Source organism: Janthinobacterium sp. LS2A, assembly GCF_036543145.1.
GTDB lineage: Bacteria > Pseudomonadota > Gammaproteobacteria > Burkholderiales > Burkholderiaceae_D > Janthinobacterium > Janthinobacterium aestuarii.
In genome coordinates, this window is record NZ_JAZHPB010000001.1 from 800,717 (window position 1) to 911,985 (window position 111,269).

General features: G+C 62.7%; 108 protein-coding genes (1 of these 108 cut by a window edge). 47 read left to right on the forward strand and 61 right to left on the reverse strand.

Going from position 1 to position 111,269, the window contains the following annotated elements; translation table 11 throughout:
• The 4 genes in view from V3C40_RS03710 to V3C40_RS03725 are tightly spaced (at most 7 nt apart) and all read right to left on the reverse strand, a layout consistent with a single transcriptional unit that may run on beyond the window.
• Positions 1-1,181: the 5' end (the start) of a hybrid sensor histidine kinase/response regulator gene (locus V3C40_RS03710; RefSeq protein ID WP_331776549.1), read on the reverse strand. Its footprint begins 1,708 nt before the window's first position; only the first 1,181 of its 2,889 coding nucleotides appear in the window; it begins with the start codon at positions 1,179-1,181; its stop codon lies off the left edge, out of view.
• Between the two features lie 7 nt (positions 1,182-1,188).
• Complete coding sequence (locus V3C40_RS03715) at positions 1,189-2,379, reverse strand: hybrid sensor histidine kinase/response regulator (protein WP_072453562.1); 1,191 nt, start codon at positions 2,377-2,379, stop codon at positions 1,189-1,191.
• Positions 2,369-3,250: a CheR family methyltransferase gene (locus tag V3C40_RS03720; RefSeq protein WP_331776550.1), complete on the reverse strand. Its 882-nt coding sequence runs from the start codon at positions 3,248-3,250 to the stop codon at positions 2,369-2,371. Before V3C40_RS03720 ends, V3C40_RS03715 begins: the two co-directional genes overlap by 11 nt.
• The gene (locus V3C40_RS03725; protein ID WP_070302779.1) at positions 3,250-6,732 is read right to left on the reverse strand and encodes a response regulator; all 3,483 of its coding nucleotides are present in this window, start codon (positions 6,730-6,732) and stop codon (positions 3,250-3,252) included. Before V3C40_RS03725 ends, V3C40_RS03720 begins: the two co-directional genes overlap by 1 nt.
• A gap of 282 nt (positions 6,733-7,014) precedes the next feature.
• On the opposite strand from V3C40_RS03725, the gene V3C40_RS03730 reads away from it, so the two are divergent.
• Positions 7,015-7,467, forward strand: a complete 453-nt coding sequence (locus V3C40_RS03730; RefSeq protein WP_034748582.1) for an Hsp20/alpha crystallin family protein — start codon at positions 7,015-7,017, stop codon at positions 7,465-7,467.
• Positions 7,468-8,046: 579 nt separating this feature from the next.
• Here V3C40_RS03730 and V3C40_RS03735 read toward each other — a convergent pair.
• A complete protein-coding gene (locus V3C40_RS03735; protein ID WP_070302334.1) occupies positions 8,047-9,393 on the reverse strand; it encodes an MFS transporter in 1,347 nt (448 codons plus the stop codon).
• Between the two features lie 217 nt (positions 9,394-9,610).
• On the opposite strand from V3C40_RS03735, the gene cyoA reads away from it, so the two are divergent.
• The 7 genes from cyoA to V3C40_RS03770 all read left to right on the forward strand — a co-directional run bounded on the left by cyoA (position 9,611) and on the right by V3C40_RS03770 (position 16,379).
• Complete coding sequence (cyoA, locus tag V3C40_RS03740; protein ID WP_331776551.1) at positions 9,611-10,594, forward strand: ubiquinol oxidase subunit II; 984 nt, start codon at positions 9,611-9,613, stop codon at positions 10,592-10,594.
• Positions 10,595-10,678: 84 nt separating this feature from the next.
• A complete protein-coding gene (cyoB, locus tag V3C40_RS03745; protein ID WP_046682725.1) occupies positions 10,679-12,682 on the forward strand; it encodes a cytochrome o ubiquinol oxidase subunit I in 2,004 nt (667 codons plus the stop codon).
• Positions 12,675-13,313, forward strand: coding sequence for a cytochrome o ubiquinol oxidase subunit III (gene cyoC / locus V3C40_RS03750; protein ID WP_034748055.1), 639 nt, complete (start codon positions 12,675-12,677; stop codon positions 13,311-13,313). The genes cyoB and cyoC overlap by 8 nt, the downstream gene beginning before the upstream one ends.
• Positions 13,310-13,696 carry a cytochrome o ubiquinol oxidase subunit IV gene (gene cyoD, locus V3C40_RS03755; RefSeq protein ID WP_034748058.1) on the forward strand — a complete coding sequence of 129 codons (387 nt, stop codon included), beginning with the start codon at positions 13,310-13,312 and terminating at the stop codon, positions 13,694-13,696. The genes cyoC and cyoD overlap by 4 nt, the downstream gene beginning before the upstream one ends.
• Positions 13,693-14,520, forward strand: coding sequence for an SURF1 family protein (locus V3C40_RS03760; RefSeq protein WP_331776552.1), 828 nt, complete (start codon positions 13,693-13,695; stop codon positions 14,518-14,520). Before cyoD ends, V3C40_RS03760 begins: the two co-directional genes overlap by 4 nt.
• Complete coding sequence (locus V3C40_RS03765) at positions 14,504-15,853, forward strand: ATP-binding protein (protein WP_034748064.1); 1,350 nt, start codon at positions 14,504-14,506, stop codon at positions 15,851-15,853. The genes V3C40_RS03760 and V3C40_RS03765 overlap by 17 nt, the downstream gene beginning before the upstream one ends.
• On the forward strand, positions 15,843-16,379 hold the full coding sequence (locus tag V3C40_RS03770; protein WP_034788474.1) for a response regulator transcription factor: 537 nt from the start codon (positions 15,843-15,845) through the stop codon (positions 16,377-16,379). Before V3C40_RS03765 ends, V3C40_RS03770 begins: the two co-directional genes overlap by 11 nt.
• On the opposite strand, the gene V3C40_RS03775 is transcribed toward V3C40_RS03770, so the two are convergent.
• The 16 genes from V3C40_RS03775 to V3C40_RS03850 form a co-directional block, all read right to left on the reverse strand.
• Complete coding sequence (locus V3C40_RS03775) at positions 16,380-17,039, reverse strand: hypothetical protein (RefSeq protein WP_331776553.1); 660 nt, start codon at positions 17,037-17,039, stop codon at positions 16,380-16,382.
• Between the two features lie 227 nt (positions 17,040-17,266).
• Positions 17,267-17,851: a hypothetical protein gene (locus V3C40_RS03780; RefSeq protein ID WP_331776554.1), complete on the reverse strand. Its 585-nt coding sequence runs from the start codon at positions 17,849-17,851 to the stop codon at positions 17,267-17,269.
• Between the two features lie 28 nt (positions 17,852-17,879).
• Entirely contained in the window at positions 17,880-18,365 is a 486-nt protein-coding gene (locus V3C40_RS03785) for a GNAT family N-acetyltransferase (RefSeq protein WP_072453568.1), read from the reverse strand.
• A gap of 2 nt (positions 18,366-18,367) precedes the next feature.
• Positions 18,368-19,012 carry a hypothetical protein gene (locus tag V3C40_RS03790; RefSeq protein ID WP_331776555.1) on the reverse strand — a complete coding sequence of 215 codons (645 nt, stop codon included), beginning with the start codon at positions 19,010-19,012 and terminating at the stop codon, positions 18,368-18,370.
• A 56-nt stretch (positions 19,013-19,068) separates the two neighbouring features.
• The gene (locus V3C40_RS03795; RefSeq protein WP_331776556.1) at positions 19,069-19,434 is read right to left on the reverse strand and encodes a hypothetical protein; all 366 of its coding nucleotides are present in this window, start codon (positions 19,432-19,434) and stop codon (positions 19,069-19,071) included.
• Between the two features lie 26 nt (positions 19,435-19,460).
• Positions 19,461-20,264 (reverse strand): phosphonate ABC transporter, permease protein PhnE, encoded by an 804-nt coding sequence (gene phnE, locus V3C40_RS03800; protein WP_331776557.1) that lies wholly within the window; start codon positions 20,262-20,264, stop codon positions 19,461-19,463.
• Positions 20,261-21,073, reverse strand: a complete 813-nt coding sequence (locus tag V3C40_RS03805; protein WP_331776558.1) for a PhnE/PtxC family ABC transporter permease — start codon at positions 21,071-21,073, stop codon at positions 20,261-20,263. Before V3C40_RS03805 ends, phnE begins: the two co-directional genes overlap by 4 nt.
• Positions 21,074-21,084: 11 nt before the next feature.
• Complete coding sequence (locus tag V3C40_RS03810; RefSeq protein WP_331776559.1) at positions 21,085-21,897, reverse strand: phosphonate ABC transporter ATP-binding protein; 813 nt, start codon at positions 21,895-21,897, stop codon at positions 21,085-21,087.
• A gap of 131 nt (positions 21,898-22,028) precedes the next feature.
• Positions 22,029-22,895 (reverse strand): putative selenate ABC transporter substrate-binding protein, encoded by an 867-nt coding sequence (locus tag V3C40_RS03815; RefSeq protein WP_219329010.1) that lies wholly within the window; start codon positions 22,893-22,895, stop codon positions 22,029-22,031.
• Positions 22,896-22,920: 25 nt separating this feature from the next.
• The gene (selD, locus tag V3C40_RS03820) at positions 22,921-23,985 is read right to left on the reverse strand and encodes a selenide, water dikinase SelD (RefSeq protein WP_331776560.1); all 1,065 of its coding nucleotides are present in this window, start codon (positions 23,983-23,985) and stop codon (positions 22,921-22,923) included.
• A gap of 45 nt (positions 23,986-24,030) precedes the next feature.
• A complete protein-coding gene (gene mnmH / locus V3C40_RS03825) occupies positions 24,031-25,122 on the reverse strand; it encodes a tRNA 2-selenouridine(34) synthase MnmH (RefSeq protein WP_072453573.1) in 1,092 nt (363 codons plus the stop codon).
• Positions 25,123-25,212: 90 nt separating this feature from the next.
• Complete coding sequence (locus V3C40_RS03830) at positions 25,213-26,016, reverse strand: hypothetical protein (RefSeq protein WP_331776561.1); 804 nt, start codon at positions 26,014-26,016, stop codon at positions 25,213-25,215.
• A 5-nt stretch (positions 26,017-26,021) separates the two neighbouring features.
• Positions 26,022-27,107, reverse strand: coding sequence for an HBL/NHE enterotoxin family protein (locus V3C40_RS03835; RefSeq protein WP_219329014.1), 1,086 nt, complete (start codon positions 27,105-27,107; stop codon positions 26,022-26,024).
• A gap of 64 nt (positions 27,108-27,171) precedes the next feature.
• Positions 27,172-28,263, reverse strand: a complete 1,092-nt coding sequence (locus tag V3C40_RS03840) for a hypothetical protein (protein ID WP_331776562.1) — start codon at positions 28,261-28,263, stop codon at positions 27,172-27,174.
• Between the two features lie 94 nt (positions 28,264-28,357).
• Positions 28,358-29,047, reverse strand: coding sequence for an LrgB family protein (locus V3C40_RS03845; RefSeq protein WP_331776563.1), 690 nt, complete (start codon positions 29,045-29,047; stop codon positions 28,358-28,360).
• Positions 29,044-29,502, reverse strand: a complete 459-nt coding sequence (locus V3C40_RS03850) for a CidA/LrgA family protein (RefSeq protein ID WP_331776564.1) — start codon at positions 29,500-29,502, stop codon at positions 29,044-29,046. The genes V3C40_RS03845 and V3C40_RS03850 overlap by 4 nt, the downstream gene beginning before the upstream one ends.
• A gap of 103 nt (positions 29,503-29,605) precedes the next feature.
• On the opposite strand from V3C40_RS03850, the gene V3C40_RS03855 reads away from it, so the two are divergent.
• From V3C40_RS03855 to V3C40_RS03885, 7 genes are all read left to right on the forward strand, one after another.
• Positions 29,606-30,514 (forward strand): LysR family transcriptional regulator, encoded by a 909-nt coding sequence (locus V3C40_RS03855; protein ID WP_331776565.1) that lies wholly within the window; start codon positions 29,606-29,608, stop codon positions 30,512-30,514.
• A 25-nt stretch (positions 30,515-30,539) separates the two neighbouring features.
• Positions 30,540-31,358 carry a glutaminyl-peptide cyclotransferase gene (locus V3C40_RS03860; RefSeq protein ID WP_331776566.1) on the forward strand — a complete coding sequence of 273 codons (819 nt, stop codon included), beginning with the start codon at positions 30,540-30,542 and terminating at the stop codon, positions 31,356-31,358.
• 81 nt (positions 31,359-31,439) lie between these two features.
• Positions 31,440-32,294 carry a hypothetical protein gene (locus V3C40_RS03865; RefSeq protein WP_331776567.1) on the forward strand — a complete coding sequence of 285 codons (855 nt, stop codon included), beginning with the start codon at positions 31,440-31,442 and terminating at the stop codon, positions 32,292-32,294.
• Positions 32,291-32,938, forward strand: a complete 648-nt coding sequence (locus tag V3C40_RS03870) for a hypothetical protein (protein ID WP_331776568.1) — start codon at positions 32,291-32,293, stop codon at positions 32,936-32,938. The genes V3C40_RS03865 and V3C40_RS03870 overlap by 4 nt, the downstream gene beginning before the upstream one ends.
• A gap of 270 nt (positions 32,939-33,208) precedes the next feature.
• The gene (locus V3C40_RS03875) at positions 33,209-35,233 is read left to right on the forward strand and encodes a ferritin-like domain-containing protein (protein WP_331776569.1); all 2,025 of its coding nucleotides are present in this window, start codon (positions 33,209-33,211) and stop codon (positions 35,231-35,233) included.
• The gene (gene bufB / locus V3C40_RS03880; protein WP_331776570.1) at positions 35,233-36,162 is read left to right on the forward strand and encodes an MNIO family bufferin maturase; all 930 of its coding nucleotides are present in this window, start codon (positions 35,233-35,235) and stop codon (positions 36,160-36,162) included. Before V3C40_RS03875 ends, bufB begins: the two co-directional genes overlap by 1 nt.
• Positions 36,152-37,003 carry a DNA-binding domain-containing protein gene (locus V3C40_RS03885; protein WP_331776571.1) on the forward strand — a complete coding sequence of 284 codons (852 nt, stop codon included), beginning with the start codon at positions 36,152-36,154 and terminating at the stop codon, positions 37,001-37,003. Before bufB ends, V3C40_RS03885 begins: the two co-directional genes overlap by 11 nt.
• A gap of 65 nt (positions 37,004-37,068) precedes the next feature.
• Here the strand turns inward: V3C40_RS03885 and V3C40_RS03890 are convergent, their stop codons facing one another.
• The 11 genes from V3C40_RS03890 to V3C40_RS03940 form a co-directional block, all read right to left on the reverse strand.
• The gene (locus tag V3C40_RS03890; RefSeq protein WP_010398340.1) at positions 37,069-37,317 is read right to left on the reverse strand and encodes a DUF3297 family protein; all 249 of its coding nucleotides are present in this window, start codon (positions 37,315-37,317) and stop codon (positions 37,069-37,071) included.
• A gap of 54 nt (positions 37,318-37,371) precedes the next feature.
• Positions 37,372-38,178, reverse strand: a complete 807-nt coding sequence (locus V3C40_RS03895) for an OBAP family protein (protein WP_331776572.1) — start codon at positions 38,176-38,178, stop codon at positions 37,372-37,374.
• A gap of 33 nt (positions 38,179-38,211) precedes the next feature.
• Positions 38,212-38,526 carry a hypothetical protein gene (locus tag V3C40_RS03900; protein ID WP_051990946.1) on the reverse strand — a complete coding sequence of 105 codons (315 nt, stop codon included), beginning with the start codon at positions 38,524-38,526 and terminating at the stop codon, positions 38,212-38,214.
• Positions 38,527-38,685: 159 nt separating this feature from the next.
• Complete coding sequence (locus V3C40_RS03905) at positions 38,686-39,087, reverse strand: GFA family protein (protein ID WP_331776573.1); 402 nt, start codon at positions 39,085-39,087, stop codon at positions 38,686-38,688.
• 10 nt (positions 39,088-39,097) lie between these two features.
• Positions 39,098-40,870 (reverse strand): ABC transporter ATP-binding protein, encoded by a 1,773-nt coding sequence (locus V3C40_RS03910; RefSeq protein ID WP_331776574.1) that lies wholly within the window; start codon positions 40,868-40,870, stop codon positions 39,098-39,100.
• Entirely contained in the window at positions 40,867-41,421 is a 555-nt protein-coding gene (locus V3C40_RS03915; protein ID WP_331776575.1) for a hypothetical protein, read from the reverse strand. The genes V3C40_RS03910 and V3C40_RS03915 overlap by 4 nt, the downstream gene beginning before the upstream one ends.
• Complete coding sequence (locus V3C40_RS03920) at positions 41,421-41,936, reverse strand: MauE/DoxX family redox-associated membrane protein (protein WP_331776576.1); 516 nt, start codon at positions 41,934-41,936, stop codon at positions 41,421-41,423. The genes V3C40_RS03915 and V3C40_RS03920 overlap by 1 nt, the downstream gene beginning before the upstream one ends.
• Positions 41,930-42,796 (reverse strand): SDH family Clp fold serine proteinase, encoded by an 867-nt coding sequence (locus tag V3C40_RS03925; protein ID WP_331776577.1) that lies wholly within the window; start codon positions 42,794-42,796, stop codon positions 41,930-41,932. The genes V3C40_RS03920 and V3C40_RS03925 overlap by 7 nt, the downstream gene beginning before the upstream one ends.
• Complete coding sequence (locus V3C40_RS03930) at positions 42,778-43,791, reverse strand: ATP-grasp domain-containing protein (protein ID WP_331776578.1); 1,014 nt, start codon at positions 43,789-43,791, stop codon at positions 42,778-42,780. Before V3C40_RS03930 ends, V3C40_RS03925 begins: the two co-directional genes overlap by 19 nt.
• A gap of 69 nt (positions 43,792-43,860) precedes the next feature.
• Complete coding sequence (locus tag V3C40_RS03935) at positions 43,861-44,046, reverse strand: hypothetical protein (RefSeq protein ID WP_331776579.1); 186 nt, start codon at positions 44,044-44,046, stop codon at positions 43,861-43,863.
• Positions 44,047-44,241: 195 nt separating this feature from the next.
• Entirely contained in the window at positions 44,242-44,427 is a 186-nt protein-coding gene (locus tag V3C40_RS03940; RefSeq protein WP_331776580.1) for a hypothetical protein, read from the reverse strand.
• A 299-nt stretch (positions 44,428-44,726) separates the two neighbouring features.
• Between V3C40_RS03940 and V3C40_RS03945 the strand changes: the two genes are divergently transcribed.
• The 3 genes from V3C40_RS03945 (at position 44,727) to V3C40_RS03955 (ending at position 46,990) form a co-directional block, all read left to right on the forward strand.
• Positions 44,727-45,110 carry a hypothetical protein gene (locus V3C40_RS03945; RefSeq protein WP_331776581.1) on the forward strand — a complete coding sequence of 128 codons (384 nt, stop codon included), beginning with the start codon at positions 44,727-44,729 and terminating at the stop codon, positions 45,108-45,110.
• Positions 45,111-45,120: 10 nt separating this feature from the next.
• Positions 45,121-45,459, forward strand: a complete 339-nt coding sequence (locus V3C40_RS03950; RefSeq protein WP_331776582.1) for an immunity protein Imm33 domain-containing protein — start codon at positions 45,121-45,123, stop codon at positions 45,457-45,459.
• An 85-nt stretch (positions 45,460-45,544) separates the two neighbouring features.
• Positions 45,545-46,990, forward strand: a complete 1,446-nt coding sequence (locus V3C40_RS03955; RefSeq protein ID WP_331776583.1) for a serine hydrolase domain-containing protein — start codon at positions 45,545-45,547, stop codon at positions 46,988-46,990.
• On the opposite strand, the gene V3C40_RS03960 is transcribed toward V3C40_RS03955, so the two are convergent.
• From V3C40_RS03960 to lodA, 4 genes are all read right to left on the reverse strand, one after another.
• Complete coding sequence (locus tag V3C40_RS03960) at positions 46,987-47,562, reverse strand: type 1 glutamine amidotransferase family protein (RefSeq protein ID WP_331776584.1); 576 nt, start codon at positions 47,560-47,562, stop codon at positions 46,987-46,989. The two genes, V3C40_RS03955 and V3C40_RS03960, sit on opposite strands and share 4 nt — an antisense overlap.
• Positions 47,563-47,773: 211 nt before the next feature.
• Positions 47,774-48,547 carry a ferredoxin--NADP reductase gene (locus V3C40_RS03965; RefSeq protein ID WP_034748152.1) on the reverse strand — a complete coding sequence of 258 codons (774 nt, stop codon included), beginning with the start codon at positions 48,545-48,547 and terminating at the stop codon, positions 47,774-47,776.
• Between the two features lie 246 nt (positions 48,548-48,793).
• On the reverse strand, positions 48,794-49,909 hold the full coding sequence (locus V3C40_RS03970) for a tryptophan 7-halogenase (protein WP_331776585.1): 1,116 nt from the start codon (positions 49,907-49,909) through the stop codon (positions 48,794-48,796).
• The gene (gene lodA / locus V3C40_RS03975) at positions 49,906-52,116 is read right to left on the reverse strand and encodes a CTQ-dependent lysine 6-oxidase LodA (RefSeq protein WP_331776586.1); all 2,211 of its coding nucleotides are present in this window, start codon (positions 52,114-52,116) and stop codon (positions 49,906-49,908) included. The genes V3C40_RS03970 and lodA overlap by 4 nt, the downstream gene beginning before the upstream one ends.
• Positions 52,117-52,402: 286 nt before the next feature.
• Between lodA and V3C40_RS03980 the strand changes: the two genes are divergently transcribed.
• Positions 52,403-53,908, forward strand: coding sequence for an anion permease (locus V3C40_RS03980; protein ID WP_092708234.1), 1,506 nt, complete (start codon positions 52,403-52,405; stop codon positions 53,906-53,908).
• A 28-nt stretch (positions 53,909-53,936) separates the two neighbouring features.
• On the opposite strand, the gene V3C40_RS03985 is transcribed toward V3C40_RS03980, so the two are convergent.
• The 8 genes from V3C40_RS03985 to V3C40_RS04020 all read right to left on the reverse strand — a co-directional run bounded on the left by V3C40_RS03985 (position 53,937) and on the right by V3C40_RS04020 (position 65,326).
• Positions 53,937-54,311: a hypothetical protein gene (locus tag V3C40_RS03985; protein WP_331776587.1), complete on the reverse strand. Its 375-nt coding sequence runs from the start codon at positions 54,309-54,311 to the stop codon at positions 53,937-53,939.
• Positions 54,312-54,330: 19 nt separating this feature from the next.
• Positions 54,331-56,871 carry an EAL domain-containing protein gene (locus V3C40_RS03990; RefSeq protein WP_331776588.1) on the reverse strand — a complete coding sequence of 847 codons (2,541 nt, stop codon included), beginning with the start codon at positions 56,869-56,871 and terminating at the stop codon, positions 54,331-54,333.
• A complete protein-coding gene (locus tag V3C40_RS03995; RefSeq protein ID WP_331776589.1) occupies positions 56,868-60,518 on the reverse strand; it encodes a response regulator in 3,651 nt (1,216 codons plus the stop codon). The genes V3C40_RS03990 and V3C40_RS03995 overlap by 4 nt, the downstream gene beginning before the upstream one ends.
• Before the next feature lie 37 nt (positions 60,519-60,555).
• Positions 60,556-61,713 carry an ABC transporter substrate-binding protein gene (locus V3C40_RS04000; RefSeq protein ID WP_034748174.1) on the reverse strand — a complete coding sequence of 386 codons (1,158 nt, stop codon included), beginning with the start codon at positions 61,711-61,713 and terminating at the stop codon, positions 60,556-60,558.
• A gap of 132 nt (positions 61,714-61,845) precedes the next feature.
• Positions 61,846-62,853 (reverse strand): NADP-dependent oxidoreductase, encoded by a 1,008-nt coding sequence (locus V3C40_RS04005; RefSeq protein ID WP_034748178.1) that lies wholly within the window; start codon positions 62,851-62,853, stop codon positions 61,846-61,848.
• Positions 62,854-62,888: 35 nt separating this feature from the next.
• Positions 62,889-63,698, reverse strand: a complete 810-nt coding sequence (locus V3C40_RS04010) for an oxidoreductase (protein WP_331776590.1) — start codon at positions 63,696-63,698, stop codon at positions 62,889-62,891.
• A gap of 104 nt (positions 63,699-63,802) precedes the next feature.
• The gene (locus tag V3C40_RS04015; protein ID WP_219329040.1) at positions 63,803-64,408 is read right to left on the reverse strand and encodes a TetR/AcrR family transcriptional regulator; all 606 of its coding nucleotides are present in this window, start codon (positions 64,406-64,408) and stop codon (positions 63,803-63,805) included.
• Between the two features lie 33 nt (positions 64,409-64,441).
• Positions 64,442-65,326 carry a LysR family transcriptional regulator gene (locus V3C40_RS04020; RefSeq protein WP_331776591.1) on the reverse strand — a complete coding sequence of 295 codons (885 nt, stop codon included), beginning with the start codon at positions 65,324-65,326 and terminating at the stop codon, positions 64,442-64,444.
• 148 nt (positions 65,327-65,474) lie between these two features.
• Between V3C40_RS04020 and V3C40_RS04025 the strand changes: the two genes are divergently transcribed.
• On the forward strand, positions 65,475-66,851 hold the full coding sequence (locus V3C40_RS04025; RefSeq protein WP_331776592.1) for an amidohydrolase family protein: 1,377 nt from the start codon (positions 65,475-65,477) through the stop codon (positions 66,849-66,851).
• Positions 66,852-66,891: 40 nt separating this feature from the next.
• Here the strand turns inward: V3C40_RS04025 and V3C40_RS04030 are convergent, their stop codons facing one another.
• The 3 genes from V3C40_RS04030 to V3C40_RS04040 form a co-directional block, all read right to left on the reverse strand.
• Complete coding sequence (locus tag V3C40_RS04030; RefSeq protein WP_331776593.1) at positions 66,892-68,835, reverse strand: cytochrome c/FTR1 family iron permease; 1,944 nt, start codon at positions 68,833-68,835, stop codon at positions 66,892-66,894.
• Between the two features lie 142 nt (positions 68,836-68,977).
• Positions 68,978-69,691 carry a hypothetical protein gene (locus V3C40_RS04035; RefSeq protein WP_331776594.1) on the reverse strand — a complete coding sequence of 238 codons (714 nt, stop codon included), beginning with the start codon at positions 69,689-69,691 and terminating at the stop codon, positions 68,978-68,980.
• Between the two features lie 92 nt (positions 69,692-69,783).
• On the reverse strand, positions 69,784-70,821 hold the full coding sequence (locus V3C40_RS04040; RefSeq protein WP_331776595.1) for a zinc-dependent alcohol dehydrogenase: 1,038 nt from the start codon (positions 70,819-70,821) through the stop codon (positions 69,784-69,786).
• Between the two features lie 505 nt (positions 70,822-71,326).
• Here V3C40_RS04040 and nhaA point away from each other — a divergent pair.
• Together nhaA and arsH are read left to right on the forward strand one after the other, a co-directional pair.
• A complete protein-coding gene (gene nhaA, locus V3C40_RS04045) occupies positions 71,327-72,592 on the forward strand; it encodes a Na+/H+ antiporter NhaA (RefSeq protein WP_331776596.1) in 1,266 nt (421 codons plus the stop codon).
• Between the two features lie 186 nt (positions 72,593-72,778).
• Positions 72,779-73,510, forward strand: a complete 732-nt coding sequence (gene arsH / locus V3C40_RS04050) for an arsenical resistance protein ArsH (protein WP_331776597.1) — start codon at positions 72,779-72,781, stop codon at positions 73,508-73,510.
• Between the two features lie 4 nt (positions 73,511-73,514).
• Here arsH and V3C40_RS04055 read toward each other — a convergent pair whose 3' ends face one another.
• Both V3C40_RS04055 and V3C40_RS04060 read right to left on the reverse strand, forming a co-directional pair.
• Positions 73,515-74,498, reverse strand: coding sequence for an acetoacetate decarboxylase (ADC) (locus V3C40_RS04055; protein ID WP_331776598.1), 984 nt, complete (start codon positions 74,496-74,498; stop codon positions 73,515-73,517).
• A 43-nt stretch (positions 74,499-74,541) separates the two neighbouring features.
• Positions 74,542-75,771 carry an NADH:flavin oxidoreductase/NADH oxidase family protein gene (locus V3C40_RS04060; protein ID WP_331776599.1) on the reverse strand — a complete coding sequence of 410 codons (1,230 nt, stop codon included), beginning with the start codon at positions 75,769-75,771 and terminating at the stop codon, positions 74,542-74,544.
• A gap of 194 nt (positions 75,772-75,965) precedes the next feature.
• On the opposite strand from V3C40_RS04060, the gene V3C40_RS04065 reads away from it, so the two are divergent.
• A complete protein-coding gene (locus V3C40_RS04065) occupies positions 75,966-76,379 on the forward strand; it encodes a MerR family transcriptional regulator (RefSeq protein WP_331776600.1) in 414 nt (137 codons plus the stop codon).
• Between the two features lie 43 nt (positions 76,380-76,422).
• Here the strand turns inward: V3C40_RS04065 and V3C40_RS04070 are convergent, their stop codons facing one another.
• A complete protein-coding gene (locus V3C40_RS04070) occupies positions 76,423-78,591 on the reverse strand; it encodes a TonB-dependent receptor (protein WP_442907217.1) in 2,169 nt (722 codons plus the stop codon).
• 476 nt (positions 78,592-79,067) lie between these two features.
• Here V3C40_RS04070 and V3C40_RS04075 point away from each other — a divergent pair, with 476 nt between their 5' ends.
• From V3C40_RS04075 to V3C40_RS04090, 4 genes are all read left to right on the forward strand, one after another.
• Entirely contained in the window at positions 79,068-79,649 is a 582-nt protein-coding gene (locus V3C40_RS04075) for a hypothetical protein (protein ID WP_331776602.1), read from the forward strand.
• Positions 79,650-79,833: 184 nt separating this feature from the next.
• Complete coding sequence (locus V3C40_RS04080) at positions 79,834-80,007, forward strand: rolling circle replication-associated protein (protein WP_331776603.1); 174 nt, start codon at positions 79,834-79,836, stop codon at positions 80,005-80,007.
• A 33-nt stretch (positions 80,008-80,040) separates the two neighbouring features.
• The gene (locus V3C40_RS04085; RefSeq protein ID WP_331776604.1) at positions 80,041-80,382 is read left to right on the forward strand and encodes a hypothetical protein; all 342 of its coding nucleotides are present in this window, start codon (positions 80,041-80,043) and stop codon (positions 80,380-80,382) included.
• 454 nt (positions 80,383-80,836) lie between these two features.
• A complete protein-coding gene (locus V3C40_RS04090) occupies positions 80,837-81,856 on the forward strand; it encodes a hypothetical protein (protein ID WP_331776605.1) in 1,020 nt (339 codons plus the stop codon).
• Between the two features lie 387 nt (positions 81,857-82,243).
• On the opposite strand, the gene V3C40_RS04095 is transcribed toward V3C40_RS04090, so the two are convergent.
• Both V3C40_RS04095 and V3C40_RS04100 read right to left on the reverse strand, forming a co-directional pair.
• Positions 82,244-83,227 (reverse strand): hypothetical protein, encoded by a 984-nt coding sequence (locus V3C40_RS04095; RefSeq protein ID WP_331776606.1) that lies wholly within the window; start codon positions 83,225-83,227, stop codon positions 82,244-82,246.
• Positions 83,227-84,093: a hypothetical protein gene (locus V3C40_RS04100; RefSeq protein WP_331776607.1), complete on the reverse strand. Its 867-nt coding sequence runs from the start codon at positions 84,091-84,093 to the stop codon at positions 83,227-83,229. The genes V3C40_RS04095 and V3C40_RS04100 overlap by 1 nt, the downstream gene beginning before the upstream one ends.
• 389 nt (positions 84,094-84,482) lie before the next feature.
• Here V3C40_RS04100 and V3C40_RS04105 point away from each other — a divergent pair, with 389 nt between their 5' ends.
• Positions 84,483-85,862, forward strand: coding sequence for a chitinase (locus V3C40_RS04105; protein WP_331776608.1), 1,380 nt, complete (start codon positions 84,483-84,485; stop codon positions 85,860-85,862).
• Positions 85,863-85,926: 64 nt separating this feature from the next.
• On the opposite strand, the gene V3C40_RS04110 is transcribed toward V3C40_RS04105, so the two are convergent.
• Complete coding sequence (locus V3C40_RS04110; RefSeq protein WP_331776609.1) at positions 85,927-86,706, reverse strand: hypothetical protein; 780 nt, start codon at positions 86,704-86,706, stop codon at positions 85,927-85,929.
• Between the two features lie 207 nt (positions 86,707-86,913).
• On the opposite strand from V3C40_RS04110, the gene V3C40_RS04115 reads away from it, so the two are divergent.
• Positions 86,914-87,342 carry a DUF2061 domain-containing protein gene (locus V3C40_RS04115; RefSeq protein WP_070301688.1) on the forward strand — a complete coding sequence of 143 codons (429 nt, stop codon included), beginning with the start codon at positions 86,914-86,916 and terminating at the stop codon, positions 87,340-87,342.
• A gap of 92 nt (positions 87,343-87,434) precedes the next feature.
• Here the strand turns inward: V3C40_RS04115 and V3C40_RS04120 are convergent, their stop codons facing one another.
• Positions 87,435-88,895 (reverse strand): amidase, encoded by a 1,461-nt coding sequence (locus V3C40_RS04120; protein WP_331776610.1) that lies wholly within the window; start codon positions 88,893-88,895, stop codon positions 87,435-87,437.
• A 101-nt stretch (positions 88,896-88,996) separates the two neighbouring features.
• Here V3C40_RS04120 and V3C40_RS04125 point away from each other — a divergent pair, with 101 nt between their 5' ends.
• Positions 88,997-89,905, forward strand: a complete 909-nt coding sequence (locus tag V3C40_RS04125; protein ID WP_331776611.1) for a LysR family transcriptional regulator — start codon at positions 88,997-88,999, stop codon at positions 89,903-89,905.
• Between the two features lie 3 nt (positions 89,906-89,908).
• On the opposite strand, the gene V3C40_RS04130 is transcribed toward V3C40_RS04125, so the two are convergent.
• Positions 89,909-90,703 (reverse strand): SDR family NAD(P)-dependent oxidoreductase, encoded by a 795-nt coding sequence (locus tag V3C40_RS04130; protein WP_331776612.1) that lies wholly within the window; start codon positions 90,701-90,703, stop codon positions 89,909-89,911.
• A 153-nt stretch (positions 90,704-90,856) separates the two neighbouring features.
• Between V3C40_RS04130 and V3C40_RS04135 the strand changes: the two genes are divergently transcribed.
• The 7 genes from V3C40_RS04135 to V3C40_RS04165 all read left to right on the forward strand — a co-directional run bounded on the left by V3C40_RS04135 (position 90,857) and on the right by V3C40_RS04165 (position 95,853).
• Positions 90,857-91,261, forward strand: coding sequence for a MerR family transcriptional regulator (locus V3C40_RS04135; protein ID WP_051990904.1), 405 nt, complete (start codon positions 90,857-90,859; stop codon positions 91,259-91,261).
• On the forward strand, positions 91,258-91,911 hold the full coding sequence (locus V3C40_RS04140; protein WP_331776613.1) for an SMI1/KNR4 family protein: 654 nt from the start codon (positions 91,258-91,260) through the stop codon (positions 91,909-91,911). The genes V3C40_RS04135 and V3C40_RS04140 overlap by 4 nt, the downstream gene beginning before the upstream one ends.
• Positions 91,912-92,011: 100 nt before the next feature.
• Positions 92,012-92,563 carry a DUF4142 domain-containing protein gene (locus V3C40_RS04145; protein WP_070301693.1) on the forward strand — a complete coding sequence of 184 codons (552 nt, stop codon included), beginning with the start codon at positions 92,012-92,014 and terminating at the stop codon, positions 92,561-92,563.
• A gap of 111 nt (positions 92,564-92,674) precedes the next feature.
• Positions 92,675-93,061: a hypothetical protein gene (locus V3C40_RS04150; RefSeq protein ID WP_070301694.1), complete on the forward strand. Its 387-nt coding sequence runs from the start codon at positions 92,675-92,677 to the stop codon at positions 93,059-93,061.
• 24 nt (positions 93,062-93,085) lie between these two features.
• Positions 93,086-93,523, forward strand: a complete 438-nt coding sequence (locus V3C40_RS04155) for a hypothetical protein (protein ID WP_331776614.1) — start codon at positions 93,086-93,088, stop codon at positions 93,521-93,523.
• A gap of 239 nt (positions 93,524-93,762) precedes the next feature.
• Entirely contained in the window at positions 93,763-94,230 is a 468-nt protein-coding gene (locus tag V3C40_RS04160; RefSeq protein WP_128141489.1) for a cache domain-containing protein, read from the forward strand.
• Between the two features lie 72 nt (positions 94,231-94,302).
• A complete protein-coding gene (locus tag V3C40_RS04165; RefSeq protein ID WP_331776615.1) occupies positions 94,303-95,853 on the forward strand; it encodes a methyl-accepting chemotaxis protein in 1,551 nt (516 codons plus the stop codon).
• Here the strand turns inward: V3C40_RS04165 and V3C40_RS04170 are convergent.
• Together V3C40_RS04170 and cadR are read right to left on the reverse strand one after the other, a co-directional pair.
• Entirely contained in the window at positions 95,850-96,932 is a 1,083-nt protein-coding gene (locus V3C40_RS04170; protein WP_331776616.1) for a hypothetical protein, read from the reverse strand. The two genes, V3C40_RS04165 and V3C40_RS04170, sit on opposite strands and share 4 nt — an antisense overlap.
• 10 nt (positions 96,933-96,942) lie before the next feature.
• A complete protein-coding gene (gene cadR / locus V3C40_RS04175; protein ID WP_034748257.1) occupies positions 96,943-97,374 on the reverse strand; it encodes a Cd(II)/Pb(II)-responsive transcriptional regulator in 432 nt (143 codons plus the stop codon).
• 97 nt (positions 97,375-97,471) lie between these two features.
• Between cadR and V3C40_RS04180 the strand changes: the two genes are divergently transcribed.
• The 3 genes from V3C40_RS04180 (at position 97,472) to V3C40_RS04190 (ending at position 102,405) form a co-directional block, all read left to right on the forward strand.
• Positions 97,472-99,799, forward strand: a complete 2,328-nt coding sequence (locus V3C40_RS04180; protein ID WP_331776617.1) for a heavy metal translocating P-type ATPase — start codon at positions 97,472-97,474, stop codon at positions 99,797-99,799.
• 85 nt (positions 99,800-99,884) lie between these two features.
• On the forward strand, positions 99,885-101,324 hold the full coding sequence (locus tag V3C40_RS04185; RefSeq protein ID WP_331776618.1) for an alpha/beta hydrolase: 1,440 nt from the start codon (positions 99,885-99,887) through the stop codon (positions 101,322-101,324).
• A gap of 28 nt (positions 101,325-101,352) precedes the next feature.
• A complete protein-coding gene (locus V3C40_RS04190; RefSeq protein ID WP_331776619.1) occupies positions 101,353-102,405 on the forward strand; it encodes an alpha/beta hydrolase in 1,053 nt (350 codons plus the stop codon).
• A 4-nt stretch (positions 102,406-102,409) separates the two neighbouring features.
• Here V3C40_RS04190 and V3C40_RS04195 read toward each other — a convergent pair whose 3' ends face one another.
• Together V3C40_RS04195 and V3C40_RS04200 are read right to left on the reverse strand one after the other, a co-directional pair.
• Positions 102,410-103,900 (reverse strand): MFS transporter, encoded by a 1,491-nt coding sequence (locus V3C40_RS04195; protein WP_331776851.1) that lies wholly within the window; start codon positions 103,898-103,900, stop codon positions 102,410-102,412.
• Positions 103,901-104,028: 128 nt separating this feature from the next.
• Positions 104,029-104,613 (reverse strand): GNAT family N-acetyltransferase, encoded by a 585-nt coding sequence (locus V3C40_RS04200; protein ID WP_331776620.1) that lies wholly within the window; start codon positions 104,611-104,613, stop codon positions 104,029-104,031.
• A 97-nt stretch (positions 104,614-104,710) separates the two neighbouring features.
• On the opposite strand from V3C40_RS04200, the gene V3C40_RS04205 reads away from it, so the two are divergent.
• The 3 genes from V3C40_RS04205 (at position 104,711) to V3C40_RS04215 (ending at position 106,887) form a co-directional block, all read left to right on the forward strand.
• Positions 104,711-105,592: a LysR family transcriptional regulator gene (locus V3C40_RS04205; RefSeq protein ID WP_034748268.1), complete on the forward strand. Its 882-nt coding sequence runs from the start codon at positions 104,711-104,713 to the stop codon at positions 105,590-105,592.
• 166 nt (positions 105,593-105,758) lie between these two features.
• Positions 105,759-106,376, forward strand: coding sequence for a hypothetical protein (locus V3C40_RS04210; RefSeq protein ID WP_331776621.1), 618 nt, complete (start codon positions 105,759-105,761; stop codon positions 106,374-106,376).
• Between the two features lie 4 nt (positions 106,377-106,380).
• Positions 106,381-106,887, forward strand: coding sequence for a hypothetical protein (locus V3C40_RS04215; protein WP_331776622.1), 507 nt, complete (start codon positions 106,381-106,383; stop codon positions 106,885-106,887).
• On the opposite strand, the gene V3C40_RS04220 is transcribed toward V3C40_RS04215, so the two are convergent.
• The gene (locus tag V3C40_RS04220; RefSeq protein WP_331776623.1) at positions 106,843-107,898 is read right to left on the reverse strand and encodes an NAD(P)/FAD-dependent oxidoreductase; all 1,056 of its coding nucleotides are present in this window, start codon (positions 107,896-107,898) and stop codon (positions 106,843-106,845) included. The two genes, V3C40_RS04215 and V3C40_RS04220, sit on opposite strands and share 45 nt — an antisense overlap.
• A 22-nt stretch (positions 107,899-107,920) precedes the next feature.
• Positions 107,921-108,463: a GNAT family N-acetyltransferase gene (locus V3C40_RS04225; protein WP_331776624.1), complete on the reverse strand. Its 543-nt coding sequence runs from the start codon at positions 108,461-108,463 to the stop codon at positions 107,921-107,923.
• A 91-nt stretch (positions 108,464-108,554) separates the two neighbouring features.
• On the opposite strand from V3C40_RS04225, the gene V3C40_RS04230 reads away from it, so the two are divergent.
• The 4 genes from V3C40_RS04230 to V3C40_RS04245 are packed head-to-tail and all read left to right on the forward strand — an operon-like array spanning position 108,555 to position 111,175.
• The gene (locus V3C40_RS04230; RefSeq protein WP_331776625.1) at positions 108,555-109,730 is read left to right on the forward strand and encodes a citrate synthase family protein; all 1,176 of its coding nucleotides are present in this window, start codon (positions 108,555-108,557) and stop codon (positions 109,728-109,730) included.
• Between the two features lie 45 nt (positions 109,731-109,775).
• A complete protein-coding gene (locus V3C40_RS04235; protein WP_081368033.1) occupies positions 109,776-110,267 on the forward strand; it encodes a MarR family winged helix-turn-helix transcriptional regulator in 492 nt (163 codons plus the stop codon).
• 33 nt (positions 110,268-110,300) lie between these two features.
• Entirely contained in the window at positions 110,301-110,753 is a 453-nt protein-coding gene (locus V3C40_RS04240) for a PaaI family thioesterase (protein WP_034748275.1), read from the forward strand.
• Complete coding sequence (locus V3C40_RS04245; protein ID WP_331776626.1) at positions 110,750-111,175, forward strand: GNAT family N-acetyltransferase; 426 nt, start codon at positions 110,750-110,752, stop codon at positions 111,173-111,175. The genes V3C40_RS04240 and V3C40_RS04245 overlap by 4 nt, the downstream gene beginning before the upstream one ends.
• Positions 111,176-111,269 lie beyond the last annotated feature (94 nt).

The window sequence follows — 111,269 nt, forward strand, 5'->3', positions numbered from 1 at the left end:
TAGCGGTTTTCAAAGCTGGGCCTGGCCTCTTGCGTCACTTGCGCCAGCGCCTGGCGCGTGGCGGCCGCATCTTCGGCCAGCACGAAGTCGAAGATGCTGCGGCCCAGCATTTCCTCGGGCAGCCAGCCCAGGATGGCGCCGGCGGCCGGGTTGACGGCGGCAAAGCAGCCTTCGGCATCGATGGCCACCATCAGGTCTTGCGCGCTGCGCCACAGGCGCTCGCGCTCGCTGTTGCGCGCGGCCAGTTCCGCTTCCAGCTTCTTTTCCACGGTAATGTCGCGCGCGCTGCAATACACCTTCTCGCCCTCGGGCACGGCCACCCACGACAGCCAGTGCCAGCCGCCCAGCTTGTGGCGGTAGCGGTTTTCGAAGCGCAGCGCCGGCTGGCCCTGGTTGGCCGCATCCCAGGCCGCATAGGTGCGCGGCAAGTCGTCCGGATGGATCAGTTCAAAAAATTTCGTCGTGCGGATTTCCTCCACGGACCAGCCCAAGGTGGCTTGCCAGGCGGGGTTCGAGTGTTCGAAATAGCCGTCGAGGTTAAGCACGCCCAGCAAGTCGGGGCTGACGTTCCAGGTGCGGCCGAATTCGCGCGTGCGCTCGGCCACTTGCGTTTCCATGCTGGCAGTCAGGGCGCGCAAACGCGATTCCGCCCGAGCCCGCAAAATGGTCGACCAGACGCGTTCCGACACTTGCACGGCCAGTTCGATCTCGTCCGCATGCCACAGGCGCGCCGCGCTGCTGTGCACGACGAACAGGGCCGCCAGCTGGCCATCCTTGGCAATCGGAATGTTCAGGAAGGCACGGATGCCCAGACGCGCGAACGCGGCCAGCGCGGCCGGCATGGCTGTGCGCGGGTCGCTTGCCACATCGCTGACGGCGAGCGCCTGGCCGGCGGCAAGCGCATCGGCCAGGCCTGCCGCGTAATCGCCGAGGAAATACTCGCCGGCGGCGCCCGGCGCCAGGCCATCGCTCCACGCATGCTGCAAGGTGGGGCACTGCAGGGTCTGGTCGATATCGAAACAGGCCACTTGCTGGGCGCCCAGGCGTTGTCCCAGCAGCTGGGCCGACAGGGAAAGAATCTCGCCCGTGTCTTGCAGCAGGCGCAGCCGGCGTTCCAGTTGCAGCAAAAAGGCGACGCCGCTGGCGCCGGCCTGGCTGCGGGGGACGGGTGTGCTGGTCATGCCGGCCTCAGCTGCCGGCCAGCGGCAGGGTGACGCTGAACAGGGCGCCATTACCGGGCTGGCTTTGCAGGGTGATGGCGCCGCCATGCGCATCGACCAGCTGCTTGGTGATGAACAGGCCCAGGCCCAGTCCGCCCGTGCGGTCCTGGTGCATGACACGCTCGAAGGCATCGAAAATGCGTTCCTGGTCGCGCGCATTGATGCCGATGCCATGGTCGCGCACTTCGATGACGGCGCTGTTCTGCGTGTGCGCCAGGCTGATTTCCACGGGCTGGCCCTGGCCGTAGCGCACGGCGTTGCTGATCAGATTGACAACGATCTGTTCGACGCGGAAGGCGTCCCAGAAACCGTGGATGGGCTCGAAGGCCATCACTTCCAGCACGCTGCCCGATGCGGCCGCATACGGTCCCAGGTCGTCCGCCACGCGCCGCACGAGGCAGGTCAGGTCGACGGCTTCGCGGCGGATCGACAGCTTGCCGCTGGTGATGCGCGACACGTCGAGCATATCGTCGATCAGGCGCACCATGCTGCGGATTTGCCGCCCGTCGCGCGCCACCATCTTGCCCAGCTTGTCCGGCTCGAAGGCGGCCAGGTTGCCCCGTTCCAGGTTGACGGTGCGCATCTGCGTTTCCAGGAACAGCGTGTTCAACGGCGTGCGCAGTTCGTGCGCCACCATGGACATGAATTCGTCGCGCAGGCGCAGCGAGCGCTGCAGTTCAGCCTGCGTGGCGCGCAATTCCTTCAATAACGCTTCCTGCTGCTGGCGGCTGTGCTCGAGCGCCTGCACCTGACGCCGTGTCTCGCTGCGCTGCTGGTGCAGGGCGACAAACACGTTGACCTTGCTTTGCACGGCATTGATGTCGAGCGGCTTGTGCAGGAAATCGACAGCGCCGCTTTCATAGCCCTGGAAGGAAAAATTCATTTCCTTGCCGGCCGCCGTGACGAAGACGATGGGGATGTGGCGCGTCTTTTCCGTGCCGCGCATCAATTGCGCCAGCTCAAAACCATCCATCTCCGGCATTTGCACGTCGAGGATGGCCAGCGCGAAATCGTGCTCGAGCAGCAGGGCCAGCGCTTCTTCGCCGGACGAGGCCTGATAGACGCTGCGGTCGCTTTCGCGTATCAGCGCGTTGAGCGCGCGCAAGTTCTCCGGCAAGTCGTCGACGATCAGCAGTTTGGTGCTTGTTTCATTCATCATGTTTCATTCCTGGCATGTGCCGTCCAGCGTAGTGGGAAGCGGCGTGCGACGGCGCACGCTTGCGGTAGAGCTTTTCAGGACCCGGCAATGGCTCGAAGTCGGGGGCAAAGCGCGTGAAATGCGTGCTTTCCTTGCTGCCCAAGCCCAGGAAGCCCCGGTGGCACAGCGAATCGTGGAACAGGCCCAGGGCCCGTTCCTGCAAGGTTTTATTAAAGTAAATCAAGACGTTACGGCACAAAATCAATTGCGTTTCAATAAACACGCTGTCCGTGGACAGGCTGTGGTCGGCAAAGTTGATCTTGTCGAGCAGACGCTGCTGGAAACGTGCCGTGGCATGCTCGACCATGTAATAGTCGGCCAGTTGGCCCAGGCCGCCCGCGGCCAGGTAGTTGGCGCCATATTCTTCAAGCCGGTGCAGCGGATAGGCGCCGCGTGCGGCCGTGGCCAGCGCTTGTGGATTGATATCGGTGGCGTAGATCGTGCTGCGTTCGAGCAAGCCTTCCTCGTGCAGCACGATGGCCAGCGACAGCGCTTCTTCCCCCGTGCAGCAGCCGGCCACCCAGATGGTCGGCGACGGGTAGGTTTTCAGCACGGGCACCACGTGTTCGCGCAAGGCGAGGAAAAATGCGGGGTCGCGGAACATTTGCGTGACGGGCACGGTCAAAATCTGCAGCAGGTCGCCAAAGGCGGCCGGGTCGTCCAGCACGCGCTGCTGGAGGGCAGGCACATCTGCACAATGCAAGCGGTCTAGCGCATGATTGAGGCGGCGCCGCTGCGAGGGCAGGGAATAGTCGCGAAAATCATAGCTGTAGCGCTGGTACAGCGCTTCCATCAGCGCCTGCAGCTGCGCGTCCGTGGTGCGCTGGGACATCAGATGCGTTCCATCTTCGGCATCCACACGCGCAGCAGCGAATACAAACGATCAAGGTCGATCGGCTTGGCCAGGTAATCGGACGCGCCCGCCTGCAGGCATTCTTCCTGGTCATTCTTCATGGCCTTGGCCGTGATGGCGATAATCGGCAGCTTGTTGTAGCGGCCATCGGCGCGGATCAGGCGGGTCGCTTCCAGGCCATCCATGCCCGGCATCATGACATCCATCAGCACGAGGTCGATATCGTCCACGCTGTTGAGCTTGCTGATGGCTTCGAAGCCGTTGCGGCCGATTTCCACCACCACGCCTCGCTGTTCCAGCGCATTGGTGAGGGCAAAGATATTGCGCACGTCGTCGTCCACGAGCAAGATCTTGCGTCCTTCAAACACGCGTTCGCGGCTGCGCACCTGCTGCAGCATGCCCTGGCGCTCGCTCGACAGTTCCGATTCCACCTTGTGCAGGAAGAGGGTGACTTCGTCGAGCAGGCGTTCGGGCGAACGGGCACCCTTGATGATGATCGAGCGCGAATACTTCATCAGGTCCGCTTCTTCCTCGCGGCTCAGGTTGCGGCCCGTGTAGACGATGACGGGCGGGAACGAGCACAGCTCTTCATGCTCCATGCGTTCGAGCAATTCGTTGCCCTGGATGTCGGGCAGCTTCAAGTCGATGATCATGCAGTCGAAGATCTGCGTTTTCAGCAATTCCAGCGCTTGTTCGCCCAGCGCCACGGCCGTGATTTCCACGTCGTCGTCGCTGATCAGGTGCACCACGCTTTCGCGCTGGCGTTCGTCGTCCTCGACCAGCAGGATGCGCTTCATCTGCTGCGTGAATTTCGACTCGAGCTTGCGGAACACTTCCTTCAGCTGCTCGCGCGTGCGCGGCTTGGTGGCGTAGCCGATGGCGCCCAACTGCATCGCTTCCTGGATCTGGTCGTTGCCAGACACGATGTGCACGGGAATGTGGCGCGTCAGCGGGTTTTCCTTGAGCTGCTGCAAGACCAGCAAACCCGGACGGTCCGGCAAGCCCATGTCGAGCAGGATGGCGTCGGGCAGGAATTCTTCGGCCAGGCGCAAGCCTTCATCGGCGCCGTGCGCCACCAGGCAGCGGTATTGCATTTCATGCGCGAGGTCGAACAGGATGCCGGCAAACGACGGTTCATCCTCGATCACCAGCACGGAACGCTGGCCCGTCTTGGCGGCCGGCACGCTGTCGCGGTCATCCTGGAAGGTGGGCAGCGGCACGGGCTTGGCGGCGGGCGCCGGCTTGGGCGCGGCGGCCGCGATTTTTGCGGGCGCTTGCGGCACTGCGGCCGGGGCCGGCTCCGCTTCCACGGCGCGCTCCGGCATGACGGCCGGCAGTACCAGGGTAAACGTGCTGCCCTGGCCTGGCGTGCTGGCCAGCTCGATGCTGCCGCCCAGCAAGGCGGCCAGGTCGCGCGAAATCGACAGGCCCAGTCCCGTGCCGCCATAGCGGCGGCTGGTGGTGCCGTCGGCCTGGTGGAAGGCGTCGAAAATCTTGTGCTGCTGGTCGTCGGCAATGCCGATGCCCGAATCCTGCACCTGGAAGCGCACCTGGCCATCCGCGCCGCTGCTCACGTGCAAGCTCACGGTACCCGTATCGGTAAACTTGATGGCGTTCGACAGCAGGTTTTTCAGGATTTGCTCAAGGCGCTGGCGGTCGCTGACGAGCGACGGCGGCGTATCCGGCGCTACCTTGACGCTCAGTGTCAGTTTCTTTTGCTGGGCCTGGGCGCCAAACAGCATTTTCATGCTGCTGAGCAGTTCGTCGAAAGGCACGCTTTCCGGCGTCAATTCCAGCTTGCCCGCCTCGACCTTGGAAATGTCGAGGATATCGTTGATGAGGGTGAGTAAATCGTTGCCGGCCGAATAGATGGTTTGCGCAAACGTCACTTGCTCCGGCGTCAGGTTGCCGCTGGTGTTGTCCGACAGCAGTTTCGACAGGATCAGCGAGCTGTTCAGCGGCGTGCGCAGCTCGTGCGACATGTTCGCCAGGAATTCGGACTTGTAGCGGCTGGCCCGCTGCAATTCTTCCGCGCGTGCTTCCAGCTGGGCGTGCGCCTGGACGATGGCCATATTTTTCTGGTCCAGCGACAGCGCCTGCACGGCCAGTTGCCCGTTCGACTGCTCGAGCGCCGCCTTTTGCTCTTCCAGGTGGGCTTGCGACTGTTCCAGCACGCGCGACTGTTCGCCCAGCTCTTCATTGGCCGTGCGCAGTTCTTCCTGCTGCACTTCCAGTTCTTCATTCAATTGCTGGGTTTCTTCGAGCACGTTTTGCAGGCGCTGGCGGTACAGGGCCGCTTCCAGCGAGGTGCCGACGTTCGCCGCAATCAGGTTCAGCCATTCCTTGGCGCGGGCGCTGACGGGATGCGTAAAGCCCAGTTCGATGACGCCGTTGACGACGCCTTCATTGTTGACGGGCGCCAGGACCAGTTCCAGCGGCGCGCCGCGGCCCAGGCTCGACGTCACGGTCAGGTAGTTCTCGGGCACTTGCTGCACATGCTTGAGGCGCTTTTCGCGCGCCGTCTCGCCCACCAGGCCTTCGCCCAGCTTGAACACCTGTTTTTCCTTGACGCCCTGTTCGTTGAAACCGTACACGGCCGTGCGGCGCAGGCTGCCATCCTCGTCGACGACGTACAGGGTGGCGATGGCCACGTCGAGGCGGTGGGCGAGGAAATCGAGCACGTGCCGTCCCAGTTGCGGCAAGCCCAACTGGCCGCTCGTGTGGGCCGCCAGTTCCGTCTGCCCCGTGCGCAGCCACGCTTGCTCCTGCAGCACGTCGTTGTCCTTGCCGCGCTGCTCGAGCGCATCGTTGTAGATATCGGAAAGGCGCAGCAGTTCGCGCCGTCCCAGGTAGGCGAGCAAGCCCGACAATCCCAGGCTGAGGATGAGGAACACGACCACGGCCAGCATGGTGCGGCTTTCGGCCGTATCGGCCCGTTCCTGGCGCAGCCGCTGTTCCATGGACAGGAAGGCGAGGAATTCGCGGCGGATTTCGTCAAATTCCAGCTTGCCTTCGCCCTGGCGCACGCGCGCAAGGAATTCCTGGTTGTTGCGGCGCTGTGCGATCACGCCTTCAGCGTAATCGAGCCACTGGCCTTGCAGCGCGCGGATGCGGCGCAGCCTGTCCACCTGGATGGGGCTGTCGGATACCAGGTCCAGCAGGGTGGTCATTTCCACGGCGATCTTGGCCTTGCCCGATTTATACGGCGCCAGGAAAGTTTCATCGCCCGTCAGCAGATAGCCGCGCATGCCCGTTTCCAGGTCGACCGACAATTTCATGACTTCATTCGCGTTGCCGATTACCCGTTCGGAATGCTCGACCGAGCGCAAGGCCGAGAGCAGGTAGGCGATCAGGGCGACGAACACGAGGGCCGTGACGACCCCAATGACCAGCGGCAAGGTCACGTTGCGGGCGAGGATGCGGCGAAAGCTGAAGGAGTCGATCGGGGTCTTGGTATTCATCATGTCCGTGTAAGGCTGTCGCGAAAAAATCAATTTTAATTGAAATGCAAGATTTCTGGTGGTCAAGCATAGCGTGCGCTAGCATAACAGCCTTGGGGCATTTTTCGCAGGCGCAAGGTAGTGCAATGCGGGGCAGCGCACAGATGAAGGTAGAGGAAAAATCAAGCTGGCCACGATTGAGGCAGATCAAAGAGATTGGTTGTTGACATCCTAAGATGCAGGAGGTGGCGACGTCCAAGCGGACGGCCGCCGTGTGCAAACCAGCCCATGCAGGAGGACATCATGGCTAATCAACTGATCCGTCGCGATCCGCAAAACCCGCTGGCACGTTTCGACCCGTTCAGCGACATGGAAGAATTCATGCACGACTTTTTCGCACCCGCCTTGCGCTTGCGCGATGGCGGTTCGGCACGCATGCGTGTCGACATTTCCGAAACCGAACAAGCCTATCAGGTACAGGCGGACATTCCCGGCGTCAACAAGGACGATATCAAAGTCTCCATCGACGGCAACCGCGTCTCCATCAGCGCCGAACTCAAGGATGAGCGAGTGACGCGCGACGGCGGCGGCAAGACCGTGCGCAGCGAACGCGAGTACGGCCAGCAGTACCGCAGTTTCGTGCTGCCGCACGAGGTGGACGAGGCCGGCGCGCAGGCCCGCTATGAAAATGGCGTGCTGCTGCTGGACTTGCCGAAGAAGGAAGGCACGGGTGGGCGGCAACTGTCGATACAGTGAGCCGGGCCGGGCCGGGTTTTAGCTGCGTAGGTCAGATTAGCGCAGCGTAATCTGGCAATCTTCGTGGCGGCGCCTGTCGGCTTACGCCCTGCGGGCTAAGCCGACCTACGAAAAAACGCCGGACGGTGCCGGCGTTTTTTGGGGTGTTACGGGTGGCGGGGCGCTGCCACCCGGATTGCCTATACATATATGGTAGTTTTAGCTGCGTAGGTCAGATTAGCGCAGCGTAATCTGACCATCTTCGTGGCGGCGCCTGTCGGCTTACGTCCTGCGGGCTAAGCCGACTTACGAAAAAACGCCGGACGGTGCCGGCGTTTTTGGGGTGTTACGGGTGGCGGGGCGCTGCCACCCGGATTGCCTCTATATATATGTCAGTTTTAGCTGCGTAGGTCAGATTAGCGCAGCGTAATCTGACAATCTTCGTGGCGGCGCCTGTCGGCTTACGCCCTGCAGGCTAAGCCGACCTACGAAAAAACGCCGGACGGTGCCGGCGTTTTTGGGGTGTTTTTGGGGTGTTCCGGATGGCGGCGCGCTGCCACCCGGATTGCCTCTCTCTCTATATATATGTCAGTCTATATGTCAGTCGCGGATTTCCAGCGCCCGGTTTAGGCTCAGGGCGGCCAGCGAGGCGACGGCACCCGACAGCAGGTAGAAGCTGACATAGGCGAGGCCGAAGTTGGCCGACAGGCCCAGCGCCACGAGCGGGGCGAAGCCGGCACCGACCAGCCAGGCCAGGTCGGACGTCAGGGCCGCGCCCGTGTAGCGGAAGCGGGCAGGGAAGTTGGCCGTCACGGCGCCGGCTGCCTGGCCGTAGGACAAGCCCAGCAGGCTGAAGCCCACGAGGATGAAGACGTCCTGGCCCGTATTGCCGCCACCCATCAGGGTTGGCACGAAGGCGCTGAAGATGGCGATCAGCACGGCCAGCACGCCCAGGGTGGTGCGGCGGCCCACTTTATCGGCCAGCACGCCGGAAATCACCACGCCGACGGCGGCCAGCACGGCGCCCAGCATCTGGATTTGCAGGAAGTCCGAGGCGGAACGCGTCTGGTAGACGGAAATCCACGACAGCGGGAACACGGTGACGAGGTGGAACAGGGCGTAGCTGGCCAACGCGGCGAGGGCGCCGATCAGCACGTTGCGGCCCTGGCCGCGGCTCATTTCAAACACGCTCACGGGCTGCAGTTCGCGTTCGTCGAGCAGGCGCGCATATTCATTCGTCGACACGAGGCGCAGACGGGCAAACAGGGCTACCACGTTGATGGCGAAAGCCACATAGAAAGGATAGCGCCAGCCCCAGTCGAGGAAGTCTTCATCCGTCAGGGTGGTCAGCATGAACCAGAACAGGCCGGCGGCGATCAGGAAGCCAACCGGTGCGCCCAGCTGGCCCAACATGGCGTACCAGCCGCGCTTGTTTTCCGGCGCGTTCAGTGCCAGCAGCGAAGGCAAGCCATCCCACGAACCGCCCAGCGCCACGCCCTGGCCAATGCGCAGCACGGACAGCCAGATGATGGCGGCAAAGCCCAGGTGCGAGTAGGTCGGCAGGAAGGCGATGCCGGCCGTCGACACGCCCAGCAGGAAGAGGGCGAATGTCAGCTTGGCGCTGCGTCCCATGCGGCGCTGGATCTCCATGAAGATCACGGTGCCGAACGGACGGGCGATGAAGGCGAACGAAAAGATCAGGAATGCATATAATGTACCCTCCAGGCGTTCTTCAAACGGGAAGAAGACGCGTGGAAACACCAGCACCGAGGCGATGGCGTAGACAAAGAAGTCAAAGTATTCGGAAGCGCGGCCGATGATCACGCCGACGGCGATCTCACCGGGGTCGATATGCGATTCGACCATGCCAGCCCCGCGTGCGTCGCGCAGGGAGTGGGGGGAAAAGTCGGCGGGTACATCCCCGCTGTGTATGCGCGTGCTGGACATGATGATCGTCTCCAATATAGTTTCGAGTTCGGCCAACGCGTAACATACCCCGGGTGTCTCACGCCCGGAGTAGGACTATTCAATAGATAGCTGTAGGAAAACTCCGCAGCCACCCAGTGAAAATCCGAGCAAGGGGTAGGACAAAACGTCCAATTGCCAACGCGCTCCAGTGAGAATACAGTACCATATCTTCATCCCCTGTACTGGACTTTCCTGTATGTTTTCATTAAAAGTTCGTCACGGACTGCTTCTTTTACCTCTCGCATTGTTGGCTGGTTGCAATACGGTGGTACTGAATGCGTCTGGTGACATCGCAGTTCAGCAAGGCAATCTGATTGTCATCTCGACATTGCTGATGCTGTTGATTATCGTTCCGGTAATCGCCCTGACCCTGCTTTTCGCATGGCGCTATAGAAAAAACAACACCGCGGCCAAATACGAGCCGGACTGGGACCACTCGACTCGCCTCGAGCTGATTATCTGGGGCGCGCCCCTGTTGATCATTATCGTGCTGGGCCTGCTGACCTGGATCAGTACCCACACCCTCGATCCATACCGCCCATTGAGCCGTATCGACGCCAACCGTCCTATTCCTGCCAGCCACAAGCCGATGATCGTCGAAGTCGTGGCCCTGGACTGGAAATGGCTGTTCATCTACCCGGAGCAAGGCATCGCTTCCGTGAATGAACTGTACGCGCCTGTCGATCGTCCAATCCGCTTCAAGATCACCGCGTCGTCCGTCATGAACTCGTTCTTCATCCCCGCACTGGCAGGTCAGATCTACGCCATGCCGGGCATGGAAACGCAGTTGAATGCCGTCATCAACAAGCCTGGTGTCTACAAGGGCTTCTCCGCGAACTACAGCGGTGCCGGTTTCTCGGGCATGCGCTTCAAGTTCCACGGTGTCAATGATGCGGACTTCGACAAATGGGTGGAATCGGCACGTGCCGGTGGCGGCGCACTGAACCGCGACGACTACCTGTCGCTGGCCCAGCCTAGCGAACGCGATCCGGTCCGCCGCTACAGCGCCGTGCCAAACGACCTGTACAAGGCAATCCTGAACCGCACCATCGTTTCCGACGCCCTGTGCGTGACGCCGGTCCAGCCATATAAGTTGACGATGGCAAATAGCCCGGTAGCGGCCGTAACGGCAGTAGTCGCTAGCGATGCAGTGGTTGAAAAGGGCGTTCAAGCCAAGTAACAACTGCATGAATCCCGCAGCGCATTGCGCTGCAGATACTGGCGCCGTTTGCCTGGCGCCTCCCTTTTTTCTCTGAGAGTAACAATGCTAGACCATATTGATCTGACGAAGCTTATATTCGGCCGTCTGACTTGGGATGCAATTCCATTTCACGAACCTATCCTGCTGGTGACCTTTGCCATGGTTGCCCTGGGCGGTATCGCACTCGTTGCGGCACTGACGTATTTCCGCGTCTGGGGTACCCTGTGGCGCGACTGGATCACCAGTATCGACCATAAAAAAATCGGTATCATGTACATGATCCTGGGTCTCGTCATGCTGCTGCGCGGCTTTGCCGATGCGCTGATGATGCGTACCCAGCAGGCTGTCGCCTTTGGCGACAATGCCGGCTTCCTGCCACCGCATCACTACGACCAGATCTTCACCGCTCACGGCGTGATCATGATCTTCTTCGTCGCGATGCCTTTCGTGACGGGTCTGATGAACTACGTGGTGCCGCTGCAAATCGGCGCGCGCGACGTGGCTTTCCCATTCCTTAACAACTTCAGCTTCTGGATGACCACCATGGGCGCCGCCCTGGTCATGGCTTCGCTGTTCGTCGGCGAATTCGCCCGCACGGGCTGGCTGGCGTATCCACCACTGTCGGGCATCGTCGGCAGTCCGGACGTGGGGGTAGACTATTACATCTGGTCCTTGCAGATTGCCGGGGTCGGGACGCTATTGTCCGGTGTCAACCTGATCGCCACCATCGTCAAGATGCGCGCGCCAGGCATGACCTGGATGAAAATGCCCGTCTTCACCTGGACCGCACTGTGCACCAACATCCTGATCGTCGCCGCTTTCCCGGTGCTGACGGCTGTGCTGGCCATGCTGTCGCTGGACCGCGTTGCAGGCTTTAACTTCTTCACGACGGAACTGGGCGGCAACGCCATGATGTACGTCAACCTGATCTGGATCTGGGGCCACCCAGAGGTCTACATCCTGATCCTGCCGCTGTTCGGCGTGTTCTCGGAAGTCGTCGCCACGTTCAGCAGCAAGCGTTTGTTCGGCTACGCCTCGATGGTGTACGCCACCTGCGTCATCATGATCCTGTCGTACCTGGTATGGCTGCATCACTTCTTCACCATGGGTTCGGGCGCCAGCGTCAATTCCTTCTTCGGCATCACGACGATGATCATCTCGATCCCGACGGGCGCGAAGATCTTCAACTGGCTGTTTACCATGTACCGCGGCCGTATCCGTTTTGAACTGCCCATGCTGTGGACGATCGGCTTCATGGTCACCTTCACCATCGGCGGCATGACCGGCGTATTGCTGGCCGTACCACCAGCTGACTTCGTGCTGCACAACAGCCTGTTCCTGATCGCCCACTTCCATAACGTGATTATCGGCGGCGTGGTCTTCGGTGTCTTCGCTGCGATTAACTACTGGTACCCGAAAGCCTTCGGCTACAAGCTCGACGTGTTCTGGGGCAAGTGCTCGTTCTGGTTCTGGTTCGTCGGCTTCTACCTGGCCTTCATGCCGCTGTACGTGCTGGGCCTGATGGGCGTGACCCGTCGTGTCAATCACTTCGAAGATCCATCGTTGCAAATCTGGACCATCATCGCCTGGTTTGGCGCTGTCTCGATCGCACTGGGTATCGGCTCCATGCTGATCCAGTTCTTCGTCAGCTACCGCAACCGTCACGCTCTGCGCGACGTGACCGGTGACCCATGGGGCGGCCGTACGCTGGAATGGTCGACGTCGTCGCCACCGCCAGACTATAATTTCGCCTTCACGCCACAAGTGCACGAACTCGATGCATGGACTGACATGAAGAAACACGGTTACCAGCGTCCGACGTCCGGTTTCACGAAGATCCACATGCCGAAGAACACCTGGGCTGGTTTCGTGATCGCCGCACTGTCCGCACTGGTCGGTTTTGGCCTGATCTGGCAAATGTGGCTCGTCGCCAGCATTGGCTTCGTGATCATGATGGTTACCATCATCGTCCATACCTTTAACTACAAGCGCGATTACTACATTCCTGCGGAAGAAGTGGTCCGTACCGAAGACGCTTATACTAAATTGCTGAGCAGCCATGTCTGATACCATCGCCCATAACACCGGCGCCGCTGGCGCCGCACCAAGCACGCGCAGCTACTTTGTGCGCGAGCACCACCCGGAAAACGGCAGCCTGCTGGGTTTCTGGCTCTACCTGATGAGCGATTGCCTGATCTTCGCCTGTCTGTTCGCCACGTACGCCGTGGTCGGCCGCAGCTACGCGGACGGCCCGACGGGCGCCGCGCTGTTCGATCTGCCGCTGGTGGCCGTCAACACGGCCATGCTGCTGCTGTCGTCGATCACCTACGGCTTCGCCATGCTGGCCATGCAGCGCAAGCAATTGCGCAGCACCCTGGTCTGGCTGGGCATCACGGGCCTGTTCGGCCTGGCCTTCCTGTCGCTGGAAATGTATGAATTCGTTCATCTGATCCACGAAGGCGCCGGTCCGCAACGCAGCGCGTTCCTGTCGTCGTTCTTCGCGCTGGTCGGTACCCACGGCTTGCACGTGACGTTCGGCGTGATCTGGCTCGTGACCTTGATGTTCCAGTTGAACAAGCATGGCCTGACCCCGGAAAACGGCCGCCGCATGATGTGCCTGTCGCTGTTCTGGCACTTCCTGGACGTCATCTGGATCGGCGTCTTCACCTTTGTCTACCTGATGGGAGTGCTGCCATGAGCGACCACCACACACACGGCGATAGCCACCACCATGACAACCACGATCATGGCAGCCTGAAAAGCTACACGATCGGTTTCATCCTGTCGGTGATCCTGACGGCCATTCCTTTCTGGCTGGTGATGACGAAAGCCATCACCAACTCGGGCACCATGGGCCTGGTCCTGCTGGCGTTCGCGGCTGTTCAAGTGGTGGTACACATGGTGTACTTCCTGCACATGAACACCAAGTCCGAAGGCGGCTGGAACATGATGGCGCTGATCTTCACCATCATGATCGTGGGCATTGCCATGGCCGGCTCCCTGTGGGTCATGTACCACATGAACCACAACATGATGCCGGATCTGATGCCTGAGTACATGCATACGAAAACGGCTCCATGATGAGTAATACGCGCCCAAGCAACACCGGGCGCGCCCCTGGCGCCGCATCGCAAGATGCCGCGCCAGGCCCACGCGGCATGGCTGTGCGCTACGCATTAGCCTTGCTGGCGGGGATCTTGTTTGCCGGTTTCTGTGCCTTGGGCACCTGGCAAGTCAAGCGCCTGTTCTGGAAGCTTGACCTGATCGAGCGCGTCGAACAACGCGTACATGCGCCCGCAACGGACGCCCCTGGACCCGCAGCCTGGGCCAGCATCACGCAGCAAACGGACGAATACCGCCATGTGCGACTCTCCGGTACCTATCTCCCCATTTTTAATACCCTGGTGCAAGCAACGACGGCACTGGGCAGCGGTTACTGGCTGATGACGCCCTTGCGTCTGGCCGATGGCAGCACCGTGCTGGTCAACCGCGGCTTCGTGCCGAAACGCGAAGGCATCGCCGCCAGCACGCCGGCCGGCATCGTGCACGTCGACGGCTTGCTGCGCGTCAGCGAAACGGGCGGCGGTTTCTTGCGCGAAAACAGTCCTGCCACGCAGCACTGGTATTCGCGCGACGTGGCCGCCATTTGCGCCTCGCACATGCTGACCAACGTGGCGCCATATTTTGTCGACGCAAAGGCAAAATCGGAAACGGCCAGCGACGCACCGGTCGGCGGCCTGACCGTGATTTCCTTCCACAACAACCACCTCGTGTACGCCCTGACGTGGTTCGCGCTGGCCCTGATGGTGGCCGGCATCACGTGGTGGATCGTGCGCGAAGACAAGCGCCGCCGCGCGCGCCGTCGCGCAGGCACGCAAGAGAGCGACCATGCCGGGCAGGATTGAGATCCTGCCCAACCGCGAAGTGTTAGAGCGCGGCGCGGTGGCGGCCGAGATGGAACATCCGGCCGGCCACCAGAACATGAAGCTGCTGATCCAGCTGCGCTGGCTGGCCGTGATCGGCCAGATCAGCACGATCTTCGGCGTGGGCGTGGGACTGGGCATCGCCTTGCCCGTGCCCTACATGCTCGAAGTGTTGTCCTGCCTCATCGCTTTTAACCTTGCCAGCCTGCTGCGCTGGCATGAACGCCAGCCCGTCTCCAACACGGCGTTGTTCCTCGCGCTGCTGGTCGACGTCACCGTGTTGACGGCCCAGCTCTACCTGAGCGGCGGCATCAGCAATCCGTTTGCCTTCCTGTATTTGTTGCAAGTCATCCTCAGCGCCGTCCTGCTGGAAGTGTGGTCGACGTGGATCATGGTGGCCATTACGAGCCTGTGCCTGGCCGGCCTGGCATTGCTGCCCGGCCCCTTGATTCTGCCGATCGACCCCGAGCGGGGCTTTTCCAGCCTGTACGTGCAGGGCTTGCTGATCTGTTTCATCCTGAACGCCGCCTTGCTCGTGGTGTTCATCACGCGCATCAACCGCAACCAGCGCGCCGGCGACGCCAAGGTGGCGGACTTGCGCCAGCGCGCGGCGGAAGAAGAGCACATCATCCGCATGGGCTTGCTGGCATCGGGCGCCGCGCACGAGCTGGGCACGCCGCTGGCAACACTCTCCGTCATCCTCGGCGACTGGCGCCGCATGCCGGAATTGAGCAAGAACAGCGAATTGCTGGAAGAAATCACGGAAATGCAGGCCCAGTTGCAGCGCTGCAAGAGCATTGTCAGCGGCATTTTATTGTCCGCGGGCGAGGCGCGCGGGGAATCTTCCGTGAAAACGACGATCAATACCTTCCTCAACGACCTGGTCGACGAGTGGCGCACCAGCCGCCCGATCCAGGGTTTCGAGTACGATAACCGCATCGAGCACGACGTGCCCGTCGTCTTCGATTCGACCTTGAAGCAAACCATCTGCAATGTGCTCGACAATGCGCTGGAAGCATCGCCCGAGTGGCTGCGTTTCGAAGCGACGCGCGAAGCGGACGCCTTGCACCTGGTCATTACCGATGCGGGCCCTGGCTTCGAGCCGTCGATGCTGACGCACCTGGGCAAGCCGTACCAAAGCAGCAAGGGCAAGCCCGGCGGCGGCCTCGGTTTGTTCCTGGTGGTCAATGTCGCGCGTACCCTGGGCGGCACGGTGACGGCACGCAACCGGGTGCAGGGCGGGGCGGTGGTGCACCTGGCCTTGCCGCTGGCGGCCATCAAACTGGAAAGAGAAAGCGACCACCATGCAGGATGACCGTCTGTTACTGATCGTGGAAGACGATGCCGCGTTTGCACGCACCCTGGGCCGCTCGTTCGAACGGCGCGGCTACCAGGTCATCCTGGCCACCAATTTCGACGAAGCGAGCGCCTTGCTGGAACAGCATTGCCCCGACTACGCCGTCGTCGACCTGAAACTCAACGGCAATACGTCGGGCCTGGCCTGCGTGCAGATGCTGCACCAGCACGACCCGGAGATGCTGATCGTCGTGCTGACCGGCTACGCCAGCATCGGCACGGCCGTCGAAGCGATCAAGCTGGGTGCCTGCCAGTACCTGGCGAAACCGTCGAACACGGACGACATCGAAGCTGCCTTCGGCCACGTGGCCGGCAACGCCGACATCGAACTGACGAACCGCGCCACCAACATCAAGACCCTGGAATGGGAACGCATCCACGAAATGCTGGCCGAGACGGATTTCAATATCTCGGAAACGGCCCGCCGCCTCGGCATGCACCGGCGTACGCTGGCGAGGAAGCTGGAAAAGCAGCGGGTGAAATAATCACCGCGCAGCTTGTTCATTGTCGAACGTCAGCTCGACAACGCTGTCATCGCTCCAATCCTGCTCCCGCAATGGCGGCGTGAACGACGAACCGCTGAAGGGCACGGGCGCGCTTTTGCCGTTGTAACTGATGGTCGCGGCCGTGATGCGCCGCGGTTCGGAAAAGCTGTAGGTGCCCTTTTGCGACACGAAATTGCAGGGTCCGCCCAATGCGCCCATCGCCGTGCGCATGGCAAAAGGCAAGGTGTCCTTGTCGATGGCCCAATGGACTTCGCACGCCAGCCGCAGGTCGCCCAGGCGGCGCAACGTGTCGCTGGCCGCCGCGCTCCTGACGTAGGGAATCCACCTGACCGAGCCCGCCTTGCGGTTCACGGTCAGCTCGGCCTTCTCATACAGCAGCCCCTGTTCGACGGGCAAGGTGAAGATATTGCGCTCCCCCAGCGGTATGGCCATAGCCGCTTCATCGCTTTCCAGCCGCAGCGCGATGGCGTGCATGTCGACATCGGCACGGCGCGGCTCCAGGATGAAGCGCAGCTGCGCGCCTGGCGCCAGCGCCTGTTTTTCCTCGAAGCGCTTGACGCCCTTGAGCATGGCACTGTAGGGCTTCCAGTCCGGGTCGCGGATGCCCTTTACATTGACGGACGCTGTCTCATCCTGCACGGATGGCTCTGTGGCTTGCGCCGTATCCGCCTGGGCCTGTACCGCGGCGCCGTATAAACACAGCATAAGACCAGCTATTGCACGCATATTCATCCTGTTCATTTGAATCCCAAGTAATCTCACCTTGGCAGAGTGTAGAAAAAAACACAGGCGCCAGGTGGTTTTTAAGACAGGATGTCAATCGGGATGAATGGAGTGCCTGAAATCGCGTTTATCCGGATTCACCATCAATGATCCGCAGCTTGCACGGCGACGCCCGACGTGACCAGGACTTCATGTTCATAGGCGCCCAGATGGCCGTAATGGCCTTTGGGACTGAGATAACCGGCAATATGCACGCGCGGCTGCTCATAGCTTGAATTGGGCGCCACCAGGCCGACGTCCCGCCACGCGACGCTGCCGAAGGAGTTGAACCACCATGCGCCGGCGTCACCGTCCAGGTCAACATGGGCCGGTTGGAAAACGCTCTTTTCAAAGCCCCGCGACCAGACGCCATCGCGCTCGACGGCACGGTAGCCATAGCCTGCCATGATGTTGGTCCGTTCGGACGGATGATCGCGCCAATAGCGTTGGCCATTCACGTAGGCATCTCGCATGGCGGCCGATTGCGTCACGATGCCGCCGGAGGGATGGGTCAAGCCCTCAAAGAACCATTGCGCGTAGTCGGCTGGCGGCGTGGATGCTTGCTTGTCCGCCGCCTGTGTTTGCGCAAACGCATGGGCATATTCAAGAACGATATCGGGAATATTCGCTGCGCTCGCCTTGCCGGCAAGGGCGGTCAATATCAGGAGTGTGGAAATAGATCGCAGCATCACTTTGCACCTTTGTACTGATTAATACCTATGCCGGCGCCAGCCACTCCATCTTCTGCACCTGGATATGCGGATGGCTTTCCAGCGCTTCCCACTCCGGTAAAAAGACAAAGCCCTGTTTCCGGTAAAACGCGGCCGCGCGTGCATTTTCCGGTGCCACGTCGAGCACCAGCCGACGATGGCCATTGCCGACAGCGCATTGTTTCACGGCGTCGACCAGGCCTTGCGCCACGGCCATGCCCCGATATTCGCGATGCACCCACATGGCGATCAGGTGGCACTCGCCATTGCCGGCCACCACTTGCGCGGCCAGGCCGATGGGGTGTTCTCCATCAAAGGCGAGGAAAAACGTGCGCTGGGGCGTGCTGGTGGCGCGCTGCTGCCAGTCGGCATCGGAAAAACCGGCGGCGCTGGCGTGGCTGGCGCCAAAGGCCGTGGGCGCGTCGAGCAGGGCGGCCAGGCGCGTGGACTTCAGTGCCGGCCAATCGGCGGCGGTGGTGGTGCGTATCAGCATACTCAATTGAAGACGATCGCCGTCTTGTGCTCGATGCTGAGCCGGCATGCCTCGTACGCGGCCAGCCAGGCGACCAGTTCGCGTTCCAGGCCGTCCTCCGCGTCGATGCGCGCATTGATGCGGGCCGCTTCTTCATCGCTCAGTTCGTCGCCCAGCAGAAATATGCCCAGCGCGGGCGCGACCGTGACCAGTTCAGCGCGCAGGCTGTACGAGGAGCCCAGCATGCCACCCAGCAGCGCGTGTTCCTTATCGGCAAAAATGACTTCCTCGAAGACGAGGGGGAAATAAAAACCTTCGCAATCGGAATGGCAGATCAGGTGGCTGTCAAAGTCATCCTGCGCGGCATCGAGCACCGGATCCTCCGTTGCATCCTCGCCGTCGGCCAGTGGCGTGGCACGCCATTGCGCATCGAGGCGTGCATGGGCATACGCGCGGCGCAGCGTGTGCAGGAAGCTGTATGGAAAGGAATCGAGCATGACGCGCGAGTCCAGTTGCGGCAGCGTGGCCGGTTCGTTGTGCTGTGGCAGCCCCGCCTTTTGCAGCAGCAGATTGGCTTCTTCCAAAGCGGTGACGAGCCACTGCGCGCCTTCCGGGTCTTCTTCCTGCAGGTCGGCAAGGGCGCCGACCGAAATTGCCAATCCCATCATGAACTCCTCTAGTTGCGGCTGCGCATCAGTCTAAACCATTTGCCTTTGATCATCATTTACGATTGATCCCACACTTCGATGGTCAGCAGTTGACCGGGTTCACAGGCGGCGATGCGGTCCTGGTGCACGGTAATGCAGCCGGGCCAGCCTGTGAGCCGGTCCTGTGGAAATTCGCCATCCTGCGCCTCGGCGATGCCCGCCTGCAGCAGGGGCACGACGACGTTCGCCGGCGCCGTGTAGCGGTTGGGAAAGCCGTTCGACGACAGCTGGGTTGCCTTGCCATCGTGGCACAGCTGGGCGATCCAGTCGGCGCCGAACAGGCCCGCTTCCCACGTGGCGAGAAAAGCGTCTTTGTTGACTTTCGTCATGTCGGCCATTTGCTCCGGCGTGTCTGTCGAGATAATGGTCCACCAGCCTGACATGGGTTTTCCTTGTGAAAAGTAAAAAATTAACGGGTCATGGCGCGGCGCAGCAGGTAGCTGAGGCCATCGACGGCGGCCACCATCAGCAGCATGGCGACGATGACGGTAGCGGCGTTTTGCATCTGGAACAGCGACAGATGGTATTTCAGCATTTGCCCCAGGCCGCCAGCACCGACGACGCCGAGAATGGCGGCGGCGCGGATATTGTTTTCCCAGCGGTACAAGGTGTACGACATCATCTGCGGCCCGCACTGGGGCAAGGTGGCGTACAGCAACGCCACGGCAGGACGCGCGCCATTGATGCGCAAGGTGGCGGCGGGCAAGGGCGGGCAATTCTCAAACGCATCGGCAAACAATCGGCCCAGCACGCCCATCGTATGCAGCGCCAGCGCCAGGGTGCCCGCGAACGGGCCCAGGCCGGCGGCGATCAGCAGAATCGAAGCCCATACCAGTTCGGGAATCGAGCGCAGCACGTTGAGTATCGCGCGCGTGGCATTGCGCGCCAAGCGACCAAAGCGGCCGCTGGCGGGCAGGGCCAGCAGCGCGCCCACGAGTGCCGCGATCACCGTGCCGATGGCCGACATGGCCAGGGTCTCGAACGTGGCGACGCCCACTTTCATGAGGAAGTTCGGCGCCAGCTCGGGCGGGGCGAAGCCGTGCAGGAAGTCGGCGCTCGTGCGCACGGCGTCGGCGCTGAAGAATTCGCCCCATTTCAGGGGCAGGGTGGCGAAGCTGGCGATGACCAGCAGCAGCAAACCGGCCAGCAAGGCCCAGGTCGACCAGCGCACGGGCGACGGGGTGGGCAGCATGGCGTCAAGGTGATGCTTCATGCCAGCCTCCGGCGCAGCATGGCGGACACGGCGTCTGCACCCGCCACCAGCAGCACGAACACCATCAGCATCGTGGCCAGTTCGCTGCCCGCCATCATCTTCATCGATTCATCCATGCGCTGGCCCAGGCCGCCCGCGCCGACAAAACCCATGACGACGGAGCCGCGGATCGCACATTCCCAGCGGTAAATCGTGTACGACACCAGTTCGGCGGCCGACTCGGGCAAGGCGCCGTACAGCAAGGCTTTCAAGCGGCCGCTGCCGTTGTGGAGCAGGGCGTTGCAGGCGGACGCATCCGACGACTCGAGGATTTCCGCGTAGACCTTGCCCAGCATGCCGCAATAAGTGAGCGCAATGGCGATCACGCCCGCCGTCGGTCCCAGGCCGACGATGCGCACCAGCAGCAAGGCCCAGACCAGTTCCGGCACGCTGCGCAGCAGCACCAGCAGCGCGCGCACGGCGTGGCGCACGCTGGCAGCCAGCGGCGACACTCGGCCAGAGCCGATGCGCGAAATCGACAGCCGCTCAGTCACCAGCAAGGTCAATGGGATGGCGCCCAGCATGGCCAGCGCCATGCCGGCCGTGGCCATGGCAATGGTTTCCCAGCTGGAAATAGCTACCAGTTGCAGGAATTCCAGCGAGTGGGCGGGCGGCACGAAGCTGGCGATGAATTGCCAGGTGGCGGCCAGGCTTTGCGCATCCCATAAGATCCACGGCTTGAATTCGGCCTGCACCAGCATCGGCCACAGCACGAGCAGCACGACGGCAGCGCCGGTCAGGCGGCCGCGCCAGGAGGGGTCGCGCGGCATGGCGGTGCTCTTCAGCAAAGGGGCCTCGCGGCGTCCAGATTTGTTTCCACGGCCTCGAATTGCGGCGCGGGGTCGGCCTTGTTGCGGTACAGCGCTGCGATCATCGCGTCGCTGACCTCGGCGCCAGGCAAGTCGAAGACGATCTGGCCATCGCGCAGGGCGACGATGCGCGTAAAGCAGGCGCGGGCGATCTCCACCTGGTGCAAGCTGCAAATCAGGGTGGCGTTGCGTTCCGTTGCTTCGGCCTGCAGCACATGGATCGTCTGCAAAGCCAGTGTGGGATCGAGCGCGGACAAGGGCTCGTCGACGAGGAAGACTTCCGCGTTCGACACGAGCGCGCGGGCCATGCCGCAGCGCTGGCGTTCGCCGCCGGACAAGCGGTCAACACGCGCATACAGCTTGTCTTGCAGGTTGAATTTACCGAGCGCTTCCCACGCGGTGCGCGGGTCGATGGGCGCCAGCAGCGAGCGGATGGCCGTCCACAAATTCCATTGCGGCAAGCGGCCTGCCAGCACGGCGTTGACGACCCGCTGGCGCGGCGGCAGCGGCGGCGTTTGCGGCGCCAGGAACAGGCGCGCACGCAAGCGGTGGCGCGCGGCGCTGGCGACTTGCCAGGGTGAAGTGCCAAGAATGTTCAATATGCCCGATTCCGGGCGCAGCGCACACGCCAGGGTATGGAGCAAGCTGGTCTTGCCGGCGCCGGAAGGGCCGATCAGGGCGATCTGTTCACCTTGGGCCACGTCCAGGCTAAGCTCGCGCAGGGCCAGCGCATTGCCGGGCGCGCCCGCGTGGTGGACGCTGACCTTGTGAAGTTGGAATGTCATGCGATGTTTCGGTTTTTTTTGGGGCGGTGTCGGATTACGCGGCTGCGCCGCTAATCCGACCTACGCCATACAACGGACAGCGTAGGTCGGATTAGTCCGCAGGACGTAATCCGACAGGTTCGGCAATAAAGTTACTTCAACAGCTTCGCATCGCGCGCGGCCGCTTCGATATCCTTGTAGTTCTCGGCCTTGGTCGGGATGAACTTGGTGGCGCGCTGCAATTCGAGGATTTCCTTGCCTTCGGCCGTAGACGGGTCCAGCGCCAGGAAGGCGTCCGTCAGCTTCTTGCGCACGGCGGGGTTCATGTCGGCGCGCACGCTCCAGTTGTAGTCGTAGTAGCCTGGTGTCGTGTAGAACACGCGCACCTTGCTGGGATCGACCTTTTTCGCTTCGACCAGTTTTTCCCAAACAGAAATGTTCAAGGTGCCCGCATCGACCTTGCCGCCGGCCACTGCCGCCACGGTGGCGTCATGCGCGCCGGAAAACGCGATGCGCTTCATGTCCGTGTCAGGATTGATCTTGGCTGCCAGTAAGTAGTAGCGTGGCATCAAGTGGCCCGAGGTCGACGATTCCGAACCAAACGTGAAATTCTTGCCTTTCAGGTCGGACAACTGGTTGATGTCCTTGCTGGTGGTCACAAAAACCGAGCGGAATTTCGTGTCTTCCTCGCGCTGCACCAGCGGCACGATCTTGCCGCCGCTGCGCACGTTCGCTTGCACGAAAGTAAAACCGCCGAACCAGACCATGTCGAGCTTGTTATTGATCAAGCCTTCCACGGACGCCGCGTAATCGGTGACGGGCGTAAATTCCACTTTCATGCCCAGCTTTTTCTCCAGGTAGCTGCCCAGCGGCTTGAACTTGCGCTGCAATTCCGTCGGCGCTTCGTCGGGAATGGCGGACACGCGCAACACTTGCTGCGCTTGCGCCAGGCCGCTGTGGATGGCCAGGGTGGCGGCGACGGTGGCCAGGATGGCGGGAAATTTCGAGAATGTGGTCATGGGACTGCCTTTAAAAAATTATTCATTAAAATACGGAAACCCCGGTCGTGCCTTCCAGCACGTCGCCAATCACTGTGGCGTCGGCAAAACCTTCTGCGCGGAAAATCGCCAGCACTTGCTCGACGGCTTCCGGCGCGCAGGCCACCAGCAGGGGGCCGGCCGTTTGCGGGTCCGTCAGAATCGCCTTGTCGATGGCGCTCAGGCTGTCGGCCAGCGCCACTTGCGCGCCGTAGCCCTGCCAGTTGCGGCCGGAGGCGCCCGTGATGTTGCCTTTTTGCGCCAGTTGCTGCACTTGCGGCAGCAGCGGCACGGCATCCATGGCGATACGCGCCTGCAACTTGGCGCCGCGCGCCAGTTCCAGGGTATGGCCCAGCAAGCCGAAGCCCGTCACATCCGTCAGCGCATGCACGCCATCGAGCAGGGCCAGTTTCTTGCCCGGGGTATTCAATTTGGTGGTGTTGTCGATCAGGGAAGCGTAACCGCCCGCATCGAGCGCATTCTTCTTCAGCGCGACCGACAGGATGCCCACGCCGATCGGCTTGCCCAATACCAGTTTGTCGCCGGCGCGCGCGCCCGCATTGCGTTTTACCTGCGACGGGTGGACCAGGCCCAGCACGACGAGGCCATAGATCGGCTCGACGGAATCGATGGTGTGGCCGCCCGCGATGGGGATGCCGGCCTGGGCGCAGATGGTTTCGCCCCCTTTCAAGATGAGGCCGATGGTTTCCACGGGCAGCTTGTTGATCGGCATGCCGACCAGGGCCAAGGCCATGATGGGCGTGCCGCCCATGGCGTACACGTCGGAAATGGCGTTGGTGGCGGCGATGCGGCCGAAGTCGAACGGATCATCAACGATAGGCATGAAGAAATCCGTCGTGGCGATCAGCGCCTGCTCGTCGTTGAGCTGGTAGACGGCCGCGTCATCCGAGGTTTCTATGCCGACCAGCAATTCCTTCGGCAGGGGAAAGCCGCCGCTGCCCTTTAAAATGTCGGCCAGCACGCCCGGCGCAATTTTGCAGCCGCAGCCGCCGCCATGGGCAAATTCGGTCAATCGGATCGGTGTATTAGGTGTTGCTGCGCTATCGGACATGGTCTTCATCCTGCTGAAATAGGTAATTGGGTGGCAAGCCAGGCATCACGCGGCGCTGGCAGTACGGTTGCCGCCGACGATAGCACATAATGCACGCGCGGCTTGCTCAAAGGCATGTTCTGAAATGTCGGGCAGCACCAGCGGCGTCGCCTGGGCGTAGCGGCTGAAGTTGCGGGCGATCGACTGGCGGTAGACGGGGTCGTAATGCTGGACCAGCAATTCTTCCACCAGCTCGGCCATGCGGCCAGAGGTGGCCAGTTGCTGCCAGTGGGCAATTTTCTCCTTGCCATGCAGCTGCGTCAGCAGGGCCAGCTGCACGTTCAGGCGGGCCGGGTCGCCGACGAAATGCGCATAGTCCTGCATCAGCAATTGCACGCGCTGGTCCGTGGCCAGGAGCACGTCCGTGCAATCGGCCGCGCGCATCTTGTCCATCAGCGCATCGGGCACGCGCAAACGGCCCACTTTCTTGCTTTCCGATTCGATGAACACGGGCAGTTGCGGGTCGAAAGTGCGCAGTTGCTGCCATAGCGCGCTTTCAAACGCTTTTTGCGATGGCTGGTCTTCCTCGGGCAAGCCGCCCAGCACGGAACCACGGTGGGCCGCCAATTGCTCCAGGTCGATCACTTGCGCGCCTTGCGTGTCCAGCACTTGCAGCAAGCGGCTCTTGCCGCTGCCCGTGGGGCCGCACAGCACATTGATGAAGTCGAAGCGCTCGGGCAGGGTGGCCAGCTCGGCGTTCACGTGGCGCCGGTAATCCTTGTAGCCGCCCTCGAGCTGCGTGACGGGCCAGCCGATGCGCGCGAGGATGTGCGCCATGGCGCCGCTGCGGTTGCCGCCGCGCCAGCAGTAGACGAGCGGTTTCCAGTGCTGCGGGTGGCCGAGCAAACCGTCTTCGATATGCCGCGCAATATTCTTCGCCACCAGCGCCGCGCCCAGCTTCTTCGCTTCAAACGCGCTAGTCTGCTTGTATAAGGTACCGACGCGCACGCGCTGTTCGTCGTCGAGCACGGGCAGGTTGATGGCGCCTGGCAAGTGGTCTTCCGCGAACTCGGACGGGCTGCGCACATCGATGATGGCATCGAACTCGCTCAAGCGGGGCAGGATATCGCTGAAAGGCTGAACTGCGGGGTATTTCATCGTGGCGCGGGTGCTGGCAAGGGGAAAGACGTATTATCCCCGATAAACGCCCGTGCCGTCAGTCCCTGCAAGCAATGGACCTCAGGCGGCTCAAGCGGCATCCGTGCCCAGGGTGGCCAGTTCCGTGCTGGCGGCCGTCGCCATCAGGGCAATGACGACCGCGGCATCGCCCGCGTCCAGGTCGCCGCTGACCTCAAGCAAGTCGCTGACGAGAAAATTGACGGCGTTGCGCACGCCCGACATGCTGGCGGCGAGGCCCTGGCAATCCGTGCCCAGCTGCTGGCACGCCGCCTTCATGCCATTGAAGGCGCCGATCTGGCCATTCAAGCCGCCGATCTGGCCTTGCAGGTCGCTGACATCGGACTTCCATTTCAAGTACAGGCCCAGCGCCACGGCCAGGCCGACGAGGCCGAACGGACCCAGCGCCAGCAGATAGTAATAGCGCTTCTGCGCCGCATCGAGTTCGCTTTGCGCGTCGCCCAGTTGCCCCTGCAATGCCGTGACCTGGCTTTGCAAGCCCGCTTCGACACCGGCAAGCTGGTTGAAATAGCCCATCAATTGCGCCGTTTGCGCCGTCAGCGTGCCGGCCGTGCCATTGGCCGTGCCCTGCAGCTGCCGTGCCTGCTGCTGCAGGGCCGACATCGCCGCCTTGATATCGGGCAGCGGCGCCTGCGCCGACAGCATGCTTTGCACTTGCGCCAGCTGCGGCGTTGCCGCCTGGACGAAGGCGGCAACAGCCTGTTGCAGCGTTCGCGTCTGCATCACCATGGGCTGGATCAAGGCATTGCATCCGGCCTGGATCTGCTGGGCGGCTGGCGGCAAGCCACCGAGGGCCGCGATCTGCTGCTGCGCGGCCAGCAGGTTGGCGAGGGTTTGCGTCAGCAGGCCGGCCATGGCGCTCACGCCGCCGCGGCAACGGCCGCTTCGCCCACCGTCTGGCCCTTGGGCGCCACGATGCTGGTGACGCCCGTCATCTGGCCCTTGATGGTGGTGATGTCCGTGGTGACGGCTTGCATTTCCGTGTTGGCGGCCGTCAGGAACAGGGTGCGGATGGTGTCCGTGTTTTGTATGCCTTGCTGCAGGTCGCTGATCAGGCTGCCCAGGTCGCTGCTGAGGAATTCCCACGCGTTTTCCATCTGCGTGGCCGATTGCACGGCCGCCTGCACCTGGTTCGACAGGCTGGCATAGCCGCTGCTGATGCCGGTGGCCAGCTTGACTTCGGCCGTCAGCGACGCTTCCTGCCCCAGCAGGGTCGCCTTTTCATCGTTGAGGTTTTTCAGGGTGATGGCCGACGCCACTTCGCCGCCTATACCGGCGGCCACGACGGCCACACCGGCCACCACCAGCGGCGTCGACGTGCCTGCCGTGACGAAATCGGCCACGCCGCCGACGACGACCATGAAGGTGCCGCCGACGATGGCCAGCCCGCTCAGCACGGTGCCGGCAATGGCGCCGTCGATCTGCCCCTGGATGGTGCTGAGCTGGCTATTGATGGAGCTGAGCACGCCATTGTCGCCATTCACGGCCGCGTTCAAGTCGCTGACGGTGGTGGAAAACGAGGCGGAATCCGTGGTCAGGTTGTCGTGCAAGGTCTGCAGGGCGCTGACGACGCCATTCGCGGCCGTCTGGTATTGTTGGGATTGCTGTTGCAGCGCCGTCAGGGTGGCGATCCATTGCGCCTCGGTCGAGCCGGTTGGCAAGGCCGTCAGCACGGCGTTGTTGAGCGCGTAGTAATTGCCGATATTGGCGATGTTGGCAATGATCGTGGGCTGGATGACATTCAGGTAGGCCGTGGCGTGGGTTTGCGCCTGGCCCAGGCCATCGTTGATTTGCGACTGGTATTTCAGCAAATTGGCGTCGCCCGAAAAATCCACGCTGGGCTGCTCGTTGATGCTGTTGGCGTAGGTTTGTATCAGCAGCGCTTGTGAACACTGCGATTTGTTGGCGGTGCTGATGCCTTGTGCTGCCTGGTTTTGATTCGACATGCGCGGCTCCTGGTCGGATGGGTCATTGTGTGGGCGGTCGGATAAACAAGCGGTGGCGCACCGTTCAGGAAGCGCCTGTCATGGCTTGCTCCAGCGGCGCCAAGCTGGCGGCCAGCAGCTGCCACGCCGTGTTGGCGTAGTCGAGCTGCCCGCCCAGCGTTTCGGCGTCGGCGCTGCTGGCCATGCCGGCGACGGCATCGGCAAAGGCGGCCAGACCGGCGCTGACGCCCGTCGCTGGCGGTGCTTGCGGCGACTGGCCCCAGTCCTCGGCCAGTACCTGGGCCGTGTCGAGTGCGTTGTGAAAGGCGCTGCTGAACTGGCTGTTCTGTACCTGCACCACCTTGGCCACGGCCACCAGCGCATCGGCGCCGGCCAACTGCTGGTAGGCGCTGGCCAGCAGGGCATTGTTGGCGTTCAGGGCCGCGCGGGCCTGGGCCGTCTCGGCCACGCCCTGTTCCGCCGCATCGATGCCTTGCACCACGAAGTCGCCCGATGGCGCGGTCTTTCCATCACCCTGGGCATCGCTGATGGTGGTCATGGTCTTGACGATCAATTCCGTGACGGCAGCGCCCGTCTTGTTGGCGCCGGCGACGATATCGGCGATATTCGTGTTGATGGCGGCTTTCAGCTGGTCGATGCTGGCCGATGACGCGCTGGCGGCGGCGCCGAGGGCGGCGATGGTGGCGGACAGCGCCGTATTGAAGCCCGCGTTGAGCGGCGCCAGTTCGCCGGCGATGACGCGCATGTCGCCCGTCAGCGCCTGGGCTTGCTGGTTGATGTGCCCCGATTGCACGGCCAGTTGCCGGTAGACCTGCGCGATGTCGGCGCGTGTGCCGGCATCCAGCGCCGCTTGCGCCAGCCGGGGCCGTTGCAGCTGGTAGGCGGCGTTCCATAGCGCGGCAAAGGCCGTCGCCTGGCTCAGCAAACCGATGTAGGCGGGCAAGATGCGGTCGCCGGCGGTCATCGCGCGGCTCTTCATTTGCGACTGGAACTGGCTGACCTGGTAGGCCAGGCCGGCATCGACTTGGGCATCAAGGTCGAGATTGGCCTGCTGCTCCAGCAGATCGGCGGCCGTCTGCGTGAACAGGAACTGGTCGCTGGCGGAAAAATAGTCGACTTGCAGGGCCTGCGGCCCTGGATTGGATGTGCTTGCCATAGGGTTTCCGGGATGGTGGGCGAACGGGAGTCCGCACACTATCGCCCAACCCGCGCTTGCCGCTTTGACCTGCCGCAATCGCGCCGAGGGAACCCTAGCCCAATAATCTGCCCAGCAGCGGCGCCAGCAGCACCGTCACGACGCCCGAGAAAATCATCGTCAGGCTGGCCACGGCGCCTTCTTCCGTGCCGACCCGGCGCGCCACGGAGAGGCCAAAGCCGTGCGCGGCCGCGCCATACGGGGCGCCACGGGCAATGCGCATGCGCAAGGGCAGCAGTTTTAATAACGGTTTGCCCAGCATCAAACCGAACAGGCCGGTCATGACGACGAAGATGCCCGTCAGCTGGGCCGAGCCGCCCATGTGGCGTGATGCTTCCAGCGCGAACGGCGTCGACACGGAACGGGCCAGCAGGCTGCGCGCCATGTCGCCATGCACGCCCAGGACCCGGTCCAGCAGCAAGGTGGCGGCGACCGATGCGACGATGCCGGCGCAGCTGCCCAGCGACAGGGCCAGCCAGTGCTTGCGGATCAGCTTGCGCTCCTGGAAGATAGGCAGCGAGAAGGCGATGGTGGCCGGTCCCAGCAGCCACGGCAGCCAGCGCGTCTCGCCGAAATACGTGGCGAACGGCGTCGAGGTGGCCTGCACGATGACGATCAGTAACGCCGAGGTGCAGATGGCGGGCGTGAGCAAGAAGTGCGGATGGCGGCGATGCAGCGCCTGGTTGGCGTAGAACAGCACCAGGGTCAGCAGCAAGAACAGCAGGGGCAGGAGCACGGTGTTCATGCTTGCGTCCTCGCTGCGCGCTGGCGCAGCAGTTTTTGCAGGCGCAGCTTGCGTTCATAGCGGCACACCCATTCCACGGTGAACGCCGTGGCCAGCATCACGCTGGCAAAGCCCAGGCCGATATTTACGAACAGCATCACACCCTGTGATTTCAACAACTGCGTAAATTGCACCACGGACACGACCAGTGGGATAAAGAACAGCAGCATATTGGCCAGCAGCCAGTTCGCGCCCAGTTCGATGGCGGCTGGCCGCACCCAGCCTGCCAGCAGCAAGGCCACCAGCACGAACAGGCCGACCACGCCGCCGGAAAATGGCAAGTGCAGGGCGGAGGCGGCCTCGTCGGCCAGCCACCAGGCGGCGATCAAGATGCCCACTTGCCACACGGTCTGCGCGGGCTGGCGCCAGGCAGGGACGGAGAGTGGGGCGGTAGTGGAATAAGGGACGGCTTTCACGGCAGGCTTTCTAGCGGCAGGGAGAAGGTTTCATTGTAGGGACCCCGCATCAAAAGATAAAATGAATTAAACTCATGATTATCATTCGAGTTTGGAATGCATCATGGATATCCGCTCCCTGCGCTACTTTGTCGAAGTGGTGGAACAGAACAGTTTTACGCGCGCGGCCGCCAGGCTGCACGTGACGCAACCCACCGTCAGCAAGATGGTCGCCCAGCTGGAACAGTCGCTGGACCTGGCCTTGCTCGATCGGGCCGGTAAACGTTTTACCCTGACGGACGCGGGCAAGGTGGTGCTGTCGCGCGCGCATGAATTGCTGGCCCTGCACGCGGAACTGAAGGTGGAATTGCGCGACCTGCAACATCTGGAACGGGGGGAATTAAGAGTCGGCGTGTCGCCGCAAACGCACTCGACCCTGGCGCCCTGGCTGGCCGAGTACCACCAGCGCTATCCGGGCATCGAGCTGAAGATGTACGAAAGCGGCACGCAGGCGATCGAGCGCGACTTGCGCACCGGCACGGTGGAATTGGGCACCATGCTCGATTACCCGGGCAATGCGGCCACCTGGCAGGATTTCGAAGCCTTGCCCCTCGTGCGCTCGCCGCTGTGCCTGCTGGCCGCGCCCGGCTCGCCGTGGCAGGGGCGCGCTTCCGTGGCCCTGGCCGAGCTGGCCGACAGTCCCTTCATATTCTACGGCGCCGCGTTTGCCCTGAACGACATCGTGCTCGATGCATGCCAGCGGGCCGGTTTCGCGCCCCGTATCACGGGCCGCAGCGGCCAGTGGGATTTCATTGCCTCGCTGGTGCAGCTGGGCGTGGGCATCTGCCTGCTGCCGAAGATGTATTGCGATACCCTGGATCAAATGCAATTTACAGTCATTCCCCTCGATGGCCCGCCCGTGGAGTGGAATCTGATGCTGGCCTGGCGCCGCGGAGGGCGGCTGTCATTCGCCGCCCGCGCCTGGCTCGAGCTCGTCAGGGCGCGCATGGCGCAGCCCGGGCGATTACAATAGCCGCTCGCCAACCACCGCCAAGCATATGAAGAACACAGGTAAAACCAGACTGAAACGCACGGCAGGCTCGCTGCTGCTGGGATTGTTATGCACGGTGGGACTGATGAGCGAAATGGGCTACGCCCAGGCCGCCATCCCCGTGTATGGCTATTTCGTCAAGAATACCTATCCGCACGACCCCCAGGCATTTACCCAGGGTTTGCTGTTCAAGGATGGCCATCTGTATGAAAGCACGGGCCAGAACGGCCAGTCTTCCTTGCGCAAGGTGGAATTGACGACGGGCAAGGTCCTGCAGAAAAGCATGCTCGACAAAAAAGTGTTTGGCGAAGGCATCACCGACGTGGGCGATGAAATCCTGGGCCTGACGTGGGTGTCGAAGACCGGCTATGTATTCGACCATAAAACGTTCAAGCTCAAGCGCACCTTCAGCTACCAGGGCGAAGGCTGGGGCCTGGCCAGCGACGGCAAATTCGTCTACATGAGCGACGGCAGCTCCGCCATCCGCGTGCTCAATCCGAAGACCCTGGCCGAGGTGCGCCGTTTCGAGGTGAAGGCGGAAGGCCGCCCCATCGAGCGCCTGAACGAACTGGAAATGGTCGACGGCGAGCTGTACGCCAATGTGTGGGGCGCGGACGTGATCGCCCGCATCGATCCGGCCAGCGGTAAAGTTGTCGGCTGGATCGACCTGACAGGCTTGCTGCCGCCGGAACAGCGGGGCACGGCCAATCCCGATGCCGTGCTCAACGGTATCGCCTGGGATGCACGGGGCAAACGCTTGTTTGTCACGGGCAAACTGTGGCCGAAGCTGTTCGAGATCGAGCTGATCGAAATCCAGCGCCGTTGATGTTTCCAATTGGGCAGTGTTGCTGGCGAGGAATCGTTTAGAATTCTGATTCTTCGCCCAGTGCGACCTTTACAGGATGCCATGCTGTCCCTCTCTTTATGCCGCCTGGCGGCCGCCGCCAGCCTGCTTGCCGCCATCTGGCCCGCCGCACAGGCGCAGACGCCCAACATGCCGGTGGTCAGGCAATACGGCGACTTTGCCGTCACGAATGGCCGTTACGACTCTCTGGTCACCTTGTCTTTCCGCAGGCACGGCTACTGGCCCGGCGGCGCGCGCGAAGTGGTGGAAGTGCGGCCCATCAAGGCCACGCGCGAAGGCCAGCCCATGCTGCTGGCCTTTACCAAGGGCTATACGGGCCAGGGCACGATACTGATCGGCGTGCAGAATGGCGAACCGCTGATGCGCCCCATCAGTCCCTTGCAGCGCGACAACATGGTGCGCACGGAACGCGACCCCGAATGGGGCGTGCCGCAACCTGGCCGTCCCGAGCTGCTGCTGTTTCCCCGCGACGGCCGCGCGCTCGATACGGGCACGGGCGAGCTGCTGTGGTTTGACGTGCCGGGCAACGTCAGCGGCGACTATCCGCGTGCCATGCTGGTTTCCGTCTCGCCCGACGGGCGGCGCGGCGCCTATCTGACGAATGCGCTGACGAAGGTAGGGATCATCGTTGCCACGCGCGATGACGGCGTCGCTGGCGTGCTGGCCTTGCCGCCCGATACCTATCAACGATGGCTCAAACCCTTGTCGGAGACCGCTTCCGCGCAGGCGAGCGCCGCCATCAAGGCGGGCAAGGGCCGCACGGATTCGATCCGCATCCGGCGCGAACTGGAACTGGCCTGGTTCGGCCAGCAATTTCAATGGAAACAAGGCAAGAACGGCTTGCAAGTGACGGGGCTGGGCCTCATTTCCGCGCCGCCGGAAGGAAAACAGCCATGACAATATCCAAACTGATCGCCGGCTGCTGCGCCGCCTCCCTGCTGGCCGGCTGCGTGCACGGCGAAATGTTCCCCAAGGATTATCTGGCGCAAGATATCGACAAGCAACAAGCCTTGCTGGAACTGGACGTGGTCTTCGGCAAAGAGCCCGATGACAAGCTGACGTCGCGCGTGACGGCGCGCAATACCGTCGAGTACACGGGCGCGCCGCATATCGTCGTGCCGTTTTACCAGAAGGGACTCGGCTTCGACCAGGGGTTTGCCGGCACCTATATCTTTGGCGTCGTGTATCCGGTTGCCAAGGTCGAGACGGCCACGGCCAGCAGCCGCGTATTTGGCCAGAAACTGGATGGCCAGCAGGCGGGCAACCCGCGCTACCGCTTCCGCGTGCCGGGCAAGGCGCAGTGGAACAGCAATGAAACCTTCATGCTGAGCTTTGAGCGCAAGGGCCGCCGCGAAGAAATCACTTTCCGCTTCAGCAACGAACAAAGCTGCTCATCCGCCTTCCTGGCCACCACGCCACACTATGGTTTTCCCATCAAGGTTGTCGCCACGTTCAAGGACAACAAAGGCTGCCTGAAAGTGTGCGACAGCCGGGAGCAGTGGCCCGGTTTCTGCGCCTTCCAGCCGCCGCCCGCCGCCTGACTATCACCATGCAAGCCACGCGCCGGCGCCTGCCGGTGCGGCGCTTATACACGCCCAGCTTTTGCCGATTCTATTCAATTGTCATCGAATGGGAACTGAAAACGCCTATTTTCAAGGTGTAAGGCGGCCTGCATTGACCCTTGATCAGCGCATAAATCTTGCCGCAAAAGTATCTTTCCCAGGCGTATGATTTCCTTGCCGTGAACAGCGCGCGCAGATGGCGCGGTGCGGCCCGATATCCGAAACGCATCCTTCCTGTGGAGAGACAGAATGAAAATGCCCGTTCTAGGAAGCACCCAGCCCGCCATCAGCAACCGTCCGCTCGACATGCTGGCCACCGACACGGCGGCCGTGCGCGCCATCGCCCAGGCGGCCGTCAGCGTGGAACTGTTCACCATTCCCCTGTACATGGCCACCATGTATTCGATCCAGGGCACGCACCAGATCAACTCGAAAGGCATCACGTATTATGAAGGCCGCCAGTGGCCGGGCATGGGCACGACGGCCCGCCCCGAACTGGCCGAGCAGAAAGCCTTCAATATCATCTTCAGCGTCTTCATCCAGGAAATGCTGCACCTGCAGATGGCGGCCAACCTGGCCACGGCCATCGGCACGGCGCCATGCTTCACGGGGTCGGAGCTGCAATCGCTGGACCATGGCTGGACCTGCTATGGCGAGCACTGCACCGTGATCCCGCACATCGTCGACTTGCAGGACACGTCCGGCTACCGCCACGTGCGCGTCAACCTGGAAGAACTGAACGACAACCAGTGCGACCTGTTCCTCGCCATCGAGCAACCGGAACAGCAGGCCCGCGCGCAGCTGGCCGAGTTCGACAGCCAGGACCACACGAAATACTTCCCGGAAGTGCCCCTGCCGGGCTGGACGCCGGGCAAGCATGTGCACGATCTGCCCCTGTTCGGCACCATCGGCTACATGTACGAATGCTATGCGCGCTACATCAGCATCGAATACACGGATGGCCAGACCCTGTGGCAAAAACTGTTCGTCAACGGCTCGGTGCAGCAAGACATGTTCAACAGCCGGGTCCAGGGCCATGCGCGGGCGGAATTTCCCCGCTTCGACACCTGCTTCGGCCCGCAGGACCAGGATAGCGGCCAGACGGGTTCGTTCAACAAGGCCATCGACATGATGGCGGCCATCACGGACCAGGGCGAGGGCAGCGAAGCGGCCATCCAGCGCTACCGGCGCGACGCGGCGCAGCGCCTGATGGCCGTGCAGCCCGACTACCGCGAAGACCTGGCCGCCTTGCAGTGCGATTACCCGTCCTACGCGAACAACGGCAAGGACGCCGAATCGCGCGACGCGCAGGCGCGCCACGACAGCGCCCCGTTCGATCATTACGAGCGCTTCGGCCAAGTCAAGTCCATGCTGCCCGTGAAGACCTGGGCCGGCTGGCACCGGGAAGGCCAGCGCTGGAGCGAGGCCATGCTGACCAACGAGCGCTACAACCCTGCCACCGCGCCGAAGAACATTCCCGCGCCGGCCGACGTGGCGGGCGCCCTGAACCGCCTGAAGGATACCAGCGGCACCCTGGGAATGCTGAGCACGGTGGCCACGGGCGCCATCTACGGCATCACTTCCGTGCTGGACCAGTACTGGCTGAACCAGCAACTGGACTTCCCGTATCCGTCGATGGTGGGCGCGGGCGACCGCATGGCCATTTGCTGGGCCGTGCTGGGCCAGGCGCCAAACCTGGCGACGGGCGTGCCGCTGGCCGACAAGAGCGTGCTGTACCACGCCTGCCAGGGCATGCACCTGGAGGGCGAAGCGTCGTCCACCTGTGCCGCGCTGGCCGTCTACCATACGTGCCGCGGTTCCAACGGCTGCCACGCCCAGGGCGGCTGCGGCTTTGCCCAGGCCGACACGGGCGGCTCGTCCTGCGGCCACTCGGTCAAGGCCGCCGCATCGCCGGGCTCGCCATGTTACGTGCCGCCACCGCCACCTGAGGCCGATAAAGTCTACAGCGCGCCCAGCGACAACAAATGCGCGAGCTTCGGCGGCTGCGCCGTGCCGATTTCGGCCTCGCAGCTGTATCCGAACACCACGGGCAAGGAACCGCCCGAGCCCGCCACCATGACCTTGTACGATTTCGGCCCCACACCCGAGCACCGCAGCAAGCCTCTGGGCCAGACGATGAGCTTTACGCTGGGCGACAATGTCTACGACAAGGCCTGGGAAGCCTACGGCAAGGTGATGGCGGCGCGCGGCACGCCGGTGGGAGCGCCGCCGGCGCCCACCGACCTGCGCCTGGCCTTGCCGCCGTCGACCTGATGCGGGGCATCCTGCACGAGGCGCGGCCGCGCCTGGGCCTGCCGAACCTGGGCCTGGGCGTGGGACTGCGCCCGCCGCACTACGAGCACATCCTGCGCCACGGGCCGCAGGTGGACTGGTTCGAGATCATCAGCGAAAATTTCATCGATAACCACGGCTATGCGCGCCATGTGCTCGAGCAGGTGGCGGCGCAGGTGCCCATCGTCATGCATGGCGTGTCGCTGTCGATCGGCAGCAGCGATCCCCTGAGCCTGGCCTACCTGCGCAAGCTGCGCCAGCTGGCCGCCGAGATCCGGCCCATGTGGATTTCCGACCACCTGTGCTGGACGGGCGCCGCCTCGCTCAACAGCCACGACCTGCTGCCGCTGCCGCTGGACGAGGCCAGCCTGCGCCACGTGGGCGCGCGCGTGCGGCAGGTACAGGAATTCCTCGGCCGGCCCCTGATCCTGGAAAACCCCAGCACCTACGTGGAGTTTGCCCAGTCCAGCATGCCGGAATGGGAATTCCTGGGGCGCCTGGCCGAGGACACGGGCTGCGGGATCTTGCTCGACGTCAACAATGTCCACGTCAGTGCGCATAACCACGGCTATGACGCGGCCGCCTACATCCGCCAGTTGCCGCACGACCACATCGTGCAGATCCACCTGGCCGGGCCGACCGTCTGCGGCGCCATGCTGATCGATACCCACGATGCGCCCGTGCCGGCCGCCGTCTGGCGCCTGTACGCGCTGGCGCAGCAGCTGACGGGCGGCGTGTCGGCCTTGCTGGAATGGGATGCGGAGATTCCACCATATCCGCAGCTGCTGCTTGAACTGGACAAGGCGCGCGCGGCGGTGCGGGGCGAATTCGCGGACGCCGCGCCAGCCAAGGCTGCCGCCGCCGTCTCTACGCCGCTGGGCTTTCACCTGGAGGCGGCCCATGCACGGTAATGGCGCGCCGCTGGCGCAATTGCAGGCGTGGTTCCTGACGGCCATGACGGCGCCCGGCGGTGCCGTGCACGGGGCGCAGCTGGCCAGCGAGCGCCACGGCCTGATGCAGGAGCAAGTGCTGAAACGGACGCGGGGCGGGCCGGCGCCGCTGCACATCCATGCGGACGGCTACGTGCAGCGCCTGCTCGAATGCCTGCAGGCCGACTATCCCGTCTTGCGCAAGGTCATGGGCGACGAGCTGTTCGCCTTCTTTGCCCGCGCCTATGTGTGGCGCCACCCGTCCGCTTCGCCTACCTTGTATGACCTGGGCGGCGGTTTTGCCGATTTTCTCGCCGCCACCCAGCGTGGCGCCGGGGCACAGGGAGACGCCTTGCGCTTTGCCGTCGAACTGGCGCAGCTGGAGCGGGCGCGCGGCGAAGCGGGCAGGGCGCCGGGGCTGGAAAAACGGCCGCCGCCTATCTTGCCTTCCGGCCTGGACTTGATGCTGGGAATGGCGCTGGCCTGGCGCCTGGCGCCGTGCACGCGGCTGCTGGCGCTGTCGTTTCCGATGTGTTCTTTCTGGCAACAGGCGCAAGCGGCGCCCGACGACGCCGTGCCGGCCCAGCCCGTGGCCGCTCCCGCCTTTGTCGCCATTTCGCGCCTGCATTACCGGCTTGCCATGCAGGAGTTGCAGCCGTGGCAGTTCTACTGCCTGCAGGCGCTGGCCGCCGGCGCGCCGCTGGCGCAATGCGCGCGGCAGGCGGCGCAATCGAGCGGCAGGGAGCCGGACGAAGTGCTGGCCGATACGATGCTGTGGCTGCCCATGGCGGCCGCGGCAGGGCTGGTCACCACCGAAGCGTGAGCGGAAGGCGGCGCACGCAAAAAAGGCCGATGAAAATCGGCCTCGATGGTCAGTACAAGTATTACTTAACGGTAAAACGCTTCGACTTTGCCCTTGAGCTTGATCTGCAGCGGACGGCCGCGGCGGTCGAGCGACTTGGTGGAAGCGACCTTGATCCAGCGTTCGCTGATGCAATATTCTTCCACGTCAAGACGTTCCTTGTCGTTGAAGCGGATGCCGACGTCGTTCTCGAACACGGCTGCAACGTGATAAGGGCTGCTAGGGTCGATCGACAGGCGATCGGGCAATGGGGGTAAGGTGGTGGTATCGTTCATGGCCGTCATTATCGCCCAGAATGCGGTTACAGACAACGGCCTTTCGCGTGCCGGCTATCTGGCCGGACGCGAAATGGCGGGTTCGGCCGTGTGCGTGGAGGGTGACGGTAGTGATGAGGAACCGTGCTGCGTTCCCGTCGGGTCGGCCAGCTGAATGGTCGTGCCGTGCTGCCAGGCATCGGCACCGTCCATGATGGCGGGCGCGGCGATATCGGCCCGCTGGCGGCGTTTTTCGGCCGAATCGATGCGGAAACGGCGGTCGCGCGCGGCGACCATGGCGGCGTCGGCCTGTCCATCGCTTGTAAATCCCATCATCAGTTGCGGCACGCCCAGCGGCAAGGTCTTGTGTACATCCGTGTGCCAGGTATGCCAGGTCTTGCCATACGTGGCGACGAGTTTTTGCATCAAGGCTTTTTCCGCCACGGCGGGAATGCCGGGGGCGATCAGCTGGCCTGATTTGACTTCATGCACGTGGCTGTGCCACAGCGCTTTTTCCGCTGCGGGCAAACCTTCGTACAGCCTGGCGCTGACGATGTATTCGACGCCCATCAGCTTGGCATCTTTGACATTGCCATCGTAGATCACGCACTGGATCAGCTCTTCATTGACGATGGCGCAATAATGGTGCGCTTCCATCTGGCCGCGCAGATTGCCATTATAGAAATGAAAACCGTCAAGGTAGGCGTTCAGCGCCGCAATCGGCGGCCGGGCTTGCAATGCGTCGGCACCCGCGTCCAGCACGCGTGTGGAGACCCCGGCCGGTGCGCCCGGAGCCTCCACGTTTGATGCCGTATTCCTGGCGCCGCAGGCGGCAAGGCCCATGGTCAGCCCGGCGCACAGCATGGCCGTCAGTGCTTTCATGTTGAGAAGGCGCCTCTGGCCATGTCCCCGGGGTCAGGATTTGTCGTCATTCTTGTGGCTTTGACGTCCCGCTTCCACGTGCTGCTCATGCGTGCCGCCGCGCGTGCCGGTGCCGGAACCCGATTGCTGGCCCGACTGTTGGCCCGATTGCTGCGAGCCCGATTGCTTGTCGCCGTCATTCTTGTGGCTTTGGCGGCCCGCCTCGACATGCTGCTCGTGCGTGCCGCCCTGGGTACCGCCCGACGATTGGCGGGTGCCGGACTGTTTGTCCGACTGCTGGCTGCCCGATTGGCCCGATTGCTGTTTGTCCGATTGGCCGCCCGATTTGTCGTTGCTGTTCGAAGTCATGGTCATGTCCCCTATGGTTGGTTGCGTAATCATCCGGTTCAACATTGGCTGCACCGTTGAGACCATTCTCGCTGCCTGCGTCGGGCTTAGCCATAGGGACACGACTTGTCGCCACGTAGGAAAACTCCGTGGTGGATGGCAACCATTTCTACATTGCTACTACAGATGCCGCGTTTCCTGCGGCGGCGCATCCCACTCGTCATGCTGGCCATCGACAAAGGTGACGGGCACTTGCGCCAGCTCGGCCGCCGATGCGTCATCGAGGCAGTTGACGCCGATGCCGACGAACGGGCCGCTGCGGGGCGAATCGCCGCAGCCAAACGGGCGCACGCCGCAATGGCGGCAAAAATAATGGCGCTCGCGGCGCGCGGCGAAGCGGTATTCGCTCAAGTCCGCTTCACCGGCCAGCAGGCGAAAATCCGCAGGCGGGACCAGGCTGGCCCAGCAGCGGATTTTCAGGCAGTAGGAACAGTTGCAGCGCAGGCTGGGGGCCGCCAGGTCGATCTCGGCCGCAAAGCGCACGGCGCCGCAGTGGCAACTGCCATGGTAGGTTTTTTTCATCTGGCCCACTTTACAGGGTTGCCGCACTGTCATGCAACTGCTGGAATTGCGACAGCTGCTGTTGCATCAGCCGCGCACACTGGCCGCCCGCGCGCAGCAGTTCAGCGTGCGTGCCTTGCTGGCAAATCCGGCCCTTGTCCATGACGATGATGCGGTCCGCCTTGACGATGGTGGAAAAGCGGTGGGCGATGATGATCGTGGTGCGCCCTTGCATCAAGGTATCGAGCGCGCGCTGCACCTGCTGTTCGCTGGCGGCGTCGAGCGCGCTCGTCGCTTCGTCCAGGATGAGGATTTTCGGCGCGCGCAGGATGGCGCGGGCAATCGCGATACGCTGCTTCTGTCCGCCGGACAATTGCACGCCCCGTTCGCCCACCAGGGTCTCGTAGCCGTCCGGAAAGGCCGCAATGAATTCGTGGGCATGCGCCAGGCGCGCCGCCGCCACCATTGCTTCGCGCGCCACGACCCGGTCCGGCACGGCAAAGGCGATATTGTCGGCGATGCTGCCGGAAAACAGGGCCGGCTCCTGTTCCACCACGGCCATCTGGCGGCGCAGCTGCGTCACACCCAGCACGTGCGCATCAATGCCGTCGAACTGCAGGCTGCCCGCGTCTATCTGATAGTGGCCCAGCACCAGGCTGGCGATGGTGGACTTGCCCGCGCCCGAAGCGCCGACGAGGGCGATTTTTTCGCCCGCGCGGATGGACAGGCTGACGCCGTCGAGGGCCGTCACCTGCGTGCGTTCGGGATACGAAAAACGTACGTCGCGCAGCGCGATATGGCCGGCCAGCGGCGGCTGCGGCGCCGCCTCGGGCACGGCGCGGTGGCTGCGCAGGATCTCGAAGATGCGGTCGGTCGAGCCCATCGTGCGCATCCACGTGTTCCAAAATTCGCTGATGGAGCCGGCCGTGTCCGTCACCATGCTGGCATAGATGACAAAGGCCGTCAGCTCGCCCACGCTCAAGCGGCCCTGGCCGATCAGGTGGGCGCCGAAGCACAAGGTGGTCAGCAGGGCAACGAAGGCGAGCAAGCCCTGCGCGCCCTGGAACACGGCCAGCAGCCGCGTGCCGGCCAGGGACACGCCCAGCAGTTCGCGCATCGCTTGCGCGTAGCGGGCCATGGCGCCGCCTTGCTGGTTGAACGCCTGCACCAGGCGCGCATGGGCAAAGTATTCCTGCGCCACCTTGCCGCTGGCGGCCAGGGTGGCGGAAATGGCCCGCGCGCGCTGCCGGTAATTACTGCCTGATAACTTGCCCAGATACAGGCTGATGGGAATGAACAGGGCCAGCGGCAAGCTCAGCATGGGCGACAGATGCAGCAGCATGGCGATGCCGCCCACAAACACGCACAGCGAGCGCAGCGCATTGGCCGCGCCGATCGTCAGGCTTTCATGCAGGGCCGACACGTCGGACGTGAGTCGGCTGTTCAGCTCGCCGCCATGGTGCTTGTCGAAAAAGGCGATGGGCTGGTTGATTACCACGTCGAACAGGCGCCGGCGCACGCCCATGACGATCATGTGGCCGCCCGATTGCAGCAGATAGAAGCGGGCGGCCGAGGCCAGCGCATACAGCAGGCTGAAGGCCAGCATGGCGGCCACCATGCCCGGCGTAACGCCGCGCCGCGTCAGTTCCGCCACGTTATCGATGAAATACGCGATGGCTTGCGGAAAGGCCAGCTGCGCACCCACGGTGAGGGCCATGCACAGCAGGCCGGCGGCGATGCGCCAGCGCACCGGGTACAGCAGGCGCAGGCGTTCCAGATGGGGGCCGATGTTTACATGGTTCATGCGGCGCGCTCCTGCGACGGTTCGGCGTTCAATTGTCCGGCCAGGGCCAGCCAGTCTTCATCGCCGATCAGGCCGGCCGCTTCCACCGTGCCCTCGTGATTGACGAACACATAGGAAGGCGAACTCATCAGCGGGTTCACGCGCCGGTAATCGCGTAGCGTCAGCCGCGCCGTGGCTTCCCGCAAGATGCTACTGGGCAAAAAGGCGCGCAGCCGGCGGGCCGGTTCTTCACTGATCAGCCACAGGGCCAGGCCGGCGTCCCGCGCCAGCGGCAGCAGCTGTTCGATACCAGCCAGCTTTTCCGCGCATTTCGGACAACGGCTGGCCAAAAACAGCAGCACGGCCGCCTGGCCCGCGGCACCCGGCTGGAAACGCGCGCCGCCAGCCAGGGGACGGGCTTGCACTGCCGGCAGGGGCTCGCCCGGCACCAGCGCCGTGGGCGCGATGCGTTCGCGGCGGCTGGCGCGCAGCACGGCCAGGGTCAGCCAGATATTGCCGGCGAGGGCAAAGGCCAGCGCTGCCAGCACAAGTTGCAAGGTCGTATCATCCATCAGCCTGCCTTTGCCAACGTGGCGATGTCGTGCAGGGAAATCACGGCCACGCAGACGATGGCCGCCAGTCCGGCAGCCAGGACCGAGGTGGCGATGGGCAAGGATGCCGTCTGCGCGAATGCGAAATAGGCGCCGTTGATGCCGACCGCCAGCACGTTGCGCAACAGGTCGTATTGCGACACGGGCCGCGCCGCTTCGCCAAAGCAGCTGCAGCGCACCACGCTGTGCGTGAAGTAGCGCCAGGCCAGGACGGCGGTGAGGGTACTCAGCAGCAGCAGTGACAGCAGCATGGGCAGCTGCGTGCCGCCCGCCAGCAGCCAGCCGGCCAGCAGCAGTTCCGCCGCCACCAGGGCCGGTGCGGCAACAGTGGCGACAGCGGGCGCCACGCCGAACGAGGTGGCCAGGTTGCCGCGAAATTCCCCGTAGCTGCGCAGCTTGCCCACGCTGGCCGCCAGCAACAGCAAGGCCATGACATAGCGTGCGATATCGGACAAAAAGGCGAGAGCTGTCAGCATTGCGTGCTCCACACCGGCGCGTAGCCGCCCGGACGCTGGCACCGCAGCTGCACGCCGTCGCGCGATGCCAGCAGGGCATCGTTCCACGGCTCGTCGGGCGCGCTGCGCAAGGCGCCACCTATGCTCGCCTGCAATTGCGTCGAGATGGCCCAGCCCAGCCGTTCGGCGTGGGCATCGCGCGCCATGTTTAAGCCCAGCTTGGCCAATTCCTCGCGCGTCAACGCATAGTTGTGCGAGTGGTAGCCCGTCACCAGTTGTGCGACGATGGCGCGCCGGGCCTCGGGTGTGGCATCAGGCAATTGCCAGGCCAGCAATTCCTCGCCGATCTGCGCCAGCTCCAGGGTGGTGCGGTAAAAAGCCGTCAGGGAAGGGGGAAAGATGCTGCCGCACAGCAAGGACAGCGATTGCTGGCGCGCCTCGCTGGCATCGACGCCGAACCACTGCTGCGCCATGTCGCCGAAGACCTTGATGTCCAGGCTGGACATGGAGCCGCCGTCGGCGCCATCGAGCTGCGGGTCGATGGGCGAGAACAGGGCCAGGTCGCTGGCGATGATCTCATCGGCGCCCAGGGTCAGCAGGGTGGCGGCCGACTGACAGTGGAAGGGCACGATAAAGCTCAGGTGACGCGCATGCTGGCGCAGCAGAAGGGCGATGCGCCGCGCCGCGTTGACGATGCCGCCACGGCTGTGCAGCACCACGTCGAGGCGCGCCACGGGGCCGATGCCCTGGCACAGTTCATACAGGGCGGGCAGCAGTTCCATGTCCAGGTGCGAGGCGGCCAGGACGATGGCACGGCTGTCGCGCGCCAGTTCCAGTTCGCGCAGCTGGACGGGGATCTGGTTCAGGTCTGGCTGCGGCATACGGCTCCTTCGATCAGGGTTGTGGCCACGCTTTCCAGCATGGTCAAGGCAGGCACCAGTTGTTGCACATACAAAAATTGACCAACAGGGTTGTTTTCCAGGAAAACGTACTCGCCGTCGGGCGTGACGATGAGATCGAGCGCGCCATACTCGAGGCCATAGCTGTGCACGAAAGCGAGGCAGCGCTGCTGTATTTCCGCTGGCAAGGTGCATGCTTCATAGCGGATGGGGGCTGACATATCGCGCGAATCGATGGCCGTGCGCGCATCATCCTGGGAATACAGACGCGCGGCAAACAGTTGCTTGCCGATCACGGTGATGCGCAGTTCGTATTGCTTGGCTATATATTCCTGGAACTGGCAGCTCAGTTCGCTGACCGCGTCCAAGCTGTCCAGCATGGCATCGTCGACAATGGTGGTGCCGATGCCGGCGCTGACCCTGTCAACGTCCTCGACCGTTTCGGCGGCCAGGCTGGGCGTGGACATGCTCTTGAAAATGATGGGCCCGTTGATGGCCGCGCGGAAAGCGCGCACGTCGTCGGGCACATTGGTAATCACGGTGGCGGGCACGCGAAAGCCCATGCGCGCGGCGCGCGCAAGCTGTTCGCCTTTCCATTGGGCGCCGCGCAGGGCCAGCGGATGGCTGAGCCAGTAGCAATCGAGCCCGTACAGCACGCTGAAGACGGCTTGCTCCGTTTCCAGCTGGGCGTAGGCGCGTTCCTGCAGCGTCAGGTCGGCGCTGGCGTAGGCATAGTCGGCCGCCTTGCGCAGCCAGACGGCGCCCACCTGCTGCAAGTCAAGCCAGTCGCCCTCGGGCAAGTGGCGCAGGCGCGCGCTGGCGCGGCCGTCCAGCAGGCGCTGGCACAGCTGGTAATCGCGGGGAAAGGCGTCGAGGTCGATACGGAAGGGGGCATGGCCGCGCGCGGCGAGGATGGCTACGACCAGGTCGGCGTGCAGATCGCCGCTATGGCTGATAATCAAAACCTTTTTGTACATGTCGGGGGGCTGCGGTAAGGGGGAATCAAAAAAGCCTTGCCGTGGCAAGGCTTTCAGCTGGCGTACGTATCAGCAGAACTCGCCGCCGTCACTCGAACCGATACGCGAATAGCGGTATTGCTCCTCGCTGTCGACAGCCGTGCAGCCGGCTACGGCGACACCGTCGCGTACTTTCCAGGGCGCAGGAAGCGCCGGCTTTTCTTCTTCCTTCTTTTTCGCCAGTTTGAATGCGAACAGTTTAGTTTCTTTATGCATGAGATCCTCTATTAATGGTTGTGTTCCGATTTTTACCGATGAATACTGATTTTAAAAATGGAATCTGCAATTGAAAGGTGTTTATGTATTCATTGCGCGCAGAGAAGCCGCGCCGGAATAGACGCCAGCGCCAGTTTGAATATGGGGGAATATATGAAACCCCCATGCCGGGCGGGGGTTATGGCGTGCCGAGTATCAGCAATACTGGCCGCGGTCGTTTGGCTGGAAGCGCGAGGAATCGCGGTACTGCTCAGCTTCCACCGCGGTGCAGCCGGCCACGGCTACGCCGTCGCGCACCTTCCAGGCGGTGGCGGGCGCTTCCTGTTTTTGTACCTGTTTTTCAGCCAGTTTGAATGCGAACAATTTGGTTTGATTTTGCATTGTACTATCCTCTTGTGATGGTTAAGTACTGCTTGCGCTGTATGCCATGGTATATGGCCATTCGATATTAGCGCCGAAATAAATAAGCGTCAATTGAAAATCAATCGTATTCGAGATTATATTTTAGGAATACTCACAAAATATCACGCGGTCCATTTATATTATTGCAGTGCGATAAATAATAAGGATGGTATTTTAAATGAGCGGCAAGCGGTCTGATTATGGATGGCAAACGGATAGCCTAGGCGCGCGGCCACGCACTATAATGGCGCCTGTTGAATGGACAGGGCAGGAGCCACATGATGGAAATGGCAGTTACCGACAGCCTGCGTCAGCTGGCATATGCGCAAGCCGCGGCCTTCGTGCAGACGCTCGACGGGCGCGATCCTGTTGCGCTGCAACGCGACTGGGGCCTGTCGCCGGGCGTGGCCGACGAGATCATCGAAATGCTCGACAGCTATTTTGCGGCGGACCAGGCATTGTCACTGGCGCCGCTGGCGCAAGCCTTCGTACCGGGCAAGGGCGGCCGTCCCGCCGTCGACGTGTATGCCACCGGGGCGGGACCGCTGGGCCTGGAATGCCGGCTGCTGGCCGATGGCAAGCCCGGCGAAGCGATCCTGCACCTGGAAATGTCCGGCCACGATGGCGCGCTGCACCTCCATTACCGCTACATCGGATCCTGAGAACAAGATGATGAAGAACCTGACTGAACTGATCAGCGAAAAACAGCAGCGCATCTGCGACAAATTCGGCCTGCCGGCGCAAGCGCCCGAACCCATGGTGGCCCTGGCCATCGGCAGCCTGGCGCAGTCGCCCATCTACGGCACGCGCATTGAGCTGCCGGAAAATGGCACGATCAGCTGGTTTATCCATTGCGGTGAACACGACGACGCCAGCGGCTTTTACCAGCCCCTGCATGCGGAACACCTGCACGAGATGCTGCCGCAGGTGGTCGATTACCTGGCCTTGCCCAGCGGTGCCAAGTTCATTCTCGACCGCCAAGGGTACGAGGATGTGTGGCTGGGAGAGTAACTTTCTGACTGGCAAGATTATCGTTGACGTTGACAAATAGGTATGGGATGCTGCGGTTCCGTTTTCTCTTGCCGAAAGCCGCATCGTGAAGCCATGCCTGCCGTCCGTCCTGCTTGTCATGGCGCTTGCCGCCGTTCCCGCCAGCCGTGCGCAGGCATCGCGTGCCGAACACGATATTGCCGCCTTCGTGCGCAGCGAAATGCAGGAGCGCCAGATTCCAGGGCTGCAACTGGCCGTGATACAGCATGGCAAGGTTGTGCTGAAGCGCAACTTTGGCCTGGCCAGCCTGCAATACCAGGTGCCCGTGACGGACACGAGCCTGTTTTCCATCAACTCGGCAACGAAAGCGTTTGCGGGCGTGGCCGTGATGCAGCTGGTGCAAGAAGGCAAGATCGACCTGGCCGCGACTATCGGCAAGCACCTGACGGGGCTGCCTGTCGCCTGGCAAGCCGTGACGGTGACCCAATTGCTCAACCATACCTCGGGCTTGCCCGACGTGCTGGACCAGCGCAGCGGCAAGCTCGTGGGGCCGCAGCCGGACGATGCCGATGCGGCGTGGACCGCCGTGCAGGCGCTGCCCGTGGAAGCTCCGCCTGGCCAGCGCTACCGCTACAACCAGACCAATTATGTGTTGCTGGCGCAATTGGTCGAGCGGTTAGGCGGCCAGCCCTTTACTACTTTTATCCAGCGCCGGCAGTTCGACGTGGCCGGCATGCGGCACAGCGGCTTTGGCGACGCGAAGGATGTGGTCGCCAACAAGGCCAGTTCCTACGTGCTGGACCGGGGCGGCAAGGGCTACCGCAACGTGATTGAAGACTTTCCCGTGTTCATGCGCGCCGGGGCCGGCATCAACAGCAATGCGGGCGAACTGGCCAACTGGCTCATCGCGCTGCAGTCGGGGCGCTTGCTGGCGCCCGCCGGTGTGGAACGGCTGTGGCAGCCGACCAGCTTGAATGACGGCAAACCGGCGCCGTGGGCGCTGGGCTGGCCCACCATCGGCCGCGATGGCCACCGCGCCGTGGCCGGCATCGGCGGTGGCCGCTCGGCCTTTTATGTGTATCCGAACGATGGTCTGGCCGTCATTATCCTCAGCAACCTGGCTGGCGGCCAGCCGGAACAGCTGATCGATACCGTCGCCGGCTTCTATCTTCCCGCCCTGCGCCAGCAGCGCGGCGGCGCGTATGCCGCGCACTTGCTGCGCAAGCAGGCGGCGAGCGCCGGTTTCGACGGGCTGGACAAGAAACTGGCTGCCATCCTGCGCCAGCACGGCTTGCCGGAACCCACGGAAGACGACTTGAATGCCTGGGGCTACCGCCTGCTGGGGCGGCAGCAGCCGAAACAGGCCGTGGCCGTCTTCCAGCTGGGTGTGCAACTGTACCCGCAAGGGGCGAATGGCCACGACAGCCTGGCCGAAGCGTACGAGGCGGACGGCGCCAAGGCCCTGGCCGTCACGCATTACCGCCGTTCGCTGGAACTGGACCCGGGCAATGCGCACGCCGTGGCGCGCCTGCGCGTGCTGGGTGCCAATTAGCGGGCTGCCTGGCCGTGCTCGGCCCCGTGCATGGCCAGGTAAGCGGCCAGGTTGTCATCAGCGATGCCCAGGGCGCGCAAGACTTCCCTGGTGAAGGTGACAGGCGCCGTGCCCGGTGCCGTGACGACGCGCTGGTCGGCCACGGCCCACGGCACATCCTGGTACAGGGCCGCGCCCGCATAGCCTGTATCCGCCAGGTTATCGGCCGAATTCGAGGTGTGGCGCACGGTGTCGAGCACGCCAGCCTGCGCCAGCACGCGCGTGCCGTCGCAAATGCCGGCCAGCACCACGCCCTTATCGCGGGCCGCGCGCAGCAGCGGGCCCAGGTCGGGCGCCTTGCCGCTTTGCCAGAAGCTGCCGCCACACACCATCAGCAAGTCGAGTTCGTCGAGCACGATCTCTTCGAGCGCCAGTTGCGGCGTGACCAGCATGCCGCCGGACGAGGTGACGGGCAAGCCGCCCGGCGTGGCGAACTGCGTGTAAAAGCCGTAGTACAGCCGCGCCGTGGAATTGAGCAGGGCGGTTTCCCAATCGGCAAAGTTCTCGGTCAGAATGGTGATGGCACGTGTCATGAAAAGTCCTGTCGCAGATGGAGATATCAATAGTACTGGCTTGCTAGCCAGCGGGTGCCGAAATCATAATAAAAAGTACTGACAATTTCTGTCAGGAGCGCGCAGGAAATGATGGCACAAGTTGATGGCACAAGTTGCAATGAAAAGGCCCGGCGCCGCCGCGGGAAGCGGCGGGGCCGGGCCCCTGTATTTGCTACGAGTTTGCTGCCGATTACTTCTCGGCGAACGCGCGCTCGACAACGAAGTCGCCAGGCGTCGAGGTATTGCCTTCCTTGAAGCCACGCGCTTCCAGCATTTCCTTCAGGTCGCGCAGCATGTCCGAGCTGCCGCAGATCATCACGCGGTCTTCGGCAGGGTTCAATGCCGGCACGCCCAGGTCTTCAGCCAGCTTGCCGTTCTCGATCAGTTCCGTGATGCGTCCCATGTTGCGGAAGTCTTCGCGCGTCACGGTCGGGTAGTAGCGCAGCTTGTCGCTGACCATTTCGCCGAGGAACTCATGCTTCGGCAAATGCTCTTCCAGCAAGTCGTGGTAAGCCAGTTCATCGACCTGGCGCACGCCGTGCACGAGGATCAGCTGGTCAAAACGCTCGTAGATGTCCGGATCGCGCACGATGCTGAGGAAAGGCGCCAGGCCCGTGCCCGTCGACAGCATGTACAGGCGCTTGCCTGGCAGCAGGTAATCGGAGACCAGGGTACCCGTCGGCTTGCGGCCGACGATGACGGTGTCGCCCACTTGCAAATGCTGCAAACGCGACGTCAATGGGCCGCCCGGCACCTTGATGCTGAAAAATTCCAGATGGTCTTCGTAATTGGCGCTGGCGATACTGTAGGCGCGCAGCAATGGCTTGCCGTCGACGCGCAGGCCGATCATGGTGAAATGGCCATTCGAGAAACGCAGCGACGGGTCGCGCGTGGTGGTAAAGGAGAACAGGGTATCCGTCCAGTGGTGCACGCTTAAAACGCGCTCTTCATTCATCGAACTCATAGTATTTGTTGGCTGGTCAAAAAAATGGTTAGTTGCTGGCAACTGCTGGCAAAAGTGAAACCCTGTGTAGGCCCAGACGCTATTGTACCGGCCTCCACACGAAATTGTTACCGTCTATCGCCGCCAATGCTGCCGCACACGGTGCCAACATTATAGTGCGAATGGCAAGGCGGGGCTGGAATTGGCCCGGAAACGGGCCGTGGACATGCGCTCTCTTGACCTGGCTCAGTTTTTTTGCCGGACGCGTCAAGACGCGGCCCGGCGCTGCCAGAACGGCGCATCGCGCCAGCGCTGCTCGGCGCCGTAGAAGCCGCGCCGCATCTGCAGATAGGTTTCAAACGCGGCGAAGACGCTGCGCCGGTAGCCGGCCGCCATGCCCCGCTCGCCGGCCAGATAAGCTTCCGCCACCCGCGCCGCATGGATGCCCGAGGCCATGGCCTGGCCGATGCCCAGCGACGAGATCGGGTCGAAGCAGGCGGCCGCGTCGCCCGCCGCCGTCCAGTTTTCATCGGCCGGCAGCGACGCCACCCGGCTGTGGATGGCGTAATGGCGCAGGGCGCTCGGCGGGGGCAGGCGCGCGAGGATGTCGCCCACATGGCGCGTGCCCATGCCGGCCTCGCGCCAGGGCGCCGCTTCCTTCAGCCGCAGGCGCTTGAGGATGTCGGCATCCGTGATGAAGGCCAGCGCCACGCGCTCGCCCGGCAGGGGCGCGGCGTAATACCAGCCATGTTCCGTCGTTTCCACCAGGGTGCGGTGCGGCAGGAATTGCGGCTCGTCCAGCTGATAATAGGCGTACAGCGCCACCAGCGAGTCTTCCGTGTGGATCGGACGCTTGCGCTGGCGCACGATGGCCGCCTGCTTGCCGCTGCAATCGATCAGGTAGCGGGCCGTCAGGTCCGTTTCCTGCCCCTCGCTCGCCACGCGCAGACGCCACGGGTCGCCGTGTTCGAGCTGTACCAGTTGCGCCGGGCGCAGCAACGCCACGCCCGCCAGGCGCGCATGTTCGAGCAGGATGGCGTCATATTGCCGGCGGTCCAGGTGCAAGCCGTGGCCGTGGCTGCTGAAGACGGCTTCGCGCGACATCAGCTCCGCGCTGCCCCACGCGGCCGCATGGGAAAACGCGGGCAGCTGGGCGCCGTCCAGCAGGTCGCGGCCCACGCCCAGGAAGTCCAGCATCGAGAAGATGGACGACGATACCGTTTCGCCGGCCCGGTAATCGTCGAACAGCTGCTTTTCCAGCAAGGCGATGCGCAAGCCCGTGTAGCGGGCCAGGGTCAGGGCGGCGGCAGTGCCGGCGGCACCGCCGCCGACAATGACGACGTCGTAGTCGCGCGATGACGACGTGCTTGGCGTGACACTCAATGGGAAAACCGGCGCCGGTTGGCAGGCTGGATTTTCTTCGGCGTGTCATGCACGGCCACTTGCGCGCCGCCGGTGGCAAACAGCTGCGATGCCTTCTCTGGCGCCGTCTGCGGATCCTCGTCCTTGAGGAACCAGGCGGGCAGGTAGTTGGAATCGTCGCCCGTGATGAAGCTGCTGGCATTGCCGACCCCGACGCTGGCGGCCACGAACTTGGCGTGATTGCGCTCCTTTTCCACAAAATACGGGTACTGGCGGCCCGACTCGGCATCCTGGTTCTGGTTCACGATGAAACCGAGGTAGTGCCAGGAGCTGATCATCTGCGAAAAACTGTTCATGCCGCGGCTGTACATCACCTGCATGCCGGCTGGCACGCCGGCAAGCGCCTGTTCTTCCTTGGTGGTGGCGCCGTTGATCACGTTCCACGGGCTTTGCGGCGGCCACCAGTAGGCGTAGTAGGTGGGCGGCACGGGGATGAGCGTGTCGGGATTCTTGACGAGGTCCGGATTGTCGAAGTTGATCATCTGCACGGAGCAGTCATAGAAGTCGGCTTGCCACGGGATGGCCATGCGCTTGGTCAGGTCGCCCGGTTCGCAACCGGTGCCGACGGTCGGGTCGTTCCAGTCCAGCGGTTCGCACTCGTCGCGGCCCGCCGACAGGCCGTTTTTTGCGTAATCGGCATCCACGCGGTGCAGGATGGCGTACGGTTTCGCATAGATGACGGGATTGCGCACGCTCCACGTCACTTCGATGCCGGGGCACATGGGTTCGCCCACGCAATTGCCGATGGCCGCCTGATCGAGCGGGTCGATGCCGGGCAGCGCCAGGCCCGGCGCATCGGCGGCGAATTTGCCGGCCGCCCATTGCTGCAGGGCAAAGTATTGCGTATCCGTCAGCACGGAAAACTTGCTGATGACGTTGTTGCGCACGGAATTGCTGCCCGAATTCAAGGGCACGAGAGGAATGCCGGCGGCGGGGTTCTCCGTGGTGGCTTCGCTGAACAATTGTCCGCCCTGGCCACCGGTGAATCCGGGCGCCTGTTCCTCCGTGCCGGGCCGGATGGCCGACGGCTTCCTGAAATAGCTGAAGAATTTTTCGCGCTGCGGCCGGTTCGCTTCCGACGCATCGGCCACGTCGAAGTTGGGGCGGATGAAGGCCGTCATCGACGGCACCGTCGCCACCCACTGGTAATCGCCTATCCTGGCAAGGAAGGGCTGAATGTCCTGCGCGTAATTGACGACATAGTCGGGATTCCAGCCATCGCTACCGCTCCAGCGGGCCGTGTCGTAGGCCTCGGGCAGCGCGTTCTTGTATTTGATGGCCATGTCGGCCACGACGTCATCCCAGGTGGAAATATTCACCAGCTCGGGCGCGAACTTCGGTGAGCCGATAACCACCCACGCTTTCAGTTCCACGGACGGGCTGCCATCCGTGAAATGGATGGTCGCGCTGACGGGGCCATCGCCCACGTCGTCATTCCACGTATCGCCGCCGCCAAAGCCCGTGATGCTTTCGGAGCCGCCCGCGCGGCCATAGGCGCCGATCACCAGCAGGTTGCCGCGTGAATCCGTGCGCATTTCACCGAGCGTGCGCACCGGATAGCCTTGCGTGATGGCGTGCGGATCGGGGAAGGACACGTGCGCATAGGAACCGGCGCCATCCTTGTCGAAATGGGCCTTGCCCAGCGGCGCATCGAGTGTGCGCGGTCCCGGATCGACGATCAGTTTTTGCCGTGCCTCATCTCCCTTGACGGTGTCATTGCGCAGATTGGTCCAGGACGTGGGCGTCAGATTCCAGGCGGGCGGCGTCTTTTCCCAGGTTTCATAGCTGTTGTATGGGCCGAACATCAGGTCGCCCAGCAGGGGAATGAAGTTCCACCACGCTGCCTTCTTGTTTGCCACGTGCACCGTCCACTCGATCTTGGCAATGTTCGGGTCCTGCAGGTCGACGAGGACTTTTTCGCCGGGACGTCCCGCCACGGACTTGTAGATGCGGAAGCTGGCTGCCTGGCGCCGCACGCGGCCGGCCGCATCCTTGAATTGGGCAACGCGGACCGGCTTGCCATCGACAAGCTGCGGATCGTTGTTGCTGTCGACTTCGATCGGCAGCCCGCCGATCGTTTCCGGCGCCAGATAAAACGAATCATGGCTGTTGCCCACGCGGGCAACGCCGATCGATGGATGTATCGAGTACTGTTCCGTGCTATTCATCAAGTTTTCCCCTGAAAGGTTGGCAATCCTGGTGGCATATCTGGCGGCAGCTACGGGAAAGATACAGAGAAAAATTGACAAAAAAGTCACCCATTGTCACTGCTCAACAATATTTACCGGCACTCTGATACCGCTCAAGTCAACGATTCGGGAATTTCCTGGCACGCGCAGGCGTAACGGAGCAGGGTAGTGGCGCATGAGCTTGTATGATGTTGCTAAAAAGAATTATCACCAATCCACGCGGGCGACCGCCCGCCAGGATGCCTGTCCAGCAAAGGAAATCATGATGTATAAAACAGTGCGCGACCTGTTCCTGCATTTCAAGGAAGCCGTCCCATTCCGCCTCGTCCCCGCCCTGATCTGCACGGCCTTGCTGGTGAGCATGCTATTGCTGCCGGCACCCGATGGCTTGACGCCCAAGGCCTGGGGCCTGGTAGCGATTTTCCTCACCACGATTCTGGCGATCATCCTGAAAGTCATGCCGATCGGCGTGATGGCCATGATGGCCATCGTCATCGTTTCGCTGTCGCAAGTGACGTCGACCTCGTCCAAGGGCGCCATCACGGATGCGCTCAGCAGTTTTTCGAATCCCTTGATCTGGCTGATCGTCGTGGCGATCCTGATTTCGCGCGGCCTGAAAAAGACGGGGCTGGGCAGCCGCATCGGCCTGCTGTTCATCTCGCTGCTGGGCAAGCGCACCATGGGCATCGGCTACGGCCTGGCCATCTGCGAACTGGTGCTGGCGCCATTTACGCCAAGTAACACGGCGCGCGGCGGCGGCATCGTCCACCCCGTCATGAAATCGATCGCCAACGCCTTTGATTCCGACCCGGCCAAGGGCACGGAAAAGAAGGTCGGCACCTACCTGGCCCTCGTCAACTACCACGCCAACCCGATCACCTCGGCCATGTTCCTTACGGCCACGGCGCCGAACCCGCTCGTGGTCGACTTCGTGGCCAAGGCCAGCGGCCAGAGTTTCCACCTGACGTGGACCACCTGGGCCCTGTGCATGCTGCTGCCGGGCCTGGTCTGCCTGCTGGTGATGCCCCTGATTATCTACTGGCTGTCGCCGCCGGAACTCAAAGCCACGCCCGACGCCGTCACCTACGCCAAGGCGGAATTGAAAGGCATGGGCCCGCTGTCGCCGTCGGAAAAAGTCATGCTGGGCACCTTCGCCCTGTTGCTGCTGCTGTGGGCCAACGTGCCGGCCATGCTGTTCGGCCCCGCGTTTTCGCTCGATGCGACGGTGGTCGCCTTTGTCGGCTTGTTCGTGCTGATCATTACCGGCACCATCGACTGGGATGATGTGCTGTCGGAAAAGAGCGCCTGGGACACTTTGGTGTGGTTCGGCGCGCTCGTCATGATGGCCGAGCAGCTGAACAAGACGGGCGTGATCGCCTGGTTCTCGGCCGGCATGAAGGCGGCCATCGTCGCCAGCGGCATGGACTGGCTGCCGATCGCCGGCGTGCTTGTGCTGGTGTTTGTCTTCTCGCACTACTTCTTCGCCAGCACGACGGCCCACATCAGCGCCATGCTGCTGGCCTTCCTGACGGTGGGCCTGCACCTGATCCCGGCCGAATACCACGTGCCTTTCATGCTGATGATGACGGCCGGCTCGGCCATCATGATGACCCTGACCCACTACGCGACGGGCACTTCGCCCATCATCTTCGGCAGCGGTTTCGTGACGATGGGCAACTGGTGGCGGGTTGGCTTCATCATGTGCGTGGTGGAACTGCTGATCTTTGCCGTCGTCGGCACGACCTGGTGGAAGGTGCTGGGCTACTGGTAATGCCAGCGGCCAGCAGTCAGCTGCCCCGTCACGGCAGCTGGCCGCGCACGACGTGCAGCAGATACTCGCGTGCGGCGCCCCGTTCCATGCCTTTTTCCATCAGCGGCGGCAACAGCCGTTCAAACAGCTGGCGTCGCTGCAGCGATGCCTCGGAGGTGTCGCGCCGGTCTGAAAAGAAATCCATCAGGGTCGAGCCGCACAGGCAATTGCGGTAGACCTCGACGATGGCCACGTTGTTGTCGTCGAAGCTTTGTTTCAGCCCCGAGACGTTCTGGCGCATCGATTGCGTCTGCAAAATGAAATCGTCCGCCGTGGCGAATTCGCGCCCGCAACAGGCGCAATGCTTGGGGAAGGCGGCTTCGGCCAGCGCGCGCAAGCCTTCGAAGAACAGCTGATCCTGCATGGCGGCTCCTGGTGGCGCGCTAGGCGGCACGGTTGCTGATCTCGATACCATGCGGACCGACCGGTGGCCGCTGGACACCCGATTCGAAGCGCACGAAGGCTTCGCGCAAATGGTCTTTCAGCAGGGTTTCATCCCATGGCTTGGTGATGAACTTGTACACCGAGCCTTCATTGATGGCCGCCGTGACCGAATGCAGTTCCGGGTAGCCGGACAGCATCACGCGCACGATTTCCGGATAGATACCCTTGATGCGGCGCAAGAGCTCGTTGCCGGACATGCCCGGCATGCGCGCATCCGTGAGGATCACGCCCACGGCATGGGCGGCCACCAGTTCCAGCGCTTCCTGCGGCTTGCTGGTGCTGAGTATCTGGTAACCCTCCTTGCGCAGCGAGCGGCGCAGGGCGGACAGGATGTGCTCTTCGTCGTCCACCAGCAGCAGCACGCGCTGCGGCGTTTCGGCATGGCAGCTGTCGGGCGGTAAATGGGTGCCCGCATGCAACATCAGATCCATCTCGGCGCCGGGCAGCGGGCGGCTGAAATAATAGCCCTGCATGGCGTCGCACTGGTTGGTATTGAGAAATCCCAATTGTCCCTCCGTCTCCACGCCCTCGGCCACCGTCGTCATGTGCAGCGACTTGGCCATGGCGATGATGGAGCGGGTCAGCGATGCGCCATCCACGCTGTCGGTCACGTCGCGGATGAACGATTGGTCGATCTTGACGACGTCGATGGGGAACTGCTTGAGGTAGGACAGGCTGGAATAGCCGGTGCCGAAGTCGTCCAGCGACAAGGTCACGCCGATTTCCTTCAATTCTTCCAGCGCCTTCACCACGAGGTCGCGGTTCTGCATCAGCACGCTTTCCGTCAGCTCCAGCTCCAGGCAGTGGGCCGGCACGCCGCTGTCGGCCAGCACTTCGCGCACCAGTTGCGGCATGTCGACTTGGCGGAACTGGCGCGCCGACACGTTGACGGCTATCGTCAGGTGCGTAAAGCCGTAGGCATGCCAGACGCCCAGCTGCGCGCACGCCGTGCGCAGCACCCATTCGCCGATGGGCACGATCATGCCCGTTTCCTCGGCCAGGGGGATGAAGCGGTCCGGCGGCACCAGGCCGATGCCGTCGCGGCGCCAGCGCAGCAGCGCTTCCATGCCATAGATCTTGCCGCTGGTAAGGTCGACCTTGGGCTGGTAGTGCAATTCCAGCTCGCCCAGCGCCAGCGCCTGGTGCAGCGCATGTTCGATTTCGGCCCGCTCTTCCACCAGCACGCCCATCTTGTGATTGTAGAACTGGTAGCCGTTGCGGCCCTTGTCCTTGGCGCTGTAGAGGGCCGCATCGGCCGTCTTGAGCAGCATGTCGCCGCTGTCGCCGTCGGACGGAAACACGCTGGCGCCGATGCTGGTGCTGACGTGCAGGGTATGTTCGCCCAGGACGAAAGGATCGGAGAACACCGCCAGCACCTTTTTCACGATCTGTTCGGCCGTCTCGATGTCGGGCAGGTCGGTCAGCAGGATGACGAACTCGTCGCCGCCCTGGCGGGCCACGGTGTCGCCCTCGCGCACGGCCAGCTTCAGCCTGCGGGCCACTTCCCGCAGCAGCGCGTCGCCCACGGGGTGGCCATAGCTGTCGTTGACAAACTTGAAACGGTCGAGGTCCATCATCAGGGTGGCCAGGTGCAAGCGGGTGCGGCGGGCATGGGCGATGGCCTGGCCGATGCGGTCGTTCAGCAGTTGCCGGTTGGGCAAGTCCGTCAGCGCGTCATGGTTGGCCAGGTATTCGATGCGCAATTCCTGCAGCTTGCGGTCCGTGATGTCCTGCACGGTACCGCGCATCAGCAGTACCTCGCGGCCTTCGCGCACGGCTTCGGCCTGGTGGAAGACGATGCATTCGCCGCCGTCCGGCCGCAGCACCTTGTGTTCGAGGCCATAGCTGGTGCCGCTCGCATGCAGCTCCATGAAGGCATCGAGCAGCAGGGGCCGCTGGTCTTCCGGCAGGCACTGCAGCAGGCGGTCGAAGCTGGTGGGGCCGGTATCGGCGTCCAGGCCCAGGATGCGCAACAGCTCCGGCGACCAGTAACCGTCGCCGCCGGCGACCCGGTATTCCCAGTTGCCGAGGCGGGCCAGCGCCTGCGCGTGGTTGAGGCTTTCCTGGATACGGCTCAATTCGGTGAGCGCGCTGCTGGCCCGCAGCAGATAGCGCAGCCGGTGCGCCAGCAGCCGCCATTGCATCGGCTTGGAAATGAAATCGCTGGCGCCCGCTTCCAGCGCCTGCTTGATGGAGTCGTCGTCGTCGTTGCCGGTCAGCACGACGATGGGCACGTGCGCGCCGCCGGGCAGACGGCGCAGCTGCTGGCAGCATTCGAAGCCGCTCATGCCGGGCATGGCGACGTCGAGCAGGATCAGGTCGGGCACGCCGCGCTGGAAGGCGGCCAGCGCTTCCAGGCCGCTGGCCGCTTCCTCGATGCGGAAGCCTTCCGGCTCCAGCGCTTCCGTCACGAGGATGCGCGTCATGGTGTCGTCGTCGACCACCAGGACCAGTGCTTGCGGGGACAGTGCGGTATTCATATGGCTTCCTTCTCAATGGCCAGGGCGGCGAGGACACGGTCGAGCTCTTGCTGGATGCCGCGGATATGGTGCAGTGCGCTGCCGACGTCATTGCCGCGCGCGTATTGTTCGATTTCACGGCAGGTGGCCGACAAGCCCAGCGCGCCCACGTTGGCGCAGCTCGACTTGAGCGTATGCGCCGCCAGCTGCAGGGCCGCGGCATCGCTGGCTTCGGCCGCCACTTCCAGCTGGCCCAGCAGGCGCGGGGCGTCGCTGTAGAACAGGTCGATGATGCGCCCCAGCACGTCGGGACGGCCGGGACGCCGCATGGCGCGCAGGTTTTGCAGGGCGGCCGCGTCGAGGATGGCGGCTGATTCCACCGGCGCCACCTCCGTGGTTACTGTAGGCGTTTCCGCTGCGGCCGGCGCGGCCGGCGACGGACGCCAGCGGGCCAGGACTTCCAGCAGCGCGGCGCGCGTGTACGGCTTTGCCAGGTAGTCGTCCATGCCCGCGTCCAGGCACAGTTCGCGGTCGCCGAGGATGGCGTTGGCCGTCAGGGCAATGATGGGCGTGCGGCTGCGGCCTTGCTCGCTTTCCATGCGGCGCAAGCGCCGGGTCGCTTCAAAACCATCCATTTCCGGCATCTGGCAATCCATCAGGATCACGTCGAACGGGTAGCGCTCCCACAGGGCCAGCGCGCGCGCGCCGTTGTCGGCCGGCGTGGCTTCGTAGCCGCTGTCTTCCAGCATGGCCAGGGCGATTTCCTGGTTGATCGCATTGTCTTCCACCAGCAGCATGCGCAGCGGCGCCTGGCCTGCGTCCGCGGTGTCCGCTGGAGCGGGCAGGGCAGGCATGGCAGCACTCGTTGGCGCCAGGGTGCCGTAGCCGCAGACAGCTTCGATGCAGTGGCGCAGTTCCATCGCCCGCACGGGCTTGGTCAGGCAGTATTCCACGCCCAGCGCCGTCAGCTGGCGCAGCTCGGCCGAGGCGTCCAGCGAACTGAGCATGATAATTTTCAGGGCCGCCATGCCGGCGTCGGCCTTGATCGCGCGCACCAGCTCGGCGCCATCCATGACGGGCATGCGCATGTCGATGATGGCCAGGTCGAACGGGCGCCCGCCGCGCAGCGCGGCTTGCAGCAGGTCCAGCGCTTCGGCGCCGTCGGCGGCGCTGGCGGCGGCCATCTGCCACTCGATCGCGTGCTGCAGCAGGATGCTGCGGTTGGTGGCATGGTCGTCGACGACCAGCACGTTCAAGGCGGCCAGCGACACGCGCGGCGGCGCCGCCGGCGGCGCGTCTTCGGGCGCCACGATGCCCACGGCGATGGTGACGGCGAAGCTGGAACCCTGGCCCGCCACGGATTTCAGCACAATGTTGCCACCCATCATTTCCACCAGCTGCTTGATGATGGCCAGGCCCAGTCCCGTGCCGCCGTATTTGCGCGAAGTGGTGCTGTCGGCCTGGCGGAACGGCTGGAAGACGGCCGCTGCCGCTTCCGGCGCCATGCCGATGCCCGTGTCGCGCACTTCCAGGCGGATCTGGCCGGCGGCGGGGCAGCTGACATCGACGGAAATCTCGCCCCGTTCCGTGAACTTGGTGGCGTTATTGAGCAGGTTGGTGAGGATCTGGCGCAGGCGCACGGGGTCGCCGCGCACATGCTGCGGCACGTCGGAGGCGATGCGGGAGGTAAATTCGATGGCCTTGCGCTGGATGCCGTTGGCAAACAGCGCCACGACATCGTCGATCACCTGGCGCAGGTCGAACGGGATATGTTCGAGCACCAGCTTGCCCGCCTCGATCTTGGAAAAGTCGAGGATGTCGTCGATGATGCTGAGCAGGCTTTCGCCCGAGCGGTGCACCGTGTGCACGAAACGCTGCTGCTTGGGACTCAGTTCCGTGCGCTGCAGCAATTCCGTCATGCCCAGCACGCCATTCATCGGCGTGCGGATCTCGTGGCTCATCTTGGCCAGGAATTCCGACTTGGCGCGGTTGGCGGCGTCGGCCTCGGTCTTGGCCTGCTTGAGCGCCAGGTCGCGCTGTTCCACGTGCTCGAGCATGCCGTTGAAGCCCTTGATCAATTGCCCCAGTTCATCGCTGCCATGCTGCGCCACGCGCACCGACAGCGCCTTGCCGCCGCGGATATGGGCAATCGCATGGGACAGGTGCGCCAGCGGCCTGGCGATAGACGCGCTGATCAGCCCCGTGATGGCCACGCAGGCCAGCAGCAGCACCAGCGCGATGCCGAGGATCAGCATGAAGGCATGGCGCACGCCATCGCGCACCTGGGTCACGGCATCCTGCTGCTGCCCCGTGATGCGCGCCACTTGCTGCGCGGAATAGGCGGCTTGTTCGCGTTCGAAAGCGCGTACGTGGTCGATGGCCTCGCCCAGCGCCGCCTGGCTGTCCAGCACGCTGCCCTTGGCTTGCACCAGCCGCTGTCCCGACCGTTCCACCGCGTCCAGGTAGGTGTCGACGCTGCGTGTTTCGGCCAGCAAGCCCAGCTGGCCTATGCTTTGCAGCAAGGTCTGCATGGTGCCCATGTCGCGGTGCAAGGCGCCGATGTGCAGCGCGATATCGTCGCCCAGGCGCTTGACGTCGCCGGCGGCCGTGGCGAGCATGACTTCGCCCACGTCGATGCTGATGGCGTCGACAGCCAGGTTGATTTCGCCGCTGGCGTCCTCGATGCGGGCCGAGGTGCGCATGTAGCGGTTGGCCTGCGCCAACCGGTCGCGTCCGATGGCCAGCTGCAGTTCGATGGGATCGAGTTCCTCTGCCAGGCGCAGGAGAGCGGTGGCCAGGGTGGCGCTGACTTGCTCCTTGAGCGCGGCATATTGCGTCTGCTGCGCCGCGCTGGCGCCGGCCTCGGCCAGCAAGCCGGCGCGCAAGGCCATCAGGCCGGCGGCGGGATCGAGCAACTGGCGCGCCGTGGCCAGCAGTGTCGTTCGCAGCGCCTGCTGGGCGGGGCTGATGTCGCGCTCGCCGCTTCCGTCCAGATGCGCGACGGCCGCCGTCAGCCGTTCGCGCAGGGGCGCGATGCGGAAGCGGTTCTTCACGGCCTCCGTTTCGGCCAGCGCAATCTGCATGTCGAGGATGCTCTTGCGCAAGTCGGTCAGGTAGCGCGCGTTCTCGTTCAGGCGCTGGCTTTGCAGCTGCACTTCGGCTGCCGTGGCCTGGGCCTGGCTGTCGACCAGGCGGATCTTGCCGCGCGCGGCCTTGGCGGCGGCCTTGATCTGCGCCAGGACCTGGCCCATCTCCATCGCCTGCGCCTTGTAGTAGGCCTCGTTTTCCAGGCGCTTGCGCACGGCGACGCGCATGCGCTGGAATTCCTGTTCGAAGGCCGCGTGATAGCGGGCCGCCTGCGGCTCGCCGTGGCGCCGCAATTCATTGCGGATGCTCTCGGCGGCCTGGATATTGGCGACGATCTTGTCCGACACCTGTTCCAGCTGCGCCAGGTCTTCCGCCTTGCCCAGCTCGAAAAAGTCCGACGCCATGTCCTGCACGGTATAGCGCAGGCGCAACACGTCCGTGTACAGCGGCACGGTCCGGTCGGTCAAGCCATGCACATGGGTTTCGATGCCTTTCACCAGCAGCAGGCTGGCCGCCGCCATGGCCGCCACGCCCGCCAGCAGGACGCTGGTACTGATGATCAGCTTGGTCCTGATTTTCATGCCTGGCTCCAGGGCGGGCTGGAAAAGTGGGCGCGCATCACTTCGCGCCAGGCCCCGGGTCCGCCGGCACGATCCTGCCGTCGGCGATGCGGGTCAGAAAGACGGCTGTCGACGCCTGGTGATTATCGGGCCGCAACGTCACCCGCATGCCGCCCAGATCGAGGCGGTCGAACGTTTCGAAGCTCTGGATCAGGCGCTCGCGCGTGAGGTCGCTGCCCGTGCGGCGCAGCGCCGCCACCATCAGGGTGGCCGAGATGCAGCCTTCGAAACTGACGAAAGACAGCGTGGCCGCCGGCACATGTTTGGCCAGCAGCGCGGCGCAGTCGGCGGCGATCGGCAACTGGCGGTCGTCCGGCAAGGGCACTACTTGCGAAATGACGATGTTGTTGCCTTCCGTGCCCAGCAGTTGCAGCAGGCTGTCCGTGCCGACAAACGATACCGTGGACAGGGCCGCCTTCAACCCGGCCTGGCTGGCTTCGCGCACGAACGCCGCCACCGGCGTGTAGGGGCCGGCCATGACCACCGCTTGCAGGTCGTGTCCGATCAGGGCCGCCAGTCCCGCCTTGACGGCCGTGGTGCCGCGCTGGAACGCCCCCTTGGCGACGAGTTCCAGGCCGCGCCGTTGCAGGGCCCGCACGGTGCCGTCGAGCACGGCGTTGCCGAAACCGTCGTCCTGGTACAGCACGCCAAAGCGCTTGACGCCCCGGCTGGCGAAATACTGCACCAGGGCATCGGACTCATCGTCATAACTGGCGCGGAAGTTGATGATTTCATGCACCACGGGGCGGCGCAAGGTCATCGCGCCCGTAAACGCGCCCACCAGCGGCACCTTCATTTCCTGGACGATCGGTATGACGGCGTTGGTCGTGGGCGTCCCTACGTTGCCGAACAGGGCGAACACCTGTTTTTCCTCGACCAGCCTGAGCGTTTCGCTGATGGCGCGGTCCGGATCGTAGCCGTCATCGGCGACCACCAGCTCGATGCTGCGGCCATGGATGCCGCCGCGCTGGTTCGCTTCCTGGAACACGGCCGTTGCGCCGTCGAGCATGGCTTTCCCCAGCCCCGAGGCCGCGCCCGTTTGCGCATTGACCATGCCCAGACGGATGTGCGTCTCGGTGACGCCCGGTTCGGCGGCGTGGACCATGCCGGCCACGAGGGTGATAGCGAGCCAGCAGCATTCCGGGAAAACGCGCATGAGCTACCTTTACGGAGGTTGACCGGTATCAATTGGCACAGGGTTGACAACGAGTATGGAGCAAATTGCCAACGCAAAACTCACACATAGTCACAGTCATGGTCACGGCGCGGAAAGCAGGCCAGATACGCCTCAGGACACGGGCAGCTGCACCACCACCTTGCCCCGTGCACGGCCCTGCGCCAGATAAGCCAGCGCCTGTTTCGCCTCAAGAAAAGGAAACACACTGTCGATGACGGGGCGGATGCTTCCCGCCTCGATCAGGGCGGCGATCTGCGCCAGTTGGCCGCCGTCGGGACGCACGAAGTGGAAGGCATAGCTGGCGCCGCGCCGCCGCGCCAGGCCGATGATCTTGCGGCTGAGCAAACCAAACACCAGTTTCAGCACCACGTTCATGCCGCGCGCGCGGGCAAAGGCGGCGTCCGGCGGGCCGACCAGCGAAACGACGCGGCTGCCGGGCTTGACGATGTGCAAGGCTTTTTCCAGGCCATCGCCGCGCACCGTGCCCAGCACGGCGTCGTAATCGCGCAGCACGTCCTCGAACGGCTGTTTCTTGTAGTCGATGATGTCATCGGCGCCCAGGCCGCGCACCAGTTCCACGTTCGCCGTGCTGGTGGTCGTGCCCACGCGGGCGCCCAGGTGCTTGGCCAGCTGGATGGCGAACGTGCCGATGCCGCCGGAACCGGCCGGGATGAACACTTTCTGGCCCGGCTTCAGCTGCATGCGCTCATGCATCGCTTGCCACGCCGTCAGGCCCACCATGGGAATCGACGCCGCCTGCACGAAATCGAGGTTGGCCGGTTTCAGCGCGGCCGCCTGTTCGGGCACGATGGCAAATTCGGCCAGGCTGCCGTGCGGCGTGTCGAAAATGCTCGCATACACGGCGTCGCCGACTGTAAAACGCGTGACGCCGCTGCCCACGGCCACGACCACGCCGGCCAGGTCGCTGCCCAGGGTGGCCGGCAAGCGCGTTTTCAAGATCGGCTTGAAGTCGCCCTTGGGGATCAGGTTGTCGATGGGGTTCAGGCCGACGGCGTGCACCCGCACCAGCAATTCGCCGGGGCCGGGCGTGGGGCGGGGCAGTTCCGCAAACGCCGCATAATCGAGGCCGCCGTATTGTTTGAGTTGCAAAGCTTGCATGATGTTCTCTCTGAAGACTGAAAAGGCGCCGGCGCTCAGGCCAGGCGCAGGTCTTTGCGCAAGCCGGCATCCAGCAGCGCGGCCGGCATGAATCGGCGCATCAGGCGCAAGCGCGCCGCCAGCGGCCCGGCCGTGTAGCGCAGCTTGGGCTTGCTTGCCTGCGCCGCCGCCAGGATGGTGTCGGCCACGATGGCCGGATCGTCGGCGCCGGCCATCAGCGTCTGCAGCCGGCTGGTGATGGCCGCGCTCACTTGCCGGTAGGCGGACAGCGGGGTATCGGGCGCCAGCAGATTGGCTTCGAACGTGGTTTTCGTGTAGGCCGGTTCGATGACGCTGGCGCGGATGCCCCAGCCGCGCACTTCATGGTCGAGCGATTCAGTGTAGCCCTCGATCGCGTGCTTGGTGGCGGAATACAGCGCACCGTAAGGCATGGGCAAAAAGCCCAGGACGGAACCGATATTGAGGATGCGCCCGCCACCTTGGGCCCGCATGTGCGGCAGCACGGCCAGGGTCATGCGCAGCACACCATAGAAATTCGTGTCGAAGATGGCTTGCGCCTGCGCCACGCTGCTTTCCTCTGCGCCACCCGGGGCCACGCCGAAACCGGCGTTATTCACCAGCAGGTCGATGCGGCCTTCGCGCTGGATTACCTCTGCCACGGCGGCAGCGACGGAAGAGTCGCTGGTGACGTCGAGCGCCAGCATCGCATGGCCGGCTGCGGCCGCTTGTCCGCCGCGGCGGCTGGTGCCGTACACCGTGTAGCCCGCTTGCGCCAGGCGCCGGGCCGTGGCCGCGCCGATGCCGGACGAGGCGCCGGTGACGAGGGCAATCTTCTTGTTGTTCATGGCAATTCCTTCAGTGGTTGACAGCGTTGGATATGGTATATGACGATCATCATATTTTTGTTTCAAAAAAAGCCCGGGACGGATCAAGGCCACGGGCAGGGCAATTAGCTGGGTGTTTGAAACTGCGCCAGGGTGGCCGCGCACAGCGCGTCCGACAAGGCCGGCTCGTCCACGGCGCGCGCGAGAATGGTGGTGCCGATCATGGCGCACACCGTCGCCATCGCTTGCGCGTGCGCTTCGGGCTGGCCCCAGTTCGGCAACTGGCGCGCGAACAGGTCGATCATTTCCTTGATATGGATGGTGGCGGCGCGCCGCACCTCGGGCGCCTGGCGCGGCATTTCCGAGCCCAGCGCCGACACGGGGCAGCCTACCTCGATGGCGGCGATGTGTTCGGGCGACAGATACGCGGCCAGCATGGCCTGCAGCGCCTGGCCAGGCGGGGCGGCGGCCGCCACCCTGGCCGCCAGCGCCACCGCTTCGGCGCCCGCACGGTCGCCCGCTTCGGCCAGCAGCGCGTCGCGCGAGGCGAAGTGCGCATAGAAGCCGCCGTGCGTCAGGCCCGCTTCCTTCATGATGTCGGCCACGCCCGTGCCCGCATAGCCGCTGCGGCGGATGGCGCGCGTGGCCACCTCGACGATGCGTTCGTGGGTGGCTTCCTTGCGGCTTTGCGCCGCCGGTTTGTTCGGTGAGTTCTGCATGACGGTCATCATATCGCAGTTTTCAACAGCGTGCACGCGAGGCGCTCAGAACAGCCCGGCCGTCCAGTCGGTGAACGCCCGCATCGCCGGGGAGAGAAAGCGCTGATGCGGGTAGAGCAGCGATACGGGCACGGGCGCCGGCCGCCTGTCGGCCAGCACCTCGACCAGTGCCCCTGCCTGCAACTGGTCGCTTACGAGGATCTCGGCCAGCTGCATCAAGCCATGGCCGGCCAGGCCCAGCTCGATGTACAGCTCCGTCTCGTTGACGGCGACCGTGCCGGGGACGGGAATGGCGATGCTGGTGCCGTCTTCGATGAAATGCAGGTCGTTGCCGCGCCGCATGGTGCTGAAAAAGTAGTGGACGGCCCGGTGTCCCGGCAAATCCTCGAGGGTTGCGGGAACACCCTGTTCGGCCAGGTAGGACGGCGCCGCGCAGGTGATCCAGCGCAGCTCGCCCAGGCGGCGCGCGACCAGGGTCGAGTCTTCCAGGCTGCCGGTGCGGATCACGCAATCGACGCCTTCCTGTATCAAGTCCACCTGGCGGTCATTGACGCCGATCATCAGGTAGATGTCGGGGTAGCGCTGCTGGAATTGCGCCAACTGGGGCAGGATCACGGCATGGGCAATGCCGCCAGGCATATCGACGCGCAAGCGTCCCTGCGGGCGCTCGCTAGCGCCTTGCAGGCTCGCTTCGGTATCGGCGATCAGATCGAGGATCTCGCGGCAGCGGTGGAAGTAGCGCTCGCCTTCCGGTGTCAGGCTGAGGTTCCTGGTGGAGCGGTGCAGCAGGCGCGTCTGCAAATGCTTTTCCAGCCGCTTGATGATGGCGGTCACCGACGATGCGGGCAAACCCAGGGTCTCCGCCGCGCGCACGAAACTCCTGCTCTCGACCACGCGAAGGAATACCTGCATTGCTTGTACGCGGTCCATGTCTTGTCTTCGTCGCAGTAGGGGAAACGGCACTATAACCCAACATTATTCGGATTTTCTGCATGCTGAAAACACACTGCGCTACTTTTTCCCCGTGCCTGCCTGCACTAGACTGCGTGCAACTCATTAGCTACAACAGGAATCAAGCATGTCTGAACAAGATCAACTACTGGCGCCACTGGCCCCGGCACCCCGCAAGATGCTGATCAAAGGCGCCACCATCATCAGCATGGATGGCAGTGTCGGCAATGTGCCCAAGGGCGATATCCTGATTGTCGATGGGGCAATCGCCGCCATCGGCCAGCATCTGCAAGCCGACGGCGCCGAAGTCATCGATGCCGCGCAGATGATCGCCATTCCCGGCATGGTCGACACCCACCGCCATGCCTGGGAAGGCCAGCTGCGCCGCATCAACCCGAATGCGGCAACGCTCGAGGACTATTGCAACGCCACGCATTTCTCGTTCGCCAAATACTACCGGCCGCGCGACATTTACGTGGGCAACCTGCTCACTGCCCTGGGCGCCATCGATGCCGGCATCACGACCGTGATCGACAATTCCCACAACAGCCGCACGGGAGCGCACGCCGACGCGGCGGTCGAAGCGCTGCTCGACGCGGGCATCCGCGCCGTGCACGCCTCGGGGGCACCCGTGTCGGGCGAGTGGGACAAGGCGCATTGGCCAGGCAACCTGGCGCGCCTGCAGGCCAAGTATTTTACGAATCCCGACAGCCTGGTGACGCTGGCCATGATGGCGCAGCTGGAACCGGAGCAGTGGGCCGTCGCCCGTAAACTGGGTATTCCCATCGTGACCGAGTTTTTTGGCGCTGGCATGGCGGACGAGCTGGAGGGCTTGCACCGGCAGGGGCTGCTCGGCAGCGACAATATCTTCAACCACTGCACCTGCCTGCCGGAAGCGGGCTGGCGGATCTTGCGCGAGACGGGCGTGCGCGTCAATGTATGTCCGCGTTCGGATGCCCACTACGGTATCGAGGATGGCATGAACGCCTGGCAGGCGGCGCACCAGCACGGCATACGCCCCGGCCTCAGTGTCGACAACGAGACTTCGTATAGCGGCGACATGTTCATGGAAATGCGCGTGGCGTTCTACCTGCAGCGGGCCATGGGGCATCGCCAGGGACATCGCCATGCGGCGGCGCCCACCGATGCCTTCCGCTTGCTCGAGGCCGCCACGATAGACGGCGCCGCGGTGGCAGGACTGGAACAGCGCATTGGCAGTTTGGCGCCAGGCAAGCAGGCCGACCTGGTGCTGATACGCACGGGCGACCTCAATGTATATCCTGTCAATAACGCCATCGGTACCGTCGTGCATGCGGCTGAGCGCAGCAATATCGATACCGTCATCATTGGCGGGCGCGTGCGCAAACGCGGTGGCGTCGTGCTGGGCGTGGATCAGGCAAAACTGCGCGCCACGATCGACGAATCGTGTGGCCACCTGTTCAGTGCCGCCGACTATCAGCCCGATCTGTTTGCCCAGTCGTTCGCACCGATCCACCAGGCGTAGGCAGCGCCATGTGGGCTCTGCCTACGCCAGCATTTCAGGGTCAGGCCAGCTTGCGCTTGCCTGCCGAAACGCGGTTCCAGCCATAGCCGGCGACGATGATGGCCACGATGGCCGCCTGCGCGAGCAGGGTTTCCATGGTCGGCAGGATGCCCAGCAAGTCGATGCGCACGAAATCGACGGGGGTGACGCCGACCCAGCCCGCTTCCTGCAGCGCGGCCACGCCTTTGCCCATCAGGATCACGGCCAGCACGGCCACGAAGGCGGACGTCCACGAGAAGAACTTGCCGATCGGCATGCGGGCACTCGTGCGCAGCAAGGCCCAGGCGATCACGACCAGCAGCACGATGGCCACCAGGAAGCCGCCCAGCAGGGCGCCGCCATTGCCGTCCGCCGCCAGGGCGGAATAGAACAGCACGGTTTCAAACACTTCGCGGTAGACGGCGATGAAGGCCAGGGCGAACAGGCCCCAGGCGGAGCGGCGCGTCATGGCCGCCGTGAGTTTCTCGTGCAGGTATTCCTGCCAGCGCCCGGCGCTGCTCTTCTGGTGCATCCACAAGCCCACGCTGAGCAAGACCAGGGCCGCGAATACGGAACCGAGCCCTTCGCTCACTTCCCGGCTGGCGCCGCTGATGGTGACCAGATACGTCGCCGCTACCCACGTCAGGCCGCCCGCCACCAAGGCGCTGGCCCAGCCCGCATGCACGTAGGCGAGCACGTCGTGGCGCTTGGCCTTGCGCAGGAAGGCGATGATGCCGATCACGATCAGCAGCGCTTCCACGCCTTCGCGCAGCAAGATCGTCAGGGCGCCGATAAAGGTGGTCATCGGGTCAGCCTTGGCGTCGCCCAGTTCCGCTTCCACGTGGGTAAACAGTTGCTGCAGTTTTTCACCGGCCGCTTCGGCGTCGGCCACCGTGCCCTTGGCCACGGCGGAGCGGTAGGCCAGCATGGCGTTTTCCACGGCCAGCAGCAGGGATTTGTTGCGCGCGCCGACCATCGGCTCGATCGGTTCGAAACCATCGAGGTAGGCCGACAGGCCCAGCCGCGTGGCGCCCGCGCGGTCGCCCGCGTGCATGGCGGCCAGGCTTTCGGCCAGGCGCAGACGCGACAGGGCCAGACCGGCCGGCTTGTGCGCCTCGGCCTTGTCGGCATGGCTGCGCAGATACGCCGTCAGCGCTTTGGCTTCGTCCGCGCCCAGCTTGGCGGCAACGGCTTCCTGCGTCAGGGTCGTCACGGCAGCCAGGTCCGCGTACAGCTTCCTGGCCCGTGGATCGTCCTGCCACAGCTTTTCACCATGCGCGCTGGCCGCCGCATCATGCGACATGCCGCCGATATAGAAAGCCAGGTCCCAGCGCTCGTTTTCGGACAGCTGGCCAAAACTGGCCATCGACGTGCCGGCCACGCCTTGCGAAATGACCTGGTACAGCGCCATCAGGCTGCGCGACTGCGCCCGTTCGCCATCCGTGAAGGCGATCGGTTTCGGTTCCAGGCTGGCCGCCAGCGGACCATCGCCGCCGCCGGCCACGCCGTGGCAAGAAGCGCACTGGGCCGCATACAGGGCCGCGCCACGCGCCAGGTTCGGCAGCACTTTCGGCGCCACGGGTATCGGGTAGGCGGCAATCAGCAAGCCGTTCGCATGGTGCGCCAGGCGCTTGACTTCCACGCCATCCGCCTTGGCGACGACGGCTTTGCGCAGGTCGGCGATGGCGGCGGCAATGGCCGCCTGGGAGGCGTGGGCGGGCAGGGCGGCGATCTGCGTCGTCGCGTTGTCCGTGAAATCGAGCATTTCCGCGTATTCGGCCTCGCTGACCACCTTGCCGTGCTCGACGGCGCCGCTGTAATCGACGGCAACGTAGTCAATCAATTGCCACAACTGTTTGGCGCCGGCACCGGGATCGGTTGTTTGCGCCTGCGCGCCACCGGCCAGCAACAGGCTGGCGGCCACGAGCGGATAGCACACGAGCCATTTCTTCATAGAACTGAACATGATTCTCATTCTCATTTGTCGTTAACCCGGCGACTATAGGACAGACCGTGCAGGGTGTCAACGGCGCACGGACCTTGTCCTGGACGATAGTGCGGACCAGACGCCGGGAGGCGGCAGAGAATGGGACGGCGGAAAACGCGTGCTACTGGCCAGATGCCGGCTTCGCGTACAGGCCCCTGGCCAGGCCATTGTCAGGCTCGTCCACTCGCAGGCCGCCCTCGACGACACGCAGGGCCAGCTTCTGGAATGCCTGGCCCCTGAGCCATTGGGGATCGGTGACGGCGAACGCGGCGATGCGCTCCTGCGCGCGCTCCGCTGGCACGGCCAGCCATTGATAGTCGGCTTTCGAGCCCTGGCGGCGCAAGCCCGCCCGCACCCAGCGTTCCGACGCCGGCATGCGGACGATGGCGTCGCCGTTCGCCACGCTCACGGCCGTGGCAGTCTTGCCGCTTTGCGCTTCGAATTTCACTTCCACGCCGGCCATCGGCCCCAGCCGGGGAAAGCCGACGATGGCGACCCATAGTCCCGCTTCGGCCGCTTTCTGGATGCGCATTTCCGATTCCTCGAACACGCGGAACTGCGGCTCCTTGCCGCCATTGCCCGCCACCAGGGTGACTACGTCGCCCGAAGCGCGCCACTCGCCGCTGGCTTGCTGGTCGGTATTGCCATAACTGAGCATCCATTCGAAGGTGCCGTCCTTTTTCAGCAGCAGTTCGGAGCCCGTTTCCATGACGCCTTGCAGATAATAGTGGCCAGGCAGTGACGACGCGGCTGGCTCGGCCGCGCTGGCCCAGCTGGCCGAAATGGAGAAGGCGAGGGCGGCGCAGGCCAGCAGGCGGGAGAGGGATTGCTTCATCGGTGTGTCCTCGTTGTGTTTTTATGATAAGTCATCATAACAACGGCAATTAGATTGCCGTCGCACGACACACCGGAATGCTGGCGTCGCGTTTACTTCGCGCTGAAATCAAGCACGACGCGCGCGGCAACCTTTCCGTGCTCCAGGCGGCTGAAGATGTCGTTGATGGCCGACAGCGGTTGCAATTCCACGTCGGCCTTGACCTTGCCCGTCGCGGCAAAGGCAAGCGCCTCGGCCATGTCCTGGCGCGTGCCCACAAAGGAGCCGCGTATCGTCACGCAATTGGCGACGACGTCGAACAGCGGCGTCGGGAAGTCGCCTGGCGGCAAGCCGACCAGCACGCACGTGCCGCGCTTGCGCGTCATCGCCACGCCTTGCTGGAAGGCGTCGAGCGACGGCGCCGTGATCAGCACGCCGTGGGCGCCGCCCCCGGTCGCTTCGCGCAAGGCCGCGACGGGGTCGCCCTGGCGCGCATTGATGGTCACTTCGGCGCCGAGGGCGCGCGCGTGCTCCAGCTTGCCGTCATCGATGTCGACGGCCGCCACGCGCAAGCCCATGGCCAGCGCATACTCAATGGCCAGGTGACCGAGTCCGCCAATGCCGGACACGGCCAGCCATTCGCCCGGCCGCGCGCCCGTTTCCTTGATGCCCTTGTAGCTGGTCACACCGGCGCAGATGATGGGCGCCGCCTGCACGGCGGACAGCCCCGCCGGGATATGCGCGACGTAGCGCGGGTCGGCCAGGATGTACTCGGCAAAGCCGCCATTCTTGGTGTAGCCGCCAAACTGCGCTTCGGCGCACACGGTTTCCCAGGCTGCCAGGCAATGTTCGCAATGGCCGCAAGCCGAATAGAGCCAGGGCACGCCGACCCGGTCGCCCAGCTGCACTTCGGTCACGCCCGTGCCCACGGCCACCACCAGGCCGATGCCTTCGTGGCCGGGGATGAACGGTGGCGACGGTTTGACGGGCCAGTCGCCGCGCGCCGCATGCAAGTCCGTGTGGCAAACGCCGCACGCTTCCGTCTTGACGAGGATCTGGCCGGGGCCGGGTACCGGCACAGGCACATCGCGCAGCACCAGCGGCTGGCCCAGTTGCTCGACAACGGCGGCTTTCATGGTAGTGGGTGTCATGGTATTCCTTATGAAGTGGGTAGGGCGTAGAGCAGGACGCAAGCCATGATTTGCTGAACAGAAGCTTGCGAATGATCATATTCTGCTGCACACGATACAAAAATTGATTGATCTACATCAACATACTGAGCGGGAAGCGAGCCACCCTGGACGACGATTCAGTCCGCTGCTGTCGCGTTGAAGGAAAGCCGGGCCTGAGGTATAATGACAACTCGGCGTGTGCTGCGTGCGCCCGGGGCTACCCCGAATACGGAGAACGACATTTTCGTTTTCCGTGAGGTTTTATGATGCGCGCAGCGTTCCATCTCTATTGGCGTCAACTGATTGAAGCACCGCTTTCCGCGGGCGCTGTCTTTTTCCTTTCCCACTCCTCGTCTACGCCTGCCCGGCCTGCTTGCGCTTGCGCTTGTATTGGCACTTCTTCCGTCATTGACCTCGCCGAGCGTGCTTGCGTCCGGAGGGCCTGGCGCGTCGTGGACATCCATTCGTTCAAGGAGCATGCGGCATGAGCACCACTACATCACCGAAACACCATTCCGTTCTACAGCGCTTTCTCGCCAGTGACGCGGCGGGCGGCATCCTGTTGATGGCGGCGGCCGTTGCCGCCCTGATTATCGCCAACAGTCCGCTGGCCGGCGTCTACCAGCATTTTCTGCATTGGCAAACAGGTCCCGTGCTCAGCGACAAACTGGGCCCGATGACAACCCACCTCTGGGTCAACGACGGGCTGATGGCGGTCTTTTTTCTCCTGGTCGGGCTCGAGATCAAACGGGAACTGGTCGATGGCCGGCTCTCGACGTGGGAGCAGCGACGCCTGCCGGCATTGCCTGCACTGCTGGGGATGGCATTCCCGGCCGCGATCTACGTTTTTCTGACTGCGAAGCAGCCCTTGCTGATGAATGGCTGGGCGATACCTGCCGCGACTGACATCGCGTTCGCCATGGGAGTGCTGGCGCTGCTTGGACGCCATGCGCCCTTGTCCTTGAAACTGCTGCTTGTTTCAGTGGCCATTATCGATGACATGGGCGCCGTCGCCATCATCGCCGTTTTCTATACCGCCTCCATCAATGCCGGCGCACTTGCCGCCGCGGCCGCCATCGTCGTGGTGTTATTTGCCTTGAACAAGCTTCGCGTGATGAAACTGTGGCCGTATCTGATCGGCCTGGCCCTGCTTTGGTATGTCACGCTGCTCTCGGGCGTGCACGCAACGATTGCTGGCGTGGTGGGCGCCTTCCTGATCCCCTACATTCCATCCCCAGGCACGCCGGATGCGCCTGATTCGCCCCTGCACCGGCTCGAACACGCCTTGCATCCATGGGTCGGTTTCCTGATCGTCCCGGTATTCGGTTTCGTCAACGCTGGCGTCTCGTTCGCCGGACTCTCGCCATCAGCCATGTGGGCGCCGCTCCCGCTTGGCATAGCCGCAGGTCTTTTCCTCGGCAAGCAACTGGGCGTGTTCGCTGGTGTCATGCTGGCTGTCAGGAGTGGACTTGCTGGCAAGCCACGCGGCAGCACCTGGCTGCAAATTTATGCGGTCTCGATGCTTTGTGGTATCGGTTTTACGATGAGCCTGTTCATCAGTGGCCTGGCATTTCCTGGCCATCCAGCGTATGTCGAGGAAGCCAAGATCGGCATCCTGCTTGGCTCTCTCTTGTCGGCCATCGTTGCTTGCCTGATTCTGCGTTTTGCCCCGAAGGCAAAAGACCAGTGTGAGCATGAAAGTGTGCAGGCAGACGAAATTCGTCGCGATGGCGATGTTGTGACAATGTAATGCGGTATTCCGTCGAGGCCTGCACCTGGTTTCGACGGATCCCATGTCAAACAGTCTTTCCAGGTACCTCGTGCGCAGAAAAACAGGTTTACATTAATTTCACGTTTCGATTATTATGGAATTATAGAATTAATTATCACCGCATTGGCTGGCACTGCGCCTGAGCCAATAAAGAAAGGATTTACGATGAATAAGCTGCCCAACATCAGCGCCGCCCACCTCGACACGCCGACCCTCGATAAACTTGCGCCGCCGACGGTGGCCACGCATCCACCGCGCATCCTCTTGCTGTACGGCTCGCTGCGTGAACGCTCGTTCAGCCGCTTGCTGACCCTGGAGGCGGAGCGGCTGCTCCAGCATTTCGGCGCCGAGACGCGGGTGTTCGACCCGCATGGCTTGCCCATGGTCGACAGCGTCAGCCCTGATCACCCCAAGGTGCAGGAGCTGCGCGAACTGTCGCTGTGGTCGGAAGGCCAGGTCTGGTGCAGCCCGGAACGCCATGGCGCCGTGACGGGCGTGTTCAAGTCGCAGATCGACTGGCTGCCGCTGGAAATGGGCAGCGTGCGCCCGACGCAGGGGCGTACCCTGGCCGTGATGCAAGTGTCGGGCGGCTCGCAATCGTTCAACGCCGTCAACGGCTTGCGCGTGCTGGGCCGCTGGATGCGCATGGTGACGATCCCGAACCAGTCATCCGTTGCCAAGGCATATCAGGAGTTCGACGACAACGACCGCATGAAGCCGTCGCCATACTACGACCGCCTGGTCGACGTCATGGAAGAACTGTATAAATTCACCTTGGTGGTGCGCGACCGCTCCGATTATCTGACCAGCCGCTACAGCGAGCGCAAGCAGTCCATGCCGGTTGACGTGCGCGCCCTCGCCACGGCGGCCATGGATCACGAAACGCCGGGCGAGTAGGCCGTTAATGGTTTGTTACCAATGGCTTCGGCGCATACAGCGCGCTTTGAAATTCCGGCACGTATTCATATTTCATCATCTTCCCCAGCTTCAATGACTTGAGATAGGTGGAGAAGCTGCCGTCGCCCAGCTTCAGGTCGACCGCATCCGCGCTCGTGCTCGACGCGTGGCTCAACTGGCGGGAAACGGCATAGCCATACGTGAGTTTCCCGGCGCCATCCTTGTTGGTGAAGCTGTTGCTCACCACATCGGCCGTGTGCGACAGGTCTCCCAGTTTTTTGCCTGCAAAAACAAAATCGAGCTTGCCTGTTGCGCTATCCATGACTTCAAAGGAAACGCTTGCATCCGTTTCCTTCACCTCGATAACGGTCAGCCACTTGGGCAGATTGTAGCCAACCACGCCACGTACCCTGGCCAGTTCCGTGTTGACGGGAAGCTTGAGCACATAGCCCCAGAAATCCTTGGACAGCGATTGGCCCAGCAAGGTGAACGGGCCAAAGCTGGCGCTGCCCGGCTTGCCGGTGACAATCGCCAGGGACACTTCATTGTAGCTGTCGTTGTCGCAGTACTCATACGCATAGGCCGTCAAGGCCACCGCGCCCCGGCCTGGCCACACTTGCAGCGGCTGGACTTGCTTCAGTATGTCTGCCGGCATCAGCTCCTTCAGGCGCGCCAGGTCGGCCGTAAATACGGCCGTGATCTTGCGGTTCCTGTAATAGAAGTTCGGCGAATACGAGTCAAAGCCGATGGACACCTTTTCTTTTTGCATCTCCTTGAACCAGCTCAGATCAAGCTCCGGCGCTTCCGCCGCGATGACGGATAGAGGCGGATTCGAGCGAAAGCGGTCATACAGGCCGCCAGCGGCCACCGGGACGGCATGGCCGGCGATATCAATAATGACCTGCCTGTTTTCGACAGCGTGCTCTGCCCGGGACGGGCTTGCGGCCATACTCAATGCCAATGCGGATACCGCCGCGGCGATGTTCATGTTCATTGCCTGCACCTTCCATGTTTGAATGGGAAAAACGCCATTAAAAGCCGCTATGCATCCGGCGGCGATACTGCCGGTTCCGGATGGCGGTGTCCCATTGCTGTATCAATAGCGCCAGCGCAGGCGCCACGTTGGGGCGGGTATGCTTGCCCTGGCTCAGGCGCCGCAACTGATACTTGACCATCGCCATATAGGCAATGGACGAGAGCACCTTGTTTTTCCAGGTGATGGCCCGGAGCAAGGGGCTTGCCGATTGATCGGAATGCCATGCTTCAGGCAGTTGCGGGTCGAGCGCCAAGGCCGTTCCCATGCCCGCCATGGCAATGCCGCTGTCCAGCACTTGTTGCACCACCTGGTAGCGGCGTATGCCGCCCGTCACCATGATGGGCATGCTGGCCACCGTGGCGATATCCTTGGCGAACTCGAGGAAATAGGCTTCGCGGGCCAGGGTGCGGCCGTCGCGGGTCTGGCCGTGCATGGCAGGGGCTTCATAACTGCCGCCGGACAATTCAATCAGGTCGACACCCAGGGTATTGAGCATGGAAACGACCTGCTTGGCGTCATCCGAACTGAAGCCGCCTTTCTGGAAATCCGCCGAATTGAGCTTCACGGCAACGGCAAAGCCTTTGCCGACGGCTTGCCGCACCTCCTTGACGACGTCGACCAGCAGCCGCGCCCGGTTTTCGAGGGAACCGCCCCAGCGGTCGGTGCGCTGGTTGGTCAGAGGCGAGAGGAACTGGCTGATCAGGTAGCCGTGCGCGGCATGGATTTGCACGCCCGTAAAGCCAAAGCGCTCCGCCAGCCGGGCGCTGTTGACAAAGCGCTGCTTGACGTCGGCAATGTCGGCCTCCGTCATTGCGCGCGGTGCCGAAAATTGCTTTGAAAAGTTGCCCAGGTCCATGGGCACAACTGACGGCGCCACGGTTTCCTGTCCCAAGGCGGCGGGCATCTGGCGCCCCGGATGGTTGATCTGCATCCAGATATGCGCGCCGCGTGAACGGGCCGTGCGCGACCATCGCTCGAAGCGGGCGCCAAATTCCTCAGATTCAAGCACCACGCCGCCGGGGCCCGTCATGGCGCGGCGGTCGATCATCACGTTTCCGGTGATCATCAGACCTACGCCACCGTCTGCCCACAACTGGTACAGGCGTATCAGCTCGTCCGAAGGCGCGTGATCGTTGTTGGCCATGTTTTCTTCCATGGCGGCTTTGGCAAGACGGTTCGGAACGACTGTCCCGCTGGGCAATGTCAGTGCGGTAAAGGGTTTCATGCTGATCTCCAAGGTTGCGATAGCCCCACGATAAGCTTTAAGCAAACTTGAAGGTCAAGCCCCGAATCGAAAAAATTGCAATCTCCCTTGCGCCATCACCCGCCGCTTGACATTCAAGCTGGCTTCAAGCTTATAGTTGAGCATGGCGTCGTGATGACACGGATAGGCAAGCACAAAAAATCAGCGGGGAAGTGATGAAAATTGGTGAATTGGCCAAGCGCAGCGGCTTGGCGGCCTCCACGATTCGGTTCTACGAATCCAGGGGCCTGTTGAAAGCCGTGAGCCGGCAATCGAATGGCTACCGCGACTATCCTCTGGAAGCGGTGGCGGTACTGTCTATTATCAGCGACGCGCAGCAGGCGGGCTTTTCCCTGGACGAAATCAGGCAAGTCTTGCCCGAGGATAGCTCATCATGGAAACATGATGAGCTGATGGCCGCGCTGAAAAAGAAGATTGCCGATATCGAATCGCTGGAAGTGCGACTGGCGCAGAACAAGGCCCATCTTTTGTCGCTGATTCAACTGATCGATGCAAAGCCGGACGATGTGGACTGCAAGGACAATGCAGCCAGGGTCATGGAAAGCATGGGCATAGGCAGTAAAAATTAAACCAAGGAAAGATAGTCAAGCCCGCGGCAAGCGCATCGACAAATCAGAAATCGACGGCGGCCGACAGTTGCATGGTGCGGGGCGCCGACTGCGAAACGGTGCCATACGAGGCCACGCCGGCCCAGTAATGGCGGTCGAATGCGTTCATCAAGCCGGCGCGCAAGGTCGTCGCCTTGCCGGCGATGGCCGTGCGGTAGCGCAAGCCCAGGTCGACCTTGGTCCACGACGGCACCGATTGCAGATTCGTCTGATCCACAAACTGCTTGCTCGTGTAACTGACGGCGCCCGTGGCCGTCAGGCCCGGCCAGTACGGCAGATCCCATTCGCCGCCCAGGTTGGCCATCGACGTCGGCACGCCCACGGGGCGCTTGCCCATGGTGGCGGCGTTGTTGGTTTTTACCAGGCGCCCGTCGAGCAAGGTGATGCCGGCCAGCAGGCGCACGGTCTTGCTGGCGGCGCCGGACAGGTTCAGCTCCAGGCCCCGGTTGCGCTGCTCGCTATCCATGCTGTAGACCTTGCCGTACAACTGGCCGCTGGGCTTGGTCACCTGGAACACGGCCAGCGTCGCCAGCACGACGCCGAAATCGGCCTTCGTCCCCACTTCATATTGCTTGCTCTTGTAGGGCGCGAAGACCTGGCCCGCGTTGTCGGCGATGTTCGGGGCGATATCGCCCTTGCTCAGGCCCTCGATATAGTTCGCATACAGCGACACGTGGCGCAGCGGCTTGACGACGATACCAGCCAGCGGCGTCAATGCGCCTTGCTTGTAGCGCGTGGTCAGCGCGCCGCTGATGGCGTTGTAGTTTTTCGATTCGACCAGCTGGCGGCGCACGCCCAGGGTCAGCTGCACGCGCTGGTCCAGCATGTCCAGCGTATCGGCTACGGCCAGGCTGGAGAGGGTGGACGCGGACAGTTTCGGCACGCGGGCCGGTGCGGCAATGCCGGGGTCGGGCACGGCCACGGGATGGTAGATGTTCGAGGTGATGAGTTTGCCTGAATTGCTCACGCTGCCAAACTCGTCGCGGTAGACATTGCCCATCACGACCAGCGCATGCTCGACGCCGCCCGTGCGAAAGCGCGTGCGCACGCCCGTGTCGCCGCTGGCGCGCCGCACGCGGAATTTCCAGTTCATGGGCGTGACCGTCATGTCGCCGGCCGCGCTGGTGATCGTCGGCGTCTGGTCCGAATAGCGCGACACGTCCGAGCGCGTGCCGCCCACATCGGCGAACACGGTGACTTTATCGTTCACATCGTATTCGAGCTTGCCCAAGGTGGCCAGGTCGTTGGACTTCCACCAGCCCCAGGACTGGGCGATGTTGCGCCGGCCATCGGGTGCTTCCGGCACGGGCAGGCGCGCGGCCACGAGGAAAGGGCGCGTGGGCGCGTCGATCCACTGGTATTGCTCGATCACGTCGAGCGAGGCGCGCAGCCGCTGCCCCTGGTAGTCGAGGGCGACGGCCGCCACTTCCGCGCGCGACGTCTGGTGGTCGAGCGGCGTGTGGCCCTGGCGGTGCAAGCCATTGAAGCGGATGCCGAAACGCCGCTCCTCGCCGAAGCGGCGGCTGACGTCGATGGCCGCACCAGCCTGCGAGCCCGAGCCGTAATCGAGCGTCAATCGCGTCAGGTCGCGCGGCAGCGAGCGTTTCGGCACGGCATTGACGACGCCGCCCACGCCGCCATTCGGCGACATCCCGTACAGCAAGGCGGCCGGCCCCTTGAGCACCTCGACGCTTTGCAGGTATTCCGTAAACAAATGGTAATTGGGCGACACGCCATACACGCCGTCGAACGCCACTTCACTCAAATTACCTTCGTTGAGGGGAAAACCGCGGATAAAAAACGAATCCGTGACGCCGCCGATCTGGCCCGTGAAGCGGGTGGACGGATCGCCGCCCAGCACCTCGGCCAGAGTCAGCGCCTGCTGGTCCAACATGCGCTGACTTGTATAGCTGTTGACGCTGAACGGCGTATCGAGCAAGTCTTTTTCCCCCAGCAAGCCAGCCCGCGCGCTCTTGGCAATCTGCCCGCCGGCATCCGCTTCGGCCTGGCCTGTGACGACGACAGTGGCAAGCGGGCTCTGCGCGCCTGCCGTTGCTTGCGCGTAGACGGAGGGTGGCACGCTGGCAATGAGCAGGCCGGCGAGGATCAGGCGGGCGGCGAGGGGATGATGGACTGGGAATGGAGTAGGGCGTGAGGATGGCATCGATGGCATGGCGCAAGGTTATAAGAAGGAAAACTGTGCGCACTATACTATAAATGAGAATCATTACCGTTTATATTTTGTGGACTATGCGCTGTGGTGGCTATGATTCGTGCCATGAGGATGGCCGCTATGACCTGCGTCTTGTGCCGAACATTGACCCAGTTTCCCCAGTAATTCGCAAACGAATCTGCCCCACGTTTGAAGCACAATCCACCTGTCCCATGTGATCCCATGAAATTTCCACGCCTGAATCACCATGGCACCGCCGTGCGAGGACGTACGCCGCATACCGTCAAATTTCTTCGAAATTTCCCCACAATCACTCGTCATAATGTTGCACAATCGGTTACCAATGTGACTGGAGTGAAGTTCGCATTACTGGATCGGTACCGTTTTTTCATGCGATTCACCCCAGCTTCATTGGGGTGACGTTTGGCACGACCGAGCAGGCTGTCTAGATAGCTAAATACATATGTGGGAGAGCGATGGAAGAATTGGTTGAGCCTGACAACATCTGTGAACTGGACATTCGTGCCGGTATGTTCGGCTGGAGTCCCAGAGAGCGGCATGCACTCGTATCATCGGTAGATATCGTGGAGACGGTGCCGGAGGCCGTGCAACGCCTCTTAATGACGGCAAAGAATCTGGTTGTCTTTTCCTGCTTTCACTACCCGTTCAATATGGTTGCTGCCCAAACCGCATTCTCGGCGATCGAACTAGCAGTCAGGCTGCGTAGCGAGGCGGATGGACTTTCCGGCAACCTCCGGGGGCTGCACGACGCCATGCAACGCGCGATTAATCAAAAATGGATCGCCGACGATGCGACTCTTTCGCGTCCCCTTCGACAACAGCAGGTGTTCAGTCCCGAAGCGGGACTGACCTACGTTGAGGTACCCGCCGCAGAGCAGTTTGTCGAAGTGTTAGGAAAGGTGTTCCCGAAGTATCGAAACGAGATGGCCCATGGCAGCAGCATCATGGACAATCTCGGCGCCGATATGGTTCTGGACGCCAATCGAATCATCAATCAGATCTTCCGCCAGACTCCAGTTTCAAATTCCTTACCATAGCGCTCGGCGTTTGATCGCCCCAACCTTCGTGACTCTCGAAAGAAATACATTTCCGCATCGTTTGTCGAGGTGCTGCGCTCTGACTCCACCTTGCGGGGCCTGTCGCTGGCCGCCTCCACACTTGCCGCTCGGTTTGGCGCAGCCTTTTCCACGTCCACCGGTTCGCTGAGTGCACAGAGAAAACATGCTGGACCGCGAGCCTGCATTAAAACACTGGAAGGCGTTTTGTCGAAAACTTGGTAAGCATAAACAATTTCATTATGTAGCGATCATTGAGGAACAGGGGCGTGGTGCTTTGCATTTTCATGTGGCCGTCGCAGGGCGGCAAATGTATGCACTGCTGCGCTCCATCTGGTAAGGCATCCTGGGCCATGGCCCGAACGGCGAGCAGATGGGACAAGTCCACGTCCGCGACCCGCACCGTTTCGGCTTCGGCGTGGCCGGGGCGCACAAGATCGCCAGTTACATAGCGAAATACTGTGGCAAGGAAATGCAGTGCAGGGCGCTCGACCAGAAACGCTACTTCCGCTCCAGGGGCATCGTGGTGCCGGAAGTCGATGTATGGCGGGTGCCGTTTTGTACAAACATGCTGCGCGCTGCGCAGGTCGCATTCCAGGCGCTATCAGACCATTGCATGGACGGCCTGCAGACCTGGTGCAACAACAATCTCGGCGTCGTGTATCTGGCGACCGCACCGGGATTACCACAAGCGGTGGACGATTGTCCGTTTTGACAGTTACTTCACCTTGATTGACGGGGAGGAGGGACGTCACATGGCAAATTTTGATGCTAATTCACTGCGGATACTTGAACAAATAGAGGATGAGTTTCGCAATCAGTACTGGATTATTCGTAACTCTAGGCGCACCAACTGGAGGGCGGTCAACCGGACTAGGATGCTTGGCGATTTTATGTACATGCTTGGGGTGCCAAAGTGGGCTGTACAACAAGCTCGGTATTGCCTCCGTTTAAGGGTATGTGAACGATGCTTTAGAGATGAGGTTCGCTGCTATGGTATCTGCGCCCGTGCCAGACGTGGCGACTTCAATACATAGTTAGGAATTTAGCTCGTACAATCAAAATTATGCACACATTTAGAGTTAAAATTGTTCCATTAAATAATTTTCTCAAAATTTTATTGAGATATTTATGGCGATAATTATTAGGTAAAGGATATAAAAATCAATATGGTGAGTTCTAATAAAAAACATTTTACTATTGCTTCAGATAGTATCTACGCTCCATCAAATGGGGTTCCACTAACTCTTGATATAGAGTTAGTGCCTCAGCCAGCCCCGAAGGTGGCTTGGTATGAGAACGTCACATTTTTTGTTGCAGCAATTGGTTTGATAGGTGTACTTTGCACCGTCTGGCTTGGATGGTGGCGAATGAAGAAGGAGCTTTCTCAAGCGTTGACTTTGGCAAAAGATGCGCGGGACTACTCAAGGGGGCAGGCTGAGGAGGATCGTAAACTTGCAATGGATCAAGCAAATGCTGAAAGAAAGCATAGTGCAGATGAGGCGCATCGCGAACGTATTGCAACGGCACGCCGGATTGTATATTTAGATGCAACTAAGGAAGTGGTAAAAGCACATGCTATTATCGGTCGTCTGACACAAAAGACACTAACCGAAATTGGTTCTGATAATGGACTAAATGATCTTTCTGCTGCTGTGGCAAAGGTGACGATTTTGGGAGGAATGAATACAATTCTTAAAAGTCGTGAAGTTCTGAATTTGATAAATTTGACTTACCTCAAAGCATTGGCTCTCACCGCGCCTATGCAGCTAACAAAAGACGAAATTAGTACAATGACCTCTCAAAGGGAGGCTGCGAGCACTAATGCTGAAAACATCCAAAAGAAATTCAAAGATCTGACTCGTGATGGAAATTATTCTCAAGAGGCCTCTGAGTTAGCTGAAGAATCCCGAATTTTACATGCCCGGGCTGTGGAGTATGCTGATGCCGTCGTTACTCTTCACGAAAAATTTAATGAAAAACACTATGAGTATATTGATTTTATTCTAAATGAGTTTCGTGAAATTCAGAAGGCAACCGACGAACTCATTATTATGATTCGTTCTGAATTAGAACTTGAGACGGATACTGATGCGTTATTCCAAAGTACTCAGAATATGTATGAACTAGCTAAGCGTGCTGCCGCCGATTTGAGGGATAATGTGGAAAGGCTAGTTAAGGATTACTAGGCGAAATCGCAAATTTTGTGGCGCTATGGGGCGGCAGCTAACTTACTCAGACGTGGCGAGCTGCCGAACTTGCACTACCAATAGTACATTCCACTCCCCGTCGTCCATTTGACATAATATAAATTATGCGAAGTTATGAATGGATTCGTCAAATCCCTCATTTTGCAACTTGTACAATCGCAAATGCGATTTCAGCCTTCTACGCACCGCTGTGGCGCTATGGCTTTTTGCACGGTTCCTCCGCGCCTCACTGCACCGCCCAGCTCGAACACAGCGCGTACGTTCCCCGATCTTTGGTATTGGCTGTTCCAGTTCGCTTCCGGCTGCTGCTTTGCGTCGCGCTTCGCAGATCGCCCAGCACGCCCGTCGGCCTGTCCACGCGTGCCACTACGGCTGCGGCTCCCAAACAAACACGGTTGCGCGGCGTGCTCTGGCGTATTCGGCTGGCGATGTGGCCAGGCTGCCCGCGCCGGAAATTTCAATGCTCCAGCGTTTAGATGGCGCGTGCGTGGCCAGGCATAGCGCTGCCGATGCCGCGCGTTGCAGGCTGAGCGCGTTGTTGGCGGCCGGCATGCCGCGCTCGTCGGCGGCGCCGCCAATCTGCACGCGCTGGGCGCTTGGGGACGCTTTTATCACGTTCGCGGCGAGCCGTGCGCAGTCTTGCTGCCTGGGCGTCGAACTGCCCGTCGCGAAGCTGATTTCGGCTGCCAACGTCCATTTTCCGGAGCCGTCGGCGACGATGCGCGGGCCGCGCTCGTTCTGGTGCTTGATTTCCTGGGCAAGGTCGGCCACGGCGGCGGACAGGCGATTGACGGTCTGCGGGTCTGGCGGGATGAACACCGGGTCTGTCGGCGGCGTCGTGATGTGCCCGCATTTGATGGTCGCCGGACCCATGCAATCTTGCCGCAAGTCCCCTGCCGCCACCTTGGGGTCCATCACGTCGTCGCGCCGGGCGCCGTTGGCGACGGCGGCGTCGAGAACCGGTGCGGCGCTGCCCGGTTTGCCCACGGCCTTGAACATCGCGTTCAAGACGCTGGCTTTTTGTTCCAGCGCCGTTTGATAGGTGTCATAGTCGATCGAACCGCTCCAGAAGCCGACGCAAGCCGAATAGCCTTCCTGGACCTTCTCCCTGACCAGCGGCGCAAACGCAACCGGTTTGATGGAATAGGAACCGGCCAGATAGATACCGGTCTTGCCGAGCGGTACCTCAAGCAGCGTCTTACAGCCATCTTCAAACGCGGCGCGCAAGCCCTGGCACATGTTTTCTGCCAGCGGATGCACGGCCGGCTCGATGCTGCAGCGGCCTTCGTGCTGGAAACCCGCATACAGCGCGAGGGCCGCCGGGATGATCACTTCCAGGTAGGGACTCATTATTTGGTGACCGGGCCGGCGGCCACGGCGTTCTCGCCGCCGGACACCGTGCATGTCACCGCCGGCGCATTCTTGCTGGCGTCGCGGGCGTTGACCAGGCGCTGGCCGCCCGCCTCGTAAATCTGCTCGAGCATCAGGCGCAGCGCCTGGGCTTCGTCATACTTTCCCATGCCCAGACCGATGACAATCGCGCGCGTCTGGTCGAGCGCTGGCCGGATGGCGACGGAAAAATCGTCCTTGGTCAAACACACCTTGGCAGCCGAACTTACTGTTTTCGTTCCGCTTGCCGAGCTTCCTTTTTTCCACTCCACATCCACTTCCTTGATGTGCAGGAAATCATAGTAGGGAATCGCAGCAACAAGCACGACGGAATCAATCTCATGGCGCTTGTTTGAAAAGCTGGCGTTGACGGCCGCTTTGTGCGCCTTTTTTTGCTCGGACAAGCGCGCCAGCTGCTGCTCGTACTGCGCCGCATCGTAGGCGGGCCAGGCATTAATGCCTTTGGAAATCTCCTCCATATATCGCTCATGTACCTGCGTCATGGCCGCCTGGTCAGGCCGCGCGGCAACTTCTTCCAGGATGCACAGGCGCTGCGCGAACAGGGTTTTGACGAGGGCTTCGTCACCGACGCCCGTTGAGCTCCACTTGGACGTGATGGGACTCATTTCCTTGCCCTCGATGACAGGCTTGAGCTGGAACGCCAGCCGGCCGTCCTTTCCCGTGATGCCAGGACAACTACCTTGCGCGTCGCCGACCAGCTTTTTTTGCTGGGGAGTCAACTCGGGAGTCAAACTTGCACAACCGGCAAGCATGGCGCTTGCGGCGATGGCACAAAGCCACAAGATCAGCGGGCGCGGTGTTTTCATTCTTATCCCCTGTGTTGAGGCAATAACAATATGCGCTACGATACGCCGAAGATGAGCGGGGAAATACGTTTATTGTCACAATGAAAATCTACAACAATTGTCACCGTGCCCCGGGCAGACGCTGCCCCAGCCGCTTTGCATGGCGTCCACCTCCCTTCCCCGCCCTGCTCCCGGCGTCATTCCTGGCACCATACCAGCGCGCCGGAAAACAGTCACTGGTATGGCCCGCATCGCCGGTCTAATGGGGAAAGATGGGAACTGGTATTGTGATCTTGCGCAAAGAATAAAACCAGTTGACTACCACCTGCAATGCTTGCACTCTGAAAAATCGGACGGTGTCCAGCCGGCCGGCAAAAAATACACAAGGAGACGCAATGAACCGGACAGTCATGAATACCCTCATCATTACCCTCTTCGGGGGAACGTTGGCAGCCTGCGGCGGAGGCAGCGAAGGATCCAGCGCAGGCGCCAGCCAGCTGCTGGCCGGCGCCACGCAAGCGGTCGCCTGCTACGCGCCGTGGAACAGTGGCACGGCCTACAACGGTGGCGGTCAGGCCAGCTACAACAACGTCAATTACACGGCCAACTGGTGGACGCAAGGCAATAACCCGTCGACCAGCAGCGGCGGCGCCGGCAGCGGCCAGCCCTGGACCGCAGTGGGAGACTGCGGTACGCCGACACCGACTCCTACCCCAACACCGACTCCCACGCCTACCCCAACACCTACGCCGACTCCCACCCCGACACCGACGCCTACTCCTACTCCTACTCCAACTCCAACTCCAACTCCGACACCTACTCCAACACCGACGCCTACTCCCACGGGCCTGGCGAAACACGCGCTGATCGGCTATTGGCACAACTTCACCAACCCCAGCGGCGCCACCTACCCGATCAGCCAGGTCAGCGACGACTGGGACGTGATCGTCGTGTCGTTCGGCGACAACGCGGGCGGCGGCAATGTCAGCCTGACCATCGATCCGGGCGCCGGCACGGAAGCGCAATTCATCGCCGACGTGGCCGCCAAACGTGCCAAGGGCAAGAAAGTCATCCTGTCGCTGGGCGGGCAAAATGGTTCCGTTTCCGTCGGCAACACGGCCGAAGCGACGAATTTCACCAACAGCCTGTACGCCATCATCACCAAATATGGTTTCGACGGCATCGACCTGGACCTGGAAAACGGTGTGGCGCAAGGCGCGGCCATCCAGACCTATCTGCCGATCGCCGTGAAAAACCTGAAAGCCAAGGTCGGCAGCAGCTTTTACCTGTCGATGGCGCCGGAATGGGTGTATGTGGAAGGGGGCTACACGAGCTATGGCAGCATCTGGGGCGCCTATATTCCCATCATCAACGCCCTGCGCTCGGAGCTGACGGTGCTGCACCCGCAGTACTACAACAATGGCGATATCTATACGCCGTACGCCACGGGGCCCATCAAGGCCGGCTCGGCCGACCAGCTGGTGGCCACGGCGCGCATGCTGATCGAAGGTTTCAATTACGGCAGCAATACCTTTGCCGGCCTGCGTCCGGACCAGGTGGGCTTCGGCGTGCCGTCGGGGCGCAGCTCGGCCGGCTCGGGTTTCACGACGAATGCCGACGTCAGCAACGCCCTAAATTGCCTGACGCGCCTGCTCAACTGCGGCACCATCAAGCCTTTGCAGGCGTATCCGGACTTCCGTGGCGTGATGACGTGGTCGATCAACTGGGACCGCCACGACAACTATAATTTCTCCGTGCCGACGAAGACCGTGCTGAAGACCTTGCCGTAACGGAGCATACAGGCCGGACGAGCACTATCCTCCTCCGGCCTGCATACTATATAGATAGGCGTGCTTACGCTACGGACTGGTACACGAGACGGTCCGGGTCGCCAATCAGGCGGTCCAACACGCGGTCGCGCCAGCTTGGCTTGCCGTCATGGGCAAGCACATGGCGGGCATAGGCGCAAAAGCAGGCAGCGTCGAGATGCCCGGCGCGAGGAATACCGATACCGCCAAAACGTCGGTCCAGCACGAAGAACCGCAGGCGCCAGCTGATGTCCGTCGCGCCGGCCACATCGGTTCTTTGCCTGTCTTCACGCGTGACGGCCACGGAAATGAGCTGCGCATGGCGTTCCCGCAGCTGGCAAAACAACAGCCAGGCCTGCATGTCCGCCTCATAGCGGCAGGTCGACACGCCGCGCACCAGCGGATAGCGCCCGGTGTGGCGCGCAATGCGGTCGCAGGCGAACTTCGCCAGCACCGTGCGGTGGTTGCCGCCGCCATCCGTGTACCAATCGTGGCCATCGATGGAACTGAGCACGATGCCATTGTCGAGTTCGCCGTTGAAATAGTAGTCCGGATTGCGTTCATATTGAGCAAAAACGGCGCGCATCTTGCCCGGTTTGTATTGCGGTGTCAGCGCCGCGTCGCGCCACGACTGGCCCGCATAGTGGTCCGACTGGCCGACGACGCTGCGCATATCCATGAGAGCGTTGCTCCGCAGGCGCTCGCGCACGACGAAATCATCGAGATTGGCGCCGTGTTGCGCAGGAAAAACGTCGCGCCACTCGGCAATCACTTGCTGCGACCAGGGCTGTGGCGTGGTCAGTACATCGTCAAAAAGGGTGGGCATGCTGTTCTCCAGAAACCCCAGCACATGCTGGTTTACTGTGTAGGCAGCAAATGCGCGTTTTGGACGGGATCAGGCAGATATCATTCAATTTCATATTTCGATAGTCTGTAGCTATTGATCCGTTTGAAATATTTTGCTTCCTTTTGTAAATGAGAATCGTTACTATCTAAATCAAGGATAAGCGAATTCAACAGAAAGGAGCCTCCCTTGTTTACAGCCATCAAAACATTCAGCCAGGTTTGCACGCATATGTCGATCGCCTTCGGCCTCGCCTACTTGCTCACGGGCTCCTTGGCGCTCGGTGGCTTGGCAGCAATCATCGAACCGATCATCAACGTGGCTCTGCTGCCATGGCATGAAAAAGCCTGGCACGCCATCCGCCGCCGCTACGCCGCCAGCCGCCTGGGCTTTGCCGCCCTGGCCGGTGAAAAACTCAGCCAGACGACCCTGCACATGGGCGTGGCGTTCGGCGTCATGTACTGGGCCACCGGTTCCATGGCCTTTGGCGGCTTGCTGGCCGTGGTCGAGCCGATCTGCAACGTGATCGTCCTGCCCTTCCACGACCGGCTGTGGGAAAAAGCCCGCTTTCGCCTGGAAAGCCGCGGCGCGGCGCCGCTGGCGACGCTGCCCACCTGATATTTTTCACTCAAAAACAAGGACTGGGGCCGGACCCGGCGGGTCCGACCCCGGCTTCTTGCCGTAGGCTAAAGCCGATATGGCGGCCGGTTTCAGCCGCCTTCATGGCATGCTGACACCTTGCCCGCCCACACGGGAGGCCTTTTTTGCACCCACGGCGCCGCTCGCTCCAGCTGTCCCGCCAGCCGCAGCAAGATTCCATCGTTCGCATAACCGGCCATGAACTGCATGCCGATCGGCAAACCGTCATTTGACATGCCGAGCGGCACGGACATGGCTGGCAAGCCCGCCACGTTCGCCAGTGGCGTGTAGGGCGAATGCTCGAACAGGCGCGCCGTCCAGCCAACACCGTCAAGTTTTTCCTCCTTCTCGCCATAGCGGCCCAGCTGCCACGGCACATCCGCCATGGTGGGCGTCAGCAGCACGTCGTACTGGCCGAACAAGGCGCCGGCCTGGCGCGTGACGGTATTGCGCACGTCGAGGGCGGCCACGAAATCGACTGCCGAGACCGTCTTGCCATGGCGGTAGCAGGCCAGGGTCGCCGGTTCCAGTGTGTCGAGCGGCACGGCGCGCCCGCTTTCCTGCGCCAAGGCGTCTATCCACGGCACCAGGTTGGCGCACCAGATGCTGGCGTTCGCCTGCACGAACGCTTCCCACGACACGCCCAACGCGGGCGGGACTTCTTCCACGTGGTGGCCCAGGCTTTCCAGCAGGCGCACGGTCGTGTCCAGCGCGGCATCGATGGCTGGCACGGGATGGGCGCCATTGCAGGCGGCGCGCTGCACGGCGATGCGCAGCTTGCCCGGCGCCACGCTCACTTGCGACAGCCAGCTGTGGCCGGGCGCAGCCGTCACATATGGCTCGCCCGGCAGCACACCTTGCACGCAATCAAGCAAGGCGGCGCTGTCGCGCACGGTGCGGCTCACGCCCAGCTGCACGCCCAGACCGCTGAAGATTTCGTCCATGGCGGGGCCGTTCGAGACCCGGCCTCGGCTCGGCTTCAAGCCGAACAGCCCCGTCGACGCGGCAGGCACGCGGATGGAACCGGCCGCGTCAGTCGCATGGGCCAGGGGCACGATGCCGGCCGCGACGGCCGCCGCCGCGCCGCCGCTGGAACCGCCCGCGCTCAATGCCACGTTCCAGGGATTGCGCGTGGCGCCGTAGAGCACGGGTTCCGTGGTGGTGGCAAAGGCCATTTCCGGCGTGCTCGTGCGGCCAAAGGTGATTAGTCCCGCCTGGCGGAACTGCGTCATCAGGTGGGAATCCAACGCGGCGACATGGCCGGCGCCCAGGCGGCTGCCCGCTTCGCTGCGCTTGCCTGCCATGGTGACGGCCACATCCTTGATCAAAAATGGCACGCCGGCGAACGGCGCCGTGTGGTCGATGTGTGTGAAATCGGCTGGCCACAGCTCGACCACGGCGTTGATGTGCGGGTTGACGGCAGTACAGGCGCGCACGGCCGCATCGTGCAATTCCGCCGAAGAGACGGCGCCATCGCGCACTAGTTGGGACAGCCCCAGTCCATCAAAGCTTGTATATTCATGTAGTTGCATCAGTTAGCTCCTGTAAAAGATGAAGAGTGAGAATCACAGGAACTACTGTAGGGCTTGCGCTATCATAGCGGAAATGAATAGTTGATATACAAGGTATAGTCGTGAACAATCTGCATAAATTGGATTTGCACAAGCTGGACTTGAACCTGCTGCTGACCCTGAATGCCTTGCTGATCGAGCGCAACGTGACGCGGGCGGCCGCGCGGCTGCACCTGAGTCAGCCTTCCGTCAGCGTACAGCTGGGCAAGTTGCGCGCCGCCTTCGACGATCCGCTGCTCTTGCCCGGTCCGCGCGGCATGCTGCCCACGGCCCGGGCGCTGGCCCTGTTTGCACCATTGCAAGCCGTGCTGGCCCAGCTGGAGCAAGTCTTGCAGCCGGAACAGGCGTTCGATCCGGCCACGGCCGAGGTGCGCTGGAACCTGGCGGCGGCAGACGCCACCGAATATGCGATCCTGCTGCCCATGCTGCCCGCCCTGCGCGCGCAGGCGCCGTTGTCGCGCATGGCCGTGTTCGAGGCCGTGCCGGCGCGCATGGCGCAAGACCTGGAAAATGGCCAGGTCGACCTGGGTTTCCTGGCGCAGGAAGAAGCGCCACCCGGCTTGCGCCACCGCACCTTGTTCACCGAGCACTACGTGCTGGCGGGCCGCCGCGACCATCCGCTGCTGCAAACGGCTCCCGACCTCGATCAATTTTGCGCGCTGGAATTCATCGTCGTCTCGCCCAACGGCGGCGGTTTCCGCAGCAACGTCGATACGGCGCTGGAATTGCTGGGCCGGACGCGCAAGGTGGTGCTGTCCGTGCCGCATTTCCTCATCGTCCCGCCCTTGCTGGCGGCGTCCGACATGGTGGCCCTGCTGCCGTCGCGCCTGCTGAAAAACGCGCTGGGCGGCCTGTGCACGTGGGAGCCGCCCGTCAGCCTGCCCGATTACGAGATGGCCATGGTCTGGCATGAGCGCATGCACCTGGACCCGGCGCACCGCTGGTTGCGCGAGCGCATCATGGCCTTCTGAACCCTAGCCCGCCTTCGGTTTGAGCATGCCTTCCACGATACCCAGCACGGTCTGGCGCGGCAACAAGCGCGGCAGCCACGCCAGCAGCCGGTTCGGCCTGCCCGCCACATGGCTGCTGCGGCCCTGGTCCAGCGCGCGCAGCGCTTCATCGACGACGGCTTGCGGATCCATGCGCTTGCCCACGGCCGCTTCGGGCGCGGCCACGACGTCGAAGAAGGCCGTCTCCGTGGCGCCCGGGCACAGGGCCAGCACGCGCACGCCGCGGCTGCGGTTTTCCGCCCACAGCGCTTCCGAGAACGACAGCACGAAAGCCTTGCTGGCGCCATACACGGCCATGTAGGGATCGGGCTGCAGCGCCGCCGTGGAGGCCACGTTGATGATGGCGCCCCGCCCTTTTGTCAGCATATGCGGCAAGGCGCAGTGCGTCATTTCCATGAGCGCCGTGCAATTGACGGTCACTTCAGCCGCCTGGCGCGCCAGGTCGATGCTTTCGAAGCGGCCATGCGTGGCGAATCCCGCGTTATTGATCAGTACGTCGGGCGCCATGCCCAGCGACCAGGCTTGCGCATAAGCTTGTTCAGCGGCGCCGGGCTGGCTCAAGTCGGCCAACAGCGCATGGGCGCGGATGCCATGGCGCTGGGAAAGTTCCTTCGCCAAGTTATCGAGCACGGCACCGGAACGGGCCAGCAGCAGCAAATGGGCACCGCGCGCGGCCAGGGTTTCCGCAAAGACGCGGCCGATGCCGGACGAGGCGCCCGTGATCAGCACGGTCTGGTTGGTATAGTTGAAAGCGGTCATGGCAGTGGTGTGGAGTAGATGAAGTTTTCAATGTAAACTGTAGACTTTAGTCCACGGTCAAGCGTGGAATGCAAAAAATGCACATGGCTGCGTTGCATAGGCTTGCCCTGCACATTTTTCGCGTCCCGCAAATTAGTAGAAAGTCAAAAAACCATGCGTATCGGAGAAATCACCCGCCTGACGGGCGTCAGCAAGGACACGGTCCGCTTCTACGAGCGCCAGGGATTGCTGGATGAAGCGCCGCAGCCGGGCCTGACGAATAACTACAAGGAATATTCGGCGCAAGCCTTGCGGCGCATCGAGCTGATCGGCCACGCCAAGGCGCTGGGCTTTACCTTGAAGGAAATCGCCGACGTGATTGCCGTCTGGCAGGAAAACGCGCTCGATGCGCAGACCAAACGAGCTATGCTGGAAACGAAAATTGCCCAGATCGACGACAAGGCCCGCTCGATGGCCGTGCTGCGCGCTGGCCTCGTCGATGCGCTGGCCAAGGTGGAGACGGGCTGTAACGATGTGGCGCCAGTGGAATACAAGAATAAATACAAGGATAATCAATGAGCAACTATTACACGCGCTACCGCCATCTGGCGATCGAAGACGCCAAGCCTGCCCCCACAGCGCGGCAGATCGCCGCCATCGAGGCCTTGCTGGAAGCGCCCTTGCCGCCTGCCTTCCTGGCGTTCTTGAAAGTGGCCAACGGCGCCTGTTTTGACTACACCTGTGATGTGCCGGACGGCAATGGCGGCGTGGAAAAAATGGGCTTCAATACCTTCTTCAGCGCCGATGAAGGCGATTTCTGCGATGAAACACTGGTCGGCGAAATCCGCGCCGCGCGCAAGCACACGGACATGCCCGTGCGCATCCTGCCCTTCGCCCGCGATGGCGGCAATTCCATGGTCTACCTGGACCTGACGGAGGAAGGCGGCGGCCGCGTGCTGGCCTATGTGCAGGAATTGCCGGACTGGACGGGCAAGCGCGCCCACGGCCTGATGGAACTGGCCCCCTCGTTTGACGCCTGGCTGGACAGCCTGTACATCGACCGCGACACGGTGCTCGATGAACTCGAACACAGCGTTTCGGAACCCTCGCACCTGGACGCGATGGCGGAATGGCTCGATATCGGCATGCCCGCCTGGCGCCGCGATGCCGGCATCACCGCTTTGTTTGCTCTTAAACAAGTCGAATTGTGCGCTAACGAACAGGACTAGTCCTACGGGCATAATCGCGACTGTCCTATGGGTGTGCGCAGGCTGCTGGCTTAACATTGTCATCAGCTTGTAGAAAAAACCACACCCGAAAGGATTTGCCATGCCTATCCCTACCACCAGTTCCCGCACGCCCTCCCTGAAAAGCGTGGCCATCGGCGCCGCCGTGGCCTTATTGAGCGGCATCGCCATCAACAGCATCGCCGCTGCCGCACCGGGCGCGTACGACAAGCAATTCCTCAGCAAGGCCGCGGACGCGGGCAGCACGGAAATTGCCGCAAGCAAAGTAGCGCAAAGCAAGAGCACCAATGCGGAAGTGAAGAAATTCGCCGATGCCATGGTCACGGACCACACGAAAGTGGCTGACGAGCTGAAACAGCTGGCCAGCAGCAAGCAGATCGAGGTCAGCGACCAGCCCGGCAAGAAACACCAGGCGCAGATCGACAAGCTGAGCCGCCTGGAAGGTGCGCAGTTCGACAAGGAATATGCAGCCACCATCGGCGTGGCGGCGCACAAGGACGCCGTGAAACTGTTTACGGATGCCAGCCAAAAGGCCAGCGATCCCGAGATTAAGGCCTTTGCCGCGAAGACCTTGCCAGCGTTGCAACATCACCTGGAAATGGCGAATACCTTGCATGCGGCCGTGGGCAAATAGCCAAGTTGACGGCAATTAGCGGGGACATGCTTGCTGTACGTGCCGTACGGCAAGCATGTCTGCTCTTGACATACAATGCGGCAACTTCGTTTTCGGCCATGCCATGACCTCATGCAGCTACTCAAGAAAACCGGCCTGATCGCCGCCGCCTTCCTGCTCATCTTCCTGCTGGCAGGCTGGCTCTTCATCAAAGTCAGCGCGGCGCGCAATGCCACTGTGTATGCACAGCAGTGGAACGACCAGGGCACGTGCGTGATCAAGACCTATGTGCCGCACTACGGCAATGGCGTGCCGCAGAACATCGTGCGTGCGCTGAGCACATCCACCTTCTTTCGCGTATATCACAAGGATGGCACCTTGTTGGAAAGCACGGAATGGGTGCTCGACATGCATGAAGACGGCATCCTCGACCATGCACGCTGGGGCCAGAACCAGAACCGCGCCATCTACCCGACGGACCTCGGTGATGAAGGCTGGACCTTGCCCGAATGCGCGTGAACGGCGCGTGAACGGTAAGTAATCATGCAAGAAGCAAAACAAAAGGGCCTGCGCGGCCCCTGGGGTTATGTGCCATATGAACCCACGCTCTATCATTTCCTCGGTCCCTTCGACGTGTATGACCGTGAACACACCCTGGGCGCGGAGCTCGCCACCTGGAACATGAACGACCTGGTCCAGCGCGCGGCGCTGATACGGCGCGACATCACGTCCCAATACAAGGAACTCAGCTACCGCCACCGCCATGCGCTGGTGGCCGTGCTGGCGCAGGCGTTGCAAGACCCCGCTTTCGATTTCCAGGCCATCCTCGAGCACGACCCCGAGAGCACATACGCCCTGCCCGCCTTGTGGGATGAAATGGACGATCCGCGTGCCTTTTTCGCCGACATTTACCGGCTGGTGCAGCAGGACTGGCGCGACGACTTGGCGCGCGCTGCGGCGGAAGACCCGGCCAGCTGGTAGCGCGGCGCGGCCACCACACTATCGATACGATAGCTTCCGGTCGCTTTTTCCCTCTGTCAACGCGATTGCGGCCACGTGCACGCGACGTTGCAAAAACGCCCCACTCAAAAAAATACTGTTGCACCAGCGCATGTCTGCTGGCATCGCGCTACTATGAAACGTCGGCACTTCGATAGGCGCCGCCTCACCGCACCGGTTCCCCGCCGGCTTTCCCCTGCCGCAATGTGAAGGAGATTCTCATGCCCAAGTTCACCCCTGCCATTTGCCTGTCGGCCATGCTTGCCGCCGCGACGCTGCCCGGTATCGCCAGCGCTGCCGAAGGCGGCGCCACGCGCGCCGACGCCGAAGCGATGGTCAAGAAAGGCGTGGCCTATATCAAGAGCGCCGGCGACGCCAAGGCGTATGGCGAGATCACGGCCAAGTCACCCCAATTCATCCTGCACGACCTGTACCTGGTCGTCTATAAACTCGATGGCACGGTGGCCGCGCATGGCGCCAACCCGAAAATGGTCGGCAAGAACTTGATCGAGCTGAAGGATATCGATGGCAAGGCCTTCGTCAAGGAACGAGTCGACCTGGCCAAGAGCAAGGGGACGTTCTGGCAGGAATATAAATTCACGAACCCGGAAACCAAGAAGATCGAGCCAAAGGTGATGTACTGCGAGAAACTGGCCGATTCCGTAGTATGCGGCGGCATCTACCTGTAGCCGGCCGCCGCGCGGCCAGCGCCGGGATGGCACGCCGATCTCTCAACGAACTTTTCAACGCTACGGGCCTCAATGAAAATCGCACAGAAGATGTTGATCGTCCCGGTGGTCGCGCTGGCTTGCCTGCTGGCCATGGGTGCCTTGTCCTACTTCGCCATGCAGCAGAATGAGCAGCGCATGCATGAACTGAAAGACGTCACTCTGACGGCCGAACGGCTTGCTAACCAGCAAGCTATTGCCTTGGGCCAGGTACATGCCGACGTGTACGCGAAGATCGCCATCGCGGCCAGCCTGTCCGAAGAGCAGTTCAAGCAATTCGGCGCGCAAACGGATGGCCAGCTGAACGCCATCGCGCAAGGCTTGAAGGAACTGCAGAAATTCTCGGGCGCCGCCACGGAAGCGGGCCAGGCCTTGCCCGGTGTCGAGCGCTACCGTGCCAGTGTGGCGCAGGCGCTGGACTTGGCGTCCATGGACCCGAATACGGGCGTGGCCGCGATGCAAAATGCCGCCGGACACTACCAGCAAGTGCGCGGGCAGCTGCGCCAGGTACTGCTCAACCTCGACCAGCGCACGGTTGTGGCCTTGCAGGAAACAAAAAATGCGGGCCAACGCGCCGGCTGGCTATCGCTGGGCACCATGGCTGTCGGCTTTGCCTTGCTGGCCCTGATCGCCACATGGGTGGCGCGCTCCGTGGTAGGGCCCATCGATGACGCCTGCCGCGCGGCCGAAAGTCTGGCCGCCGGCGACCTGACCACGCGCATCGAAGCCCGGGGCGACGACGAGGTGGGCAAGCTGACCCGGGCCCTGGCCACCGTACTGAAGAACTGGAACACTTTATTGGGCGATATACGCCAGGCGGGCTCTACCATCACGGTGGAAGCCAGTGAAATCGCGCTGGGCAATGCGGACTTGTCGGCCCGTACCGAGTCGCAGGCCCATTCCTTGCAAGAAACGGCGTCGTCCATGCATGCCTTGACGGATACCGTGCGCGAGAATGCCAGCCATGCGCATCAGGCCAACCAGATGGTGCTGTCGACGTCGAACGTGGCGCTCGAGGGCGGGCGCGTCGTGGGCCAGGTGGTCGAGACGATGGGCTCGATCAAGGCCAGTTCCGGGCGTATCGTCGACATCATCGCCGTCATCGACGGCATCGCGTTCCAGACGAATATCCTCGCCTTGAACGCGGCCGTGGAAGCGGCGCGCGCGGGCGAACAGGGGCGCGGCTTTGCCGTCGTCGCCACCGAAGTACGGGGCCTGGCGCAGCGCTCGGCCACGGCGGCGCGCGAAATCAAGCAGCTGATCGAGGATTCCGTGGCCCGCATAGAAACGGGCAGCGAGTTGGCCGACAGCGCCGGGCGCACCATGGGCGATATCGTTGCCTCCGTCCAGCAAGTGACGGAAATCATGAACGACATCACGGCGGCCAGCCAGCGCCAGAGCAAGGGCATCGAGGAAGTCAACAATGCCATCACGGAAATGGACGAATTGACCCAGCGCAATGCCGCCCTCGTCGAACAATCGGCCGCCGCCGCGCAAAGCATGCAAGACCAGGCGCATGACTTGCTGCGCGTGGTTGACGCCTTCCGCCTGGGCGATGGCGGCCCACCGTTACTGCCCCGTTAGTAACGTTGCGGCATGGCAGCCTTGGCGCAGGCCAGCATTTTCCTGCCGGCCTCGGCCAGCGCGGGGTCCAGGTCCGTCTGCAAGGCGCTGCCCCGGCTGTTCTGATCCTCGTAACTGCCCAGCATGGCAGCATACAGCGAGGCCTGGTCCTGCTTGCGCCAGGTGGCGCTAGGCAAATTGCCGGGGGTGACAGGTATGCCGGCGCTGAAGTAGCCATACAGGCCGCCCACCTGTTTCTTGTGCAACCATTCCATCAATTGCACGATGCGGTACTGTTCCAGCAGGCTCAGTTCGTGAACATTGACGCTGGACAAGGCGTAATACAGTTCCAATCGGGCCATCCAGTTGCCTTTTTCGCCGGCCGCCACCAGCGCATCCCAGGCGGGGCCGGCGCGTACCTTGCGCACATCGCCCGGCAATGCCATCCACGCTTCAACAAAGGCCTGGTCCGGCACGGGGCCATAGTCAGCGGGCGCGCGGCAGACGAACTGGCGCGCATCGGGCCCGCCATCCTTGAGCGCGTTGCTAATCTGCCCGGCCACCTTGTCGCCGATGCCCAGCAGGCGCTTGCCATAGCTTTCCAGGGTCCAGTTCGAAGGCAAGCGTCCCAGCCAAGCCAAATCATCGTCGTTGGTGCGGGTCTGCACCGCATAAGCGGCGATCCTGGCCTGCATCTTGATTTCTTTCTGCTGCTCCGCCAGCTTGCGCGCCTCTTGCTCTTCATCATAGCGGCTCGTGGTCTTGGCCAGTTGCATGCATTGCTGGAAGGCGTCCGGCGCCCCCAGCCAGCATGCGGCAGGTACCGTCAACTGCCAGCGCATGCTGACGGTTTTCAGAATATACGTGTCTTCGCCCTCCTCCCCTTTGACATAGGCGCGGCCGTCGGCCTTCGTTACGCCTTTCGCCAGCTGCTTGCCGCCAGCCGTGCTCCACGTATACGGGTCATCGTCCTGCGGCACGCCGGGCGCGGCGTACAGGGTCAGGTAGTGGCCGGCTGCCGCAGGCGTATCGGCGGCATGGCTGAGCGGCGACAGCAGGGATAAAGCCAGTAAAGTTCTTCCAGGTGTCAGTTTCAGCATGCATCAATCGTCAATGAAGTTCGGTATGGCAGGCGCAGTCGTGGCCGCTGGCCGCCTCGGACAGGTTTTGCAGGATCGCGCAGTCTTGCGACGGCTGCGGCTGGTCGCACTGGTGGCGCAGGGTCACCAATTGCTGCTGCAATATTTGCAAATTCGCCATCTGTTCGGCAATGCGCAAGATATGGTGGTCGAGCAATTCATTGACGCTCTGGCACCCTTCTGCCGGATTATTCTTGAACTCCAGCAAGGCGCGGATATCGGTCAAGCCGATCTGCAGCGAGCGGCAATGGCGGATGAACTGCAGCCGTTCCTGGTGTTCTTCGCGGTATTCGCGGTAGCCGGCGCTATTGCGGCCCGGTTCCTGCAGCAAGCCCGCCTTTTCATAGTAACGCACGGTTTCCACGTCACAATCCGTCCGTTTGGCCAGTTCTCCGATACGCATGGCATCCCCTTTCATTCTTTCGCGCAAATTGCGCTTGACCCTGTAGCGGCTACAGGGTTTCTAATGGAAGCATACACGAAACCGGAAGGACGATGCGATGCCACACGATAGCCACGATCACGATCACGATCACGCCCATGCGCACGACCATGAGCACAAGCACGACCATCAGCATGATCACAAACATGAGCACAAGCATGACCATGCGCCCAAGGCGGTCAGCTGCTGTTCCAGCCAGCATGCGTGCTCGTCCACGCCTGCCGCCCCGTCTGGCCCGGCCCTCCCCAGCACCGCCATTGCCGGCGCGAACACGGCCAAATACCGCATCGCGAACATGGATTGCCCCACGGAAGAACGGCTGATCCGCAATAAGCTGAGCAATATGGCCGGCGTCGTGGGCCTCGATTTCAACCTGATGAACCGCGTGCTCGACGTGCATCACACGCTGCCCTCGCTGGCCACGGTGGAAGCGGCCCTGCACGGCATCGGCATGCAGGCCATTCCCATGGAAGCGAACGCTACTGTCGCGCGGGATCCGAACGAAGGCAGCCTGAGCGGCCTGCAAAAAGGCTTGCTGGTCGTCTCCGGCCTAGCTGCCGCAGCCGCCGAAGCGCTGGCGTGGACCACGCATGAAGACAGTTCGCCACTCGTCATCGCCCTGGCCCTGTTGTCGATCGCCACGGGCGGCTGGCCGACCCTGAAAAAGGGCTGGATTGCCCTGAAAACATTCACGCTGAACATCAATTTCTTGATGAGCCTGGCGGTTTTCGGCGCCGTCGCCATCGGCCAGTGGCCGGAAGCGGCCATGGTCATCTTCCTGTTCGCCATCGCCGAACTGATCGAGGGCTTGTCCCTGAACCGCGCACGCAACGCCGTGCACAGCCTGATGCAGCTGGCGCCCGATACGGCGACAGTGGCCGACGCCAGCGGCGCCTGGCAGCAAGTATCCGTCGCCACGGTGGCCATCGGTGCCTTGATGCGCGTCAAGCCGGGCGAACGCATCGCGCTCGATGGCGTGGTGGCCAGCGGCGAATCGTCCGTCAACCAGGCGCCGATCACCGGTGAAAGCATGCCCGTGGACAAGGCCGTGGGCGACGTCGTGTATGCGGGCACCATCAATGAACGGGGCTTGCTCGACGTCACCGTGACGGCCAACAGCGGCAACAGCACCCTGGCGAAAATCGTCAAGGTGATCGAGGAAACCCAGGGCAAACAGGCGCCCACGCAGCGCTTTGTCGACAATTTCGCCCGTTACTACACGCCGGCCGTCGTCGTCTTCGCCATCCTCGTGGCCGTGCTGCCGCCACTGCTGCTGGGCCAGCCATTCATGGCCTGGGTGTATAAAGCGCTGGTGATGCTGGTGATCGCCTGCCCTTGCGCGCTCGTCATCTCCACGCCAGTGACCGTCGTCAGCGGCCTGACGGCGGCCGCGCGGCGCGGCATCCTGGTCAAAGGCGGGCAATTCTTGGAAACGGGCTACCGGATCAAGGCCATCGCCGTCGACAAGACAGGTACCTTGACCATGGGCAAACCAGCGGTCACGGACGTGGTGGCCATGGAGGGCAGCAGCCGCGACACCATCCTGCTGCTGGCTGCCAGCCTCGATGCCAACTCTGCCCACCCCCTGGCCGCCGCCATCGTCAAGGCCGGCCCGCCCGCCGGCAGCCACTTGCCCGTGACCCAGTTTGCGGCCCTGCATGGCCGCGGCGTGCAAGGCACGGTCGCTGGCCAGACGTATTACCTGGGCAATGCGCGCCTGATGACGGAATTGAAGATACTGACGCCGGCACTGCAAGCCATTTTGGTCGGGCTGGAACAGCAGGCGTACACGGCCATGGTGCTGGCCACCTCCGCCGGCGCGCTGGGCGTGATCGCCGTGGCCGACGTGCTGCGCCCGACGGCGGCGTCCGCCATCGCCAGATTGAATGCGCTGGGCGTCACCACCGTCATGCTGACGGGAGACAATGCGCTGACGGCGCAGCGCATCGGCGCCGAAGTCGGTGTCAGCCTGGTCAAGGCGGAGTTGCTGCCGGAAAGCAAACTCGATGAAATCAAGGCCTTGCAGCAGCAGTTCGGCGTGGTGGCCATGCTCGGTGACGGCGTCAACGACGCCCCGGCCTTGGCGCAGGCCGACATCGGCTTTGCCATGGGCGCGGCCGGCAGCGACACGGCCATCGAAACGGCGGACGTGGCCCTGATGGATGATGAACTGGGCAAATTGCCTGAATTCATCAGCCTGAGCCAGCGCACACGCAGCATCCTCGTGCAAAACATCAGCTTTGCCATCGGCATCAAGGCCGTCTTCTTCGGCCTGGCCCTGGCCAGCATGGCGACCTTGTGGATGGCCGTGTTCGCCGACGTGGGCGCCAGTCTGCTGGTGGTGGCGAACGGCCTGCGCTTGCTGCGCAAGAGCCAGCAAGCATAGTCCCTAGCAGAAATATTTCCATCTGGACAATTGCTGTAAAAAACGCTACTTTGGCGCTTGATCTCCACCGCCGCCAAAGTAGCCGATGACCTTCCTGCCCCGCCTGACCCTGCTGTCTACCTTGCTTGCCAGCACCTGCCTGCAGGCCGAACCGCTCGTTTTCACCCCCTGCTCCGATACGGCCGCCCCCGGCAGCCTGTGCTCGGGCTTGAACGTGCCCGGCAGTTACGATGCCCAAGGCCGTGCCATCGGCAGCGCGGATGCCATGCACGTCTTCGTGCGCAAGTTTGCTGCCGATGTGCCTGCCGGCAAGCCGGCCAAAGGCACTCTGTGGCTGGTGGCGGGCGGTCCCGGCGAATCGGGCGCCGCGTTCTACAGCCTGCTGCCCACCTTGCGCCGCAGCTTTCCCGGCTTTGAATTCCTGATTCCCGACCACCGGGGCACGGGCCATTCCTCGCGCCTGTGCAAGGTGGAAGAGTCCGAACAAAGTCCCGGCGGCCGCGCCTTGGCCGGGGCCGAATGGGGCAGCTGCTTTGCCGGCATCAACCTGGTGCCGGAATACGCGGGCCAGTTTTCCATCACCATGGCGGCGCGCGACTTAAAAGCCCTGATCGAAGGCGAACAGGGCAAGAAGAAGCCGCCCGTGTATGTATACAGTGTGTCGTATGGCACGCAGCTGGTCTTGCGTACCTTGCAGCTGGGGCCGCTGCCCGTCCAGGGCGTCATCCTCGACTCCTTGGTGCCGCCGCAAACGGATGCGCGCTGGGACTTGAGCCAGCGCTCGCACGTGGTCAACACGGTCGGCATGCAGGTACTGGCCCGCTGCGATGCGGATGCGGCTTGTCACGCGGCACTGGGCGAGCCGGCCGCAACCCTGTACCGCCGCGTGCTGGACAAGGCGCAAGCGGACCCGGCCCGGCTGGCGACCATTCCCGGCAAGAACTTGAAAAACTTCCTCGGTGGCATGCTCGACGTGCCAAATGCCCGCGCCCGCATCCCGTATCTGCTGCAAGACCTGGACCGGGGCGGCGAAGCGGAACTGGCGTCCGTGCGCGCCACATTGACGGACGCGGCAGCCAGCCTGGGCAGCTATCCCCAATCGCCGCTGTCGATTCCGCTGGTCAGCATCATCAGCAATTCGGAAAACAATCTGCAGCCGTCGTTGCGCCCCGGCTGGACGGTTGCCGACATCGCCCGCGACGAGGCGGACTTGCTGTTTACCAGTCCCCTGCCCCGCATCCTGCTGGGCGGCGGCTTGCCCACCTACCCGCGCGACGCCTATTTCGGCGTCTTGCCAGAGAAAATGCCGCCAACTTTGGTACTGCAGGGATCGCTGGACCCTAAGACGCCATACGCGGGCGCGCAGGCGCAAGTGCAGGCTTTGACACAGAGCAAGGCCGGCAAGGTGGCCCTGTCCACCGTGCAGAACGCCCCGCATTTCATTTTATGGACGGCGCCCGTCTGCTTTGAACAGGCCAGCACCCGCTTTATTGCCGGCAAGCCGGCGCAGGATTGCACGCTGTAGTTCCACCAACTAGTTTGAAGAGGACGATATGCGCATCACAGGCCTGGCATTGCTGCTGTTATCTTGTTACGGCGTGGCGCAAGCGGCGGCGCCCGCCGCCCCGTCCATCTGCGCCTCGCCCGCACAGCCGATCCGCGAACAAGGCTATGTGCCCATCAATGGCATCGAGCAATGGATCACGGTCACAGGCGCCGCTTGCGGCAATCCCGTGATCCTGTTCATCCATGGCGGTCCCGGCAACGCGCTGAGTCCGTATGCGGATGCCATCTACGCCGGCTGGGAGCGCCACTACACCCTGGTGCAGTGGGACCAGCGCGGCGCCGGCATGACGTATGCAAAACAGCGGCCGACGGAAGACGTGCCCTTGACGGTGGAACAGATGCGCGACGACGGCATCGCCGTGGCCCGCTATATCCAACAGCATCTGGGCCAGCAGAAGGTCATTTTGATGGGCAGCTCCTGGGGATCGATACTGGGCGTACACATGGCCAAGGCGCGCCCCGACCTGTTCCACGCGTATATCGGCACGGCGCAGGTGGTCAATGCGCGGGATAATGAAACGGGCATGTACCGGGAAGTGATGGCGCAGGCGCAAGCGGCTGGCGATACCGCCACGGTGGACAAGCTGACGGCGCTCGGTGCGCCGCCATGGCGCGATCCGCGCAACTTCGGCATCTTGCGCCGCTTCGACCGCAAATATGAAGGATTGGCAACGGATCCGCCGCCCAGGCACTGGTGGCAGCCGGCGCCGTTCTATGCCACGCCGCAAGCCCTGGCCGATGCCGAGGCGGCAGACGACTATTCGTACATCCAGTTCATCGGCCTGCGCGGCGACGGCATGTTCGCCAAGGTCGACCTGCCCGCGCTGGGCACACGCTTTGACTTGCCCGTGTTTTTCATCATGGGCGAAGCGGACTTGCTGACCTCGCCCGCTATCGCGCGCACCTATTTCGACAGCATCACGGCGCCGGCCAAGGATTTTACCGTGGTGAAACGCGCCGGACACGACCCCAACCAGGCCGTGCTCAACGCCCAATGGACGGTCTTGCGCGACAAGGTGGCGCCGCTGCTGAAGCGCTGATCCATCAGACCGAGATCGAGATCGCCCGGCGCGCCCGCAGATGCAGGTGGCGGATAGTGACAGCAGCCGCCATCAGGATGGCGGAAGCCGTGGCCAGCACAACAATAAATGCCTTGTCGAAGGCCGAGCGGGCCAGTTCCGACACTTGCAAGCCCAGTTCGGCCGGCAATTGCTCGGCAGCCAGCAGCGCTGCATCAAGCGTGTCATGGGCATTCGGCAACAGGCCCGCGCTTTCCGGTATCACCAGGGTGGCGCTGTAGACGGCCGACAGAATGGTGCCCAGCACCGTCACGCCGATCACGGCGCCCAGTTCATACGACACTTCCTCGATCGACGCGGCCATGCCCGCTTGCTGGGGAGCCACGTTCAGCATCACGGCGCTCGACGCGGCCGTCATGACGGCACCCAGGCCCAGGCCGAGGATCACCAGGCTGGCCACTTGCGCCGAGACGGCGGCGTCATGCAGCACCAGATACGATGCCATGCCAATGCCCGACAGCAGCAGCGAACCCCACAACACCTTGGCCTTGTCGGCGCGCGGCAGCATGAAACCCGTCAACGGCCCCGCAAACACGGACGCCAGCGGCAGCGGCAACAGCAGCAGACCCGCTTCCAGCGGCGACAGTTCCCGCACCAGCTGCATGTGCTGGCTCAGCGCCAGTTCCATGCCGATCAGCGCGGCGGACGCCACCATGGCGGCGGCCACGGCGCTGGAAAACGGCAGTTCGCGGAACAGGGCGAAATCGATCAGCGGCTTGGCTTGCCGCTTCTGGCGGCGCACGAATTTGAGCATGAAGAAGGCGCCCACGGCGAAAGCAAAGGCGGCCAGCGCATACGACGGCTGCGACTTGCCCAGCTCCTTGATCGCATACACGCCACCAAGCAGACCCATCATGATTTGCAGGGAGCCGGCCAGATCCCACGGCTTGTCGCGGTTACCGGCCCGTTTCGGCAGGACTACGGTGGCCAGCACCAGGGTCAGCAGCACGATGGGCACGTTGATCAGGAACACGGAACCCCACCAGTAATGTTCCATCAGGAAACCGCCGAGCACGGGACCGAACGCGGCACCACCGGAAGCAATCGCCGCCCACACGCCGATGGCGAACGAGCGCTCGCGGTTATCCGTAAAGGTCAGGCGGATGATGGACAAGGTGGCCGGCATCATCAAGGCGGCGCCGATCGCCAGCAGCACGCGGGCAAAGATCAGCCATTCGGGCGCGGGCGAAAACGCGGCGCACAGCGAGGCGATGCCGAACACGGCCAGGCCGGCAAGGAAAACGGGTTTGTGGCTCAGACGGTCACCGAGGGTGCCGAAGCCGGGCAACAGACCGGAGACGACCAGCGCGTAGACGTTGATGATCCACAGTTTTTGCGAGGAGGAGGCCTGCAAGTCGCGCGTCAGCGCGGGCAAGGCTGTGTAGAGCACGGTCATGTCGACCACGATGAGGAACAAGGCGCTGGAGACGATGGCCAGCGTCAGCCATTTTTTCATTGGATGCATAAACAACTCATGGATTTTAGTGTAACTTTTAACAACTATCGGTCTGGATAAAGCGGGTGCTGCGCAAATATTTACGTTCCAGGCTGCCACGGGCCTGGGCTTGTCGGGGGCGGCGGGCGTCAGCCACGGTCGCCATCCTTGTCATCCACGGCAGCCGTTACTGCCGGCACGTCGAGTTCGCGCAGCATGACGACGGACACTTGCTTGAAGCCACGGCCCTGGAAGAACTTTTGCGCCGTCAGGTTGTGCGCGCCGCATTCGAGGAACAGCCGGGCGATGCCGTGACTGCGCAGCTCGTCGGCGACCCACTCCACCAGCTGGCTGCCGATGCCGCTGCCGCGCACGGAAGGCAGCAAGACCAGGTCATCGAGCGCAGCGAACGATTTCGAGGCGCGCTGGCGCGTGTCGATGGATACCAACGCCATGCCGACGATGGCTTCGCCCGACGTGGCGACAGCCAGCAGGGTCGAATCGCCATGCGCCCAGTCATGCGACAGGGCGGCGCGGATTTCGCCACGGATCACCTCAGGCAAGTCCGCGCGCCAGTTGCCGGGCGCGTCGGCGCGTTCGCCCTGCAGCTCCGAATGGGAGATATAGTCGGCGCTGACGTTGTCGAGGTAGAGCTTGCACAAGGTATCTTCGGCGGTGGCGTCGTGACACCAGCTGAAGCTGATGGCGGGTGAATTGGCTTGAGCGTTTTTCATGGCGGATCTCATGTTGTTGAAAATGTAAAGACATTTTATGTCGCCCCTGAATGGCATTCAAGTTAAAATCCATCTGTAAAACAGATGGATGGATGCCATGCAATGGACTTTGGAACAAATGCGCTACTTTGAAGCGGCCGTCGCGGCCGGTTCTTTCTCGGGTGCGGCGCGCCGGCTGGGTCGCGCGCAATCGGTGGTCAGCACCTCGATCGGGCTGCTGGAAGCGGAATTCGGCGTGGAACTGTTCGACCGCTCACGCCGCAGCGCCGTACTGACGGAAGCGGGCAAGGTGATGCACCTGGAAGCGTGCGAACTGCTGCGCCAGGCCGAGCGCTTGCAGCTGCGCGCGCAACTGCTGAGCGCCGCTCCCGAAGCCCAGCTGACCCTGGCCCTGGACGAAGCCCTGCCCTATCTGGCCATCGGTACTTTGGTGAAAGAACTGGCGGCGCGCTATCCGGCCCTGGAACTGGTGATGCTCAACGCCACGGCGTCGGAAGTGGCGCAATACGTGGAACAGCAGCAAGCCGACGTGGCCTTCCACTTCGACCGCGGCCCGATCTCGCCCGTGCTGGAACAGCAGCACATCGGCAGCGTGGCGCAAGGCGTGTTCGTGGCAAAAGGCCACGCCATGGCGCACGGCCAGGAAGTGAGCCGCAACGAGCTGACCCGCTACCGCCAGCTGATCATGGATTCCGAACTCAACCGCGAACACGCCTTCAGCCCCGCCGTCTGGTTTTCCGACAGCTTCTACAGTATTGCCGAGATGGTCGCGGACGGGCTGGGCTGGGCGATTCTGCCGCTGAACATCGCCAATTACGACAACTACAAGGGATATCTGCAGGAAGTGCCCTGCCCTGCGCTGGCCTTGTCGCGGCTGCCGGTGCGTCGGCTGTCGATACATGGGAAGAAACTGAGCGAGACGAGTTTGTGGCTGACGGACAGGCTGGCGGAGTTGTTGGCGGATGGGCCGCGGGGGTGAATGTATGTAAGTCAATGTGGAAACGCTTGGGTTTTTAACGCTCAATAGAAGCCAGCTCCTGATAGCTGATCCGGTACGACAAGGAACCTGAGTTAAAGGCCGAGGTATGACACAATGATTTGAACTTGAATGATTGAAAACGGCCGCATTAAATGACCAGGGAAAAATGACTATTAACACCAAACTGAAAAAACTCGAAGATAAAGCCATGGCCAAAGGCGAGTATGCGGTCGCCGCAGCCGCAGCCCATCTGTTACAAGATATAGTCTGCGTGGACAAGCAGATTAACCTGGTTGGGGCGATGCACGAAGTTGGCTACCTGCAAAATTCGTTTTCTCCATACTGGAAAGAATTCAGAGCTGATGAATCGGCATGGATAGAACGCTGTTTAAGCAGACTTGTCACTGCTGATCATGACTATTGGGCGCTTGCGTCGCTTCTGGGCTGCAATGGCCCAACGACCGTCAGCATCGCCATTGGCCTGGGTTTCAAATCCGCCGCAACAAGGCTCTACGAACGTTTTGACAAACCCAAGGTCCATGTCAATACTTTATATTTGACAGCCAATGGAAAAGTGCTCCATCCAGTACTGGAAATCGGCTATGACACAGCTGAAATGAAAAATGTCGACGTGGGAAGAGCGCGGGCGCTTAGTTTGGAAAATGCACAATGGCAACCAGGTGATTGTTTGGGCGTAGGCGCACTGTCACTTTCCATGCAGGCCAAACTTCCGCATGGCGCATGGAGGTCGGTATGGACGGCTTTTGAAACATGGGATGCATAATGACATGATGAAATGCAAGACATTCAATGCATGGCTGGAAATGGCGCAAGATGATGAAGTGCTCATTAACCCCGACGATATCAATCACGAAGCGATAAACAATATGTGGAGCTTTTCGCCCACGGACGAGGAAACGCCGCAGATCCATGCGGCCGATATCGTCGAGTTCATTGGTGAGGTGATCGCGGCGCGCCGCAGCGCAGTCAAAGGCGAGGACATGCTGTTCTATTGCTGGCACGATGCGCAATGCCGGCAGTTGCGCTTCAGCCTGGTGTCGCGCTCGCATGGGCGGTTGCCGTTTCGCTGCGAGTTGCACGAAACGCAGGATCTGGCGCTGATCGCCGATCGCGTGGTGAACGGGGACTGGCGCAACGAACATTATATGCAGGCCCCGTCAGAGGATGGCGATGAGCAGGAGCAAGTGCCGTTCGTCCTGCCCGTGTTCGTGGCGCCTGTGCCCCAGGAATCAGCACGCCAGGAAGCGCGCGGGCCGGCAAGCCTCCAGGGCTGACGCGGGCTTGCCAGTGACGATTTCCTCGCTGGCAAGCTGCCCCACGATGGCCGCCAGCACGACGCCCGGATGCATGGCGCACACGTACACGCCACCCACCTGCGGCAAGTAGCCGATGATGGGCACGCCGTCAAAGGGCATGGGACGCAGGCCGATGCAGGCGAATGCCGGCGCGATGGCGTCGGCTCCTTCCAGTTCATCGCGGATCGCGCTGGCCGTGCGCTGCGCCATGGCGGCGGGCTGGTTTTCCGGCGCCTCGTCCACATAGTCTTCCGCCGCCAGCATGGTTCCGTCTTCGTCTTGCCGCACTTCCATTGCATGACTGGAAATGATGCCGCGCACCAGGCCGGGTGGCGCTTGGTACCGCATGAAAATCGCGGGCGAGGCGTGAATGGGTAGATTGGCGCCCAGCATCTCAGCCAGTGCGGCAGTCGCTGTGCCTGCCGCCAGCACAACCATATCGGTCTCAATGACGCCCGCGGCCGTTTCCACGCCCGTCACCTTCGCGTCCCGGACGGCAAAGCCCAGCACAGGCGTGTGCGTGCGGACGGTCGCGCCCAGCGCCTGGGCCGCTGCCAGCATGGCGTGTGTGGCGGCAACGGCGTCGACCGCGCCCTGCCCCGGTTCGTACAGCGCCTGTTCCGGCGGCTGCCGCAGATGCGGTTCAAGCTGGACGATGCGCGAGCGGTCCAGCAATATGGATACGGGCGACACCCGCCCATCCTGCGTGCCGTATGACAAGGCGCCATGCCAGCGCACTTTCAATCCGGGCACCTGCGTTTCCAGCTGGCGCCAGGCCGCGATGGCGCCACCGCGCAGGGCCGCAATGGGGTCTGGCCCGGCGCAGGACGTGTTAATCCACGCAAACGAGGTGCCCGTCACGCCGGACGCGATGCCAGCCGCCTCGACAACGGTGACTTTTTCACCCTTGCTGGCCAGGTGGTAGGCGAGCGACGCGCCGACGATACCGGCGCCAATGACGACGACGCGTTTCGGGCTCTCATGATTCATATCTGCCAACTTTGTTTATTTATCACAGGGCAGAGTCTACCCCAGCCGCCCGCAAATCCAGTGCATAGGCATGGCCATCGACGACCTTGCCTGCCACGATCGCAATATCGGGCACGGCCATTCCCTGCACGAAACCGCAGCGTTCCAGCACGCGGATCGACGCTGCATTGCCATTGATGGCATAGGCACACAGGCTGGCCAGCCGCCATTCGTCGCGCGCCAGGGTGATCAGGTAGCGCAGCGCGGCCGTGGCCAAGCCCTTGCCCGCCTGATGCTCGCCGATGCGGTAGCCGACTTCGGCCGTCTGCGCCTGCCCGTCGATATCCTTGAGGTTGGCGCGGCCGATCAGCTCGCCGCGCTCGTCGACGATGACGCAGGGGTGCATGCGCCCCTGTGCGTGCTCGTCAAGGAATTGCGCGAGGTGCGCCTGGACGCCTTCGATGCTGTAAAAAGCGTCCGGACGCCGGTCGATATGGCGCTCGAACCAGGCCCGGTTGGCGAGTTCGAAGGCCAGCAAGGGCGCGGCGTCATCAAGGCGCAGGGTGCGTATCGTGTGTGTACTCATGGGGACTCCTGCAAAGGCATGAGTCTAGTGAAGCGCCACGCGGCCCGTCAATCTTGATTCCACGAATCAATATACAGATACAATCGCCGCCATGAAAAACGACTTATCCGCCCTCGACGCGGCGCACCTGCTGGGCGTCAGCCTGCCCACCCTGTATTCCTACGTGAGCCGGGGCTTGCTGGCTTCCGTCAGCAATGGAGATTCGCGCCGCAAGCGCTATCCGCAGGAAGACGTGCTGCGCCTGGCGGCCCGCAAGAATGACGCCAAGCGCGGCGGTCAGACAGCCGTGGCCGCCATGCACTGGGGCTTGCCCGTGCTGGAGACGCAGATTTCCCACATTCTCGATGGACGGCTGCTGTATCGGGGCTGCGCTGCGACATCGCTGGCGCAGCACGCGACCTTGGAAGCGGCCGCCAGCCTGCTGTGGGACGACGGGGCGGGCGACTATTTCCAGCAAGATGCGCCGGCCCTGCCACAGGGGCTGGCCAGCGTGCCAGATGCGCCGCCGCTGGCGCGCGCCATGCTGGCCATGGCCATGCTGTCGTCCCTGCCTGCGCCTGCTGACATGCTGCAGTCCGGCCCCGCCTTGATGCGCATCCTGGCCGCCGCCCTGCTGCAGACGGCGCCGTCCGCCTTGCCGCTGCACCGGCAGCTGGCCCAGGCGTGGCAGGCCGACACGGACCAGACTGAATTGCTGCGCGCGGCCCTCGTGCTGCTGGCCGACCATGAGTTGAATGCGTCGACCTTTGCCGTGCGCTGCATCGCCTCGACGGGCGCCAGCCTGCCAGCCGCGCTGGGGGCCGGGTTGGCTGCCTTGTCCGGCGACAGGCACGGCGGCGGCAGCGCGGCGGCGCGGCGCATGTTGGCACAGGCGCTGGCCGCGCCGGACGACAAAGCTGCCATCGGCAGTTTCTACGCGACCATCGCGCCGGAATTTACCGGCTTTGGCCATCCGCTGTATCCGCAAGGCGACCCGCGTGCCGCGTATCTGCTGGACCGCCTGTCGGCGCTGTCGCACAAGTCCCCACAACTGGCCGCCATCCTGTCCATCTGCATCACGGCGGGTGAGCTGCTCGATGCGAAGCCAAATGCCGACCTGGCGCTGGCGGCCATGGAATTGGCATTCGGCTGGCCCAAGGGCGCAGCATTGAGCGTGTTTGCGCTGGCCCGCTCGGCTGGCTGGATCGCGCATGCCAACGAGCAAGCCACCAGCGCGGCCTTGATACGTCCCCGCGCACGCTATATCGGGCGCCACCAGCGCGACTGACAATAGACGCTTGATTTATTACGCATACGTAGTAGTATACTTCGCATGCGTATCAATACCTCCCCTACCTCAGACACCCCCGATGCCGTAGCCTGCCCGCTGGGCGAGCGTTCGCCGCGGCTGTTCAATCTGCTCAACCTGGCGCGCCAGAATCTGTTCCGCTCGGCCGATGCCGTCTTCACCAGCGAACTGGGTTTTTCCGGCACGCAAGTGGTCGCCCTGTTTGCCCTGAAGGGCGAGGAAGGCTGCCAATTGAAGGACCTGGGGCGGGCACTGCAGCTGAAAAACTCGGCCGTCACGGGGCTGGTGGCGCGCATGGAAGAAAACGGCCTGATCGTGCGCGGCCAGTCGGCGCTCGATGCGCGCGCCGGCACCTTGCACATGTCGCCCAGGGGCGGCGAAGTGCTGGCCGCCGCCCTGCCCCTGCTCGACAGCCTGAATGAACAACTGAAGCAAGGTTTCAGCGAGGAAGAACTGGCCGTCGTCGCCCGCTTCCTTCTGCACGCCTCGCGCCTGCGTTTTGCGCAGGACGTCTGACCCATCCCCACATCACCACCACAGGAGTTACCCATGCACCCGAACGACATGACCGGCTTGCAACTGATGCAAGCTTTCGCGCAAGGCCTGTTTCCCCGGCCCGGCATTTCCAAGACCATGCCCATGGATGCGCATACTGTCGAGCATGGCCGTGTCATTTTCACGGCGACGGCAAATGAAACGCACACCAATCCCATGGGCGGCGTGCACGGCGGTTTCGCGGCCACCGTGCTCGACACCGTCACGGGTTGCGCCACTCACACGGTCTTGCCGGCCGGCGAAAGCTACGGCACGACGGACCTGAACATCAAGATGTGCCGTCCCCTGCCCTTCAACGTGACGGTCTACGCCGAAGGCAAAGTCATCAATGCGGGACGCAACCTGGTCATTTCCGAAGGCACGATCCGCGACGAAGCCGGCAAAGTGTACGCGCACGCGACGGCCACCTGCATGATCATCCGCCCCCGGGAACAAGCGGCCGCATGATACGGCCCGGCACCATCGAGGAAGCCTGGCACGTGCTGCAGGCGATACCCGAGTTCGACCAGCGGCACAGCCTGGGGCAGCTGCAGGAGCGGCTGCCCGCCGGCGCCCTGATCCTGATCGCGGAAGCGGACGGCCAGCCCGTCGGATGCAAGCTGGGGTATGCGGCCGAGGACGATTCTTTCTACAGTTGGCTCGGCGGCGTGCTGCCCGCGCACCGCAAGGCTGGGTTGGCGCAACGCCTGCTGGAATTTCAGGAGCGCCGGGCTGCGGAGGGCGGCTTTTCGGCCATCACGGTGAAATCGATGAACCGCTATCCCGCCATGCTGCGCTTGCTGATCCGCAATGGATACCAGATCCGGCTGGTGGAGCACTTTGGCGACACGGCCAGGGAGCGCATTCATTTCATCAAGCCGCTGCCTTGAAATACCTCACAAAGCTGTATCCATATCTCTTACTTGCCAAAGAAGTAACAATGCCATACACTAAACCATGCTGTGTCCCTGAATCGACAGCATG

Excerpts from the sequence above, each read along its gene's own strand:
- V3C40_RS03715 (WP_072453562.1), bottom strand. The coding sequence starts at position 2,379 with ATGATGAATGAAACAAGCACCAAACTGCTGATCGTCGACGACTTGCCG.
- V3C40_RS03720 (WP_331776550.1), bottom strand. The coding sequence starts at position 3,250 with ATGTCCCAGCGCACCACGGACGCGCAGCTGCAGGCGCTGATGGAAGCG.
- V3C40_RS03725 (WP_070302779.1), bottom strand. The coding sequence starts at position 6,732 with ATGAATACCAAGACCCCGATCGACTCCTTCAGCTTTCGCCGCATCCTC.
- V3C40_RS03730 (WP_034748582.1), top strand. The coding sequence starts at position 7,015 with ATGGCTAATCAACTGATCCGTCGCGATCCGCAAAACCCGCTGGCACGT.
- V3C40_RS03735 (WP_070302334.1), bottom strand. The coding sequence starts at position 9,393 with ATGTCCAGCACGCGCATACACAGCGGGGATGTACCCGCCGACTTTTCC.
- cyoA (WP_331776551.1), top strand. The coding sequence starts at position 9,611 with ATGTTTTCATTAAAAGTTCGTCACGGACTGCTTCTTTTACCTCTCGCA.
- cyoB (WP_046682725.1), top strand. The coding sequence starts at position 10,679 with ATGCTAGACCATATTGATCTGACGAAGCTTATATTCGGCCGTCTGACT.
- cyoC (WP_034748055.1), top strand. The coding sequence starts at position 12,675 with ATGTCTGATACCATCGCCCATAACACCGGCGCCGCTGGCGCCGCACCA.
- cyoD (WP_034748058.1), top strand. The coding sequence starts at position 13,310 with ATGAGCGACCACCACACACACGGCGATAGCCACCACCATGACAACCAC.
- V3C40_RS03760 (WP_331776552.1), top strand. The coding sequence starts at position 13,693 with ATGATGAGTAATACGCGCCCAAGCAACACCGGGCGCGCCCCTGGCGCC.
- V3C40_RS03765 (WP_034748064.1), top strand. The coding sequence starts at position 14,504 with ATGCCGGGCAGGATTGAGATCCTGCCCAACCGCGAAGTGTTAGAGCGC.
- V3C40_RS03770 (WP_034788474.1), top strand. The coding sequence starts at position 15,843 with ATGCAGGATGACCGTCTGTTACTGATCGTGGAAGACGATGCCGCGTTT.
- V3C40_RS03780 (WP_331776554.1), bottom strand. The coding sequence starts at position 17,851 with ATGCTGCGATCTATTTCCACACTCCTGATATTGACCGCCCTTGCCGGC.
- V3C40_RS03785 (WP_072453568.1), bottom strand. The coding sequence starts at position 18,365 with ATGCTGATACGCACCACCACCGCCGCCGATTGGCCGGCACTGAAGTCC.
- V3C40_RS03790 (WP_331776555.1), bottom strand. The coding sequence starts at position 19,012 with ATGATGGGATTGGCAATTTCGGTCGGCGCCCTTGCCGACCTGCAGGAA.
- V3C40_RS03795 (WP_331776556.1), bottom strand. The coding sequence starts at position 19,434 with ATGTCAGGCTGGTGGACCATTATCTCGACAGACACGCCGGAGCAAATG.
- phnE (WP_331776557.1), bottom strand. The coding sequence starts at position 20,264 with ATGAAGCATCACCTTGACGCCATGCTGCCCACCCCGTCGCCCGTGCGC.
- V3C40_RS03805 (WP_331776558.1), bottom strand. The coding sequence starts at position 21,073 with ATGCCGCGCGACCCCTCCTGGCGCGGCCGCCTGACCGGCGCTGCCGTC.
- V3C40_RS03810 (WP_331776559.1), bottom strand. The coding sequence starts at position 21,897 with ATGACATTCCAACTTCACAAGGTCAGCGTCCACCACGCGGGCGCGCCC.
- V3C40_RS03815 (WP_219329010.1), bottom strand. The coding sequence starts at position 22,895 with ATGACCACATTCTCGAAATTTCCCGCCATCCTGGCCACCGTCGCCGCC.
- selD (WP_331776560.1), bottom strand. The coding sequence starts at position 23,985 with ATGTCCGATAGCGCAGCAACACCTAATACACCGATCCGATTGACCGAA.
- mnmH (WP_072453573.1), bottom strand. The coding sequence starts at position 25,122 with ATGAAATACCCCGCAGTTCAGCCTTTCAGCGATATCCTGCCCCGCTTG.
- V3C40_RS03830 (WP_331776561.1), bottom strand. The coding sequence starts at position 26,016 with ATGGCCGGCCTGCTGACGCAAACCCTCGCCAACCTGCTGGCCGCGCAG.
- V3C40_RS03835 (WP_219329014.1), bottom strand. The coding sequence starts at position 27,107 with ATGTCGAATCAAAACCAGGCAGCACAAGGCATCAGCACCGCCAACAAA.
- V3C40_RS03840 (WP_331776562.1), bottom strand. The coding sequence starts at position 28,263 with ATGGCAAGCACATCCAATCCAGGGCCGCAGGCCCTGCAAGTCGACTAT.
- V3C40_RS03845 (WP_331776563.1), bottom strand. The coding sequence starts at position 29,047 with ATGAACACCGTGCTCCTGCCCCTGCTGTTCTTGCTGCTGACCCTGGTG.
- V3C40_RS03855 (WP_331776565.1), top strand. The coding sequence starts at position 29,606 with ATGGATATCCGCTCCCTGCGCTACTTTGTCGAAGTGGTGGAACAGAAC.
- V3C40_RS03860 (WP_331776566.1), top strand. The coding sequence starts at position 30,540 with ATGAAGAACACAGGTAAAACCAGACTGAAACGCACGGCAGGCTCGCTG.
- V3C40_RS03865 (WP_331776567.1), top strand. The coding sequence starts at position 31,440 with ATGCTGTCCCTCTCTTTATGCCGCCTGGCGGCCGCCGCCAGCCTGCTT.
- V3C40_RS03870 (WP_331776568.1), top strand. The coding sequence starts at position 32,291 with ATGACAATATCCAAACTGATCGCCGGCTGCTGCGCCGCCTCCCTGCTG.
- V3C40_RS03875 (WP_331776569.1), top strand. The coding sequence starts at position 33,209 with ATGAAAATGCCCGTTCTAGGAAGCACCCAGCCCGCCATCAGCAACCGT.
- bufB (WP_331776570.1), top strand. The coding sequence starts at position 35,233 with ATGCGGGGCATCCTGCACGAGGCGCGGCCGCGCCTGGGCCTGCCGAAC.
- V3C40_RS03885 (WP_331776571.1), top strand. The coding sequence starts at position 36,152 with ATGCACGGTAATGGCGCGCCGCTGGCGCAATTGCAGGCGTGGTTCCTG.
- V3C40_RS03890 (WP_010398340.1), bottom strand. The coding sequence starts at position 37,317 with ATGAACGATACCACCACCTTACCCCCATTGCCCGATCGCCTGTCGATC.
- V3C40_RS03895 (WP_331776572.1), bottom strand. The coding sequence starts at position 38,178 with ATGAAAGCACTGACGGCCATGCTGTGCGCCGGGCTGACCATGGGCCTT.
- V3C40_RS03900 (WP_051990946.1), bottom strand. The coding sequence starts at position 38,526 with ATGACTTCGAACAGCAACGACAAATCGGGCGGCCAATCGGACAAACAG.
- V3C40_RS03905 (WP_331776573.1), bottom strand. The coding sequence starts at position 39,087 with ATGAAAAAAACCTACCATGGCAGTTGCCACTGCGGCGCCGTGCGCTTT.
- V3C40_RS03910 (WP_331776574.1), bottom strand. The coding sequence starts at position 40,870 with ATGAACCATGTAAACATCGGCCCCCATCTGGAACGCCTGCGCCTGCTG.
- V3C40_RS03915 (WP_331776575.1), bottom strand. The coding sequence starts at position 41,421 with ATGGATGATACGACCTTGCAACTTGTGCTGGCAGCGCTGGCCTTTGCC.
- V3C40_RS03920 (WP_331776576.1), bottom strand. The coding sequence starts at position 41,936 with ATGCTGACAGCTCTCGCCTTTTTGTCCGATATCGCACGCTATGTCATG.
- V3C40_RS03925 (WP_331776577.1), bottom strand. The coding sequence starts at position 42,796 with ATGCCGCAGCCAGACCTGAACCAGATCCCCGTCCAGCTGCGCGAACTG.
- V3C40_RS03930 (WP_331776578.1), bottom strand. The coding sequence starts at position 43,791 with ATGTACAAAAAGGTTTTGATTATCAGCCATAGCGGCGATCTGCACGCC.
- V3C40_RS03935 (WP_331776579.1), bottom strand. The coding sequence starts at position 44,046 with ATGCATAAAGAAACTAAACTGTTCGCATTCAAACTGGCGAAAAAGAAG.
- V3C40_RS03940 (WP_331776580.1), bottom strand. The coding sequence starts at position 44,427 with ATGCAAAATCAAACCAAATTGTTCGCATTCAAACTGGCTGAAAAACAG.
- V3C40_RS03945 (WP_331776581.1), top strand. The coding sequence starts at position 44,727 with ATGATGGAAATGGCAGTTACCGACAGCCTGCGTCAGCTGGCATATGCG.
- V3C40_RS03950 (WP_331776582.1), top strand. The coding sequence starts at position 45,121 with ATGAAGAACCTGACTGAACTGATCAGCGAAAAACAGCAGCGCATCTGC.
- V3C40_RS03960 (WP_331776584.1), bottom strand. The coding sequence starts at position 47,562 with ATGACACGTGCCATCACCATTCTGACCGAGAACTTTGCCGATTGGGAA.
- V3C40_RS03965 (WP_034748152.1), bottom strand. The coding sequence starts at position 48,547 with ATGAGTTCGATGAATGAAGAGCGCGTTTTAAGCGTGCACCACTGGACG.
- lodA (WP_331776586.1), bottom strand. The coding sequence starts at position 52,116 with ATGAATAGCACGGAACAGTACTCGATACATCCATCGATCGGCGTTGCC.
- V3C40_RS03980 (WP_092708234.1), top strand. The coding sequence starts at position 52,403 with ATGTATAAAACAGTGCGCGACCTGTTCCTGCATTTCAAGGAAGCCGTC.
- V3C40_RS03985 (WP_331776587.1), bottom strand. The coding sequence starts at position 54,311 with ATGCAGGATCAGCTGTTCTTCGAAGGCTTGCGCGCGCTGGCCGAAGCC.
- V3C40_RS03990 (WP_331776588.1), bottom strand. The coding sequence starts at position 56,871 with ATGAATACCGCACTGTCCCCGCAAGCACTGGTCCTGGTGGTCGACGAC.
- V3C40_RS03995 (WP_331776589.1), bottom strand. The coding sequence starts at position 60,518 with ATGAAAATCAGGACCAAGCTGATCATCAGTACCAGCGTCCTGCTGGCG.
- V3C40_RS04000 (WP_034748174.1), bottom strand. The coding sequence starts at position 61,713 with ATGCGCGTTTTCCCGGAATGCTGCTGGCTCGCTATCACCCTCGTGGCC.
- V3C40_RS04005 (WP_034748178.1), bottom strand. The coding sequence starts at position 62,853 with ATGCAAGCTTTGCAACTCAAACAATACGGCGGCCTCGATTATGCGGCG.
- V3C40_RS04010 (WP_331776590.1), bottom strand. The coding sequence starts at position 63,698 with ATGAACAACAAGAAGATTGCCCTCGTCACCGGCGCCTCGTCCGGCATC.
- V3C40_RS04015 (WP_219329040.1), bottom strand. The coding sequence starts at position 64,408 with ATGATGACCGTCATGCAGAACTCACCGAACAAACCGGCGGCGCAAAGC.
- V3C40_RS04020 (WP_331776591.1), bottom strand. The coding sequence starts at position 65,326 with ATGGACCGCGTACAAGCAATGCAGGTATTCCTTCGCGTGGTCGAGAGC.
- V3C40_RS04025 (WP_331776592.1), top strand. The coding sequence starts at position 65,475 with ATGTCTGAACAAGATCAACTACTGGCGCCACTGGCCCCGGCACCCCGC.
- V3C40_RS04030 (WP_331776593.1), bottom strand. The coding sequence starts at position 68,835 with ATGTTCAGTTCTATGAAGAAATGGCTCGTGTGCTATCCGCTCGTGGCC.
- V3C40_RS04035 (WP_331776594.1), bottom strand. The coding sequence starts at position 69,691 with ATGAAGCAATCCCTCTCCCGCCTGCTGGCCTGCGCCGCCCTCGCCTTC.
- V3C40_RS04040 (WP_331776595.1), bottom strand. The coding sequence starts at position 70,821 with ATGACACCCACTACCATGAAAGCCGCCGTTGTCGAGCAACTGGGCCAG.
- nhaA (WP_331776596.1), top strand. The coding sequence starts at position 71,327 with ATGAGCACCACTACATCACCGAAACACCATTCCGTTCTACAGCGCTTT.
- arsH (WP_331776597.1), top strand. The coding sequence starts at position 72,779 with ATGAATAAGCTGCCCAACATCAGCGCCGCCCACCTCGACACGCCGACC.
- V3C40_RS04055 (WP_331776598.1), bottom strand. The coding sequence starts at position 74,498 with ATGAACATCGCCGCGGCGGTATCCGCATTGGCATTGAGTATGGCCGCA.
- V3C40_RS04060 (WP_331776599.1), bottom strand. The coding sequence starts at position 75,771 with ATGAAACCCTTTACCGCACTGACATTGCCCAGCGGGACAGTCGTTCCG.
- V3C40_RS04065 (WP_331776600.1), top strand. The coding sequence starts at position 75,966 with ATGAAAATTGGTGAATTGGCCAAGCGCAGCGGCTTGGCGGCCTCCACG.
- V3C40_RS04070 (WP_442907217.1), bottom strand. The coding sequence starts at position 78,591 with ATGCCATCGATGCCATCCTCACGCCCTACTCCATTCCCAGTCCATCAT.
- V3C40_RS04075 (WP_331776602.1), top strand. The coding sequence starts at position 79,068 with ATGGAAGAATTGGTTGAGCCTGACAACATCTGTGAACTGGACATTCGT.
- V3C40_RS04080 (WP_331776603.1), top strand. The coding sequence starts at position 79,834 with ATGCTGGACCGCGAGCCTGCATTAAAACACTGGAAGGCGTTTTGTCGA.
- V3C40_RS04085 (WP_331776604.1), top strand. The coding sequence starts at position 80,041 with ATGGGACAAGTCCACGTCCGCGACCCGCACCGTTTCGGCTTCGGCGTG.
- V3C40_RS04090 (WP_331776605.1), top strand. The coding sequence starts at position 80,837 with ATGGTGAGTTCTAATAAAAAACATTTTACTATTGCTTCAGATAGTATC.
- V3C40_RS04095 (WP_331776606.1), bottom strand. The coding sequence starts at position 83,227 with ATGAGTCCCTACCTGGAAGTGATCATCCCGGCGGCCCTCGCGCTGTAT.
- V3C40_RS04100 (WP_331776607.1), bottom strand. The coding sequence starts at position 84,093 with ATGAAAACACCGCGCCCGCTGATCTTGTGGCTTTGTGCCATCGCCGCA.
- V3C40_RS04105 (WP_331776608.1), top strand. The coding sequence starts at position 84,483 with ATGAATACCCTCATCATTACCCTCTTCGGGGGAACGTTGGCAGCCTGC.
- V3C40_RS04110 (WP_331776609.1), bottom strand. The coding sequence starts at position 86,706 with ATGCCCACCCTTTTTGACGATGTACTGACCACGCCACAGCCCTGGTCG.
- V3C40_RS04120 (WP_331776610.1), bottom strand. The coding sequence starts at position 88,895 with ATGCAACTACATGAATATACAAGCTTTGATGGACTGGGGCTGTCCCAA.
- V3C40_RS04130 (WP_331776612.1), bottom strand. The coding sequence starts at position 90,703 with ATGACCGCTTTCAACTATACCAACCAGACCGTGCTGATCACGGGCGCC.
- V3C40_RS04135 (WP_051990904.1), top strand. The coding sequence starts at position 90,857 with ATGCGTATCGGAGAAATCACCCGCCTGACGGGCGTCAGCAAGGACACG.
- V3C40_RS04140 (WP_331776613.1), top strand. The coding sequence starts at position 91,258 with ATGAGCAACTATTACACGCGCTACCGCCATCTGGCGATCGAAGACGCC.
- V3C40_RS04145 (WP_070301693.1), top strand. The coding sequence starts at position 92,012 with ATGCCTATCCCTACCACCAGTTCCCGCACGCCCTCCCTGAAAAGCGTG.
- V3C40_RS04150 (WP_070301694.1), top strand. The coding sequence starts at position 92,675 with ATGCAGCTACTCAAGAAAACCGGCCTGATCGCCGCCGCCTTCCTGCTC.
- V3C40_RS04155 (WP_331776614.1), top strand. The coding sequence starts at position 93,086 with ATGCAAGAAGCAAAACAAAAGGGCCTGCGCGGCCCCTGGGGTTATGTG.
- V3C40_RS04160 (WP_128141489.1), top strand. The coding sequence starts at position 93,763 with ATGCCCAAGTTCACCCCTGCCATTTGCCTGTCGGCCATGCTTGCCGCC.
- V3C40_RS04165 (WP_331776615.1), top strand. The coding sequence starts at position 94,303 with ATGAAAATCGCACAGAAGATGTTGATCGTCCCGGTGGTCGCGCTGGCT.
- V3C40_RS04170 (WP_331776616.1), bottom strand. The coding sequence starts at position 96,932 with ATGCTGAAACTGACACCTGGAAGAACTTTACTGGCTTTATCCCTGCTG.
- cadR (WP_034748257.1), bottom strand. The coding sequence starts at position 97,374 with ATGCGTATCGGAGAACTGGCCAAACGGACGGATTGTGACGTGGAAACC.
- V3C40_RS04180 (WP_331776617.1), top strand. The coding sequence starts at position 97,472 with ATGCCACACGATAGCCACGATCACGATCACGATCACGCCCATGCGCAC.
- V3C40_RS04185 (WP_331776618.1), top strand. The coding sequence starts at position 99,885 with ATGACCTTCCTGCCCCGCCTGACCCTGCTGTCTACCTTGCTTGCCAGC.
- V3C40_RS04190 (WP_331776619.1), top strand. The coding sequence starts at position 101,353 with ATGCGCATCACAGGCCTGGCATTGCTGCTGTTATCTTGTTACGGCGTG.
- V3C40_RS04195 (WP_331776851.1), bottom strand. The coding sequence starts at position 103,900 with ATGAAAAAATGGCTGACGCTGGCCATCGTCTCCAGCGCCTTGTTCCTC.
- V3C40_RS04200 (WP_331776620.1), bottom strand. The coding sequence starts at position 104,613 with ATGAAAAACGCTCAAGCCAATTCACCCGCCATCAGCTTCAGCTGGTGT.
- V3C40_RS04205 (WP_034748268.1), top strand. The coding sequence starts at position 104,711 with ATGCAATGGACTTTGGAACAAATGCGCTACTTTGAAGCGGCCGTCGCG.
- V3C40_RS04210 (WP_331776621.1), top strand. The coding sequence starts at position 105,759 with ATGACTATTAACACCAAACTGAAAAAACTCGAAGATAAAGCCATGGCC.
- V3C40_RS04215 (WP_331776622.1), top strand. The coding sequence starts at position 106,381 with ATGATGAAATGCAAGACATTCAATGCATGGCTGGAAATGGCGCAAGAT.
- V3C40_RS04220 (WP_331776623.1), bottom strand. The coding sequence starts at position 107,898 with ATGAATCATGAGAGCCCGAAACGCGTCGTCGTCATTGGCGCCGGTATC.
- V3C40_RS04225 (WP_331776624.1), bottom strand. The coding sequence starts at position 108,463 with ATGAGTACACACACGATACGCACCCTGCGCCTTGATGACGCCGCGCCC.
- V3C40_RS04230 (WP_331776625.1), top strand. The coding sequence starts at position 108,555 with ATGAAAAACGACTTATCCGCCCTCGACGCGGCGCACCTGCTGGGCGTC.
- V3C40_RS04235 (WP_081368033.1), top strand. The coding sequence starts at position 109,776 with ATGCGTATCAATACCTCCCCTACCTCAGACACCCCCGATGCCGTAGCC.
- V3C40_RS04240 (WP_034748275.1), top strand. The coding sequence starts at position 110,301 with ATGCACCCGAACGACATGACCGGCTTGCAACTGATGCAAGCTTTCGCG.
- V3C40_RS04245 (WP_331776626.1), top strand. The coding sequence starts at position 110,750 with ATGATACGGCCCGGCACCATCGAGGAAGCCTGGCACGTGCTGCAGGCG.